The sequence below is a fragment of the Mesorhizobium sp. C395A genome (assembly GCF_030323205.1).
In the GTDB taxonomy this organism is placed as follows: domain Bacteria; phylum Pseudomonadota; class Alphaproteobacteria; order Rhizobiales; family Rhizobiaceae; genus Mesorhizobium.
Window position 1 is genome coordinate 1519785 of sequence record NZ_CP100473.1, and the last position, 110970, is coordinate 1630754.

120 protein-coding genes and 1 tRNA gene (2 of these 121 running past the window's edge) are annotated in these 110970 nt (G+C 62.5%); 71 read left to right on the forward strand and 50 right to left on the reverse strand.

The genetic code is table 11. The annotated features are described in order from the left end of the window. The 3 genes in view from ssb to NLY37_RS07535 are tightly spaced (at most 37 nt apart) and all read left to right on the forward strand, a layout consistent with a single transcriptional unit that may run on beyond the window. Window positions 1-285 carry the 3' portion of a single-stranded DNA-binding protein gene (ssb, locus tag NLY37_RS07525; protein ID WP_023670946.1) on the forward strand. It extends 249 nt beyond the left edge of the window, so only the last 285 of its 534 coding nucleotides appear in the window; the start codon falls outside the window, past its left edge; its stop codon occupies window positions 283-285. 37 nt (window positions 286-322) lie between these two features. Beyond that, on the forward strand, window positions 323-721 hold the full coding sequence (locus NLY37_RS07530) for a DUF2306 domain-containing protein (RefSeq protein ID WP_460221574.1): 399 nt from the start codon (window positions 323-325) through the stop codon (window positions 719-721). Window positions 722-744: 23 nt separating this feature from the next. Next, window positions 745-1170, forward strand: a complete 426-nt coding sequence (locus tag NLY37_RS07535) for an OsmC family protein (protein ID WP_023734318.1) — start codon at window positions 745-747, stop codon at window positions 1168-1170. A 9-nt stretch (window positions 1171-1179) separates the two neighbouring features. Here NLY37_RS07535 and NLY37_RS07540 read toward each other — a convergent pair whose 3' ends face one another. The 3 genes from NLY37_RS07540 to NLY37_RS07550 form a co-directional block, all read right to left on the reverse strand. Continuing rightward, a complete protein-coding gene (locus tag NLY37_RS07540) occupies window positions 1180-1809 on the reverse strand; it encodes a MarC family protein (protein WP_023670949.1) in 630 nt (209 codons plus the stop codon). Between the two features lie 106 nt (window positions 1810-1915). Next, window positions 1916-2293: a VOC family protein gene (locus tag NLY37_RS07545; protein WP_023684636.1), complete on the reverse strand. Its 378-nt coding sequence runs from the start codon at window positions 2291-2293 to the stop codon at window positions 1916-1918. A gap of 33 nt (window positions 2294-2326) precedes the next feature. Next, a complete protein-coding gene (locus tag NLY37_RS07550; RefSeq protein WP_023670951.1) occupies window positions 2327-2863 on the reverse strand; it encodes a hypothetical protein in 537 nt (178 codons plus the stop codon). 87 nt (window positions 2864-2950) lie between these two features. Between NLY37_RS07550 and NLY37_RS07555 the strand changes: the two genes are divergently transcribed. After that, window positions 2951-3802, forward strand: coding sequence for a helix-turn-helix transcriptional regulator (locus NLY37_RS07555; protein ID WP_023684637.1), 852 nt, complete (start codon window positions 2951-2953; stop codon window positions 3800-3802). A 222-nt stretch (window positions 3803-4024) separates the two neighbouring features. Beyond that, the gene (gene gyrA, locus NLY37_RS07560) at window positions 4025-6814 is read left to right on the forward strand and encodes a DNA gyrase subunit A (protein WP_023742493.1); all 2790 of its coding nucleotides are present in this window, start codon (window positions 4025-4027) and stop codon (window positions 6812-6814) included. A 56-nt stretch (window positions 6815-6870) separates the two neighbouring features. On the opposite strand, the gene NLY37_RS07565 is transcribed toward gyrA, so the two are convergent. Further along, window positions 6871-7017: a hypothetical protein gene (locus NLY37_RS07565; RefSeq protein WP_023742492.1), complete on the reverse strand. Its 147-nt coding sequence runs from the start codon at window positions 7015-7017 to the stop codon at window positions 6871-6873. A 194-nt stretch (window positions 7018-7211) separates the two neighbouring features. Between NLY37_RS07565 and coaD the strand changes: the two genes are divergently transcribed. From coaD to tgt, 7 genes are all read left to right on the forward strand, one after another. Next, a complete protein-coding gene (coaD, locus tag NLY37_RS07570) occupies window positions 7212-7712 on the forward strand; it encodes a pantetheine-phosphate adenylyltransferase (protein WP_023670954.1) in 501 nt (166 codons plus the stop codon). A 168-nt stretch (window positions 7713-7880) separates the two neighbouring features. After that, the gene (locus NLY37_RS07575; protein WP_245270985.1) at window positions 7881-8375 is read left to right on the forward strand and encodes a peptidylprolyl isomerase; all 495 of its coding nucleotides are present in this window, start codon (window positions 7881-7883) and stop codon (window positions 8373-8375) included. Window positions 8376-8418: 43 nt separating this feature from the next. Beyond that, entirely contained in the window at window positions 8419-8931 is a 513-nt protein-coding gene (locus NLY37_RS07580) for a peptidylprolyl isomerase (RefSeq protein WP_023670956.1), read from the forward strand. Between the two features lie 12 nt (window positions 8932-8943). Continuing rightward, window positions 8944-9393 (forward strand): DMT family transporter, encoded by a 450-nt coding sequence (locus tag NLY37_RS07585; RefSeq protein WP_023670957.1) that lies wholly within the window; start codon window positions 8944-8946, stop codon window positions 9391-9393. Next, window positions 9393-10481: a tRNA preQ1(34) S-adenosylmethionine ribosyltransferase-isomerase QueA gene (queA, locus tag NLY37_RS07590; protein ID WP_023742491.1), complete on the forward strand. Its 1089-nt coding sequence runs from the start codon at window positions 9393-9395 to the stop codon at window positions 10479-10481. Before NLY37_RS07585 ends, queA begins: the two co-directional genes overlap by 1 nt. Next, on the forward strand, window positions 10471-10740 hold the full coding sequence (locus NLY37_RS07595) for a hypothetical protein (RefSeq protein ID WP_023684641.1): 270 nt from the start codon (window positions 10471-10473) through the stop codon (window positions 10738-10740). The genes queA and NLY37_RS07595 overlap by 11 nt, the downstream gene beginning before the upstream one ends. Further along, window positions 10733-11863: a tRNA guanosine(34) transglycosylase Tgt gene (gene tgt, locus NLY37_RS07600; RefSeq protein WP_023726678.1), complete on the forward strand. Its 1131-nt coding sequence runs from the start codon at window positions 10733-10735 to the stop codon at window positions 11861-11863. Before NLY37_RS07595 ends, tgt begins: the two co-directional genes overlap by 8 nt. 7 nt (window positions 11864-11870) lie before the next feature. On the opposite strand, the gene NLY37_RS07605 is transcribed toward tgt, so the two are convergent. Further along, window positions 11871-12293, reverse strand: a complete 423-nt coding sequence (locus NLY37_RS07605) for a DUF4864 domain-containing protein (RefSeq protein WP_023670961.1) — start codon at window positions 12291-12293, stop codon at window positions 11871-11873. Between the two features lie 192 nt (window positions 12294-12485). On the opposite strand from NLY37_RS07605, the gene NLY37_RS07610 reads away from it, so the two are divergent. The 17 genes from NLY37_RS07610 (at window position 12486) to NLY37_RS07690 (ending at window position 30234) form a co-directional block, all read left to right on the forward strand. Then, the gene (locus NLY37_RS07610; protein WP_023693402.1) at window positions 12486-13097 is read left to right on the forward strand and encodes a DsbA family protein; all 612 of its coding nucleotides are present in this window, start codon (window positions 12486-12488) and stop codon (window positions 13095-13097) included. A 68-nt stretch (window positions 13098-13165) separates the two neighbouring features. After that, complete coding sequence (locus NLY37_RS07615) at window positions 13166-13402, forward strand: Lrp/AsnC ligand binding domain-containing protein (protein WP_023742490.1); 237 nt, start codon at window positions 13166-13168, stop codon at window positions 13400-13402. A gap of 307 nt (window positions 13403-13709) precedes the next feature. Then, window positions 13710-15122: a circularly permuted type 2 ATP-grasp protein gene (locus NLY37_RS07620; protein ID WP_023670964.1), complete on the forward strand. Its 1413-nt coding sequence runs from the start codon at window positions 13710-13712 to the stop codon at window positions 15120-15122. A gap of 143 nt (window positions 15123-15265) precedes the next feature. Beyond that, entirely contained in the window at window positions 15266-16207 is a 942-nt protein-coding gene (locus tag NLY37_RS07625; RefSeq protein ID WP_023693403.1) for an alpha-E domain-containing protein, read from the forward strand. An 85-nt stretch (window positions 16208-16292) separates the two neighbouring features. Further along, complete coding sequence (locus tag NLY37_RS07630) at window positions 16293-17087, forward strand: transglutaminase family protein (RefSeq protein ID WP_023670966.1); 795 nt, start codon at window positions 16293-16295, stop codon at window positions 17085-17087. A 32-nt stretch (window positions 17088-17119) separates the two neighbouring features. Next, window positions 17120-17851, forward strand: coding sequence for a proteasome-type protease (locus NLY37_RS07635; protein WP_023742489.1), 732 nt, complete (start codon window positions 17120-17122; stop codon window positions 17849-17851). A gap of 91 nt (window positions 17852-17942) precedes the next feature. Beyond that, window positions 17943-19358 (forward strand): pyridoxal phosphate-dependent decarboxylase family protein, encoded by a 1416-nt coding sequence (locus NLY37_RS07640; protein ID WP_023742488.1) that lies wholly within the window; start codon window positions 17943-17945, stop codon window positions 19356-19358. Between the two features lie 225 nt (window positions 19359-19583). After that, a complete protein-coding gene (locus tag NLY37_RS07645; RefSeq protein ID WP_023742487.1) occupies window positions 19584-20351 on the forward strand; it encodes a DeoR/GlpR family DNA-binding transcription regulator in 768 nt (255 codons plus the stop codon). Between the two features lie 117 nt (window positions 20352-20468). Continuing rightward, window positions 20469-21989 carry a glycerol-3-phosphate dehydrogenase gene (gene glpD / locus NLY37_RS07650; RefSeq protein WP_023688615.1) on the forward strand — a complete coding sequence of 507 codons (1521 nt, stop codon included), beginning with the start codon at window positions 20469-20471 and terminating at the stop codon, window positions 21987-21989. A 38-nt stretch (window positions 21990-22027) separates the two neighbouring features. Next, window positions 22028-23107, forward strand: a complete 1080-nt coding sequence (locus NLY37_RS07655; RefSeq protein ID WP_023684650.1) for an ABC transporter ATP-binding protein — start codon at window positions 22028-22030, stop codon at window positions 23105-23107. A 10-nt stretch (window positions 23108-23117) separates the two neighbouring features. Then, window positions 23118-24209, forward strand: a complete 1092-nt coding sequence (locus tag NLY37_RS07660) for an ABC transporter ATP-binding protein (protein ID WP_023730147.1) — start codon at window positions 23118-23120, stop codon at window positions 24207-24209. Continuing rightward, on the forward strand, window positions 24210-25076 hold the full coding sequence (locus NLY37_RS07665; RefSeq protein ID WP_023742486.1) for a carbohydrate ABC transporter permease: 867 nt from the start codon (window positions 24210-24212) through the stop codon (window positions 25074-25076). 1 nt (window position 25077) lies between these two features. After that, window positions 25078-25992: a carbohydrate ABC transporter permease gene (locus NLY37_RS07670; protein WP_023742485.1), complete on the forward strand. Its 915-nt coding sequence runs from the start codon at window positions 25078-25080 to the stop codon at window positions 25990-25992. Window positions 25993-26059: 67 nt separating this feature from the next. Continuing rightward, window positions 26060-26347, forward strand: a complete 288-nt coding sequence (locus NLY37_RS07675; protein WP_023693410.1) for a DUF2160 domain-containing protein — start codon at window positions 26060-26062, stop codon at window positions 26345-26347. A gap of 77 nt (window positions 26348-26424) precedes the next feature. Further along, window positions 26425-28152, forward strand: a complete 1728-nt coding sequence (locus NLY37_RS07680) for an ABC transporter substrate-binding protein (protein WP_023670978.1) — start codon at window positions 26425-26427, stop codon at window positions 28150-28152. Between the two features lie 89 nt (window positions 28153-28241). After that, on the forward strand, window positions 28242-29735 hold the full coding sequence (gene glpK / locus NLY37_RS07685) for a glycerol kinase GlpK (protein ID WP_023742484.1): 1494 nt from the start codon (window positions 28242-28244) through the stop codon (window positions 29733-29735). A gap of 22 nt (window positions 29736-29757) precedes the next feature. Beyond that, on the forward strand, window positions 29758-30234 hold the full coding sequence (locus NLY37_RS07690) for a DUF6882 domain-containing protein (protein ID WP_023742483.1): 477 nt from the start codon (window positions 29758-29760) through the stop codon (window positions 30232-30234). Window positions 30235-30323: 89 nt separating this feature from the next. Here NLY37_RS07690 and NLY37_RS07695 read toward each other — a convergent pair whose 3' ends face one another. Beyond that, a complete protein-coding gene (locus NLY37_RS07695) occupies window positions 30324-30809 on the reverse strand; it encodes a BA14K family protein (RefSeq protein ID WP_023742482.1) in 486 nt (161 codons plus the stop codon). A 322-nt stretch (window positions 30810-31131) separates the two neighbouring features. Between NLY37_RS07695 and NLY37_RS07700 the strand changes: the two genes are divergently transcribed. Then, a tRNA-Lys gene (locus NLY37_RS07700) sits at window positions 31132-31207 on the forward strand. A gap of 141 nt (window positions 31208-31348) precedes the next feature. Here NLY37_RS07700 and NLY37_RS07705 read toward each other — a convergent pair. The 22 genes from NLY37_RS07705 to NLY37_RS07810 all read right to left on the reverse strand — a co-directional run bounded on the left by NLY37_RS07705 (window position 31349) and on the right by NLY37_RS07810 (window position 49304). Beyond that, window positions 31349-31582, reverse strand: a complete 234-nt coding sequence (locus tag NLY37_RS07705; RefSeq protein WP_156933963.1) for a hypothetical protein — start codon at window positions 31580-31582, stop codon at window positions 31349-31351. After that, the gene (locus NLY37_RS07710; RefSeq protein WP_286442021.1) at window positions 31582-31908 is read right to left on the reverse strand and encodes a hypothetical protein; all 327 of its coding nucleotides are present in this window, start codon (window positions 31906-31908) and stop codon (window positions 31582-31584) included. The genes NLY37_RS07705 and NLY37_RS07710 overlap by 1 nt, the downstream gene beginning before the upstream one ends. Before the next feature lie 394 nt (window positions 31909-32302). Continuing rightward, window positions 32303-32494 carry a hypothetical protein gene (locus NLY37_RS07715; protein WP_156933962.1) on the reverse strand — a complete coding sequence of 64 codons (192 nt, stop codon included), beginning with the start codon at window positions 32492-32494 and terminating at the stop codon, window positions 32303-32305. Window positions 32495-32787: 293 nt separating this feature from the next. After that, entirely contained in the window at window positions 32788-34131 is a 1344-nt protein-coding gene (locus NLY37_RS07720; RefSeq protein WP_023742478.1) for a LamG domain-containing protein, read from the reverse strand. A gap of 78 nt (window positions 34132-34209) precedes the next feature. Next, complete coding sequence (locus NLY37_RS07725) at window positions 34210-34515, reverse strand: hypothetical protein (RefSeq protein ID WP_023742477.1); 306 nt, start codon at window positions 34513-34515, stop codon at window positions 34210-34212. Then, the gene (locus NLY37_RS07730; RefSeq protein WP_023742476.1) at window positions 34512-36758 is read right to left on the reverse strand and encodes a phage tail tape measure protein; all 2247 of its coding nucleotides are present in this window, start codon (window positions 36756-36758) and stop codon (window positions 34512-34514) included. Before NLY37_RS07730 ends, NLY37_RS07725 begins: the two co-directional genes overlap by 4 nt. Before the next feature lie 55 nt (window positions 36759-36813). Beyond that, window positions 36814-37197 (reverse strand): hypothetical protein, encoded by a 384-nt coding sequence (locus NLY37_RS07735; RefSeq protein WP_031246374.1) that lies wholly within the window; start codon window positions 37195-37197, stop codon window positions 36814-36816. Then, window positions 37194-37793, reverse strand: coding sequence for a hypothetical protein (locus NLY37_RS07740; protein WP_023742474.1), 600 nt, complete (start codon window positions 37791-37793; stop codon window positions 37194-37196). The genes NLY37_RS07735 and NLY37_RS07740 overlap by 4 nt, the downstream gene beginning before the upstream one ends. Before the next feature lie 361 nt (window positions 37794-38154). Then, a complete protein-coding gene (locus tag NLY37_RS07745; RefSeq protein ID WP_023742472.1) occupies window positions 38155-39189 on the reverse strand; it encodes a hypothetical protein in 1035 nt (344 codons plus the stop codon). A 74-nt stretch (window positions 39190-39263) separates the two neighbouring features. Continuing rightward, the gene (locus NLY37_RS07750) at window positions 39264-39722 is read right to left on the reverse strand and encodes a hypothetical protein (protein WP_023742471.1); all 459 of its coding nucleotides are present in this window, start codon (window positions 39720-39722) and stop codon (window positions 39264-39266) included. A 190-nt stretch (window positions 39723-39912) separates the two neighbouring features. Then, on the reverse strand, window positions 39913-40404 hold the full coding sequence (locus NLY37_RS07755) for a hypothetical protein (protein ID WP_023742470.1): 492 nt from the start codon (window positions 40402-40404) through the stop codon (window positions 39913-39915). After that, window positions 40401-40763 carry a hypothetical protein gene (locus NLY37_RS07760; RefSeq protein ID WP_023742469.1) on the reverse strand — a complete coding sequence of 121 codons (363 nt, stop codon included), beginning with the start codon at window positions 40761-40763 and terminating at the stop codon, window positions 40401-40403. Before NLY37_RS07760 ends, NLY37_RS07755 begins: the two co-directional genes overlap by 4 nt. Continuing rightward, entirely contained in the window at window positions 40763-40951 is a 189-nt protein-coding gene (locus NLY37_RS07765; RefSeq protein WP_031246370.1) for a hypothetical protein, read from the reverse strand. Before NLY37_RS07765 ends, NLY37_RS07760 begins: the two co-directional genes overlap by 1 nt. Beyond that, the gene (locus tag NLY37_RS07770; protein ID WP_156933961.1) at window positions 40948-41154 is read right to left on the reverse strand and encodes a DNA-binding protein; all 207 of its coding nucleotides are present in this window, start codon (window positions 41152-41154) and stop codon (window positions 40948-40950) included. The genes NLY37_RS07765 and NLY37_RS07770 overlap by 4 nt, the downstream gene beginning before the upstream one ends. A 78-nt stretch (window positions 41155-41232) precedes the next feature. Beyond that, on the reverse strand, window positions 41233-41994 hold the full coding sequence (locus tag NLY37_RS07775) for a hypothetical protein (protein ID WP_023742467.1): 762 nt from the start codon (window positions 41992-41994) through the stop codon (window positions 41233-41235). Next, window positions 41991-43238 (reverse strand): tyrosine-type recombinase/integrase, encoded by a 1248-nt coding sequence (locus tag NLY37_RS07780; protein WP_023742466.1) that lies wholly within the window; start codon window positions 43236-43238, stop codon window positions 41991-41993. The genes NLY37_RS07775 and NLY37_RS07780 overlap by 4 nt, the downstream gene beginning before the upstream one ends. 233 nt (window positions 43239-43471) lie before the next feature. Next, a complete protein-coding gene (locus NLY37_RS07785) occupies window positions 43472-44533 on the reverse strand; it encodes an ABC transporter ATP-binding protein (RefSeq protein ID WP_023742465.1) in 1062 nt (353 codons plus the stop codon). Between the two features lie 39 nt (window positions 44534-44572). Continuing rightward, window positions 44573-45394: a carbohydrate ABC transporter permease gene (locus NLY37_RS07790; protein ID WP_023742464.1), complete on the reverse strand. Its 822-nt coding sequence runs from the start codon at window positions 45392-45394 to the stop codon at window positions 44573-44575. Beyond that, window positions 45395-46333: a carbohydrate ABC transporter permease gene (locus NLY37_RS07795; protein ID WP_023742463.1), complete on the reverse strand. Its 939-nt coding sequence runs from the start codon at window positions 46331-46333 to the stop codon at window positions 45395-45397. Next, window positions 46333-47670, reverse strand: a complete 1338-nt coding sequence (locus tag NLY37_RS07800; RefSeq protein WP_023742462.1) for an ABC transporter substrate-binding protein — start codon at window positions 47668-47670, stop codon at window positions 46333-46335. The genes NLY37_RS07795 and NLY37_RS07800 overlap by 1 nt, the downstream gene beginning before the upstream one ends. A gap of 66 nt (window positions 47671-47736) precedes the next feature. Beyond that, on the reverse strand, window positions 47737-48396 hold the full coding sequence (locus NLY37_RS07805; protein ID WP_023693416.1) for a GntR family transcriptional regulator: 660 nt from the start codon (window positions 48394-48396) through the stop codon (window positions 47737-47739). A 23-nt stretch (window positions 48397-48419) separates the two neighbouring features. Next, window positions 48420-49304, reverse strand: coding sequence for a dihydrodipicolinate synthase family protein (locus NLY37_RS07810; protein WP_023742461.1), 885 nt, complete (start codon window positions 49302-49304; stop codon window positions 48420-48422). Between the two features lie 247 nt (window positions 49305-49551). Between NLY37_RS07810 and NLY37_RS07815 the strand changes: the two genes are divergently transcribed. Further along, window positions 49552-50694 carry a hypothetical protein gene (locus tag NLY37_RS07815; RefSeq protein ID WP_023742460.1) on the forward strand — a complete coding sequence of 381 codons (1143 nt, stop codon included), beginning with the start codon at window positions 49552-49554 and terminating at the stop codon, window positions 50692-50694. A 236-nt stretch (window positions 50695-50930) separates the two neighbouring features. On the opposite strand, the gene dprA is transcribed toward NLY37_RS07815, so the two are convergent. From dprA to NLY37_RS07835, 4 genes are read right to left on the reverse strand one after another with little or no spacing between them, the layout of a single operon-like run. Continuing rightward, window positions 50931-52058 (reverse strand): DNA-processing protein DprA, encoded by a 1128-nt coding sequence (dprA, locus tag NLY37_RS07820; protein WP_023742459.1) that lies wholly within the window; start codon window positions 52056-52058, stop codon window positions 50931-50933. Beyond that, the gene (gene plsY, locus NLY37_RS07825; RefSeq protein WP_023742458.1) at window positions 52055-52660 is read right to left on the reverse strand and encodes a glycerol-3-phosphate 1-O-acyltransferase PlsY; all 606 of its coding nucleotides are present in this window, start codon (window positions 52658-52660) and stop codon (window positions 52055-52057) included. Before plsY ends, dprA begins: the two co-directional genes overlap by 4 nt. A 56-nt stretch (window positions 52661-52716) precedes the next feature. Next, entirely contained in the window at window positions 52717-54003 is a 1287-nt protein-coding gene (locus NLY37_RS07830) for a dihydroorotase (RefSeq protein ID WP_023742457.1), read from the reverse strand. Continuing rightward, window positions 54000-54962, reverse strand: coding sequence for an aspartate carbamoyltransferase catalytic subunit (locus NLY37_RS07835; RefSeq protein ID WP_023688599.1), 963 nt, complete (start codon window positions 54960-54962; stop codon window positions 54000-54002). The genes NLY37_RS07830 and NLY37_RS07835 overlap by 4 nt, the downstream gene beginning before the upstream one ends. A 197-nt stretch (window positions 54963-55159) precedes the next feature. Here NLY37_RS07835 and NLY37_RS07840 point away from each other — a divergent pair, with 197 nt between their 5' ends. The 3 genes from NLY37_RS07840 (at window position 55160) to NLY37_RS07850 (ending at window position 57841) form a co-directional block, all read left to right on the forward strand. Beyond that, window positions 55160-56788, forward strand: coding sequence for a DNA alkylation response protein (locus tag NLY37_RS07840; RefSeq protein ID WP_023700749.1), 1629 nt, complete (start codon window positions 55160-55162; stop codon window positions 56786-56788). A 124-nt stretch (window positions 56789-56912) separates the two neighbouring features. Continuing rightward, a complete protein-coding gene (locus tag NLY37_RS07845) occupies window positions 56913-57500 on the forward strand; it encodes a hypothetical protein (protein WP_023742456.1) in 588 nt (195 codons plus the stop codon). Then, window positions 57500-57841, forward strand: coding sequence for a DUF6105 family protein (locus tag NLY37_RS07850; RefSeq protein ID WP_023670995.1), 342 nt, complete (start codon window positions 57500-57502; stop codon window positions 57839-57841). Before NLY37_RS07845 ends, NLY37_RS07850 begins: the two co-directional genes overlap by 1 nt. Here NLY37_RS07850 and ruvX read toward each other — a convergent pair. Beyond that, window positions 57759-58265: a Holliday junction resolvase RuvX gene (gene ruvX / locus NLY37_RS07855; protein ID WP_023742455.1), complete on the reverse strand. Its 507-nt coding sequence runs from the start codon at window positions 58263-58265 to the stop codon at window positions 57759-57761. The two genes, NLY37_RS07850 and ruvX, sit on opposite strands and share 83 nt — an antisense overlap. Window positions 58266-58446: 181 nt before the next feature. Here ruvX and NLY37_RS07860 point away from each other — a divergent pair, with 181 nt between their 5' ends. The 7 genes from NLY37_RS07860 (at window position 58447) to NLY37_RS07890 (ending at window position 63378) form a co-directional block, all read left to right on the forward strand. After that, on the forward strand, window positions 58447-59154 hold the full coding sequence (locus NLY37_RS07860; protein WP_023684673.1) for a metal-dependent hydrolase: 708 nt from the start codon (window positions 58447-58449) through the stop codon (window positions 59152-59154). Window positions 59155-59198: 44 nt separating this feature from the next. Beyond that, window positions 59199-59615, forward strand: a complete 417-nt coding sequence (locus NLY37_RS07865) for a hypothetical protein (protein WP_023742453.1) — start codon at window positions 59199-59201, stop codon at window positions 59613-59615. Between the two features lie 110 nt (window positions 59616-59725). Further along, window positions 59726-60013 carry an Asp-tRNA(Asn)/Glu-tRNA(Gln) amidotransferase subunit GatC gene (gatC, locus tag NLY37_RS07870; RefSeq protein ID WP_023670999.1) on the forward strand — a complete coding sequence of 96 codons (288 nt, stop codon included), beginning with the start codon at window positions 59726-59728 and terminating at the stop codon, window positions 60011-60013. Between the two features lie 7 nt (window positions 60014-60020). Next, window positions 60021-60476, forward strand: coding sequence for a GNAT family N-acetyltransferase (locus NLY37_RS07875; protein WP_023671000.1), 456 nt, complete (start codon window positions 60021-60023; stop codon window positions 60474-60476). Next, window positions 60476-62041 (forward strand): amidase, encoded by a 1566-nt coding sequence (locus NLY37_RS07880; RefSeq protein WP_023688592.1) that lies wholly within the window; start codon window positions 60476-60478, stop codon window positions 62039-62041. The genes NLY37_RS07875 and NLY37_RS07880 overlap by 1 nt, the downstream gene beginning before the upstream one ends. Before the next feature lies 1 nt (window position 62042). Continuing rightward, entirely contained in the window at window positions 62043-62573 is a 531-nt protein-coding gene (locus NLY37_RS07885; RefSeq protein ID WP_023742452.1) for a hypothetical protein, read from the forward strand. A 7-nt stretch (window positions 62574-62580) separates the two neighbouring features. Further along, entirely contained in the window at window positions 62581-63378 is a 798-nt protein-coding gene (locus NLY37_RS07890; RefSeq protein WP_023742451.1) for a YdcF family protein, read from the forward strand. Here the strand turns inward: NLY37_RS07890 and NLY37_RS07895 are convergent. Then, window positions 63327-64070, reverse strand: a complete 744-nt coding sequence (locus NLY37_RS07895) for a DUF599 domain-containing protein (RefSeq protein ID WP_023671004.1) — start codon at window positions 64068-64070, stop codon at window positions 63327-63329. The two genes, NLY37_RS07890 and NLY37_RS07895, sit on opposite strands and share 52 nt — an antisense overlap. 272 nt (window positions 64071-64342) lie before the next feature. Between NLY37_RS07895 and NLY37_RS07900 the strand changes: the two genes are divergently transcribed. From NLY37_RS07900 to NLY37_RS07915, 4 genes are all read left to right on the forward strand, one after another. Next, entirely contained in the window at window positions 64343-65746 is a 1404-nt protein-coding gene (locus NLY37_RS07900; RefSeq protein WP_023684678.1) for an L-serine ammonia-lyase, read from the forward strand. A 78-nt stretch (window positions 65747-65824) separates the two neighbouring features. Next, window positions 65825-66262 (forward strand): DUF1489 family protein, encoded by a 438-nt coding sequence (locus tag NLY37_RS07905; protein WP_023671006.1) that lies wholly within the window; start codon window positions 65825-65827, stop codon window positions 66260-66262. A gap of 103 nt (window positions 66263-66365) precedes the next feature. Next, window positions 66366-67091: a hypothetical protein gene (locus tag NLY37_RS07910; protein ID WP_023742450.1), complete on the forward strand. Its 726-nt coding sequence runs from the start codon at window positions 66366-66368 to the stop codon at window positions 67089-67091. After that, a complete protein-coding gene (locus NLY37_RS07915; RefSeq protein WP_023742449.1) occupies window positions 67091-67789 on the forward strand; it encodes a DnaJ domain-containing protein in 699 nt (232 codons plus the stop codon). The genes NLY37_RS07910 and NLY37_RS07915 overlap by 1 nt, the downstream gene beginning before the upstream one ends. 46 nt (window positions 67790-67835) lie before the next feature. Here the strand turns inward: NLY37_RS07915 and NLY37_RS07920 are convergent, their stop codons facing one another. Then, window positions 67836-69230, reverse strand: a complete 1395-nt coding sequence (locus NLY37_RS07920) for an SPOR domain-containing protein (RefSeq protein WP_502882099.1) — start codon at window positions 69228-69230, stop codon at window positions 67836-67838. A gap of 68 nt (window positions 69231-69298) precedes the next feature. Between NLY37_RS07920 and NLY37_RS07925 the strand changes: the two genes are divergently transcribed. From NLY37_RS07925 to clpA, 4 genes are all read left to right on the forward strand, one after another. Beyond that, a complete protein-coding gene (locus tag NLY37_RS07925; protein ID WP_023726657.1) occupies window positions 69299-69574 on the forward strand; it encodes a hypothetical protein in 276 nt (91 codons plus the stop codon). Beyond that, window positions 69571-69900, forward strand: a complete 330-nt coding sequence (locus tag NLY37_RS07930; protein WP_023671011.1) for a phasin family protein — start codon at window positions 69571-69573, stop codon at window positions 69898-69900. The genes NLY37_RS07925 and NLY37_RS07930 overlap by 4 nt, the downstream gene beginning before the upstream one ends. 277 nt (window positions 69901-70177) lie before the next feature. Next, a complete protein-coding gene (gene clpS, locus NLY37_RS07935; protein ID WP_023671012.1) occupies window positions 70178-70504 on the forward strand; it encodes an ATP-dependent Clp protease adapter ClpS in 327 nt (108 codons plus the stop codon). A 6-nt stretch (window positions 70505-70510) separates the two neighbouring features. Then, complete coding sequence (clpA, locus tag NLY37_RS07940; protein WP_023684681.1) at window positions 70511-73000, forward strand: ATP-dependent Clp protease ATP-binding subunit ClpA; 2490 nt, start codon at window positions 70511-70513, stop codon at window positions 72998-73000. Window positions 73001-73099: 99 nt separating this feature from the next. On the opposite strand, the gene NLY37_RS07945 is transcribed toward clpA, so the two are convergent. The 5 genes from NLY37_RS07945 to NLY37_RS07965 all read right to left on the reverse strand — a co-directional run bounded on the left by NLY37_RS07945 (window position 73100) and on the right by NLY37_RS07965 (window position 77331). Further along, window positions 73100-74242, reverse strand: coding sequence for a phosphatase PAP2 family protein (locus NLY37_RS07945; RefSeq protein WP_245265788.1), 1143 nt, complete (start codon window positions 74240-74242; stop codon window positions 73100-73102). A 73-nt stretch (window positions 74243-74315) separates the two neighbouring features. Beyond that, entirely contained in the window at window positions 74316-74744 is a 429-nt protein-coding gene (locus NLY37_RS07950) for an HIT family protein (RefSeq protein WP_023742447.1), read from the reverse strand. A 109-nt stretch (window positions 74745-74853) separates the two neighbouring features. Continuing rightward, a complete protein-coding gene (locus NLY37_RS07955; protein ID WP_023742446.1) occupies window positions 74854-76068 on the reverse strand; it encodes a GNAT family N-acetyltransferase in 1215 nt (404 codons plus the stop codon). 55 nt (window positions 76069-76123) lie between these two features. Beyond that, on the reverse strand, window positions 76124-76852 hold the full coding sequence (locus NLY37_RS07960; RefSeq protein ID WP_023742445.1) for a glycerophosphodiester phosphodiesterase: 729 nt from the start codon (window positions 76850-76852) through the stop codon (window positions 76124-76126). Between the two features lie 14 nt (window positions 76853-76866). Continuing rightward, window positions 76867-77331 (reverse strand): RidA family protein, encoded by a 465-nt coding sequence (locus NLY37_RS07965; protein WP_023693441.1) that lies wholly within the window; start codon window positions 77329-77331, stop codon window positions 76867-76869. 138 nt (window positions 77332-77469) lie between these two features. Between NLY37_RS07965 and NLY37_RS07970 the strand changes: the two genes are divergently transcribed. From NLY37_RS07970 to tsf, 5 genes are all read left to right on the forward strand, one after another. Beyond that, window positions 77470-78300: a cell envelope integrity EipB family protein gene (locus NLY37_RS07970; protein ID WP_023671019.1), complete on the forward strand. Its 831-nt coding sequence runs from the start codon at window positions 77470-77472 to the stop codon at window positions 78298-78300. A 44-nt stretch (window positions 78301-78344) separates the two neighbouring features. After that, entirely contained in the window at window positions 78345-78623 is a 279-nt protein-coding gene (locus NLY37_RS07975) for a DUF4031 domain-containing protein (protein WP_023671020.1), read from the forward strand. Continuing rightward, on the forward strand, window positions 78620-79231 hold the full coding sequence (locus NLY37_RS07980; RefSeq protein WP_023688582.1) for a LysE family translocator: 612 nt from the start codon (window positions 78620-78622) through the stop codon (window positions 79229-79231). The genes NLY37_RS07975 and NLY37_RS07980 overlap by 4 nt, the downstream gene beginning before the upstream one ends. 177 nt (window positions 79232-79408) lie before the next feature. After that, window positions 79409-80197 carry a 30S ribosomal protein S2 gene (gene rpsB / locus NLY37_RS07985; RefSeq protein ID WP_023671022.1) on the forward strand — a complete coding sequence of 263 codons (789 nt, stop codon included), beginning with the start codon at window positions 79409-79411 and terminating at the stop codon, window positions 80195-80197. Window positions 80198-80305: 108 nt separating this feature from the next. Beyond that, window positions 80306-81226 (forward strand): translation elongation factor Ts, encoded by a 921-nt coding sequence (gene tsf, locus NLY37_RS07990; RefSeq protein WP_023684688.1) that lies wholly within the window; start codon window positions 80306-80308, stop codon window positions 81224-81226. Window positions 81227-81259: 33 nt separating this feature from the next. Here the strand turns inward: tsf and NLY37_RS07995 are convergent, their stop codons facing one another. Beyond that, window positions 81260-82186, reverse strand: a complete 927-nt coding sequence (locus NLY37_RS07995; protein WP_023742444.1) for a LysR family transcriptional regulator — start codon at window positions 82184-82186, stop codon at window positions 81260-81262. A 99-nt stretch (window positions 82187-82285) separates the two neighbouring features. On the opposite strand from NLY37_RS07995, the gene NLY37_RS08000 reads away from it, so the two are divergent. From NLY37_RS08000 to lpxB, 13 genes are all read left to right on the forward strand, one after another. Then, complete coding sequence (locus NLY37_RS08000) at window positions 82286-82813, forward strand: nuclear transport factor 2 family protein (RefSeq protein WP_023671025.1); 528 nt, start codon at window positions 82286-82288, stop codon at window positions 82811-82813. 34 nt (window positions 82814-82847) lie between these two features. Further along, entirely contained in the window at window positions 82848-83957 is a 1110-nt protein-coding gene (locus tag NLY37_RS08005; RefSeq protein ID WP_023742443.1) for an aldo/keto reductase, read from the forward strand. Window positions 83958-84108: 151 nt separating this feature from the next. Beyond that, window positions 84109-84831 (forward strand): UMP kinase, encoded by a 723-nt coding sequence (gene pyrH / locus NLY37_RS08010; protein WP_023671026.1) that lies wholly within the window; start codon window positions 84109-84111, stop codon window positions 84829-84831. A 99-nt stretch (window positions 84832-84930) separates the two neighbouring features. Continuing rightward, window positions 84931-85485: a ribosome recycling factor gene (gene frr, locus NLY37_RS08015; RefSeq protein ID WP_023671027.1), complete on the forward strand. Its 555-nt coding sequence runs from the start codon at window positions 84931-84933 to the stop codon at window positions 85483-85485. 31 nt (window positions 85486-85516) lie between these two features. Next, a complete protein-coding gene (locus NLY37_RS08020) occupies window positions 85517-86239 on the forward strand; it encodes an isoprenyl transferase (protein WP_023748403.1) in 723 nt (240 codons plus the stop codon). A gap of 11 nt (window positions 86240-86250) precedes the next feature. Further along, on the forward strand, window positions 86251-87066 hold the full coding sequence (locus NLY37_RS08025) for a phosphatidate cytidylyltransferase (protein ID WP_023742442.1): 816 nt from the start codon (window positions 86251-86253) through the stop codon (window positions 87064-87066). A gap of 104 nt (window positions 87067-87170) precedes the next feature. Further along, a complete protein-coding gene (rseP, locus tag NLY37_RS08030; protein ID WP_023688578.1) occupies window positions 87171-88313 on the forward strand; it encodes an RIP metalloprotease RseP in 1143 nt (380 codons plus the stop codon). Between the two features lie 217 nt (window positions 88314-88530). Further along, window positions 88531-90912 (forward strand): outer membrane protein assembly factor BamA, encoded by a 2382-nt coding sequence (gene bamA, locus NLY37_RS08035; RefSeq protein ID WP_023742441.1) that lies wholly within the window; start codon window positions 88531-88533, stop codon window positions 90910-90912. A gap of 77 nt (window positions 90913-90989) precedes the next feature. Then, window positions 90990-92048 (forward strand): UDP-3-O-(3-hydroxymyristoyl)glucosamine N-acyltransferase, encoded by a 1059-nt coding sequence (gene lpxD, locus NLY37_RS08040; RefSeq protein ID WP_023700728.1) that lies wholly within the window; start codon window positions 90990-90992, stop codon window positions 92046-92048. Between the two features lies 1 nt (window position 92049). Continuing rightward, a complete protein-coding gene (fabZ, locus tag NLY37_RS08045; protein ID WP_023684696.1) occupies window positions 92050-92502 on the forward strand; it encodes a 3-hydroxyacyl-ACP dehydratase FabZ in 453 nt (150 codons plus the stop codon). 15 nt (window positions 92503-92517) lie between these two features. Beyond that, window positions 92518-93351, forward strand: a complete 834-nt coding sequence (lpxA, locus tag NLY37_RS08050) for an acyl-ACP--UDP-N-acetylglucosamine O-acyltransferase (protein WP_023706235.1) — start codon at window positions 92518-92520, stop codon at window positions 93349-93351. Next, on the forward strand, window positions 93338-94240 hold the full coding sequence (locus tag NLY37_RS08055; RefSeq protein ID WP_023742440.1) for an LpxI family protein: 903 nt from the start codon (window positions 93338-93340) through the stop codon (window positions 94238-94240). The genes lpxA and NLY37_RS08055 overlap by 14 nt, the downstream gene beginning before the upstream one ends. Next, window positions 94230-95408 carry a lipid-A-disaccharide synthase gene (gene lpxB, locus NLY37_RS08060; protein ID WP_023742439.1) on the forward strand — a complete coding sequence of 393 codons (1179 nt, stop codon included), beginning with the start codon at window positions 94230-94232 and terminating at the stop codon, window positions 95406-95408. The genes NLY37_RS08055 and lpxB overlap by 11 nt, the downstream gene beginning before the upstream one ends. 161 nt (window positions 95409-95569) lie before the next feature. On the opposite strand, the gene gltA is transcribed toward lpxB, so the two are convergent. Both gltA and gltX read right to left on the reverse strand, forming a co-directional pair. Further along, entirely contained in the window at window positions 95570-96901 is a 1332-nt protein-coding gene (gene gltA / locus NLY37_RS08065; protein ID WP_023671037.1) for a citrate synthase, read from the reverse strand. Window positions 96902-97082: 181 nt separating this feature from the next. After that, window positions 97083-98507, reverse strand: a complete 1425-nt coding sequence (gene gltX, locus NLY37_RS08070) for a glutamate--tRNA ligase (RefSeq protein WP_023742438.1) — start codon at window positions 98505-98507, stop codon at window positions 97083-97085. A gap of 461 nt (window positions 98508-98968) precedes the next feature. On the opposite strand from gltX, the gene arr reads away from it, so the two are divergent. Both arr and NLY37_RS08080 read left to right on the forward strand, forming a co-directional pair. Continuing rightward, window positions 98969-99385: an NAD(+)--rifampin ADP-ribosyltransferase gene (arr, locus tag NLY37_RS08075; RefSeq protein WP_023696562.1), complete on the forward strand. Its 417-nt coding sequence runs from the start codon at window positions 98969-98971 to the stop codon at window positions 99383-99385. Between the two features lie 111 nt (window positions 99386-99496). Then, window positions 99497-101953 (forward strand): ComEC/Rec2 family competence protein, encoded by a 2457-nt coding sequence (locus tag NLY37_RS08080; RefSeq protein WP_023742437.1) that lies wholly within the window; start codon window positions 99497-99499, stop codon window positions 101951-101953. On the opposite strand, the gene lexA is transcribed toward NLY37_RS08080, so the two are convergent. Beyond that, the gene (gene lexA, locus NLY37_RS08085; protein WP_023742436.1) at window positions 101947-102729 is read right to left on the reverse strand and encodes a transcriptional repressor LexA; all 783 of its coding nucleotides are present in this window, start codon (window positions 102727-102729) and stop codon (window positions 101947-101949) included. The genes NLY37_RS08080 and lexA overlap by 7 nt on opposite strands. Before the next feature lie 203 nt (window positions 102730-102932). After that, the gene (locus tag NLY37_RS08090; protein WP_023742435.1) at window positions 102933-103697 is read right to left on the reverse strand and encodes a GntR family transcriptional regulator; all 765 of its coding nucleotides are present in this window, start codon (window positions 103695-103697) and stop codon (window positions 102933-102935) included. A 167-nt stretch (window positions 103698-103864) separates the two neighbouring features. Here NLY37_RS08090 and kynU point away from each other — a divergent pair, with 167 nt between their 5' ends. Beyond that, window positions 103865-105112 (forward strand): kynureninase, encoded by a 1248-nt coding sequence (gene kynU, locus NLY37_RS08095; RefSeq protein ID WP_023696564.1) that lies wholly within the window; start codon window positions 103865-103867, stop codon window positions 105110-105112. 106 nt (window positions 105113-105218) lie between these two features. Here the strand turns inward: kynU and kynA are convergent, their stop codons facing one another. Further along, window positions 105219-106055 carry a tryptophan 2,3-dioxygenase gene (kynA, locus tag NLY37_RS08100; RefSeq protein ID WP_023748414.1) on the reverse strand — a complete coding sequence of 279 codons (837 nt, stop codon included), beginning with the start codon at window positions 106053-106055 and terminating at the stop codon, window positions 105219-105221. Then, window positions 106052-107677: an AMP-binding protein gene (locus NLY37_RS08105; protein WP_023671045.1), complete on the reverse strand. Its 1626-nt coding sequence runs from the start codon at window positions 107675-107677 to the stop codon at window positions 106052-106054. Before NLY37_RS08105 ends, kynA begins: the two co-directional genes overlap by 4 nt. A gap of 166 nt (window positions 107678-107843) precedes the next feature. Here NLY37_RS08105 and NLY37_RS08110 point away from each other — a divergent pair, with 166 nt between their 5' ends. Continuing rightward, window positions 107844-108674 (forward strand): hormone-sensitive lipase, encoded by an 831-nt coding sequence (locus tag NLY37_RS08110; protein ID WP_023671046.1) that lies wholly within the window; start codon window positions 107844-107846, stop codon window positions 108672-108674. A gap of 45 nt (window positions 108675-108719) precedes the next feature. On the opposite strand, the gene NLY37_RS08115 is transcribed toward NLY37_RS08110, so the two are convergent. The 3 genes in view from NLY37_RS08115 to trpC are tightly spaced (at most 2 nt apart) and all read right to left on the reverse strand, a layout consistent with a single transcriptional unit that may run on beyond the window. Further along, window positions 108720-109925: a molybdopterin molybdotransferase MoeA gene (locus tag NLY37_RS08115; protein ID WP_023742434.1), complete on the reverse strand. Its 1206-nt coding sequence runs from the start codon at window positions 109923-109925 to the stop codon at window positions 108720-108722. Beyond that, window positions 109926-110408, reverse strand: coding sequence for a cyclic pyranopterin monophosphate synthase MoaC (gene moaC / locus NLY37_RS08120; RefSeq protein ID WP_023671048.1), 483 nt, complete (start codon window positions 110406-110408; stop codon window positions 109926-109928). 2 nt (window positions 110409-110410) lie between these two features. Continuing rightward, window positions 110411-110970: the 3' portion of an indole-3-glycerol phosphate synthase TrpC gene (gene trpC, locus NLY37_RS08125; RefSeq protein ID WP_023671049.1), read on the reverse strand. The gene runs 253 nt beyond the window's last position; the window shows 560 of its 813 coding nt (coding positions 254-813); its start codon lies beyond the right edge, outside the window; its stop codon occupies window positions 110411-110413.

The following is a 110970-nucleotide window of genomic DNA, read 5'->3' on the forward strand; positions in this document are numbered from 1 at the left end:
CTGCAGACACGCAAATGGCAGGACCAGACCGGCGCCGACAAGTACACGACCGAAGTCGTGTTGCAGAAATTCCGCGGCGAGCTGCAGATGCTCGATTCTCGCGGCGAGGGCGGCGGTCAGGTCGGCAACTATGCCGGCGGCGGCGGCGCGAGCCGTGGCTCGGATTTCGGCCAGTCTGGCCCCAATGAGAGCTTCAACCGCGGCGGCAACAGCGGTGGCGGCGGTTCCAAGGGCGGCGGTGGCGGCGGCTCGTCGCGCGAACTGGACGACGAAATCCCGTTCTGAGCTGACGATAGTCAGCGATATCTGAGGAGAGGGCGCCATGTCGCTCGGACCGCTTCTGTCGGCGCGCCCTCCCATTCCATGGCACGCCTTCGCGGCCCTTGCCGCGCTGGCCATTGGCGCTACGCAACTGGCACTGCCGAAAGGCACGACGCGCCATCGTGTCGTCGGCTATACCTGGGCGGCGCTGATGCTGGTCGTCGCCATCTCCAGTTTTCTGGATCCAGCAGATACGCCTCGTCGGTCCGTTCAGCCCGATCCATCTCTTGTCGATTTTAGTGTTGATCGCCGTGCCGCTGGCGGTCTGGCACGCGCATATGCATCGGGTCGCCAACATCGCAGGGTCATGATATCGCTGTATGTTTTCGCCCTGATCGGCGCCGGCGTGTTCACGCTGCTGCCAGGGCGGATCATGCACACGGTCGTCTTCGGCCAGTGACGCTTTCTGAAAGGAAGATTGCCGTGAAAGCGCGGATCAAATGGGTCGAGGAGCGCACCTTCGTCGGCGAGTCCGGCAGCGGCCACAAACTGGTGCTGGGGACCGCCCCCGGGCCGGAAGGCAAGACGCCGGGTCCGAGCCCGATGGAACTGGTGCTGATCGGCACCGGCGGCTGCTCGGCCTATGATGTCGTCCACATCCTCGAAAAAGGCCGCGAGGCGATTGAGGACTGTGTTGTCGAACTCGACGCCGACCGGGCCGAAACCGACCCGAAAGTCTTCACCCGCATCCACATGCATTTCATCGTCACGGGCCACGCGCTGTCGCACGACAAGGTCCAGCGCGCCATCAACCTATCGATCGAGAAATACTGCTCGGCCTCGGCCATGCTGGCCAAGACGGCTGTCATCACCCACGATTTCAAGGTCGTCGATACGGCGGTGGAGTAGGGCTGCCGTTTACCCCGCCATCAGCGCCTTGATGCCATCCGCGACGAACTGAACCGCAAGCGCGGCCAGGATGACGCCGAGCAGGCGGGTCAGGATCGAGCGGCCGGTCTGGCCGAGGATGCGGTCGATGCGCTCCGACAGCACGAACACCAGATAGGTGATGGCAAGACAGACGAAGATGATGCCGACAAGCGCCGCTTGTGCGGCAAAACCCTGGAAAGAGCCCGACAGTAGCACGGTCGCCGAAATCGCACCGGGGCCGGCGATCAGCGGGATCGCCAGCGGGAAGGCCGCGATATTGTGGATCATGTCCTTGGTGATGGCGACGTCGCCGATCTTCTCCTTGCGGTCCTGGCGGCGCTCGAACACCATTTCGAACGCGATGAAGAACAGCAAAAACCCGCCGGCGACGCGGAAAGCCGGCAGCGTGATGCCGAACACCGACAGGATGGAAGCCCCGGCCACCGCAAACAGCGCCATCACCAGGAAGCCGATGATCGAGGCGCGCACCGAGACCTGCTGACGTTCCTCGCGGTTCATGCCGCGTGTCACCGCGAGGAAGAGCGGCGCGAGACCTGGCGGGTCGATGGTCACCAGAATGGTGACGAAGGCGTTGAACAGGCTGTCGAAACTCGGCATCGCTGACCCCTCCCGCCGGGCCGGACCCCTGCGCCACGATAGTGGTAGAGCAAAGCCTGGCCGGTGGGAACCGTCTGAGATGCCGATACCGGAGACGCCGGCTATGTTAGGCGGCAGCGTTGCAATAGGCCTCCAGGCGATAGCCGTCGGGATCGACGATGAAGGCAGCGTAATAGTCCTCGCCATAGTCGGCGCGCAGGCCCGGCGCGCCATTGTCGCTGTCGCCTGCACGCAAGGCGGCGGCATGGAAGGCGACGACACTCTGCCTCGTCGGCGCGGCAAAGCAGAAATGCAGACCGGGCTTCTCGTCCGATGGCACTGGCCGCTCCGCGTCGTTCACCCACAGCGCGACGGCTTGCGCACCATAACCCAGTGAGCCTGGCGACTGGCCGAGGCAGGAATAACCGAGCGGCTTTAGCGCGGCATCGTAGAAGGGCTTCGGAACGTTGGTGTCGCGGACGCCGATCGAGACATGGTCAAGCATGTTTTTTCACCTTTTTTGCAATATGTTGCGTCATCAGTCCTGGGCGACGCGGCGCGCCAGGAACTCGACTTCGAGACGCCATGTCTTGCCATCGTCGTGCGAACGCTCGCCGAGCCAGCGGAAGCTGTCCTTGGTGATGCGCGAAAAGCTCCAGCGGACCGAGGAACCAGTGCCGTCGGCGCCGACCTGCACAATCGTGTCGCCTTCGGCGCGACCAAGCTGGCGGCTGTAGTATTGGTTGCGCGGGTCGCTCCAGAAGATGTGCCAGGCATCCGAGCCGGGATCATAGGCCCGCAGCGTTGTGCCATAGAAAGTCCATTTGCCGAGAGAAGGCGAGGGGCCGGCATCCCGCGCGGGCAGGATCCATACATCCTGGATCGCCCTGCCTTCCAGGACCCAGCCGAAATGCACCTCGCCGCCTCCGGTGAGAACCGTGCCGTCCTCGAGATGGCGCGTGGCATCGAATGTCCAGGCGCCGACGAAGCGGCCGTAGAGATCCAGCTTTTCAGCCAGGCCGGAATTGGGGCCGTCGCTGTGGAGCGCTTCGGCAAAGGAGGATGTACCGATCATACTTGCTGCCTTCGTAGTGTCAGGAGGCTGCAAGCGATAGGCCCCGACCGGGTGTCGCGCTTGGGAAAAATTGCTATCTTTCAAGCCATGACGACGAGCGAACAAAACCTGGCATCGGGGCAGGGTTGGTATGTCTGTGACGTGCTGTGCACGGCCGGCGCCGGCGACCGCCCGTTCGAGGAGGCGCACGACACCTTCTGCGTTGCCGCTGTCACCAGCGGCACCTTCCGCTACCGCACCAGGCAAGGCGCCGCCATGCTGGCGCCGGGCGCGATCCTGCTCGGCAATGTCGGCGCCTGCTATGAATGCGGGCATGAGCATGGCGCCGGCGACCGTTGCCTGTCCTTCCACTTCGCTCCGGCCTATCTCGACCGCATCGCCAGCGACGTGCCCGGCGCGAGCAAGCTCGCCTTCGGCGTGCCGCATATGCCGCCCTTGCCGGCGCTGACATCGCTGCTGGCCGAGGCGGAAGCGGCGCGCGAGATGGTCGACATCGACGCCTTTGAGGAGCTTGGCCTGCGAATTGCCGGCGCAGCACTGGCAGTTGCCGGCGCAGCACTGCCCGTCGCCAGCGATGCGGTGCCTGGCGTTCGACCGCCGAGCCGCCGCGACCAGAAACGGGTTGCCGAGGCGGTGCGGCAGATCGAGCTCAATGCCGACAGGCCGGTCTCGCTTTCCGAGCTTGCCTGCGCGACGGCGACCAGCCCGTATCATTTCCTGCGCACCTTCCGGCAGGTCGCCGGCATGACGCCCTATCAGTTTCTGCTGAGAACCCGGCTGCACCGCGCGGCGGTGCGGCTGCGCATGTCAGGCGATGCCATCTCGGCGATCGCCTTCGAGGCCGGTTTCAACGATTTGTCGACGTTCAACCGCCGTTTCCGGCGCGTCATGGGCGAAACGCCCGGCGACTATCGCGCCCGGCGGGTGGCTACCCGCTAATGCGTCCGCCTGCCTCCTGATACGTTCTGGCTTGGAAAACGGTCCATCGCAGGCTTTTGCCCTGGCGGCGGCGAAATGCGTTGTGGCCAAATCGTCGCAATCAGCTTTATCCATTTGAAATTGCCACTGAAATTGTCGTTGGAAAAGCACCACGAATATTGGAGTTTCGGCCGTGCTTCCTATATAAGCGGTCAGTGATTCCTGATTAGATTGTGATCCGATTTGACCGACCAAAAACCCCCGCGCGGCGCCGACGGCGGCCCTACCGGCATCGAGCCCATCTCCATCATCGAGGAGATGCAGAGCTCCTACCTCTCTTATGCCATGAGCGTCATCGTCAGCCGTGCGCTGCCCGATGTACGCGACGGCCTGAAGCCGGTTCACCGCCGCATTCTCTATGCGGCGCATGAGAGCGGTTACCACTGGAACCGCAAATATGTGAAGTCGGCCCGCCCGGTCGCCGACGTGATGGGTAAATACCATCCGCATGGCGACGCCTCGATCTACGACGCCTTGGTGCGCATGGCGCAGGACTGGTCGCTGCGCGTTCCGCTGATCGACGGGCAGGGTAATTTCGGCTCCATCGACGGCGATCCGCCGGCGGCGATGCGCTACACCGAATCGCGGCTGACCAAGGTCGCGCATGAACTCTTGGAGGACATCGACAAGGAAACCGTCGATTTCCAGGAGACTTATGACGCCTCCGACACCGAACCGAAGGTGCTGCCGGCCCGCTTCCCCAACCTTCTGGTCAACGGTTCCGGCGGCATCGCCGTCGGCATGGCCACCAATATTCCGCCGCATAATCTGGCCGAGATCTGCAACGGCGCCATCGCCATCATCGACAATCCGGCGATCGATTTGCCGGCGCTGATGGAGATCATTCCGGGTCCCGATTTCCCGACCGGCGGCATCGTGCTCGGCCGTTCCGGCATCTACAGCGCCTATGCGACGGGTCGTGGCTCCATCGTCATGCGCGGCAAGGTCAATGTCGAGCAGCGCGGCAACGACCGTGAATCGATCATCATCACGGAAGTCCCGTACCAGGTGAACAAGGCCTCGATGATCGAGAAAATGGCCGAGCTGGTGCGCGACAAGCGCATCGAAGGCATTTCCGACATTCGCGACGAAAGCGACCGCCAGGGCTACCGCGTCGTCATCGAGCTGAAGCGCGACGCTGTCGCCGACGTCATTCTCAACCAGCTTTACCGCTTCACGCCGCTGCAGACCTCCTTCGGCGCCAATATGGTGGCGCTGAACGGCGGCAAGCCGGAAGTGATGAACCTGACCGACATGCTGAAGGCGTTTGTCAGCTTCCGCGAAGAGGTGATTAGCCGGCGCACGAAATTCCTGCTGCGCAAGGCGCGCGACCGCGCCCACGTGCTGGTCGGCCTCGCCATCGCCGTCGCCAACATCGACGAAGTGATCAAGCTGATCCGCACCGCGCCCGATCCGCAGACGGCGCGCGAGCAGTTGATGGAGCGGCGCTGGCCCTCCGGGGACGTGGAGTCATTGATTCTGCTTATCGACGATCCGCGCCATCGCATCAATGAGGATGGCACCTACAACCTCTCCGAGGAACAGGCGCGCGCAATCCTCGAACTGCGCCTGCAGCGCCTGACCGCGCTCGGCCGTGACGAAATCGCCGACGAGCTGAACACCATCGGCGACGAGATCAAGGATTACCTCGATATTCTGTCGTCCCGCGCCCGCATCCAACAGATCGTCAAGGACGAGCTTGCCGCCGTGCGCGACGAGTTCGGCACGCCGCGCCGCACCGAGCTCACGGACGGCGGCGCCGACATGGAAGACGAGGACCTGATCCAGCGCGAGGACATGGTCGTCACCGTCAGCCATTCCGGCTACATCAAGCGCGTGCCGCTGTCGCTCTACCGGGCGCAACGCCGCGGCGGCAAGGGCCGCTCCGGTATGTCGACCAAGGAAGAGGATTTCGTCACCCGGCTGTTTGTGGCCAACACGCATACGCCGGTGCTGTTCTTCTCCTCGCGCGGCATCGTCTACAAGGAAAAGGTCTGGCGGCTGCCAATCGGCAATCCGCAGTCGCGCGGCAAGGCGCTGATCAACATGCTGCCGCTGGAGCAGGGCGAGCGCATCACCACCATCATGCCGCTGCCCGAGGACGAGACCAGCTGGGGCGAACTCGACGTCATGTTCGCCACCACGCGCGGCACCGTGCGCCGCAACAAGCTGTCCGAATTCGTCCAGGTCAACCGCAACGGCAAGATCGCCATGAAGCTGGAGGAGGAGGGCGACGAGATCCTCGGCGTCGAGACCTGCACAGACAATGACGATGTGCTTTTGACCGCCAGCTCCGGCCAGTGCATCCGCTTCCGCGTTGGCGATGTGCGCGTCTTCCAGAGCCGCAATTCGGTCGGCGTGCGCGGCATAAGCATGGCCGAGACCGACCGCATCATCTCCATGTCGGTGATCGAGCATGTCGATGCTTCGCCGGCGGAACGCTCCGCCTACCTCAAGCGGGCAGCACTGGAGCGGCGGCTTGCCGCCGAGGTGACCGGCGAGGAAGAAGAGATTGCACTCACCAATGAGGAGATTGGCGAGGAGACCGAGCTTTCCGACAGCCGTTACGAAGAGCTCAAGGCGCATGAGCAATTTGTGCTGACGGTGACCGAATATGGCTACGGCAAGCGCTCGTCATCCTACGATTTCCGCCTGACCGGACGCGGCGGCAAAGGCATCCGCGCCACCGACGTGTCGAAGGTGGCCGAGATCGGCCAGCTGGTGGCGACTTTCCCGGTCGGCAATGACGACCAGATCATGCTGGTTTCGGATGGCGGCACGGTCATCCGGGTGCCGGTCAACGGTATCCGTTTCGCCAGCCGCGCCACCAAGGGCGTGACCATCTTCAACACCGCCGAAGGCGAGAAGGTGGTTTCGGTCGAACGGATTTCGGAGCCGCAGGCCGACGAGGATGTCGAAGAGGGTGTCATTGAGGCCGGCGCCGGAGATGCCGTACCGGACAGCACCGAATAGGTTTGAGCAACAACGCCGGCCCGATGGGCCGGCGCAAACAAGAAACTAGCAATAAATCAGGCGCGACGGTGGGGCCAGCGAGCGCCGAAACCTTCGAACCGCTTTGTGCGGACACGGACGCGCTCTGCCTCGCTATGCAATCCGAATGCGGTGGCGATCAGCATGGCGACGGTCATTGCGGTGGCGAGCATGTAGATCAGCATGTGCGTGTTCTCCTGCGCCTATCCAACGGTTAGATCGGGTTTTGGTTTCATCTTCCGAAGTGCAAACTAGCGAACGCGGCGTGAAGTCTTCGTGATCAAGGCATTCATCTGTCGTTCATGTCTGCGAAAAGGTTCACGCAGATGTTCCCAATCGCATTTGCCTTCCGCCCAATGCCCCGCTAGAAGCACCTCCCATGACCGATCGCATCGCCCTTTATGCCGGCTCCTTCGACCCGCTGACCAACGGCCATCTCGATGTGCTGAAGGCATCGCTGGCTGTCGCCGACACGGTTTATGCGGCGATCGGCACCCACCCCGGCAAGACGCCGCTGTTTTCCTTCGACGAACGGGTGAAGCTGATCGAGGCCGCGACCAAGGCCGAATTTGGCCGCGACGGCGACCGTATCAAGGTCGTCGCCTTTGACGGGCTGGTCATCGACGCGGCCCGCAAGCATGGCGCCTCGATCATGATCCGCGGCCTGCGCGACGGCACCGATCTCGATTACGAGATGCAGATGGCCGGCATGAACGAGACCATGGCGCCGGAACTGCAGACGGTTTTTCTGCCCGCCAGCCCATCGGTACGCACCATTACCGCCACACTTGTGCGCCAGATAGCCTCGATGGGCGGAGACATCCGTCCCTTCGTACCGGCCGCCGTTGCCGGTGCGCTCACCGCCAAATTCGCGAAATAGTGCATGTCGCCCCAAAGTGGATGCCGGTTTTGGGGCAACGACATGCACCCTAACAAAGACCTTCGGAGATCCCTTATGCAGCTGAAAAAGCTCGCCTCGTTCCTCGTCGTGCTTGCCGGTCTCGTGACCGCATCCGTTTCGGCCTTCGCCGCCGAACCGGAAAACACCATGGTCATCACCTTGAAGAACGGCGACGTCACCATCGCGCTACGCCCCGACCTGGCACCCAAGCATGTCGCGCAGATCAAGAAGCTGGTGCGTGAAGGCGCTTATAACGATGTCGCATTCCACCGGGTCATCAACGGCTTTATGGCGCAGACCGGCGACGTCAAGTTCGGCAACATGAAGAAGGGGTTCAGCCCCGAGGCCGTCGGCACCGGCGGTTCAGACCTGCCCGACCTGCCGGCCGAATTCTCGCAGAGCGAACATTTCAAGCGCGGCACGCTCGGCATGGCCCGCTCGCAGGACCCGAACTCCGCCAATTCGCAGTTCTTCATCATGTTCGCGCCGGCGCCGAACCTCGATGGCCAGTACACCATCGTCGGCAATGTCGTCAGCGGCATCGAACTGGTGGACAAGATCAAGAAGGGTGACGAGGCCGACAACGGCACGGTCAGCGAGCCCGACCGCATGATCAAGGTACGCATCGCCGCCGACAAGTAAACCAATCAAATCAATCTGTTTTCTGAGATAAAGGATATACGACATGGCTGAGATCAAGGACCGCGAAAACGCGCTCATCCTGGAAACGACCAAGGGCAAGGTCGTCATCGAACTGTTTCCCGACCTGGCTCCCGGCCACGTCGCCCGCATCAAGGAACTGGCGCGTGAAGGCGCCTATGATGGCGTGGTCTTCCACCGCGTCATCGAAGGCTTCATGGCGCAGACCGGCGACGTGAAGTTCGGCAATTCGACCAAGCCCACTTTTGCCCCCTCCCGCGCGGGCATGGGCGGCTCGGAAAAGCCGGACCTGAAGGCTGAGTTCTCCAACGCCAACCATGGTCGCGGCACCTGCTCGATGGCCCGTTCGCAGAACCCGAACTCCGCCAATTCGCAGTTCTTCATCTGCTTCGACGATGCCGCCTTCCTCAACCGCCAGTACACGGTCTGGGGCCAGGTCATCGAAGGCATGGACAATGTCGACAAGATCAAGCGCGGCGAGCCGGTGGTCGATCCCGACAAGATCGTGTCGCTGAAGGTCGCGGCCGACGTCAGGTAAGGACAAACGAAGATGATGGGCGTGGTCTGGTCGCTGCTCGGCATCCTGTCAGGCGCCTTCATCGCCGTCCAGGCGCCGATCAACTCGCAGCTGGCGCGCGGCCTGGGGCTCCCGGTCGCGGCTGCTGCGTTTTCGTTCCTGTCGGGTGCGGTTGTGCTCGGCATCATCTCCGTCGCCGTTGTGCGGCTGCAGGACATCTCGCTCGACTGGAAGGCGCCGGCGCCCTGGCTGTTCATCGCCGGCGGCATGCTCGGCGGTTTCTATGTCACGCTCTCGACCATTCTTACGCCGCGCATTGGTGCAGCCGCGCTGATGGCGTTCCTGGTTGCCGGCCAGTTGCTGGCCGGCATGCTGATCGACCGCGTCGGCTTCCTCGGCGTGGCGGTGCGCGAGATTTCGCTCGGCCGCATCGCCGGCGCGGTGCTGCTCTTGGCCGGAGCGCTGCTCGTTCGGCTCTACTGATGCGCGTCGACCTCTTCGACTTCGACTTGCCGGAGGAGCGTATCGCGCTTCGCCCGGCCGAGCCGCGCGACAGTGCTAGAATGCTGGTGGTCAGGCCGGGCGAGGCGCTTTCGGACCGCACGGTTGGCGACCTGCCGTCCTTGCTCAATGCCGGCGACGTGCTGGTCTTCAACGACACCAAGGTCATTCCTGCCCAGTTGAGAGGCATCAGGCGGCGCGGCGAAGCGCAGGCGCAGGTCGACGCCACGCTGCATATGCGCATGGCGCCGGACCGCTGGCTGGCCTTCATGCGGCCGGGCAAGCGCATCGCCGCCGGCGACCGCATCCATTTCGGCCATGACGGCAATTCCTGTTTTCTCGGCCAACTCGACGCCACGGTGATCGAGAAGGGCGACGCCGGCGAGGCGTTGCTCGGCTTCGACCTCTCCGGCCCATTTCTCGACGAAGCGCTGCGCGCCGTCGGCCACATCCCGCTGCCCCCCTATATCGCCTCCAAGCGCGACGACGACGCACGCGACCTGACGGATTACCAGACCATCTATGCCAAGGAGGAGGGCGCAGTCGCTGCCCCCACCGCAGGCCTGCATTTTACGCCGGAGCTGTTTGCCGCGCTGGATGCAAAACGCATCGAACGCCGCTTCGTCACCTTGCATGTCGGCGCCGGCACCTTCCTGCCGGTCAAGGCGGACGACACCGCTGACCACAAGATGCATGCCGAGACCGGCTCGGTCAGCGAAGCAACAGCCGACGCTCTGAATGGCGCCAAGGCGCGGGGCGGGCGCATCATCGCTGTCGGCACGACCTCGCTGCGCCTGCTGGAGAGCGCGGCACGGCCTGATGGCTCGCTGACCGCCTGGTCCGGCCCGACCGACATCTTCATCACGCCGGGCTATCGGTTCAAGACCGCCGACCTGCTGATGACCAATTTCCATCTGCCGCGTTCGACGCTGTTCATGCTGGTTTCGGCCTTCAGCGGCCTAGATACGATGCGTGCGGCCTATGCTCATGCCATCGGGAACGATTACAGGTTCTATTCCTACGGAGATGCAAGCCTGCTTTATCGAGCGGAGATGAGCGATGGACGATGACCTGCAGGCCTTTGATCGCGAAAGCCTGATCGCCGAAGTGAAGAAATTGCGTGCCGGCATTCGCCAGCACCGAGATTCTACCGGCCATGATTTATGCTGGCATCATCCCAACCTTTGGGACCTGCTGCCGGAAAAGACCGATCCATCGATTGCCGTGCCGCCATGGCCGAAATTCATGCGCGGCTGCATCCAATACCGCCAGTCGCTCGACAGGCAGGCGCCAGGCGCGCCTGTCCATGACAAGGAATTCAATGGCTGAGACATTCACCTTCAAGATCCTCGCCACCGACGGCAAGGCGCGGCGCGGTTCCATCACCATGCCGCGCGGCGAAATCCGCACGCCGGCCTTCATGCCGGTCGGCACCGGCGGCACGGTCAAGGCCATGTATATGGACCAGGTGCGCGGCGTCGGCGCCGACATCATCCTGGGCAATACCTATCATCTGATGCTGCGCCCCGGCGCCGAGCGCGTGGCGCGGCTTGGTGGGCTGCATGAATTCGCCCGCTGGCCGCAGCCGATCCTGACCGACAGTGGCGGTTTTCAGGTCATGTCGCTGTCGAAGCTCAGAAAATTGACCGAGAAGGGCGTCACCTTTCGCTCGCACATTGACGGCGCTGCCTACGAGATGTCGCCGGAGCGCTCGATCGAGATCCAGGGCCTGCTCGATTCCGACATCCAGATGCAGCTCGACGAATGCACAGCGCTGCCGGCCGACCTCAAGCAGATCGAGCGCGCGATGGAGCTGTCGCTGCGCTGGGCCGAGCGCTGCAAGACAGCGTTCGGCGATCAGCCCGGCAAGGCGATGTTCGGCATCGTCCAGGGTGGCGACAACGCAGCTCTCAGGGTGCGTTCGGCGCAGGCGCTGAGCGCGATGGAGCTGAAGGGCTATGCGGTCGGCGGCCTGGCCGTCGGCGAACCGCAAGCGGTGATGCTGGATATGCTGGAGATCACCTGTCCGGAATTGCCTGACGACAAGCCTCGATATCTCATGGGCGTCGGCACGCCGGACGACATCGTGAAATCGGTGGCGCGCGGCATCGACATGTTCGACTGCGTGATGCCGACCCGCGCCGGCCGCCATGGCCTGGCCTATACCAGGCGCGGCAAGGTCAATCTCAGGAATGCCCGCCACGCGGACGATCCGCGGCCGCTGGATGAGGAGAGCGACTGCCCGGCCGCGCGCGACTACTCACGCGCCTATCTGCACCATCTCGTGCGCTCGCAAGAGGCGCTGGGGGCGATGCTTCTGACCTGGAACAACCTGTCCTACTATCAGAAGCTGATGCAGGACATTCGCGCCGCGATCGAGGCCCGGGCCTTTGAGGCGCGCACGGCTGAGATTTCCGAGGCATGGGCGAGGGGTGATATTCCGGTGCTGTAGCCGGGCCTCAGGTACTGAGCGAATTCGCTGCGCGCAAGCTGCAGCCGGTGATCTGAAAGCTGCCGTCGGGCTGCTGTTCCAGCGTGTAGACCGCCTCATAGTCCTTGCCGTCGGGTCCGACGATCAGCACTTGCTGGATTAGCGAAGTTGGCCCCATCTGCTCGACCTTGCCGAAGGAATAGCTCTGCGGCTGGCGCACCGGCGGATAGCCGTTGGTCACCATGTTCATGAAGGTGTCGACGGTCGGAAAGATGCGCTTCACATTCGGAGCGGCGAAACTGTACGCCTTGGCGCCATCATTGGCGATGAGTGCCTTCAACTGACCATCGATGACGGCCTGGCCGGCCTTGACTTCCGCATCACCGGCAAGGGCTGCCGAGACGAACAACGCGAACAGCAATGAAACGACTGCGAATGCGATGCGGCGCATGGCCTGTCTCCATTGTCCTCAACAAAACCTGTCCCAGGACGCATCATACCATACGCTTGGCGGAGCCTCACGGTTTCAGCAACCGCAATATTTGCCACGCAAGTGCCACAAGATCATGCTTAAGCCTCCTTTAACGCGAGGCGCGCATCGTAGGGACGGGTGGGGACCCGTTCGCGCAACCAGGGGACGACCATGTTCAAGCAGCCGATCGACCGGCGCCTTTTGCTGAAGGGCGCGGCAAGCCTCGCAGTTTTGGCTCCCTTGCCCGCCTGGGCAAGCACCGGGCCGACTGTCACGGAAGTCGCCTTCGATCCCGCCATTCCAGCGCTCGGCAACCCCGATGGCGACGTCACCATCGCCGAATTCGTCGACTATCAATGCCCGATCTGCAAGCTCGTCTTCGTCGAACTGAAGAAGTTGATGGAAGAGGACAACGGCGTCCGGCTTGTGATGAAGGACTGGCCGATCTTCGGCGACGTGTCGCGCGACGCGGCGCGGGTGACGCTGCTGAGCGGCGAACACTATGGCGCGGCGGTCGATGCGCTGATGACCAACCAGCGCGGCCTTTCGGAACGCCGCACCAACGACATCCTTTCTTCCGTCGGTGTCGATGTGGCGATGGTGCGTGCCGACCTCGCCATCCGTGAACCCGACATCGACGCTGCCCTTGTCCGCACCGAAGCCCAGGCGACGGCTTTCAAGCTGCGCGGCACGCCAGCCCTGGTCATCGGCGGCAACCTGTACCGGCGCGGCATGCCCGTGTCCGAACTGAGACAAGCCGTCGCCAAGGCCCGCTCCGCCTGATGCTTGAAAGCCGGGCGGCAGTCTGCCACAAGGGCCGCTTGAGTGCTGAAGCTTGATCGGGACCGGCAATGAAGACGTTTTTCATGCAGATAAAGTGCGATCTGGGCAAGTCCTATGAGGTCGCCAGCGCGCTCGCCGATGCCGAAATCGCCTCGGAGATCTACTCGACCGCCGGCAATTACGACTTGCTTGCCAAATTCTACGTCGACGACGAGGAAGATATCGGCCACTTCGTCAACGAGAAAGTGCAGATTATTCCCGGAATCAAGGACACCTTCACGGTCGTCACTTTCCGCGCATTCTAAAGCAATTCCAGGAAAAGTGTGAAGCGGTTTTCCGTCCGGAATTGCGGCAAAGCAAAAAGCCATGGCAGGTCGCCGTTTCCATGAAAGGGTGAACTGCTATGGCCGCATCAGGCACTTGCCCGGTGAACTGCTAGAGCCGCATCAGGCACTTGCCCGGCGACAAGGCAGAGCCTGATTAAGGTCCTGTTCCGACTGCCCGAATTTTGGGCAGTCGGAACATACTGATCGCCGATATCCTCCAAATCACCGATTGCGCTTGATTTTCTCCCGCGACGCCAGTGAAATGGCGTCACAGGGGAGTATGCGATTGGCAGCGTTCGATGAAATGCTTCCGGAAGTTTCCGGGCTTAGACAACCGTATACGGCCTACGACCGCTGGCTGAAGGAGCAGGACCCGGCCAGGCTTACCGAAAAGATGCAGGACGCCGAGCGCGTCTTCCGCAAGACCGGCATTACCTTCGCCGTCTATGGCGAGCAGGAAGCCTCCGAGCGGCTGATCCCCTTCGACATCGTGCCGCGCATCATCTCCGGCAATGAATGGCGAAGGCTGACGCAAGGCATCGAGCAGCGCGTGCAGGCGCTGAACGCTTTCCTCGACGACATTTACCACCGCCAGGAAATCCTGCGCGCCGGCCGCGTGCCGAGGGAGCTGATCGCCAGGAACGAGGCGTTCCTGCCGGAAATGATCGGAGTGCGGCCACCGGCCGGCGTCTACACCCACATTATCGGCGTCGATATCGTCCGCATCTCCGAGAACGAGTTCTACGTGCTGGAGGACAATGCGCGCACGCCGTCGGGCGTCTCCTACATGCTGGAGAACCGCGAGACGATGATGCAGCTCTTTCCCGAGCTGTTCCAGCAGATCAAGGTGCGGCCGGTGGAGAATTATCCGCAATTGCTGCGCCAGTCGCTGGCGGCAGTGCGGCCGCAAAGCACCAAGGGTGCACCGACCATTGCCGTGCTGACACCGGGCAGCTTCAACTCCGCCTATTTCGAACATGCCTTCCTCGCCGACCAGATGGGCGTGCAACTGGTCGAAGGCCAGGATCTGCGCGTTGTAGACGGCCACGTCGCTATGCGCACGACCGAAGGCTACAAGCAGATCGACGTGCTTTACCGGCGCGTCGACGATTCCTTCCTCGATCCGCTGACCTTCCGGCCGGACTCGGCCCTTGGCGTGCCCGGCATCATGGACGTCTACCGCGCCGGCAACATCACCATCGCCAACGCGCCGGGAACCGGCATCGCCGACGACAAGGCGATTTATTCCTACATGCCCGACATCGTCGAGTTCTACACCGGCCGCAAAGCCATCCTCGGCAACATCCCGACCTGGCGCTGCTCGGAGCCCGACAGCCTGAAATACGTGCTCGAACACATCCATGAGCTGGTCATCAAGGAAGTGCACGGCTCCGGCGGCTACGGCATGCTGGTCGGCCCGGCTGCGACCAAGAAGGAATGCCAGGATTTCGCCAAGAAGCTGCAGGCGAAGCCCTCCAACTACATCGCCCAGCCGACGCTGGCGCTGTCGACTTGCCCGATCCTGACCGAAAAAGGCCTGTCGCCGCGCCATGTCGATCTCAGGCCCTATGTTCTGGTCTCCGACCGAATCCAGATCGTTCCCGGCGGCTTGACGCGGGTGGCGCTGAAGGAGGGGTCGTTGGTCGTGAATTCCTCGCAAGGCGGCGGGACGAAGGATACGTGGGTGTTGGACGATTAGGTAGACAGTAGGCAGTAGGCAGTAGGCAGTAGGCAGTAGGCAGTAGGCAGTAGAGGGACAAGAAATGCCATATTCCACAGAGAATCAAATGCTTACTAATCCCTACTCACTATTCCCTACTCACTAGTCCGAAGGGTCTTGCCATGCTTCTCGGCCGCACCGCCAACGGGCTCTACTGGATGAACCGTTATATCGAGCGGGCGGAAAACATGGCGCGTCTGGTCGATGCCGGCCTTCGCATGGCGCTGACCCGCACCCAGAGCGCGTCGGAAGAGTGGAATTCGGTGCTGCTCAGCGCCGGCTCCGACGTCACCTTCACGCAGAAATACAAGGACTACACCGCCGCCAATGTCGCCGACTTCCTGCTGCGCGACACCTCGAACCCGTCGAGCACGATGTCGGCGATCGAGACCGCTCGCAACAATGCCCGCATGGTGCGCACCGCGCTGACGCGCGAGACCTGGGAGAGCATCAACGAAGCCTGGATGGCCCTGAAGCGCATGCTGGCAAAGCCGATCGACGAGCGCGACCTGCCGAGTGTGCTCGACGCCATCAAACGCGAGACGGCGCTGATCCGCGGCTCGTTCTACGGCACGATGCTGCGCAACGAGATCTTCGACTTCTCACAACTCGGCACCTATGTCGAGCGGGCCGACAACACGGCACGCATCCTCGACGTGAAATACTACGTGCTGCTGCCGTCGATCTCCTGGGTCGGCTCGAGCCTCGACAACTACCAATGGGAATCGATCCTGCGCTCGGTGTCGGCGCACCGTTCCTATCGCTGGGTCTATGAGGCCGACTACAAACCGACCAATATTGCCGACTATCTGATCCTCAATGTGCGCATGCCGCGTTCGCTGACCTTCTGTTATCGTTTTCTCGCCGAGCATCTGAAGTTCCTGGGCGACGACTATGGCGACCGTCATGCCTGCCACGCCACCGTCGACAGGACACAGGCGATGCTGCAGGCAGGGTCGATCAAGGACATATTCGACGCCGGCCTGCACGAATTCCTGGCCAGGTTCATTCAAGACAACACCAAGCTTGGCGAAGAGATCGCACAAGATTACCGGTTCAATTGAGCATGATCGCGAACCGGAGGGCCGCGCTAGCGACAAGTGGGACCCGGTTTTCGGATAAGATCATGCTTACAAACGGAAAATAGGCATGCGGCTCAAGATCACCCACCGTACCGAATACCGCTACGACGCGCCGGTGCACTATCTGTTGCAGCGGCTACGCCTGTTACCGGTCAGCGGACCGACGCAGACCGTGCTGTCCTGGGCGCTGAAGATCGAGGGCGCGCGAGAGGAAGTCCGCTTTAACGACCATTTTGGCAACGATAACAGGCTGTTGAGCGTCGAGGGCGAGCGCGACTTCATCACCGTCGAGGCCTCCGGCGAGGTTGTCACGCGCGACACAGCAGGCGTGTCCGGCCCGCATCACGGCTTTGCGCCGCTGTGGCTGTTCAGCCAGGAGACAGCTTTGACCATCCCCGGCGAGGGCATAAGCGAGCTTGCCGCGGCGGTCGGCAAAGGTACCGACATCGAAAGGCTGCATCGGCTGATGGCGCTGATCGTCGAGCGCGTCGCCTACACGCCGGGCACCACCAGTGTGACGACCCCGGCGGAAGAGGCATTGGCGCTGAAGACCGGCGTTTGCCAGGATCACAGCCACATCTTTGTCACCGCAGCCCGCGTCATGGGTTTTCCGGCCCGCTATGTCAGTGGCTATCTGATGATGGATGCGGCCATCGAGCAGGCGGCGAGCCATGCCTGGGCCGAAGCTCATGTTCAGGGTCTCGGCTGGGTCGCCTTCGACGCCGCCAACGGCATTTCCCCCGATGAACGCTATGTCAGGGTAGCCACCGGCCGTGATTATCGCGACGCCTCGCCGGTATCGGGAATTCGACTGGGACAGGCGGAGGAACAGCTTGCAGTCACCGTCACGGTAGAGCAGTAGTCTCCGGCAAGATTGCTGCCTGAAGAGATTCCATGACTTATTGCGTCGGCCTCAAGATCGATCGTGGGCTCGTGTTCATGTCGGACACGCGCACCAATGCAGGGATGGATTCGATCTCCACTTTCAAGAAGATGCATGTCTGGGAAGAGCCAGGCGAGCGCGTCATCGTACTGATGTCGGCCGGCAATCTGGCGACGACGCAGGCCGTGGTCAGCCTGCTCGACGAGCGCACCAAGGCGGTGGCCGAACGCCACGCGACGCTGCTCGAAACCCCATCCATGTACCAGACGGTGCGGCTGGTCGGCGACACCGTCAAGGAAGTCATCGCCAGCTCGTCGCCTGCCGGCGAAAAGGCGGATTCCTATTTCAACGCCTCCTTCATCCTCGGCGGCCAGATCAAGGGCAGCCCGCCACGGCTGTTCATGATCTATCCCGAGGGCAATTTCATCGAATCCACCGACGACACGCCGTTCTTCCAGATCGGCGAGACCAAATACGGCAAGCCGATCATCATCCGTGCCTATGAAAGGACGATGAGCCTGGCTGAAACGGTCAAGCTCTTGCTGGTGTCGTTCGATTCGACGCTGAAATCGAACCTGTCCGTCGGCCTGCCTCTCGACCTGCTGTTCCTGGGGGAGGATACGTTCACGGTGGGTTTGAAAAAACGCATCGGCCAGGACGATCGATATTATCGTGCTATTTCTGAAGGCTGGTCGAACGCGTTGAAGACGGCCTTTGCCAGCCTGCCTGATTTTCCGGGGTAGCGCGGCAACCTTCGTCGCGGTTGCCTGTCTCTATTTAACATGTTAATCAAAAATTCAAACGGCTGGGCTGATCGGCACGTCGGGAGGATCCATGGACAACGAGCAATTCCGCGACTGGTCGAGGCGCGCCGCCGACTGGGGCGCTGATTACCGCGCCGGCCTTCGCGATCGGCCCGTGCGACCTGCCATAGCGCCGGGCGAGATCTTCAGGAGCATCGAAGCTTCTCCGCCGGAGGCCGCGGAATCGATGGAGACGATCTTCGCCGATTTCGAAGCCAAGATCGTGCCCGGCATGACGCATTGGCAGCATCCGCGTTTCTTTGCTTATTTCCCGGCCAATGCAGCGCCCGTCTCGGTGGTGGCCGAATATCTGGTCTCTGCGATGGCCGCGCAGTGCATGCTGTGGCAGACCTCGCCGGCGGCGACAGAGCTTGAGACGCGCATCGTCGACTGGATGCGCCAGGCGCTCGGCCTGCCCGAGGGCTTTTCCGGCGTCATCCAGGATTCGGCGTCGTCGGCGACGCTGGCCGCCGTGCTGACCATGCGCGAGCGCACGCTCGACTGGCAGGGCAACAAGAAGGGCCTTTCCGGGCAGGGCAGGCTGCGCGTCTATTCCTCCGACCAGGTGCACACCTCGATCGACCGCGCCATCTGGGTCGCCGGCATTGGCGAGGACAACCTCGTCCGCATTCCCGTCGCCGGCACCTACCGCGCCATGGATACCGCGGCTTTGGAAGCGGCGATTGTTGCCGACCGCGCGGCCGGCCTATTGCCGGCCGGCATCATCGCGTGCGTCGGCGGCACCAGTACCGGCGGCACCGACGACATCGCTGAAGTGGCCGCGGTGGCCAAACGCCAGGGGCTCTATCTGCATATCGACGCCGCCTGGGCCGGATCGGCGATGATCTGCCCGGAATACCGGCCTTTCTGGACCGGTGTCGAGGGCGCGGACTCGATCGTCTTCAACCCGCACAAATGGCTGGGCGCGCAATTCGACTGCTCGATCCAGTTCGTCCGCCAGCCGGAGGATCTCGTGCGCACGCTGGCGATCAAGCCGGATTATCTGAAAACACGCGGCCATGACGGCATCATCAACTACTCCGAGTGGTCGGTGCCTCTCGGGCGTCGCTTCCGGGCGCTGAAGCTGTGGTTCCTGCTGCGCGCCCATGGCCTCGAGGCGCTGCGCACCATGATCCGCAATCACGTCGCATGGAGCGAAGGCATAGCCGGGCGCCTGGCCGAGGAGGAGGATTTCGAGCTCGCCAGCCAGCCGATGCTGTCGCTGTTCTCGTTCCGGCATCGCGCCGCATCCGGCGTTGACTCCGACGAGCACAATTTGCGTCTGGTCGACGCCATCAACAATGACGGCCGTATCTACCTGACGCAGACGCGTGTCGATGGGCGGGTCGCCATCCGCTTTCAGGCAGGCCAGTTCGAGACAACCGGGGCCGATGTCGATACCGCCTTCACTGTCATCTGCGAGTGTGCAAGATCGCTGAGGGACTGACAGGGTAACAGGCTAATCAGACCCCAAACCGCGGTCGGGTTCGGACGCAGCTTCATGCTCGCCCGGCAAAGTCGCCGCTGTTGCACCCGCAACGTTGCCCGCCAGCGTTACCCGCCTGCATCGATTTCGCCTTTGCAATCATCGACATTTCATTAGCCGGCGTCTCCCTTTTCATCGCTTTCGTTTTCAGCTACAAACAAGAAAAACGAAAATGGGAGGTTCTCAGTGTATTTGTCGCCGCGCCATGCCGAAATCATCCAGATGGCGAAGGACCATGGCCGTGTGCTGGTCGATGACCTCGCCACGCATTTCAACGTGACGCCACAGACCATCCGCAAGGACCTCAACGATCTCTGCGACCAGCGGCTGCTGACGCGCATCCATGGCGGGGCCCTGTTCCCGTCCGGCATCGAGAACATGGAGTATGAGGCGCGCCGCAAGATTGCCGCCGACGAGAAGGAGGCGATCGGCCGCGCAGCGGCCAGGCTGATACCCGACAACGCCTCCCTGTTCATCAACATCGGTACCACGACCGAGTCGGTCAGCAAGGCGCTGCTCGACCATACCGGGCTGATGGTCATCACCAATAATATCAATGTTGCCAACAGGATGCGTATCTATCCTTCGATCGAGGTGGTAATCGCCGGCGGCGTCGTGCGCGGCTCCGACGGCGGCGTTGTCGGCGAGGCCGCGGTCGATTTTATCAGGCAGTTCAAGGTCGACTATGCGGTGATCGGCGCCTCGGCCATCGACCATGACGGCGCGCTGCTCGATTTCGACTTTCGCGAAGTGAAAGTGGCGCAAGCCATCATCGCCAATGCCAGGCATGTCATCCTGGTCTCCGACCAGACCAAGTTTGAACGCACCGCGCCGGTTCGCATCGGCCATCTCTCGCAGGTCAACACCTTCATCACCGACCGTTGCGACATCCCATCGGTACGCCGGATCTGCGAAGAGGCCGAGGTACAATTGATTGAAACGTCGCTCGGATAGCGGCGCCATCACAGCCCCGTGATATTTCGTTTGACATTCGTTCTTATTTCGAAATAATCCCGCTACGGTTTCGTAAAAACCTAAAAATGCTGCAATGCGAAATCGCGGGAGGGCTTTGTGGACGCAGTCCGTGACATCTTCGTCATCGGTGGCGGCATCAATGGCTGCGGCATCGCCCGCGACGCCGTTGGGCGGGGCTTTTCGGTATTTCTCGCCGAGATGAACGATCTTGCCAGCGGAACCTCCTCCGGCTCGACCAAGCTGATCCACGGCGGCCTGCGCTACCTGGAATTCTACGAGTTCCGGCTGGTGCGCGAGGCACTGATGGAGCGCGAGGTTCTGTGGAAGAACGCGCCGCACATCATCTGGCCGATGCGCTTCGTGCTGCCCTATGCCAAGGGCCTGCGCCCGGCCTGGCTGATCCGGCTCGGCCTGTTCCTCTACGATCATATTGGTGGCCGCAAATTGCTGCCGGCGACCCGGACACTGGACATGTCAAAGGATCCGGCCGGCAAGCCGCTGAAGCCGCTATTTCACAAGGCCTTCGAGTACTCGGACGGCTGGGTCAACGATGCCCGGCTGGTGGTGTTGAACGCGCGTGACGCCGCCGACCGCGGCGCCACCATCCGCACCCGCACGAAAGTCGTCGGGGCGCGGCGCGAAGGCGATCTGTGGGCGATCCGCGTGGAAGACGTGCAGACGGGAGAGGCAGAGGAGGTCAAGGCCCGGCTGCTGGTCAATGCCGCCGGTCCGTGGGTCGACCACGTCCTGTCGACCACTGTGGGCCAGAACGACGTGCACAATGTGCGCCTGGTGCAGGGCAGTCATATCGTCATCAAAAAGAAGTTCGATGATCCGCGCGCCTACTTCTTCCAGAACAAGGACGGGCGCATCATCTTCGCCATCCCTTACGAGGAAGAATTTACGCTGATCGGCACCACCGATCGCGACTATCCCGGCGATCCGCATGACGTGAAGATCAGCGACACCGAGATCGACTATCTCTGCGCGGCGGCGAGCGAATATTTTGCTGAAGCCGTGACGCGTCCCGATATCGTCTGGACCTATTCTGCCGTGCGCCCGCTCTATGACGACGGTGCTTCGAAGGCGCAGGAAGCGACCCGCGACTATGTGCTGAAAGCCGATGGCGGCGGGGGCAAGGCGCCGATCGTCAACGCTTTCGGCGGCAAGATCACCACCTACCGCCGGTTGTCGGAATCGATGCTGGAAAAGGTCGAAGGTTTTCTCGGCAAGCGCGGCAAGCCGTGGACGGCGAACGCGCCCTTGCCAGGCGGCGATTTCCCGGCCACCGGTTTCGACGCCCAGGTGGCGAAGCTGAAGAGCGCCTATCCTTTCCTCGACCAGCGCCTGGCGCGTCGGTTGACCAGGCTTTACGGCACGCGCGCGCAAGTGTTGCTCGGCCTCGCCAAGTCGAACGCCGATCTCGGCCGCAATTTCGGCGCCGATCTCTATGAGGCCGAGGTACGCTACCTCTGCGAAAACGAATGGGCGCTGACCGCCGAAGATGTATTGTGGCGTCGCACCAAGCGCGGTCTGCATCTCAGCCGCGAACAGGCCTCGGCGCTTGACGAATTCATGCGCGGCATAAGCCGGCGCCATGTCGCGGCAGCGGAATAGGGAAGGCGATTGATGCACAAAGCCTGGGAGGAGGCATCATGCTGGAACTGAGAAACGTGACGAAGATGGTCGGCGCGGTGGAGCATATCCGCGACGTGTCGCTGACGCTTCAGCACGGCTCGCTCAACGTTTTGCTCGGGCCGACACTGTCGGGCAAGACCAGCCTGATGCGGCTGATGGCCGGACTCGACGTGCCGACCACCGGTTCGGTCTGGTTCGACGGCCAGAATGTCACCGGCATGCCGGTGCAGCAGCGCAAGATCGCCATGGTCTATCAGCAGTTCATCAACTACCCCGCGATGACCGTCTACGAGAACATCGCCTCGCCGTTGCGCGTCGCCGGCACCGACCAGGCCAAGATCGACAAGGAAGTCCGCAACGCGGCGGGGCTTTTGAAGCTCACACCCTATCTCGACCGCACGCCGCTCAGCCTGTCCGGCGGCCAGCAGCAGCGTACGGCGCTGGCCCGCGCCATCGTCAAGAACGCCAGTCTGGTGCTGCTCGACGAGCCGCTCGCCAATCTCGACTACAAATTGCGCGAGGAGCTGCGCGCCGAGCTGCCCAAGATATTTGCCGCCGCCGGCACCATTTTCGTCTACGCCACGACCGAGCCACATGAAGCCTTGCTGCTCGGCGGCAATACGGCGACGCTGTCCGAGGGCCGGATCACCCAATTCGGGCCGACCATCGACGTCTTCCGCAAGCCGATCGACCTGGTGACGGCGAAAACCTTTGCCGATCCGCCGCTCAACACCATCGTGCTGGCCAAGAAAGGTCCGGATTTCCTTCTCGAGGGCGGCGTCAAGCTGCCGGTACCTGCCGAACTCGCCGGCATTGCCGACGCCAACTACACGATCGGCTTCCAGCCGCATCATCTGTCGCTCGAGCGGCCCAACGCTGCCGCCGTGCCGGTGCGCGCCAAGGTGACGATCACCGAGATCACCGGCTCGGAAAGCTTCATCCATCTCGATTTCGCCGATGCGCGCTGGGTCATGCTGACCCACGGCATCCGCGATTTCGAGCCCGACGCCGAGATCGAGGTGTTTATCGATCCGCGCCACATCATGGTCTTCGACAGCAACGGCAGCGCCGTCGCCGCGCCGAAGCTTGCGGCCTGAGGGGGAAGAGATGGCGCGCATCGACGTCAACCATGTCAGGCACTCCTACCTGCCCAATCCGCAGAAGGATGCCGATTTTGCGCTGCGGGAAGTGCACCACACATTCGAGGATGGCGGCGCCTACGCGCTGCTTGGGCCTTCGGGTTGCGGCAAGACCACGCTGCTCAACATCATTTCGGGACTTTTGCACCCCTCGCACGGTGAGTTGCTGTTCAACGGCAAGGACGTCACCAATCTGTCGACGCAGGAGCGCAACATCGCGCAGGTGTTCCAGTTCCCGGTCATCTACGACACCATGACCGTTTACGACAATCTTGCCTTCCCGCTGCGCAACCGCGGCGTGCCGGAGGCCGATGTCGACCGCAAGGTGCGCGAGACGCTAGAGATGATCGACCTGGCGTCGTGGGCGAAGAAGAAGGCGAGGGGCCTGACCGCCGACCAGAAGCAGAAGATCTCGCTCGGCCGCGGCTTGGTGCGCTCGGATGTCAATGCTATCCTGTTCGACGAACCGCTGACGGTTATCGATCCGCACATGAAGTGGGTGCTGCGATCGCAGTTGAAGCAACTGCACCGCCGCTTCGGCTACACCATGGTCTATGTCACCCATGACCAGACCGAGGCGCTGACCTTCGCCGACCAGGTCGTCGTCATGTATGATGGCGGTATCGTCCAGATCGGCACGCCGGCCGAATTGTTCGAGCGCCCGCGCCACACATTCGTCGGTTACTTCATCGGCTCGCCCGGCATGAACGTCATGCCGGTGGCGATCGACGGCAAGACCGCGACCATTGGCAGCCAGCGCATCGAGCTGCCCGGCGCGCCAAAGACCGCCGCTGGGAGCTCCGGCGCCATCGAACTCGGCATCCGCCCCGAATATGTCAGGCTCGGCCGTGACGGCATGGCGGTTAAAATCAGCAAGGTCGAGGATCTCGGCCGCCACAAGGTGGTGCGCGCCAGCCTCGAAGGCCGCGAGATCGCCGCCGTCATTGGCGAGGACGAGAGCGTGCCGGCCGACCCAAAGGTTCGCTTCGATCCGGCCGGCATCAACATCTATGCCGATTCCTGGCTGGTTGAGATGGGGCGTGTCGAGATGGGGGCATAGATGGAAAAGACCTGGAACAACAAGGCCTGGTTCCTGGTGCTGCCGGTGCTGGTGCTGGTGGCGTTCTCGGCCGTCATTCCGCTGATGACGGTCGTCAACTATTCGGTGCAGGACACCTTCGGCAACAACGTCTTCTTCTGGGCAGGCACCCAGTGGTTCGAGGAACTGCTGTCGTCCAGCCGCTTCTGGGAAGCGATGGTGCGCAACCTGATCTTCTCCTTCGTCATTCTGGCCATCGAAGTGCCGCTCGGCATATTCATCGCGCTCAACATGCCGAAGAAGGGCTGGGGCGTGCCGGTCTGCCTGGTGCTTATGTCGTTGCCGCTGCTCATCCCGTGGAACGTCGTCGGCACCATCTGGCAGGTCTTCGGCCGCAACGACATCGGCCTGCTCGGCTACTACGTCAACGCGCTCGGCATCGACTACAATTACGTTCAGGATCCGTTCGACGCCTGGGTCACCATCATCATCATGGACGTCTGGCACTGGACCAGCCTTGTCGTGCTGCTCTGCTATGCCGGCCTGGTTTCGATCCCGGATGCATTCTACCAGGCGGCCAAGATCGACGGCGCCTCGCGCTGGGCGGTGTTCCGCTACATCCAGCTGCCGAAAATGCAGCGTGTGCTTTTGATCGCCGTGCTGTTGCGCTTCATGGATAGCTTCATGATCTACACCGAGCCCTTCGTCGTCACCGGCGGCGGCCCCGGCAACTCGACGACCTTCCTGTCGATCGACCTCGTCAAGACCGCGCTCGGCCAGTTCGACCTCGGTCCGGCGGCCGCCATGTCGCTGGTCTACTTCCTGATCATCCTGTTGTTGTCATGGGTGTTCTACACCGTGATGACCAACTACGACGCGGAGCGCTGAGATGGCCGGCGCCAACGAAAGAGCCGACAGAGTGAGCGAAACCACAGCTTCGGGAAAATTGGCGAGCACGCTTTCGCAGGATCAGGTCGCCCGGCTGATGCGCAAGCGCGGCGAGGAATCGCGCTGGTGGTGGATCGTGCCGACGATCTACATCATCGTGCTTCTGCTGCCGATCTACTGGCTCATCAATATGAGCTTCAAGACCAATGCCGAGATCGTCTCCTCGCTGACGCTCTATCCGCATCAGCCTACGATCGCCAACTACCTTACTATCTTCACCGATGCGTCCTGGTATTCGGGCTACATCAACTCGATCACCTATGTTGTCATGAACATGGTGATTTCCGTGGCTGCGGCGCTGCCGGCGGCCTACGCCTTTTCGCGCTACCGCTTCCTCGGCGACAAGCATCTGTTCTTCTGGCTGTTGACCAACCGCATGGCACCGCCGGCAGTGTTCGCGCTGCCGTTCTTCCAGCTCTATTCGGCCTTCGGCCTGATCGACACCCACATCGCTGTGGCGCTGGCGCACTGCCTGTTCAACGTGCCGCTGGCGGTGTGGATCCTCGAAGGCTTCATGTCGGGCGTGCCCAAAGAGATCGACGAAACAGCCTATATCGACGGCTACTCCTTCCCGCGCTTCTTCGTCAGGATATTCATGCCGCTGATCGCCAGTGGCATCGGTGTCGCCTGCTTCTTCTGCTTCATGTTCTCATGGGTCGAACTTTTGATCGCCCGCACGCTGACCACCACTGACGCCAAGCCCATCGCCGCCACCATGACCCGCACCGTTTCGGCCGCCGGCATGGATTGGGGCCTGCTCGCCGCCGCCGGCGTGCTGACGCTGATCCCCGGCGCGCTCGTCATCTGGTTTGTCCGCAACTACATCGCCAAGGGCTTCGCCCTGGGGAGGGTGTGATGAAACAAAAGCACGGGTTCATCCTCACCACCACCGCCAATGGCTTTGCCCTGGGGAGGGTGTCACCATGAATCTCGACCTCACCTGGATGGCGTGGACGTGGCCGACGGCGGCGTTCTTCGGCACCATTCTTCTGCTGCTGTGCGGCATGGCGTTTTGGGAATTTGCCTCGCCGGGCGGCAATCCGCGCGTCGGCGTCCTGCGCTTCGAGACGACGCGCGGCGACCGTCTTTTTCTGTCGCTGCTTGGCAGCGCCTTTATCCATCTCGCTTGGCTGGGTCTTGTCGGATCCAACCTGTGGTGGGCTCTCGCTCTCTCCGTGGTCTACGCCGTCGGCGTGTTCCGCTACGTATAGAGGGGGAAACTGTTGGATCGACCGCGTGCCGGCGGCCGTTCCAGATCGCACTTGAAACCTAAATGTGGAGGAAACCTATGCGACGGCAATTTTTAACATCAACAACTGCCCTTGTCCTGTTGCTCGGGGTAGGCAACGCCTACGCCGGAATGGATGAGGCCAAGGCGTTTCTGGACAAGGAAATCGGCCCGCTGTCGACGCTCGACCGCGCCGGCCAGGAAGCAGAAATGCAGTGGTTCATCGATGCCGCGAAGCCTTTCGCCGGCATGGACATCAAGGTCGTGTCCGAAACCATCGCCACCCACCAGTATGAATCGCAGGTGCTGGCGCCGGCCTTTACCGCCATCACTGGCATCAAGATCACGCATGACGTCATCCAGGAAGGCGACGTCGTCGAGAAGATCCAGACCCAGATGCAGACCGGCCAGAACCTTTATGACGGCTGGGTCAACGATTCCGACCTGATCGGCACCCACTGGCGCTACCAGCAGGTCCGCAACCTGACCGACTGGATGGCGGGCGAGGGCAAGGACGTTACCAATCCGAACCTCGACCTGAAGGATTTTATCGGCACCTCCTTCACCACCGCGCCGGACAAGAAGCTCTATCAGCTGCCCGACCAGCAGTTCGCCAACCTCTACTGGTTCCGTTACGACTGGTTCAACGACGAGAAGAACAAGGCCGACTTCAAGGCGAAATACGGCTACGACCTCGGCGTTCCCGTCAACTGGTCGGCCTATGAGGACATCGCCGAGTTCTTCACCGGCCGCGAGATCGACGGCAAGAAGGTCTATGGCCACATGGACTACGGCAAGAAGGACCCGTCGCTCGGCTGGCGGTTCACCGATGCCTGGCTGTCGATGGCCGGCAACGGCGACAAGGGCCTGCCGAACGGCCTGCCGGTCGACGAATGGGGCATCAAGGTCAACGAGAAATCACAGCCGGTCGGCTCCTGCACGGCGCGCGGCGGCGACACCAACGGCCCGGCTGCCGTCTACTCGATCCAGAAATACCTCGACTGGCTGAAGGCCTACGCTCCGGCCGAAGCCCAAGGCATGACCTTCTCCGAATCCGGCCCGGTGCCGGCACAGGGTGCGGTCGCGCAGCAGATATTCTGGTACACCGCCTTCACCGCTTCGATGGTCGACGCCGGCGCCAAGGCGGTGCTGAACGACGACGGAACGCCGAAGTGGCGCATGGCCCCGTCGCCGCATGGCGTCTACTGGAAGGACGGCATGAAGCTCGGCTATCAGGACGTGGGTTCCTGGACGCTGATGAAGTCGACGCCGACCGACCGGGCCAAGGCCGCCTGGCTCTACGCGCAGTTCGTGACCTCGAAGACGGTCGACGTGAAGAAGAGCCATGTCGGCTTGACCTTCATCCGCGAAAGCACGATCCACGACAAGAGCTTCACCGAACGTGCGCCGAAGCTCGGTGGTCTGATCGAGTTCTACCGCTCGCCGGCCCGCGTTCAGTGGTCGCCGACCGGCACCAACGTGCCCGATTATCCGAAGCTGGCACAGCTCTGGTGGCAGGCGATCGGCGATGCCTCGTCCGGCGCCAAGACGGCGCAGGAAGCCATGGACTCGCTCTGCGCCGAGCAGGAAAAAGTCATGACCCGCATCGAGAAGTCGGGCGTCCAGGGCGATATCGGCCCGAAGATGGCCGAAGAGCATGACCTCGCCTACTGGAACGCCGACGCGGTCAAGAACGGCAATCTCGCGCCTCAGCTGAAGATCGAGAACGAGAAGGAAAAGCCGATCACCATCAACTACGACGAACTGGTGAAGAGCTGGCAGAAGTAATCTTGGCGTACGCGCCAGGATCATAGTGAACGGGGAGGCGGCATCTTGCCGTCTCCCCTGTTTGTATAGGCGAGCTACCGGGAGGACTAATGACCGGATACATCCTTGCAATCGACCAGGGTACGACATCGACCAGGGCGATCCTGTTCGACGGCGCGATGAAGGTCGCCGGCAGCAAGCAGCAGGAATTCACGCAGCATTATCCTGCCTCCGGCTGGGTCGAGCATGATCCGGAAGAGATCTGGGCAAGCGTCGTCGCGACGGTCAAAGGCGCGCTGAAGGCCGCCGGCCGCGAGGCCTCGGATGTGGCGGCGATCGGCATCACCAACCAGCGCGAAACCGTCGTCATCTGGGACAAGGCGACCGGCAAGCCGATCCACAATGCCATCGTCTGGCAGGACCGCCGCACCGCGCCGCTGTGCCAGAAGCTGAAAAAACACGGCCTGGAGAAAAAGTTCACCAAAAAGACCGGCCTGCTGCTCGATCCCTATTTCTCCGGCACCAAGATCGCCTGGATGCTGGACAAGGTAAACGGTGCGAGAAAGCGCGCCGAAAAGGGCGAACTGCTCGCCGGCACTATCGACAGTTTTTTGATCTGGCGGCTGACCGGCGGCAAGGTGCATGCGACGGATGCCACCAACGCCTCGCGCACGCTGGTCTATAACATCGAGAAAAATGTCTGGGACGACGAGCTGCTCTCCATCCTGCGCATCCCGGTGGCGATGCTGCCTGAGGTCAAGGATTGCGCCGACGACTACGGCGTGACGGAAAAAAGCCTGTTTGGCGCCGAAATCAAAATCCTTGGCGTGGCCGGCGATCAGCACGCAGCGACCATCGGCCAGGCCTGTTTCGAGCCAGGCATGATGAAATCGACCTATGGCACCGGCTGCTTTGCGCTGCTCAACACCGGCGCCGATCTGGTGCGCTCGAAGAACCGGCTGTTGACCACCATCGCCTATCGGCTGAACGGCAAGACTACCTATGCCTTGGAAGGCTCGATCTTCATCGCGGGTGCCGCCGTGCAATGGCTGCGCGACGGCATCAAGGTGATCGGCAAGGCCGAGCATAGCGGCGTTTTGGCGGCAACCGCCGACCCCACGCAGAACGTCTATCTGGTGCCGGCTTTCGTCGGTCTCGGCGCGCCGCATTGGGACGCCGAGGCGCGTGGCGCGATCTTCGGGCTGACCCGCAACTCTGGCCCGGCGGAGTTTGCCCGCGCGGCGCTGGAATCCGTCGCCTACCAGACGCGCGATCTCCTCGACGCAATGCGCAAGGACTGGAAGGGGGCGTCGGCCAAAACCGTGCTTCGCGTCGACGGCGGCATGGTGGCCTCCGACTGGACCATGCAGCGGCTGGCCGATATCCTCGATGCGCCGGTCGATCGCCCGACCATTCTGGAGACCACGGCGCTGGGCGCGGCGTGGCTTGCCGGCTCGAAGGTAGGCGCGTGGCCGAAGGCGAAGGATTTTGCCAAGAGCTGGGCGCTCGAGCGCCGCTTCAAGCCGGACATAGATGCCACGGTGCGCTCGGCAAAACTGGCGGGCTGGCGCGATGCGGTGCGCCGGACGCTGAGCGCGCGGTAGTAAATCATGGCGAGGGCAGGGGATGAATCCACACTGGTATCAGGCCTGGCGCGACGAGGCTGTCGAACAATTGGATGCAAAGAATGCACGCTTGCAGCAGGCGTTCCGACTCGGCAGTTGGCCTCGCTATGACTATGATCTGACAGAAGGAAAGCTTCTGTTCTCGGACAACGGCATCACCAAGGTCGTCGCCGAAATCCAAATCGCCGGATCGACGAGTGCCAAGGCCAGCAACTGGCTCTGGGCTTGGGCAAATTCAAACCTGCCAGGCGACCTGCTTGCCGACGCAAAGCTGGTTCGGTCTTTCGGACAGGAGCATTCCATTGATGAGCTGGCTCAATCCTATGCGATAGATTTGAACAACGACCTGGAAGTGCTCGGCTGGAGGATGACCGCAGTTGCGGTTCGAATCTGCAACGGCCTCGCCGCATACCGTTCTCCGCGTGGTGAAGGCGGAGCCCTGTATCTGATCTTCAAGAGCGTCAATTGGGCCAGCTAATCCGCCGCGCCGTACCCAAGCAACCTACGGAAAAGCCCGCGCCGTTGCCGGCGCGGGCTTTTCTACACAACACCTGGTACCAACTCAGCTCAATAGGGCGAATTGCACTGCCGACGCGGGCCGTAATTGGGCTGGAATGTGTTGTCCGAAGCGCGGTACGACCGATAGTGGTCGTAGCACCACTGCACGTGCGCATCGCCGCGGTTGTTCTCGCTGTTGACGATCGCACCGGTGATCAAGGCGCCGGTGGCGAAAGCAGCCAGCGGGAACCAGTAGTCGCCGTGACGGCGATAGCCGCGGTGATATTCGCGATAGCCGCGATGGCCATTCCAATAGCTGCCGCCATCATTGTTGCGCGAGAACTGGCGGCCTACGCGGAAATCGCGATTGCCGGAATTGCGGTTGCGCATCCACCGCCAGTTGTCATGACGAGAATCGCCCACATTCACGATGTCGGACGAAGTTGCTGATGACTGGGGCACGAACATCTGGGCGGCATTGGCCGGCATAGCGGCGGCCGCGGCAAACGAAATTGACAGGGTGGTCGCCAGTAGACCCGTTGCGATCTTGTTCATGATCTTCTCCTTGAAGGGTGGTTGACGTCCCTTGTGAGACGAAAACGGCCCGCTCGTGCGATGGTTCCCACCAAAGCAGTAAGTTGCTGATTTGTAATGTTTCTCGAATTCGGCGCGTGAGAAAAGGCGCGTCTCGCGCGCCAACAGATCGAAGCGGCGACCACGTTGCGGGAGCGGCTCACCGGGCTGGTGACGACGCAATTTGCGGCGCGTCTGGCGATGGCTGAAACCCCGGTCGAAGGGCCATCTTTTTCCGGTTGACCGGTCGCGGCACTCTCCCTATGTTCCGCGCAATTTCGAGGGCGGCCTTTAGAGCCCGCGGGAGCGCGTAGCTCAGCCGGTAGAGCAACTGACTTTTAATCAGTAGGTCATGGGTTCGAGCCCCATCGCGCTCACCAAAATCGCAAGAAAACCAAGGAGTTGCAGGAGGTGAGGGTGGTCTTTTGTGTCCGCTGAAATCCATGTCCGCACTATGTCCGTAAAAAAGCCCGCCACCGTGAGGCAGCGGGCAACATCAAGTGGCAAAGTTTGCCACTTGATCAGTGAGCGGCCTTGCGTTCGTCCATCACTGCTTGGTGGCAGTCCGCCATTGTGCCGACCATTCGCTCTCCCATGTGCTGAAGGACGATTGCAAGCGAAACGGACTGAGAGAGCGCAGCCGAGGCTGAGGCGGTATATTCCGGCGCCTCTATCAGAGTGTGGTTGAGCAACTTTAAGAGGTCGACCATCAGACCGATGTCGCCTTCAAGATCGTCTAGATCAGGTTCGCTCATCATAGCGACACCAGCACTTCCTGCGACTTCAGATCCTCGCCCCACATGACGGTTTCGCCGTAGGTGTCTGGGCAGGGCTCGGCGTCCGCGCTTTCCTCGTCGTCGGCGTTGTCTAGTTCAAGATCATCAAGGCAGCCTAGGGACGGCTCGTCGTCGGCCGTTTCCTCAAGATCGCAATCGGCTTCCATGCAGTCCAGCGCGGTGATCAAGCTCATGGCGCGGTCCAACAGATCGTTCAGGCGCTTCTCCACCGAATGGCGCCACTGGCGTGGGTCCATCCCCTTAGGCATTCCAAAAGGCTGCAAAATCCGAACGTGAGCGTTCATGTCCCAAGTCCCCAGGTAAGGGCTGTCAAGGCCCGCTCGGCGGGACGGCGCCGAAGCCGGGGGTTGACAACCTGCCTGGAAGACAGGCCGAACGCTTTTAAGGTTTCCCTCTGGACATGGCGTCCGCCCCCGGCCATAAAAGCCGAGTTGGACGCCCGCCAAGGCGCTCCACATGCGCACAGAAGCCTTGCATGGCTTCCTACGCTATTCGGTGAAGCTCCCCCGCCAAGGGTTGCGACTCCGTATCCAGGTCCGGGTTGTCAAGCCCACGGACACAGTTTGCTTATTCGCTGATTTCGTCAAGCACTCCCTTTTGGGGGGGGCCGCTTGCGCGCTCCCTCCCAAGGCCGGCGATGCGTCGGCATCTTCCCAGCTTTCGATCTTCAGAGAAGGGTCAAGTTGCTCGCTTGGAGGGAGCTTCCAACCCTAGACGAGAAGACTGATCGCCAGCGAAAGCGACGGCATCTGCCTCATTTTCGAATGCTCGGGAATACGTTTCACCGTTCCTGCCTTTGATGCGAACAACCCACTCGCCCAAAGATTTGTCGATCTGTACAGAAGACGACGGTTTGATGCTGTCGGCCATGGATTGCGGGACTCTTGCCGAGGTGTTTGCCCCGCTGCCGTTGCAATTACAATGCCAGCTTTGATGATCCAGAACGGGACAGGAGGAGAGAACAAATCGGGGATTCACATTCCCGGAGTTCCGATCTAGAATCCGGCCATGGACACGGTATTCGATGATCTCTCCCAAGCCCTCACAGAGCCCCGCCAAGACGTATGGCGCCCTGTTCGCGCCTTCGCCCTCGATCTGGCCGGCAAGCTGCTCCTAGGCCTCGCAATCGGCCTGGGTGTTGGCTTTGGAATGGCGCTGGCAGGTTAGCTTCTCGGGAAGGCAGCAGTCGGCGCCGTGAAGCCGGAATCATTGTTGTACCTCGCCACGCCTTTGGTGATGCGAATCTCCTTCAAATGGCCATTGAAACCGGTAGTGGTCGACGAGGTGCCGATGGCCAGGACGGCGGTTGAATCGAAAAGCGGACTTGAGCCGATGGTCGTTGAGCTTGCATCCATCACTCCGGCTGCATAGAGCCGCAGCTTGGTGCCGGACCGCTCAAAGCAGAGATGCTTCCAGGTGGTGAGAGGAACGCCGCCGATCGCTCCAACCAAGTTGTTCGTGCCAGTGCCGTTGCTCGAATATGCAACGTCCTGCTGGTTGGTCACGTTGCAGCGCCACCGGTAAGAGATGTTAGGCGCCGCTCCTGCTTGCACGAGCAGATAATTATTGTTCCCGGCGACGGCAGTGCGGGCGAACAGCTCGATCGTAAAATCGCCAGTTCCGAAATTGAAATCTGCATGATCGGGCGTGGTCAGGTAGTCGCCGCTGCCGTCAAGCAAGAGCGAGGATGTTCCGAACGGTGGCGCGATTCCAGTGTCTATCTGGGCGTTGCCGAACGTCGTCAGGGCGTGAGCAGACAGGCTTTCATCCGTCATCGTGGTCGATGCGTCGGCACCTTCAAAGCCGCAGAGCAAGACCACATTCGACCAGTAAGGATCGCCGGTCGGTGCCGCCGCATCGGCGAACTGGTCGATGACGATCGAAAAAGGCCCGGCATCGGCATTGTTGAACCAGAGCGCGATGCCGAAGGTGGCAACGCCGGAGACGTTGGAGAACGGCGTCGGCGCGGCGCCTGTGTATTCGTCGGTATAGGTGACATTGTCGGGGCTGGTCTGGAATTTGTAGGTGGCGCCGTCGGCCGAGATGATCAGCCGGATGTAGTTCGGACCCGCCTGGGTGCCGTTGGCCGACGCGCCACCATCCGACGTGGTATGGCCGCTATCCTTGTTCCAGCCGTTGGGCGGCGTTCCGTTGACCTTGTATTTGTTGAGGCCAGTGGTGCCATTTCCGCGCAGACCGACGATGTGGAAATCGTTGGAGTTCTTCAGGCCGAAGCCGACCATGGCGAGCTTGCCCTGCTGAGCGAGCTGCGAAAACTGCGGCGTGTAGCGGAAGGTGTATTGCCGGCCGGCCGTGATCGTCGCCAGCGGATAGACGAACTTGCCGAACGATCCCGGCTTGACCTGACCCTTGATCGTGGTGTCGCCGGATGAAGTGGTGGTGACGGCAGGCGGTTCGACAAAGCCGCCGTCGCCGTCGCCGGAGCCGCCGCCAATGACTATGGCGCGACCTCTTGGAACGCCGCCACTTAGCATGTGAACAAACATCGGGTTCTCCTTAAAAAGGCCACCAGGCCAACACGAGGATGGCGGTGCTTGCGGCGGTGAAGGCGAAGTGATCTGCGGTCATGCGTTGCCGTCCAGTTCCTTGGCTGCAAGCTGGCGCTGCCCCATCTCCTCGATGCAGCCGGCAAGCTCGGCAAAGAACTGCTCCACCATCTGGTCGGACAGCGCGAACCTGTGCGTTGAGCCGTCCGGCCGCTGGAATTGGAAAGCGAGGTGCTTCCCGTCCATCGACGTGCCGAGCCAGTACGAATCGAATTCGACCGCTTCGAAGCTGCCGAACTGCGCCTTGAATTTGAGCCGGTTCTGTTCGGCCCGGCCTTCGTGTTCCGGCGGCGGTCGCCACCATGCTTCAAGCTTGTCGGTCATTTGCCACGCCCCGGCTTTCTTCCGGTGGTTTGGAGTGCGCTCTTGACCGCAAACCGATGCAGCTTGTTGACCACGTGGCTTTCGCCGATCAGATCGAACACGTCTTGTGCGCCGAGACCGAAGTCGAGCCGGACATTTGTCATGCCGGACGCGCTGCCTTTTGATGCGGCAGCAATACCTACCGAGCCGCCGCCGGCAAAGCGCGGGACCGACATGGATCTGTTGAAGTTGTCGACCGCGCCGCCAATGCTGAAGCCGCGCATTGCCCGGAGCGGGTCAGCACCCTGGTTCAACGCGTGAAGGAAATTCACGCCCAGGCGCCGCACCGCCTTCGCCTGCAGAACGAATTCGCCGACTGAAAGCCGAGCCATGATCGAATCGGATGTCGACGTGCCTGGTCCGTTGGCGAGATAGCCTCCGCGTGCGAAGCCTTGGCCGCCGCCACCACCGCCCGACGATCCAGCGCTGTTGCCGAGCCCGACGAGTTCCTTGAGCCGCGCGATAGCTGCCGAGATGCGGGAAATCATCCCGTCGATAAAACTGCCGATGCGCCCGAAGGCTGCGCTCGCGGTTTCGGCGATTGAGTTCCAGATCCCGGCAATGCGTTCCTTGAGACCAGAGAAGGAACCGAAAATTCGGTTCACGATAGCATCGGAAATCTGCCCCAGCCGGTCGCGCAATGCGTCCCAGGTTTGGACCACGGCGTCGACCACTGCATTGAAGGCGTCCACGGCCATTTGCTGGCCTTCCTGGAAGCCACCGACGATCTGCCCCCACAAGTCGGTTGCGCCCTGTACGATCGCGCCCCAGGCCACCGCAGCGCCGTCTTGGATGAACTGCCATGCGGCAGCGGCGCCGGCCTTGATATCTTCCCAAAATATTCCGATCAGGATGCCGGCCGTAACTGCCGCCGCCGCAATGGCCAATGGGATGCCGCCGACAAGCGTGGCCAGGAGGCCTATACCGGCAACGACGACGCCAACGGCTGATCCGAGCAGAGTGAACGCGCCTGCCGCAGAGAGGATGGCGGCACCGAGCGCCAATTCCCCCGCGGTGATGTCGGTGCCGAAAACCCGGTTGATCTGGTCGGCAACGAATTGCGCGCCCTCCCGGAGAGCCTTGAAGGCCGGCAAAACCAGCCCGTTGAAGACGCCCGACACATCGCTGCCGAATTGCTTGATCGCGATCGACCACTGCAAAATCCAAGGATTTTTTATGGCTGCGGTGTTGCCGCTCAGCAGGTGCAGCAGATCGCCGAGAACGCTTGCCGTTATCCTCGCGGCGGCAGCGCCGAGTTGCAGGATTGCGTCCCTGTTCTGGACGATGATGTCTGTGAGCGCCTGGGCGCCGGCCAGCACGATCGGCGCGAACAGCAGCCCGAGTTGAACCTTGATGGCCTTGATGGCGGTCGACACAGAATCCAGCGAATCGCCCAGCGCGTCGCCGAGTTTGAACTGCTCTGGAGTGAACAGGATTCCGAGCTTCGCGGCCTCGTCGCCGAGTTCGCGCAGGCCTTGTTTGCCCTGGTCGAGGAACGGCAGAAGGTTGGCGCCTGCCTTGCCGAATGCCTCAATTGCCAACGCCGACTTTATGGCGCCGTCCGGCATTCGGGCGAAGGCTTCGGCTATGTCTTGGACGATCGCCTCGTTCGAGCGCAGTTTGCCATTTGCGTCTTTGATCTTGACGCCGAGTTTGGTGAAGATGTCGCCAGCGGCCTTGACCGGCTTGGTGGCGTCCTTGGTCTTCTGGCCGAAGCGCGTGACGTGCACGCCGGTATCTTCGAACGCCTTGCCAGCCGCTTCGGTGCCCTGTGCCGCCTCGCCGATCGCCTTGTTCAACTTGGACATGCCGGCGACGAATTCCTCTTGGGAAACGTTCGCCATCTTGGCCGCGAACTCCAGTCGCCCATATTCATCGATCTGAAGTCCGGTCTTCTGCGCTGCCTTGCCGGCCGCGTCCGCAGCGTCCGCGCCGGATTTGGCCAGACCTAGAACGGCAGCGCCGGCACCGGCAGCAGCAGCCGCAATGCCAGCACCGAATAGTGCGAAGCGTTGGCCGACTGCGGCGAGGTCAGAGCCGAAGGTCTTCACACTGGCGCCGAATTTGGCGAGGTCAGCCTTGATTGCGGCGGCCCGGATCTTGGCGAATGCCTTCTCGCCTTCAGCGCCGAGCTCTTTCAGCTGCTTCTCTAGGTCCTTGCCACCATCCAAGGCGATGCGTTGTTTGATTGTCTTGCCGGCCATGCTGGCTTCCTTCTAGGGACAGGCGCGTCATCACGACGGGCCGAATTGATGTGAGCTATTTGTTTCGGCGGGCGTAGATGCCGGCAGCCAGGTCGTTGAAGCCCTCGTTCGTTTTTGCGATGGCCTTATCCCACGCCTTCGAAATGGTCGTGACTGGTTTGCCCGGTTCGGAAGCATCGAAGGGCGCCCGCTTCATGGCTTCGGACGTTTCGAACTTGGCCCGATCTTCGGCCCGAGCCTGAGCCAGGGCAGCGGCGTATTGCTCTGGATGACGGTCTGCGAGGTCGAGATAGTGCTTCTCTTCCTGGGAAAAGAGGGCGGTGACGAAGCGCGCCTTGTAGAAAAAGCCCACCATGTCGCCGGCGGTGCGAAAGCCGGTAGCGTCTCCCTTGGCAAGAGCGGTTTTCCAGTGGTCGGGAAAGTGGCTTGGAATGGTCATGCTGTTTTCTCCTTGGTCGTGCGGCGGCTGGGTGGTTCGCCCATGTTGCCGCTGTCATCGATTTTCGATCCAACCAGCCGGGCGAGATCGTCAAAGCCGGTGATGATAATTCCTTGCTTTCGAGCCTTGGCGGCAGCGGCGAGCATCTTCTCCTCGCCCTCGTGCCGCAGTGCGATGATCCAGTTCTCGACCTGGCCGGCGATAATGCGCTCGTCCTTCACGCCCCGGCGGCGGAGGTCTTCGAAAAGCCAGGTCGCAATCGGGCGAATTTGGAGCAGCCACCACATAGCTACTGCCCCGATGATCGTGTCCTGAAAGGACAGGTCGACTTCGGTTCCTTCGCGGATCACGTTGTCGAGCTCGATGCGGCGCCTTTGAGCCCGCATCAATTGAATGCGTTCCTGGCGAAGATCGTCGGTTTCGGTGCCGGCGGCGACCGTGGCGATATAGCTTTGAATGCAATCAATCAGGGGATACTGCCCCCGCTCGATGCGCGGGAACACGCCCTCTTCTGCAAGCTGGCGAATGCGGCGATCGGTTAGGTCCAGAACTGTCCCCAATTGCCGCGCCGAAACGCTGAGGCCCTTGAATTCCATGGCTCAGGCCTCCCATGCGGAAACGGAAATGAAGTTTTCAAAGCTGTGTCTGGACGGGGTAAACGCTGTCGCATTCCCCTCATACGTCAGCCGCCCACTGGGACCCGTTGACTTGCTGGGCATCGGTGCGGGTCGAGCGCATGGCAGGCTCGACCCGCGACGCAAGACCATGCTCTCTGAGGACATGGCCGCGCCTTCTCTTGATAGAAGCGGGTCGGACCATAACCGCTGAGTAAGGGCCCGACCCTTTGCCGTAGCCTGACTGACAGGAAAGGCTGGGCAATAGGTGAGACGGGCGGTGCGCGTGGCCTCGCCCGTCTCGTTGGTATGGGGGTGAAGGATTCCCGCCATGCTCTTGAACTCAGTCCCGCAGTTCCGGCAGATCGTCGGCCAGACCAAGCAACGCGCGGGGATCCACATCGGCTCGGCGTTCGACTGGCAGGTGTTCGGCCAGGGCTGCATCGACAAGGGCTTCCTCTGTGCGCTCTGCTTCGAACAGTTGTTTGCTGATCTCGTCGTCCTTGAATGAGCGCGTGGCCTTATCGAGTGCACGGTCGTCGGCGGCTATAGCGCCGATGTCCCTGTTAAGGGCGGCAATCATCGCGTCTGGGTTGAGCCAGCATTGGAGGGCCACCGGATCAACTGCGCTGGCGTGACCGCGCGCTATGCCGTGCGCGTCGGGCATGACAACCGTGGTCTCGACCGTGATCATCTTGTTGGGGAATTCGATCTCGTTGCGGCCACCGTCAAGGATGCCGTAAAGGCGCGGCTTGGCTGTCGCTGCCTGTGCGGCCACCCAGGCCTTGGCAAATGCCTTGGCATCGCTGGAGGGCAGCGGAGCGGTCTCAACGTCGCGACGGTCGGCCTTCAGTTTCGAGATGGTCGACCGACTCGCCTTGATCTCGGCAAGCAGCTTGTCACCCTTTGCGGTCGACGGCTTCACCGGCTCGGCCAATTCGATCCGGCCAGGAATGTCCTTGAGGTAGCGCTCAAGCCTCTCAACGAGGGCAGCGTGGGAGCGCCAGACGGTGGCCCGCGCCTCGTACTGGCCGCGCACCCGTTCGAGTTCTTCGAGGGCCATGTCCAACTTTGCCTTGGCTTCTGCCAAGCGGGGATCGTCTGGGCCTCGCCGGACAAGGCCGTTGGGCAGATCCTCCTCGCGTTGCAGTTCACCGCGATCCAGGGCGCGTTCCAGACGCCGGAATTCCGTCTCGGCTTCGTCGCGCTTGTCGAACAGCTTCCGCTGCTTGTCCGAAACTCCCATCAACAATGCACGTGCATCGTCGCGGGCCTCGACCAGGGCGACGAACTTGGCCTTTGCCGGTGCAGGCAACTTTCCACCCGGATTGGCGCTGTTGAGGAAGACGATCAGATCGGCGGGAGTGGCGGCGTCCATAGGTTTCTCCGTTGATTTGCACGCATTTTACCAGACCCTGAAAAGTGTCCCGACGCGCAAATATGATTTCCGCGTTAGGTGCTGAAGAAGTCGGCGAGCCATCGCCGTGTCGGAGCTTTGCCGCTGTTGCCGCGAAGGATGGTCCAGGCAAGCGCCCTGCCGCCTTCTGGGTGCGGGCAGACAGCCGCTGTACGATGCTCTGGCCATTCGCCAGCGGCATAGGCTTCGAGGTGTTCGAACAGATCCCAGACGCCTTCGGAGTCGGCGCCGTCGAGATCGTAAGCAACATGCCCGGCAAGTTCCCGCAGCGCTTCGTCGCGTTCGCTTATGAGCCAGGCGCGTCGTGCATCGGCCTTGCCAGGGCCAGCGGCCTTCAGCCCGAGCGCCGCGTCAAGCGTAGGTTCGTGACCAGCGAAGAATGCGTCGATCGCCTCGCCGAGCGGCACCGCGTCAATAGGATCGATCAGCCGCCCTTCGCGCAAAGCTGCCGATATCCTGCGCAGCCGTGCAGCGGAGTCGATGGCGCCACTCATTGGACGCCGCTTTCTGTGGAAAGTTCTTGGCCTGAAACTTTCTGTGTTTTTCCTTCTTCCAAAGCGGACGGGTTTAAATTCTGTTTTTTGTTCTGTTTAGATTCAGGTCTATGTCTCAGGTCTATGTCTCGGTTTCTGTCTCTGTCTCTGTGTGTGTACAGGGCTGGTGACAGGGCTGTGTGCAGGGGTGTCATGCTCCACCTCGCATTACTCTGGTTTGCAGGAGCCTTTCGCCAGGATTGACGCTGACCACGTTCGCCGGCGGGTCGGTGGCGAAGGTCCGCTTCGCCCATTCGGTCGCCATGAAATCGGCCTCGGCAGCTTCCCTGATATCGTCACTGTCGATGTGGTCGATGATCTTCATTGTCCCCTTGGCGTGATCCTTGTTCGTCGGGATGTTGCCTTTGTGCTGGAACCACTTCTTGACGTAGGTTTCGGCGGTCGCCGGATCGTGCATGACGAGATCAGCCTGCACGACATCGGCCAGCGCGCGCCGGTACTGTTCGGCCTGCCAATTGAGATCGGCCAGGGCATAGCCTTCTCTGATACGGCAGCAGCCTGCGCTGTTCTGGTGAGGGCCGCAGATCAGGTAGAGCATCAGCACCCGCCCATCGCTGGGAAGCGACAGGAAGGCGCGGGAGCCCCATATGGCCGGTGAGACGGGAGCGAAGTCGCGGCTCATTCGGTGCCGCCGCTCTGCCGACGAAGACGGCCATGTTCATGGCGATGATGCAGCCGGCAGAGCCAGCGCACATCCATCGGCTTGTCGTAGTCATCGTGGTGCGCCTCGGCCACCAAGTCGCCGCACTGCTCGCACGGCATCTGGATGACGAGCCCGCGCTTCAATGCCGATCGGAGGCACTGGTGCGCCCAGACCTTTTGCGGGTTGGCTTCCTTCCACCGGGCTTGTGGGCTGCCTTTGCCGTTGCTTTTACGTGCCGGTTTGCTATGGTCCGAACCGTCACTTGCCGGGAAGCTTGTTGACATTTCGGAGCCGGTTCGCGTGTCCAGCGCGGCCGGCTTTTCGCATTTCTGGTCCATCAGCCTGCCCTCGCCAGTCGAATGGCCTGGGCGATCCTGATCGCCTCGATGGCGTCTGCGGCCGAAAGACCGAAGCGGGACCGGAGTTCTGGAACAGCAGCGCGACCGCCTTGGCGTTCATACGGGCCGGCCAGGAATTCGGCGGCCTGCTGGATCGTCATATCGGGTTCGAGATCATTCTGCATCATGCCGCCCTCCGGCGAGGGTTCGGCTTGCGCTCCAGCGCCTCAATCCACGCCTTCACGGAAGGGACTCGATAGAGGATGCGGCCCCCAAGCTCCACATAGGGAAGGCCGTCTGGCAAACGTTGCCACCGGATCAGGGTACGCTCGCTGACATGTAGTTGTGCTGCCAGGGCAGGGCGGTCGAGATAGTCATCAAGTAGGCTCATTCGCTGACACTCCTTTCGTTGAGTTGACAGCGAGAACCTATTTACAGACGCGGCGAGGGTCGTCCGAAGCAGCCCCGCCTAATTGCGCCCCCTGCTTCGGATTGCTATTCGCTCGGTGATTTTGTCCGCTTGCGCCTGGAAATCAGCGGCATACTGCGGCAGGCCGAGCCGTCGAAAATTCCTCGCTGCGGTCGCCAACTCACGCGCAGCCGCTCTGTCGCGGATCGATTGAAACTCAGGCACGACGATAGCGATATCATCTGGAATGCCGGGCGGGTTCTGATCGCCGATCGCCCATTCCCAGCAATCAACCACGAAACGATGCAGCGGTCCTTCCTTAGTCGTCGCCAAAAGATCTGGTCGTTGCACCGCGAGGATGCCCACAATCTCGGAAACGAAACGTCGCTTCGGTGAGCCGTCGAGCTTCGTTGCCAGATCGGCGCCATTGGGGTCTGGATTGTCCGCGTCCCCACTGCCAAGTTCCAGCACCGCAGCACCACGGGCCGCGCCAGCATCGGCTGACAATCGCCGCAACGTCGCTATGTCAAGTTCGTCCCCTACGGAATAGGGCGACTGCAACTCGCGAGATCGAGTGCCAATGGCAGCGAACAGCCCTGCGTCGTATTGCTCTATAAGGTCTGCCAACTCTGCCGACATGGTTTCAATGTCAGCCAGGCGGGCCGCCAACGTCTTGAGTGAAACCTTTTCGGCCAACAGATATGCATTGAGGGTGTCCGCAGCCAATTCCAGATCTTCGACAACTGCTGCGGTGTCAGCTATGTCGAGGATACGCAGCGCAGCGGCGAGGGCTTCGGCGCGGTCCGCCCGGGACGTGTTCACCGCGCGGCCTTGATCGCGCTGATTTCAGCGCCGGTACCCTTAGCCATGACAATGGCGCCAGCGCGTTCGGTCGCTGCCCGCAGGGGATCATCCATCAAATGGCTGTAGCGCGCCGTGGTGGCCGGCTGCGAGTGTCCGAGCAAGGCGCCGATGATTGGGAGGGACAGGCCAGCGCTGGCCAGCACGGAGGCATAGGTGTGGCGTAGGTCGTGAATGCGGGCTGATGGCGCAACCACAATCTTTTCACCTACGGTATCGGCAGTGACGATGCCGGCGGCAATGCAGACCTCTTTCCACTCCGCCTTGATCTCGACGCGATGATCGGCGCCACGCCCGGGGAACACGTAAACGGCATCCTCCTTGGCTTTCTCGCGAAGCTGGGTGAGTAGCAGGCGGGCAGGGGCGGACAGCGGGACGCGGTGCATGGTCTTCTGCTTCGTGGTCGAACCCGGCTTTGTCCAGACGCCAGCGGTGAGATCGAACTGTTCCCATTTCGCGGCCTGTACCTCGCCGCGCCGCGCACCGGTGAGCAGCAGAAGCCGAAAGATGTTCGCTGCTTGCTGATCCTCCAGCGCCGTCAACGCCTCGGTCAGCTTGCCAAGTTCAGCCGGGGACAGATAGCGGTGCCGCTTCTGCTCGTCGTTGCGCTCGATCCCCTTGGCCGGGTTGTCGGTGCGCCACCGCCATTTGATGGCGAGCCCGAACATCTTCGAGAGAACGGCCACCGCCCGGTTTGCCAGGTAGGGCGCGGTCTTCGAAATCTTGCGGTGCAGGCTGTCGATGTCGGTGAACTCGACTTCGGCCACCTTCTTGTTTTTCAGCGCCGGCAAGATGTGGTTCTTGATCAGCGCCTTGTAGTCGCGGGCGGTCGAGTGCCGCTTCTTGGTGAGGTGTTCCTTTTCGAAGCGGTCGCAGAGATCGCCAACGGTCTTTGCGTCGCGGGCGGCAGCGACCTGGCCCATGGGGTCGGCGCCCACGTCGATCTGCTTCTTAAGGTTCTTTGCTTCCTCGCGGGCAGGACCGCTTTTCCAGTCAGGGAAAGAGCCGATCGTGTACCGACGCTCCAGGCCGGAGCGAGTGCGATAGTTCAGGATGAACGCCCGGGCGCCAGCCTTGGTAACGCGGATGCCGAAGCCCTTCACGTCGTCGTCATAGGTGATCTTGTTCCCGCTTGCCGGAGCCGGCAGGGCTTTGATGATGGCGTCCGAGAGTTGCATCTGGTGTGTCCGCACTGTGTCCGTCATATCGACGGCGCTTCATGTGCGTTCAATGTCTCACACTGTCCTGATTTGTCAAAGAGTGTCCCTTAGGAATCAACAGCTTATGTGCGGACACGGCACAAAAACGAACGAAAGCAATGGCTTGGCAAAATGGCCGGAAATGAACTTTTAATCAGTAGGTCTCGGGTTCGAACCCCGACGCGCTCACCAGAAATATTTCGTGCGGAAGTTGCCCTGTCAGCAGCCCCCATCGCCCCCTACAATCGCCGCCCGGTCTTGACGTCGAACAGATGAGCGCAGGCGCGGTCGATCTCGATGCGCATCTGCTCGCCCTGTTTCAGTGCCAGCCGCTCGCGGAAAAGGCAGGAGATTTCTTCTCCGGCGCAGTCGACCCTGGCAAAGATTTCCGAACCCGTTGCTTCCAGAAGCACGATCGTGCCGGGGATTCCTTTGGCGGTCGTCGCTCGGATGTGTTCGGGGCGGATGCCGTAGATGAGGTCGCCGCCGGGAATGTTGGTCAGGTCGATGCCTTCCGGCAGCGGCAAGATCAGTCCACCGGCGCTGCGGAAAACACCTTCCTCGACATGGCCCCGAATGAAATTCATCGCCGGCGAGCCGATGAAGCCGGCAACGAAGAGGTTGGCCGGGCGGTCGTAGAGGTCGAGCGGCGCGCCGATCTGCTCGACAAGGCCGTCATGCAGCACGACGATCTTGTCGGCCATGGTCATGGCCTCGATCTGGTCGTGCGTGACGTAGATGGTTGTGGTCCCGAGCCGCTGGTGCAGCGCCTTGATCTCGCCGCGCATCTGCACTCGCAATTTGGCGTCGAGATTGGACAGCGGCTCGTCGAACAGGAACACCTGCGGGTCGCGCACGATGGCGCGGCCCATGGCGACGCGCTGGCGCTGGCCGCCGGAAAGCTGACGCGGATAGCGGTCGAGCAGCTTGTCCAGGCCGAGAATGCTGGCGGCCCTGCCGATGCGGCCGGCGGTGTCGGCCGGATCGGCTTTCTTGATCTTCAGGGCAAAGCCCATATTGTCGGCCACCGTCATATGCGGATAGAGCGCGTAGTTCTGGAACACCATGGCGATGTTTCGGTCGCGCGCCCTGAGATTGTTGACGACGCGATCGCCAATGGCGATCCTGCCGCCCGAGATCGTTTCCAGTCCGGCAATCATGCGCAGCAGCGTCGACTTTCCGCAGCCCGACGGCCCGACCAGGATAACGAATTCGCCATCGGCGATGTCGACGCTGACATCGTGGATGATCTTGGCGGCTCCGAAAGCCTTCTGAACGTTGTTGATTGTTACCGATGCCATTGGATTTCTCCCGGAAATGAGTGATGTCGGGGCCGTGCCTCAGCCGCCCTTGACGGCGCCTGCGGTCAGCCCGGCGACGATCTGCCTTTGCGCGAACAGGGTCAGCACCAGAACCGGCAGCGTCACCACAAGTGCTGCGGCGGCGAGCGGGCCCCAGCTCACCTGCTCGTAGGAAAGCATGTTGTAGACGGCGACCGGCAGCGTGCGGGTCTCGCGGCTGGCGAGCACAATGCCGAAGACGAAATTGTTCCATGAGAAGATGATCGACAGGATGAAGGCGACGACAATGCCCGGCTTGGCGATGGGCAAGGCGACCAGCCGGAACACCTGCCAGGAACTGGCGCCATCGATGTTGGCCGCTTCTTCCAGCTCCATCGGCGTGGTCTCGAAATAGCCGATCATCACCCAGACCACGATCGGCACCGTCACCACCAGATGGATGATGATCTGCGGCCACAGCGTGCCGAGAATGCCGACCCACTGGAACAGCAGGAACAGCGGAATGAGATAGGAAAGCCCCGGCGTCATGCGGGCGATCATGATGACCACCGCCGAGCGTTCGGCCTTGAGCCGCGCGATGCCATAGCCCGCCGGCACGCCGATCAGCAGCGCCAGCAACGTTGCCGTGCCCGTCACCAGAACCGAATTCCAGAAATAGAGCAGGAAATTGTTCTCCTCGAATACCTTCACATAGTTCGACCAGGCGAGATGTTCCGGGATCAGGATCGGCGGGTATGCACCGTTGTCGATCTCGAATTTCAGCGACAGCGAGATCATCCAGAGGAAGAACAGGATCGCCGGCGAGACGAAGACCAGAGCCGCGAAGAACAGCCCGATTCGCTTGAGCAGCCGTGAACTCATCTATTTGCCCTCCACCCCGATCCAATGGGAGCGCTGGCGCAGCATCAGCAGGATGAAGGACAGCGCGACGATGACGATGAAGAACACCACGGCCATGGCCGAGCCATAGCCGATGTCGTAGTAGGAGAAGGCGGTGTTGTAGAGATAGATGTTGATGGTTTCCGAGGCCGTGCCCGGTCCGCCCTGGGTCATGGCGTAGATGATGTCAAAACTCTTCAACGCATCGATGGTGCGGATGATCATCGCGATCATCAGGAACGGCGCGATCATCGGCAAGGTGAGATAGCGGAATTGCTGCCAGGCGTTGGCGCCGTCGATCTCGGCGCTCTCGAAGGGCTCGCGCGGCACGGAGGCCAAGCCGCCCAGCACGATCAGCATCACCAGCGGCGTCCACTGCCAGGTCTCGACCGCAACCAGCGACGGGATGACTGTCCTGGCGTTAAAGATCCATTCCTGCGCCGGAATGCCGACCAGCGACAACAGATAGTTGAGCACGCCGAGCTGGGGATGGAACATCATCGTCCAGACCAGCGCCACGGCGACCGGGGTCGCCATCATCGGCATGACGAAGACGCCACGCAACAGCCCGCGCAGCGGAAATTTCGCGTCGAAGATCAGCGCGGCAAGAGTGCCGAGGAACATCGGCGCCGCGACCGAAAGCGCCGTGTAGGTCAGCGTATGGAAAAGCGATTCCCAGAAGCGTTGGTCGACCGCCAGCCGCAGATAGTTTTCCATCCCGGCAAAGCTTCGCGCCTGGCCGAGGGTCCAGCGGTTGACGCTCATCCACAGTGTGAAGGCCCAAGGAAAGACGATCACGGCGCCGACGACGACGAGCGCCGGGACGACGAAAGGCCAGTAGTTGGGAGCCAGCCGGATGGTCTGGCTCCCTTCGATGGCTTGCGTCGTCACCCCGGTGCGTTCTGGGGTGATGGCGGACATCAGCCTTGCTCGCTCCGGTCGAGCACCGGCTGGAACTGCTCGGTGGCCTTCTTCAGTTCCTCCGCCGGATCGGCGCCGGCGATCAGATTGGTCAGCGCCACGCCATAGATGTCGCGGAACTCGGTGACCGGAATGATGACCGGCAGCGACAGCCGGCTGACATTGCCCGAGCCGACCACGGCATCGAGCCAACTCGCCGGCATGGTGACGCCTTCGCGCACCTTGGGATCTTCCAGCACCGACTTGCGGAACGGCACGCCGGCACCCGCCTGCAGCAGGCGCGCGCCCATGGCGGGCGAAATCGCCCACTGGCAGAAGAGGTAGGCGGCCTCCTTCTTCTCGCTGGCGGCCGTCACGCCGAGGCCGTCGCCAAAGGTGCCGGCGGCATGCGCCTTGGGCCCCTTGGGCATGACGCCGTAGCCAACCTTGCCGACCACTCGTGACTTTTCCGGATTTTCCATTGGCGGGGCAAAGCCGACGCCATCGAACCACATCCCGATCTTGCCTTGCAGGAAGGCGGACTGGGCTTCGGCCCAGTTGAATCCGGTGACGCCTGGAGGCGCCGACTTGGTCATCAGCCGCTGGTAGAGGCTGGCCGCCTCGACCGCCTCGGGCGAGGTCGTGCGCAGCTTGCCCTTGTCGTCGAGCGGCGTCATGTCGTAGCCGAGCATAAGCGACGTCCACACCGGCGTGTTGGCGTTCTTGAGGCCGCGGGCGACAAATCCATAGGTGTTGGTCGACGGGTCGGTCAGCGCTTCGGCCGCCGCCACCAATTGCTCGAAGGTTTCAGGGTATTTGAGGCCCTTGGCCTCGAACAATTCCTTGTTCCAGTAGACGATCCAGTAGTCGACTGAGAACGGTAGCGAGCGCAGCACGCCCTGGCCGTCCTTGGCAAACAGCATGCCGGCATCGGCGAAATCGGTTTCCACCAGCGCAGGATCGGTCAGGGTCGAGTCAGCGAGATAGCCTGATATGTCGGCCAGCCAGCCGCCCTTTTCGAACTGCCGCTTCTGCACGTGGTAGCTCAGATGCACGACATCGAAGCTCGGCTTGCCGGAGCTGAGTTCGATCACCGTCTTCTGGCGCTGCTGCTGTTCCGGCGTCGCTTCGGCATTGACCTTGATCCCGGTCAGTTCCTCGAACTCGGCGATGTATTTTATCAGCGTGTCGCTGCGCGGGCTTTTCACCAGATTGACGTCAAGCGTCGTTCCCGCAAAGCGCTTCCAGTCGACGCCGGCGGCAAAGCTTGGGCGAACACCGGCAAAGCCGGCGGCGGCAAGGGCGGCGGTTCCCTGGAGGAGTTGCCTCCTGGTTGGGTTGAACAGATTGGACGACATTTTCTTCCTCCCGGTTGTTGTCGTTGTCGATTGCGCCGCAGCGACCGCGGCGCGGCTCATGCTTCCTCAGATTTGCAGCGCCAGCCGGCGCGCCTTATCGATATGCTGGCTAATGGCCTCGACCGCCTTGCCAGGGTCGCGGCTCTGCATCGCATCGATCACCGCCAGGTGCTCGCGCATGACCGGCACGACGCGCCCGTCGATACGGAACCGTTCCTGGTGGATCAGGCGGATCTTCACCGAATTGACCAGATAGGCCTTGGCGATGATCTCGTTGCCCAGCGCATCGATGAACGTGTCGTGCATGGCCCAGTCGATGGTCTGCGCCTTGGCCTCCATCTCCGGCGTCGGGGTCTGCTCCAGCGCCCGGGCAAGCATGTCCTCATGCTCGCGCCGCAAGCGGGCAAGCTCGGCGTCGGAGGCGCTGACCGTAAACAGCGCCACCGCTTCACGCTCCATGAACAGGCGGAACTGAAAGGCCTCGCGGATCAGGCTGATGTCTATATGGGCGATCTGCATGCCGCGCTGCGGAATGGTCGTCAGCAGTCCTTCCGCCTCGAGACGCGGCACGATCTCGCGAATGGCGCCGAGCGGCAGTCCGGTGAAGGCAACCAACTCACGCTGCGACACGAACTGGCCTGGCTTGAAGTCGCGCGCCAGCAAATGCCGCGTGAAGCTGGCATAGGCCTTCTCCCTGAGGGTGGTCGGTTCGTTGCCGTCTTCCATATCGGCGCGCTTCTCTTTGGCGGTCAGGCCGGTTCCCTGGCAAACAAGCTGTCATAGGCTGCGGCAAGCTGCTGCTGCCCTTGCAACGCGATCGGCTCCAGCGGCGGACGGACCGCCAGCCAGCGCTCGTCGCCGGTCTTGCGCGCCACCATCACCTTTACCGCCGGGGTGACCGGATGTTTGAGCAATTCGATCACAAAACTCTCGACGCGAGGATCGTCGCGCCCGTCCTCGGCCATGGCGCGGATTTCGCCCGGGACGAAATTGGCCATGCCCGAGATTGCGCCTTGAGCACCCATTCGCACCGCACGCGCCAGATGCCTTTCATCGCCGATCAGGATCACCAGATCGCCATGGGCGGCAAGCAGCGCCTCGCTGTAGCTCCAATTTCCACCGGAATCCTTCACCCCGGCGACCACGTCGGGAAAAGCAGTGCGCAACCGGCCGATCAGGCCAAGCGAAAGCTGCACCATGGTAACCGAAGGGATGTTGTAGAGCAGCACGTCACGGGCGAGGGGGCCAAGCGCGGCAAAGACGGCGGAGAACCAGCCGAAAAGGCCCTCCTCGCCGACATTCTTGAAGTAGCTCGGCGGGGCCAGCAGAATGTTTCGGGCGCCTCGCTGCAAGGCATGCTGTGCCTGTTCGGCGGCGTCTTCGGCGGCGTCGACCAGCACGCCGGCAACGAGTTGATGCGGCAAGATTCCAGCAGCCAGCATGGCTTCGTTCACCGACCGCCGCTCCGTCGTGCCCACCGATGCGCCTTCCCCTGTGGTGCCGAAAAGCGTCACGCTGCCGCAACCCTGCGCCAGGCAACTTTTGGCCTGAGCGATCATGGGGGCGGTGGCGATCTGCCCGCGGGCATCGAAAGGCGTGGCGAGAGCGGCCGAAAGGCCAAAGCGTGATGTCACCGGAAGGTCTCCGAAGTAGGTGTGTATGCCGTGCTAGCACACTAACATGTTAGTCGTAAATTGGGGTGGTGCGCTTTTTAACAGCGGAGGGCCTTATCGAGCGGTTCACGGGTTCGAAGCCCATGGCGGATCGAGACCATTGGCGAAACAGCAGGATGGTCCAGTGTTCGGGCGCGGAGCGGCAGCTCCAAGCTTGTCCCCATTCCAGTCGATGGCTAAACTCAGCCTTCCCAGGGGAGGTTCTGACATGACACTTCAGCTTTCGGCGGATGCTGTCGCTCCTAAGGCGGCGGCGCCTCAAAAATACCTCTTCGGCCCGGTCGCCGATTTCCTCATGCTGGGCGGCAGCGCCTTTCTCATCCTGCCGGTGCTGTTTCTCGTTCCGCTCGAATATGAAGGTCCGGTGGCCGCAACGATGGTCTTCGTGGCCTATCTCGTGAACTATCCCCACTTCGCCCACTCCTACCAGCTCTTCTACCGCAATTTCGGGCGCAAGGTGACGGGCGACGGCTACGACAGGAGCCTGCAGCTCCGCTACATCTTCGCGGGCATTGTCGTGCCCCTGGTCATTGCCGGGTTCTTTGCCTATGGCGCCGCGGCGGCGAACACGCGCCTGCTCGGCTATGCCACCAACGCCATGTTCTTTTTTGTCGGTTGGCACTACGTCAAGCAGGGCTACGGCATGCTGATGGTGGATGCGGTGCTGAAGCGCAAATTCTTCGACGACCGCGACAAGAAGGTGCTGCTGGTGAACTCCTATGCGGTGTGGATCCTGGCATGGCTGCAGACGAATACGGCGGTCACCCAGGGCAAATATTATGGCCTGGACTATTACACATTCGCGGCCCCTTCCTGGATTACCGACATCGGCATGCTGGCGGCCGTTGCGTCGACTGCGGCCACGCTTTTGATGCTGGTCAATCGTTGGCGGAAGAACGGCGCCGGTCTGCCCTATAACGGTTTGGTGGCCTATGTCGCGTCGCTCTATCTCTGGATCCTGATTGCGCGCGTAAACCCGCTCTGGCTGTTGATCGTGCCCGCGCTCCACTCGCTGCAGTACCTCGCCGTGGTCTGGCGCTACCAGACGAACGTCGAGCGCGACAGTTCCGATGCCGAAGGCGATCCGCAGCCGAAAATCCTGTCCTTTCTTGGACCCCTATACAGGTTTCGGCTCCTCGGCTTCATCGTCGGCGGCACGGCCCTTGGCTATCTCGGGTTCTGGCTGATCCCATCCGCGCTGACGGCTTTGATTCCCTATGACAGGCAAGTGCTGGGGTCATCGCTGTTCTTCTTCATCGTGCTCATCTTCATCAATGTGCACCATTATTTTCTCGACAATGTGATGTGGCGCCGTGGCAATCCGGAGGTATCGAAGTATCTGTTCCGCTGACTGATGCGCAGACTGTCGAGCCCGGTTTTCGTCAGCTGTCGAGTATGCCATTGCGAGCGTGATCGTCAGTGCAACGGAGAGCCCTGGAATGGCGGAGTGCTTTTCCGAGAGCCGCCTGGAAAAATACCCTGCGGTGGCATCTGTACCGGCGTTGGCGACTATACCGAGGTTGGCGCCGCCGGCGTGCCCCTCGACGCGTGAGTTGCGGCCGACGTGCGGCGGGATCGGGTGGAACGTCACGAAACCAGTGAGACATTGCCGCCGGCATGGCGCTCGATGCGGCCGGCAAGGTCGAGTTCCAGCAGCACCATGGAGACTTGCGCGGCGTTGAGGCCGGTGTGGCGGATGATCTCGTCCACGCCCACCGGCGTTGGGCCCAGCGCCTCGAGCACGCCGCTGCGTTCGTCCTCACCGGGCGGGGGTGTTGCCGAAAAATCGGGTGCCTTTTCTGGCGGCGCAATGCTTCGCGTTCGCGTGCCCGCCAAGGGTGCGATCGCACCGGAAACGTCGGCCGCCTCGGTGACCAGGGTGGCGCCATCCTTGAGCAGCCCGTTGGAGCCGGCGCAGCGCGGATCGAGCGGCGAACCCGGTACGGCAAAGACCAGCCGGCCCATCTCGCCGGCCAGGCGCGCGCTGATCAGCGAGCCGGAGCGTTGCGCAGCTTCGATGACCACCAGTCCGAGGGCGGCGCCCGCGACAAGCCGGTTGCGGCGCGGAAAATCCTGCGCCCGCGGCTGCCAGCCGAACGGCATTTCCGAAATAACGGCGCCGCCACGCTCGGCAATGTCTTCGCACAAGCCGATATTTTCGGGCGGGTAGGGGACATCGAGCCCACCGGCCAGCACACCCACTGTACCAGTCGAGAGACTGCCCTGGTGTGCTGCCGTGTCGATGCCGCGCGCCAGGCCGGAAACGATGACGTAGCCGTCGCGGCCAAGATCCGCCGCCAGCATGCGCGCCATCTTGATGCCGGCGAGCGACGCGTTGCGGGCGCCGACGATGGCCACCGCCGGCAGGCGAAAGACGGCTGCCTCCCCCTTCACGGCAATCAGTGGCGGCGGATTGTCCATGTTTTTCAGCATCGGCGGGTAGTCGGCCTCGCCGATGCCGACGAAGCGGGCGCCGTTTTCACTGGCTGCGTCGAGTTCCGCTTCGGCTTCCTCCACGGAAGGAATGCGCATGATCCTTTTGGCTCCGCCCGAAATCATCAGCTCGGGCAGCATCTCCAACGCCGCCTCCGCCGAACCAAAGCGGTTGATCAATTCGCGAAACGAGGCCGGGCCGACATTTTGTGTGCGGATCAGCCGCAGCCAGCTCAGCCGCTGCCGGTCGCTGAGGCGCGGCCCGGCGGCGGGCTTGCTCAACCCTTGGCTCCGATCTTGCCTTCGGTGCCGGCAAGAAGGCGCGAAATGTTGGCGCGATGTTTGAAGATGACGATCAGGCTCATCACCAGGAACAGCCCGGCGGTCTCAGGTGTGCTCCAGAAATAAAGCGCGATCGGCACGATGGCCGCCGCCGTCAGCGCTGCCAGCGAGGAATAGCGAAACAGAAAAGCCATCGCCAGCCAGACGACGATAAAAATCAGCGCCACATGCCAGCCGAGCGCGATCAGCACGCCGAGATAGGTCGCCACGCCCTTGCCGCCCTTGAAACCGAGCCAGACCGGAAACAGATGGCCAAGGAAGGCGCCAAGGCCCGCCCAGAGTCCAAGGCCGGCCCACAATCCGTAGTCGTGTCCAAAATGGCGCGCGATCATCACCGCCGCCGTACCCTTCAACGCGTCGAGCACCAGCGTCGCGGCGGCGAGGCCCTTGTTGCCGGTGCGCAGAACGTTGGTGGCGCCGATATTGCCGGAGCCGATTTTGCGCACATCGCCGAGGCCGGCCGCGCGGGTGATCAAGAGGCCGAAGGGAATCGAGCCGAGGAGATAGCCGAACAGCAATGCCAGGATAACGTTATAACTCATTGTTTGCCCCCGCATTTCCCCAGCAACATATCGGTCTGCGACGTGGCGCGATCGCTCTAGCTCGAAAACACTGTGCGGCCCGCCACCAGCGTTTGCAAGACCATGCCTTGCAGCCGCGCACCTTCGAAGCAGGTGTTTTTCGAGCGCGAGCGGATGCCGCTTTCACTCACGATCCAGGGTTCTTCAAGGTCGATCAGCGCAAGATCGGCCGGCGCTCCCGGCTTCAGCGTGCCGCCCGGCAGGCCGAACAGCCTTGCTGGTGCGGTGGACAGTGTTTCGACCAGCCGAAGTAGCGGCACGTCGCCATTGTGGTAGAGCCGAAGCGCTGCTCCAAGCAGCGTCTCCAACCCGATCGCGCCGGCAGCTGCATCGGCGAAGGGAAGGCGCTTGGTGTCGACATCCTGCGGGTCGTGCGAGGAGACGATGATGTCGATCGTGCCGTCTTTGACCGCTTCGATCATGGCCAGCCGGTCTTCCTCTGCGCGCAAAGGCGGCGTCAGCCGGAAGAAGGTGCGGTATTCCCCGACATCGTTCTCGTTCAGCGACAGATTGTGGATCGCCACGCCCGCCGTGACATTGGCCTTGTCGGCTTTCGCGCGTGTCATCGCTTGCGCTGCCATCGCCGTCGAGATCTTGGCCGCGTGGTAGGCGCCGCGCGTCAGCCGTGCCAGCGCCAGGTCGCGCTCCAGCGGGATGGACTCGGCCTCGCGCGGAATGCCGGCAAGGCCGAGCCAGCTGGCATACAGGCCTTCATTCATCACGCCTGCCGAAGCGAGGTCGCCATCCTGTGTCTCATGTGCGATGACGCCGCCGAAATCGCGGGCATAGGTCAGCGCCCGGCGCATCACCAGCGCGCTGGATATTGTGTGCCGCCCATCTGTGAAGGCGACCGCGCCGGCTTCGCGCAGCAGGCCGAACTCTGTCATCTCGCGGCCGGCCAGCCCCTTGGTGATCGCCGCCGCCGGAAAGATGTTGACGCTTGCCGTGTCCTTGGCGGTGCGCAGCACGAATTCGACCAGCGCGACATTGTCGATCACCGGGTCCGTGTCGGGCATCATAACGACGGAGGTGACGCCGCCGGCCGCCGCCGCAACGCTGGCCGAAGCGATGGTCTCGCGATGTTCGCCGCCCGGTTCGCCGATGAAGACGCGCGCGTCGATCAGGCCGGGAATGATTGCCTTGCCGGCGCAGTCGACCACGGTGGCTCCCGCCGGCAGGCCCTGGTTCAGGGCAGCCTTGCCGGCGGCAACGATCTTTTTCCCCTCGACGATCACGGTGCCGACCTCGTCGAAGCCGCGTGACGGGTCGACGATGCGGGCGCGCTCAAAGACCGTGGTGCTCATGCGCTCCGGCCCTCGTTGCGGCGCGGGTCGAGCAGCGCTTCCATCACCGCCATACGCACGGCGACACCCATCTCGACCTGTTCCTGGATGACGCTTTGCGGCCCGTCGGCGATTTCGGACGCAATCTCGACGCCGCGGTTCATCGGCCCGGGATGCATGACCAGCGCGCCGTCCTTGGCGGCCTTCAGTTTTTCGGCATCGAGGCCGAAATAGCGGAAATATTCGCGCACCGAAGGCACGAAGGCGCCTTCCATCCGCTCGCGCTGCAGGCGCAGCATCATCACCACGTCGGCGCCCTTGAGGCCCTCGGCCATCGAGCGCGAGACGATGACGCCCATTTTCTCGATGCCGGACGGCAGCAGCGTCGACGGCGCCACGACCCGCACCTGCGCGCCAAGCGCGTTCAACAGCATGATGTTGGAACGCGCGACGCGCGAATGCAGGATGTCGCCGCAGATCGCTACGATCAGTTTCGACAGCGGCCCCTTGGCACGGCGGATGGTCAGCGCGTCGAGCAGCGCCTGCGTCGGGTGTTCATGCGCGCCGTCGCCGGCATTGACCACCGAGCAGCCAACCTTCTGCGCCAAAAGAGCAGCGGCGCCCGCAGACTGGTGGCGGATGATCAGGATGTCGGGGCGCATGGCGTTCAGAGTCATGGCCGTGTCGATCAGCGTCTCGCCCTTCTTCACCGAAGAGCTCGCCACCGACATGTTCATGACATCGGCGCCGAGCCGTTTCCCGGCCAGTTCGAACGACGACTGCGTGCGCGTCGAGGCTTCGTAGAAGAGGTTGATCTGGGTGCGGCCGCGCAGCGTCGAGGTCTTCTTTTCGGACTGCCGCGAAATGGCGACGGCGCGATCTGCCCGGTCGAGCAGAAGCTCGATGTCACCGGGGGAAAGATCGCGGATGCCCAGAAGATGGCGGTGAGGATAAAGCGGCAGGGACGAAGCGTCGGTCATCTCAAGGCGCTGCTATAGGGGGGAGAATTCCTTGCCGCAAGCGTCAGCTTGGCATTGCGGCCTTTCTCCCCGGTATTTTCGTCGCGCGCGCCGCCTGCCTTGGGCTATATCTAGCCGATTGCTTCGGATTCGAAGCCTTATGATGATAAGTGCCTTTCTAGCGTTAGAAGGCCCTTCTACTTTCAGAAGGATTGGGCGTGACCGACGACGTGACCAACCAGCCGCCGCCGCTGACGGGCGGCAACGCCTGGCGGGGCGATCCGTTGCTGATCCAGCTTGCCGAGCGTTTTTCCGATCCGGTGCGCAAGGACCTCGACGGGCTTGGCCGGTTCGTCCTGACGCAGGAGGCGCAGGAGCTGGCGCGCCTCGCTAATGTCGAGACGCCGAAGCTCCGCACGCATGACCGTCAGGGCCGGCGCATCGACCTCGTCGAATTCCATCCGGCCTATCATGCGCTGATGCGCCGCTCGGTTGCCGGCGGCCTGCATTCCTCGATCTGGGAAAACGGCGATAGCGAGATCGGCCGTCGCCATCAGGTGCGCGCCGCGCGTTTCTACCTGACCGCCGAACTCGAGACCGGGCATCTCTGCCCCATCACCATGACCAGCGCTTCGCTGGCCGCCCTGATGGCCAGCCCAAAGCTGTTTCGCGAATGGGCGCCGCGCGTGACGACGCGCAAATACGACCAGAGTCAGAAGCCGCCGGTCGACAAGACCGGGCTGACGCTCGGCATGGGCATGACCGAAAAGCAGGGCGGCACCGACGTGCGCGCCAACACCACACGGGCCGAACGCGCCGGCAGCGGCTTTTATCGCCTCACCGGCCACAAATGGTTCATGTCGGCGCCGATGTCGGACGCTTTTCTCGTGCTTGGACAGGCGCCTGAAGGGCTTTCCTGCTTTCTCGTCCCGCGCATCCTCGGCGACGGTTCCGGCAACGGCTTCCGCTTTCAGCGGCTGAAGGACAAGCTCGGCAACCGCTCCAACGCCTCATCGGAGGTAGAGTTCGTCAACGCCATCGGCGAGATGGTCGGCGAGCCCGGCGCCGGCATAAAGACGATCATGGACATGGTCACGCTGACCCGGCTCGACTGCGCCGTCGCCTCGTCGGCAATCATGCGAGCGGGGCTGGCTGAGGCCGTGCATCACGCCCGTCACCGCCAGGTGGCCGGCTCGACGCTGATCGAACAGCCGCTTATGCAGCGCGTGCTGGCGGACATGGCGCTCGATGTCGCCGCCGCCACGGCACTCTCGTTCCGACTGGCGCGCTCCTTCGACGAGGCTGCCGGCGACCGCGGCGAGGCTGCTTTTGCCCGCGCCATGACCCCGGTGGTCAAATACTGGGTCTGCAAGATCGCGCCGCCACTGCTCTATGAGGCGATGGAGTGCCTCGGCGGCAATGGCTATGTCGAGGAAGCGCCGCTCGCCCGCTACTACCGCGAAGCCCCGGTCAATGCGATCTGGGAGGGCTCAGGCAATGTCATGGCGCTCGACGTGCTGCGCGTGCTCGGCCGCGCGCCCGGCCTGTTCGAGGAGGTGCTGGCCGGCATCGACCGCGATCTCGGCGCCGGCGGACGCGGAACCATTGGCGTGCTCAAGGCGGCCATGCAGGTCGCCGGCACCGATGAGGGGTCGGCCCGCCTGCTGACCGAACAGCTGGCGCTGTCGGCGGCAGCTGCGGAATTGCGCCGGCTGGGGGCAGGGCGGATTGCGGACGCCTTCGTCGAGACGCGGCTCGCCGGCCAGTGGCGCAACACCTATGGCATGCTCGATTCGCGCCACGATGCGCGCATGATCATCGACACGCTCTATCCGCCGGTGAATTGAGGGCCTTCCGCCAGGCCGTGAACGAATTTGCCTGCCTGTGGACAGCCGTTAACCTTAACGAATGGTTTCCGTTGCAGCCGCAGGCCGCAGACCCCACTGTCTTTGTCACCAAAGCAGGAATGCCATGCGGCACATTTTGACGTCCTTTCTGGCCTTGCACTGGGCGCTGGTTTTCGCCCTGCTGGCGTTCATCTGTGTCGATGGAAACCGCGGCGTTGCGGGCGCTCTGGGCGTGCTCGGCGTCGTCGTGGAAAACACTCGTCTGGCCGATCTCGACAATGCTGCCGTCGTGGCGCCGCTGGCCATCGCCTTGCTGGTCGTGGCGGTGCTGTTTTGCTGGGTCTTCGTCGAGAGCCTGGTTAACGCCGCGGCGAGCCCGGACGGAGCCGACAGTGTGGCGCGGACCGCCTTCATTTCGGCATCCGCGGTGTTGTCGCTCATCCTGATCGGCGGCGCAGCGCGAGGCATCAACGGCCTGTTTTTGGTTGTCGCCGTGCAATTGGCGGCACTTCTGGCCTCCTATGTCGCCATGCTGGCCGAGCGGAGGTCGGTCTTCGCTGTCATGGTTTCTCGGGAGGCAGAGAGCCGCGCCACCGCCCATGCCATAGCCAAGGGTGCCGCGCACGGCTCCTTGCTGTCGCGCATTTCCGGCCGTCCGGACATTGGTCCCAGCGGTCGCAGAGGCGGCTCCAGCCGCAGGGACGGTCACTGATGCGCACGCTGTTCGCATTGTGGGCCGCGCCACTCGCTCTGTTCTGGGGCTGGTTCTTCCTGTCGCTCAACGACATCAATTTCGGCTACGTCATGCTCAGCCGGCAGCTGCATGATTTCGTGTTCCAGCTCTACGGGCAGATGCTGGGCATCGATCCGGCGATCATTCCGGGCATGGTGGCAAGGGCCTGCATCTTCGACGGCTTCCTGCTGATGGCATTGTGGGCGTTTCGCCGCCGCCGCAACATCATGGCCTGGGTCAGGCGGCAGGCGGGGAATCCGGTTCCGTCCGATCGCGTGGGTCAAGCGACTGGAGCCGGTCCAGAACTCCCTGCAGAATAAAGGCCGCAGCCGCCGAATCGATCTTGTCGGCGCGCTTTCGGCGCGAGAAATCCATCTCGATCAGCGTCCGCTCCGCCGCCACCGTCGACAGCCGCTCGTCCCACAGCACGAAGGGCAGGTCGGTTATGCCTGCCATGTTGCGCACGAAGGCGCGCGACTTCTGGGCGCGGGGACCTTCCGACCCATCCATGTTGATCGGAAGACCGAGCACAAACGCGCCGACATTGTCCTTCTGCAGTTGGGCGAGCAGCGCTGCCGCATCCAGCGAAAACTTTTTGCGCAGGATGACCGGGCGCGGATGGGCAAAGGACAGGCCGCGGTCGGAAACGGCGACACCGATCGTCTTGTCGCCGAGGTCGAGCCCGGCCAGCGTCCTGCCGCCTTCCAGGCGTGACGGCAGATCCTCGATTGCTATGATGCCCAACGGCTTTCCCCACCAGCTTTACCGTGACCCAGTCTTAACCGTGACCCAGACTTACCGTGACCCAGACTTGCCGTAACAAAGACCGCGACACGTTCTTTTGAACCGCGAGCACACTATGTCACTTTAATTTTGCTGCCGGCGTTCTATCTTCCGGCGCAACCAAAATCGAGGAACACGATCGATGAAATTGACCTGGTACGGACATTCCGCCTTCCGCGTCGAGACATCAGGCGCGACCATCCTGATCGACCCCTATCTCGTCGGCAACCCATCATGGACGAGCGGCTGGGAGGGGCCGGCGGAAGGCGTCACCCATGTGCTTTTGACCCACGGCCACAGTGACCATGTCAGCGGCGCGGTGGAGGTGCTGAAGAAGAGCGGCGCCCAGCTGGTCGCCAATTACGAGATCTGCATGTACCTGGTCGGCAAGGGCGTCGACGGCAAGAAGATCAATCCCGGCAATCATGGAGGCACCGTCGATTGCGGTGCCTTCACCACCACCTTCGTGCAGGCACTGCATTCCTCGTCGTTTGGGCTCGATGGCGGCCAGAACGTCTACCTCGGCAATCCCAACGGGCTGGTCCTGCATTTCCCGGAGGACAAGACGCTCTACCATATGGGCGACACCGACATCTTCTCCGATATGGCGCTGATCGAGGAACTGCATGAGCCGAAGATCGGCCTCGTGCCGGTCGGCGACCGCTTCACCATGGGCGGCGCGGTGGCGGCCCTGGCCTGCCGGCGCTTCTTCCACTTCGACACGGTCGTTCCCTGCCATTTCGGCACCTTCCCGATCATCGACGCGACGGCGGAGAAGTTCGTGGCCGGCCTCGAAGGGTCAGGTGTCGACGTAGCCTTGCCAGCGATCGGCCAAACGATCACACTATAAAGCGATCGTTTGAACGATCCCTTGTCGCAAAGGGGAATCAAACCATGGGCTTGAGAGTGACTCTTTGCGTGTCGATGCTGGTTGCGGCGTCGCCCGCATCCGCCGCCGAGGACTTCATCAAGGGCGTTTACCTCCAGACCCAGGAGCTTTGCGCGCAAGCCAAAAAGGACACGCTGCAGACGCTGATCGACACCGGCAATGTCATCTTGTCGGCGGACGGCCTGCAAGGCGTCGAGTATAATTGCGAGTTCGTCCAGGTCACCAAGGCGACGCGCTCGCCGAGCTGGGCGGTCACTGCCATCTGCCAGGAGCCGGGCTTTCTCTTTCCCGATATACTGTCGATCACGCAGATGAACGCGACCCAAATCGACATCGTCTCGGTGCGCCCGACCGCCGACGAAGGCGAGCAGGCCGGCAATGGCGGCAGCTATTATCTGTGCGAGGGTGTATCGCTGCCCTAGGCTGAAATGCCGCCCTGGCATGAACGGGCTCTATCCCCAAGCACGATCGATGTTGCGCGGCACGCGCCACGCCGCTATAGCGCCATCTGGTTTTCCCAAAGGCTAAAGACATGTCCGTTGATCTGCAAACTGTGAAGCGCGTCGCGCGTCTCGCCCGCATTGCGGTGAGCGAGGAGGATGCCGAGCGCATGACCGGCGAGCTGAACGCCATTCTGGGCTTTGTCGAGCAGCTGAACGAGGTCGATGTCTCCGGCGTCGAACCGATGACATCGGTGACGCCGATGGAGATGAAGAAGCGCCAAGACATCGTCACGGACGGCAACAAGGCCGCCGATATCGTCGCCAATGCGCCGGCCACTGACGAGAATTTCTTCCTCGTGCCGAAGGTCGTGGAGTAGGCGGCCGATGGCAATCGAGATCGCGATCGAAACGCCGCTGCAGGACGATGTCCGCGCTTTGGTAGAGGAGCTCAACGCGGCTCTGCTCGAACTGACGCCGCCGGAGCATTGCTACCATCTGACGGTCGAGCAGATGGCTGGCGACGACACCACCGTCTTTATCGCCCGCGACGACGGGCAAGCCATCGGCTGCGGCGCGCTGAAGCGCCATGATGCCCGCGTCGGTGAGGTCAAGCGTATGTACACGCGGCCTTCGCATCGGGGCAGGAAGATCGGCGCCAAGATCGTCGAACATGTCGAAACGCTGGCGCGCAGCGAAGGGCTGAAGCGCCTGGTGCTTGAAACCGGCGACCGCCATCCCGCCGCCTGGACCGTCTACGAACGCGCCGGCTTCTCGCGCTGCGGGCCGGTGCTGGATTATCCCGATTCCGAGTGGTCGGTGTTTTACGAAAAGAGCCTTTGATGAGCGAACTGACCCATCTGACAATTTCGCAGGCGCGCGCCAAGCTGCGCGCCAAGGAGATTTCGGCCGTCGAAATCACCGAGGCCTATCTCGGTGCCATCGAGCGCGCCAATCCGGTGCTCAATGCCTACATCGTCGTCACCGGCGACAAGGCGCGCGATATGGCCAAAGCTTCCGACGCCAGGCTCGCCAAGGGCCAGGGCGGTGCGCTGGAAGGCATCCCGCTCGGCATCAAGGACCTGTTCGGCACCGAAGGTATCCACACCCAGGCCTGCAGCCATGTGCTGGACGGCTTCAAGCCGCGCTACGAATCGACCGTCACCGCCAATCTGTGGGCAGACGGCGCCGTCATGCTGGGCAAGCTTAACATGGACGAGTTCGCCATGGGCTCGTCCAACGAGACCTCCTATTACGGCCCTGTCGTCAATCCGTGGCGGCGTTCGCGCCTCGACACGGTGGTGATGCCGACCACGCATCAGGGCGATGGCGGTTTCGTTTCGGCCGGCGGCACCAAGACCGCGCGCACGCTGGACAATGCCCAACTGGTGCCGGGGGGCTCGTCGGGGGGCTCGGCTTCCGCCGTCTCGGCTTTCCTGTGCGCCGGCGCCACCGCCACCGACACCGGCGGCTCGATCCGCCAGCCAGCCGCCTTCACCGGCACCGTCGGCATCAAGCCGACCTATGGCCGCTGCTCGCGCTGGGGCATCGTCGCCTTCGCTTCGTCGCTCGATCAGGCCGGCCCGATCGCCCGGGACGTGCGCGATGCCGCGATCATGCTGAAGTCCATGGCCTCGGTCGACGCCAAGGACACCACTTCCGTCGACCGGCCGGTGCCGGATTACGAGGCGGCGATCGGCAAACCGATCAGGGGCATGAAGGTCGGCATTCCCCGGGAATACCGCGTCGACGGCATGCCGGAAGAGATCGAGGCGCTGTGGCAGAAGGGCATTGCCTGGCTCAGGGATGCCGGCGCCGAGATCGTCGACATCTCGCTGCCGCACACCAAATACGCTTTGCCGGCTTATTATATCGTTGCGCCCGCCGAAGCGTCATCCAATCTGGCGCGCTATGACGGCGTCCGCTACGGCCTGCGCGTGCCGGGCCAGGACATTGTCGACATGTACGAAAAGACCCGAGCCGCCGGGTTCGGTCGGGAGGTCAAGCGTCGCATCATGATCGGCACCTATGTGCTGTCGGCAGGCTATTACGATGCCTACTATCTGCAGGCGCAGAAGGTGCGCAATTTGATCAAGCGCGACTTCGAGACGGTTTTTGCCGACGGCGTCGACGTCATCCTGACGCCGGCGACGCCGTCGGCCGCCTTCGGCATCGCTGACGAGGACATGGCCGCCGATCCGGTCAAAATGTACCTCAACGACATTTTCACGGTGACCGTGAACATGGCCGGACTGCCGGGCATTGCCGTGCCTGCCGGCCTCGATGCCAAGGGCCTGCCGCTCGGCCTGCAGCTGATTGGCCGTCCCTTCGACGAGGAAACCCTGTTCCAGACAGCCGCCGTCATCGAGCAGGCGGCGGGAACCTTCCAGCCGGAGAAGTGGTGGTAGCATGCCGCCTCCGTCTCGCATTTCCATCGTCGAGACGGGAAACGAACTGCTGATCACGAACCCGCCACGCACCTCGGATTTCAGGACAGTCTTTGTCCTGATCGGGGCCGCGATCGTCGCCTACACCGGCTACATGGGATTGACAGATATGTCGTCCGCAACGCTCACCAGCGGCACGCTCGGCCTGCTGTCCTTCGTGGCGGTCATTGCCCTCTTCACCTATTTCCTGGGCAAGGATTTCATCTGGCGGGTGTTCGGCAGGGAAACCCTGCGGCTGACCGACACCGCAGCCGTGCGCTCGGTGAGGGGTTCTTTGCGAAATCGGTGGTCACTGCCTTTGAAAGGGCATCTTAGGGTCGAAATCCTCGACCACACCTATCCCACGGACGAAGTGGAACTGTCGGAAGTCATCAGCTTGACCAACGCGAACGGCGTCCTTGTTTTCGGCAGGGAGTTAAGCCGCATCGAAGCGGAAGCGGTGGCGAGTGCGGTCGAGCACTTCATCGGCCGTCACAATTTGAGCTGGAGATAGGCAGGCAATGTTCTTCTATCTCTCCAAGATCTTCTGGTTCTTCGTCCAACCACTCAACCTGGCGATCTTCCTGCTGTTTGCCGGCTTGCTCGCGGCGCTGATCGGCCGCCGGCGATCGGCGGCGACGGGCAGTGTGTTCGCCTTCCTCATTCTGGCGCTGTCGGCCTGGACCTTGCTTGGCGCCATGATGCTCAATCCGCTCGAAGAGCGCTTCCCAAAGCCGCCGCTGCCGCGGAAGGTCGACGGCATCGTCGTGCTCGGCGGCGGTTTCGAGGGCGCCATCAATCTGGCGCGCGGTGGCTATGAGCTGAATTCCGGCGGCGACCGCATGGTCGAGACGGCGATCCTTGCCCGGCACTTTCCCGAGGCGAAAGTGGTTATCTCGGGCGGCACCGGTGAACTGTTCATCGATGGCGAGGGCGATGCGGCCACCGCGCCGCGCCTGCTCGGTGCGCTTGGCGTCGACGCGGACCGCCTGATGCTCGAGAACAAATCCCGCAACACCTATGAGAATGCCGTCTTCACCAAGGAACTAGTAACGCCGAAACCGGGCGAGACCTGGCTGCTGGTGACCTCCGCCTTCCACATGCCGCGCGCCAAGGCACTGTTCGACAAGGCCGGCTTTCAGACGGTCCCGTGGCCTGTCGACTATCGCACCTCGGGCAATGAAGGCTTTGGCCTGTTTCGCGACAACGCACCCGATTCGCTGCAGACCACGACCATGGCGATCCGCGAATGGATCGGGCTCGCCGCCTATTGGCTATCGGGCCGGATCGACCAGCTTTTCCCCGGCCCGGGCGGCTGACCGATCACCGCTTGCCTTGCGGCGGAAAAGAACTGACGCCGCACCAGCACCGCCAGAAGCAGCAGCGTCGACAGCACGAACACGATCGGGTCGACGAACCAGCCGAGATAGCCGATCGAGAAGAACACCGCGCGCAGCCCTGAATTGAAGTGCTTGCCGGCCAGCATGTTCATGCGCGCCGCGCGCCACACCGCCGTTTCGCTGACCGGGTTGCGTGACGCCTCGCCATAGGGGATCGGCACCGCGCCGATCAGGATCGTGCAGTAGTTGAAGAGACGGTAGGCCCAGCCGAACTTGAAGAAGGCGAAGGCCAGGATCAGCACCAGGCCAAAGACCTTGATCTGGAAGGCGGAGCGCGATGAGGTCGCGTTCAACGGCAGGTCGTTCAGCACGGCAAGGACCTGATCCGAGGCGCCAAGCAGCGCGAAACAGCCACCGAGCGCAATCAGCGAACTGGAGGCGAAAAAGGCGGTGCCTTGCTGCAGGCCGCTCATGATGGCGGTGTCGACGATGCGGATTTCGCGCTCGGCCATGGTGCGCATCCAGGCCTCGCGCTGCACGTTCATGGCCATCGTCAACGACACCCGGCTGACCAGTCTGCCGTCGGACGCCAGCGTATGCAGCAACCATGCAAGCAGGAAAAAAGCCAGCGCCGCCAGATCAGCCGTCGACAGATGGAAGGAATCGCCCATGCCCCCTTTTACCACAGGCAAAGCGGTCAGTTCGATGCTCCAAAGCATGTCGCCCAGAAGTGAGCTGCGGTTCTGGGACAACCACATGCATTAAAACAAGAACTTAAAGCGCGTCGCATGAACCCGTTTCAGCGCGACGCGCTTTCAGCCGGGGATGTCGCTGCCGGAGCAAACAAGGTCGGCAGGTGCAGCGCCGCAATCCGCAAAACAGCACAAACATCATGGAAAGTCCTATATGTAGGTCTTGATCCCATTCCCGGAGACGGCGCAGCGTGTTTCTTTCGGTTTTCGACTTGTTCAAGATCGGCATCGGACCGTCGAGTTCGCACACGATGGGACCGATGACGGCGGCGCAGCGGTTTCTCGACGAGATCGCCGGCGATGACTGGCCGCGCCCGGCCGGCGTCAAGGTCGATCGCATTGGCGCCAGCCTGCACGGCTCGCTCGCCTATACCGGTATCGGCCATGGCTCGGATCGCGCCGTTGTCCTCGGCCTTGCCGGCCTGACACCGCAGACGGTCGATCCCGATCAGGCCGAGGGCATCGCCACGCGCGTCGCAGCCGAGAAGCGGATATCGCCCCGCGGCCATCCCTCCTATCGCTTCGACCCGGCGACGGATCTGGTGCTCGACCGCAAGACGCCGCTCACCGGCCACGCCAACGGCATGGCCTTCTACGCTTACGATGCCGGCGACCGGCTGCTGCTCAAGCGCATCTACTATTCCATCGGCGGCGGCTTCGTGGTGTCCGAGGAAGAGCTGCAGCGGATGAAGGTGAAGGGCTCGGTGACCACAGAAGGCAAGAAGGTGCCCTATCCCTTCAAGAACGCCGTCGAGATGCTGAAGATGGCAGGCAAAAGCGGCCTGTCTATCGCCGACATGAAGCGCATCAATGAAGAGACGCATATGTCGCGCGAGGAGCTCGACAGTGGCCTTGATGCGATCTGGGGCGCCATGAAGGGCTGCATCGACCGCGGCCTGTCGCAGGATGGCATCATGCCGGGCGGGCTGAAAGTGCGCCGTCGTGCCCGCATGCTGCACGACAAGCTGCAGGAGCAATGGCAGCAGAACAAGCCCAACCCTTTGCTGGCCAATGACTGGCTGTCGATCTACGCCATGGCGGTGAACGAAGAGAACGCCGCCGGTGGACGCGTCGTCACCGCGCCGACCAATGGCGCGGCCGGCACATTGCCGGCGGTGCTGCGTTACTGGCTGCATTTCCACCCCGAGGCCGACCAGCCGAGCATCCGCGACTTCCTGCTCACGGCGGCCGCCGTCGGCGGCATCATCAAGACCAATGCCTCGATCTCCGGCGCCGAGGTCGGCTGCCAGGGCGAGGTCGGTTCGGCCTCGGCGATGGCTGCCGCGGGTCTCTGCGCCGTGATGGGCGGCACGCCCGAGCAGGTCGAGAACGCCGCCGAAATCGCGCTCGAACATCATCTCGGCATGACTTGCGATCCGGTCGGCGGTCTGGTTCAAGTGCCTTGCATCGAGCGCAACGCGCTCGGCGCCGTCAAGGCGGTCACCGCCGCCTCTCTGGCGATCAAAGGCGACGGCGTCCATTTCGTGCCGCTCGACGCCGCGATCGAAACAATGCGCCAGACGGGCCTCGACATGAACGAGAAGTACAAGGAAACCAGCCTTGGTGGGCTCGCCGTCAATGTCGTGGAATGCTGACCGCGCAACGCCACTGGCACTGTGGAGAAGTCGGGCAGGGCCGTTGACGCAATCGCGCGCCGGACTAAACCTTAAGCGATGGCACTCAATCTCCTAAAACTGTGCGTCGGTTGCGACAGCGTCGAGGACCTCGAAGAATGGATCGCCTTCCGCCTCGATGAGCGCCGCCGCGCCGGCGAACCCGCCGAGCACTGGCACACAACCCGCATGGTGCCGACGCGCGGCGCCGAGGTCACCGATGGCGGTTCGCTTTATTGGGTGATCAAGGGCAGCGTGCAATGCCGCCAGCTGATCACTGATATCAGGCCCTTCACGGACGACGAAGGCATCGGCCGTTGCCGCCTGATGCTCGACCTCGACGTCGTGCGCACCGACTGGCAGCCGCGCCGCGCCTTCCAGGGCTGGCGTTATCTCAAACCTTCGGATGCGCCCGCAGACATCGGCAAGGGCAAGGCCGGAATGGTCGAGATGCCGCCGAAACTAAAGCGCGAGCTCGCCGATCTGGGCTTGCTGTAGAGCCAAGGGCGCGGCCGCTTCTCCCAGAGCGTCGAGCGCTGGCCCTTCATCTTGTCCAAGGCTGGACTTGCAAGGGGGCCGACAACGCCACATCTTGCTTCTTATGAGCGACAAGAAGCAGCGTGTGCCCGCAAGGGCCGATCCTGCGCCGGTCAAGCCTCAATCCAATGCCGGCGAGATCGACGCCTTTATCCGTAAGGCCCGGACGCTTGTCGCGACCGGCACGGGCCGGCTGATCCTTGCCCTCGACGCAACGATGAGCCGCCAGCCGACCTGGGATCTCGCCATCAAGCTGCAGGGCGAAATGTTCGACGCCGTCGGCAAGGCCGGAACTCTCAGCGTCCAACTGGCCTATTTTCGCGGGTTGGGCGAGTGCCGCTCGTCGGCTTTTGTCGCCGACACCAATGCCCTGAAGCAGCTGATGACGCGGATCGACTGCCGTGCCGGCCACACCCAGATCGGCAAGGTGCTGGCGCATGCGCTGAAGGAAACGGCGGCGGCCAAGGTCAATGCTCTGGTCTATATCGGCGACGCCATGGAAGAGGATATCGACGACCTGGCGCAGAAGGCCGGGGGCCTCGGTCTGCACGGCGTTCCCGTCTTCGTCTTCCAGGAAGGCCATGATCCCGGCGCAGAAAAGGCGTTCAAGGAGATTGCGCGGCTGTCCAAAGGGGCTTGGTTCCGATTTGATCGGCGGGCTGCCGCGACCTTGGCCGGGCTGCTTTCGGCGGTTGCCGTCTATGCGACGGGTGGATTGAAGGCGCTCGAGGCAAGGGACAGGCCGGGAGATCGGCTGCTGATCGAGCATCTCAGGGGCGGCGGGAATTGATGGGCGCTATCATTGCACTTGTTGCACTGTTTCTGGTGCTGCTCGGCGCGGCGACGATCTTTGTCCGTACCGATGCGCAAAAACTGGCAAGCGGCATGCGCACGCTCGGGCCGGTGCTTCTGGCGCTGGTTGGCCTTGCCGTGCTGGTGGTCGGGCGCGAAGGCATTGCCGGCCTCATCCTGGCCGCGGCCCTTGCCTGGTACGGTTCGATGCGAATGAAGCGGCCGTCGGTCGGGCCGGCGCCCGGCAAGCGCTCGACGGTGCGGACCGCCGCACTGGAAATGGAGCTTGATCACGATACGGGCGGGCTTGAAGGCCTGGTTCTGGCCGGCCGTCATGAAGGCAAGATGCTGGGCGCGATGGGCCTAGCCGAGCTGCAGCAGCTTTACCGCGAACTCCCCGGCGACCCGGAGAGCCGCCAACTCCTAGAGACGTATCTTGACGGCCGTTTTCCCGTCTGGCGCAAAGACGCTGAGGCGAACGGTGGCGAAGGGCTGGGTGTTGCGCCAGGTGCGGGCGCCATGACTAAGGAGGAGGCCTACAAGATCCTTGGTCTTGAAGCGGGGGCCGCCGCGGCGGATGTCCGCAAGGCGCACCGCCGCCTGATGCAGCGCCTGCACCCCGACATCGGCGGCACGTCTTTCCTGGCGGCGCGGATCAACGAAGCCAAGGACGTCTTGCTCTCCAATCACAACTAGTCTCCTTCGACGCAGTAAATTTCCGGGAGATGGTTCCGACGCCGCCCTACTGTTGGACGGCGTAGCAGGCGATTTTCTTTTTCTTCAGGGCATTGCAGGCATTCCAGGCCGCGTCCTTCGAGCGGAAGCCGCCGAACCGGGCGCGGTAATAGGTCTCGCCATCCTTTTCGAAGGCGACGGTGAAACCGGAAGCAGCCCCAAGAACTTTGGGCGCCTGCTTGGCGGTCTTGTCTAGGAAAGCCTGGGCTTCGGACTGCTTGGGCGACGACGCCACCTGCACCGCCCAACCAGCCGGCACCGAGGCCGTGTTGACCGGGTCGACCGCCTGTGGGGATACAGGCGTGGGTTCGGCATAGGCAGCCACAATCTGCGCAGTTTCGACCTTCGGCGCCGTCACGATGACGGTCTTGACCTTCCTGGTCTTGACGACGGGGGCGGGCTCTTCGACCGCGGCCACCGTCTGTTCGTCGGCAGACTGGCCTTCAGCGGACTGCTCGTCAGCGGATGTCGGATCGTCATTGGACGCTACGGCATCGTCTTCAATGATCGGCTTGCCATCCGGCGTCGGCGCGTCATGCTTGGGCAGGAAGACCTTGGCCAGCGCCTTGACCGGATTGTCGCCGCCGGCCTTGGCGACCAGGGCGCCGCCGCCGCGGGTCGATGCGCGCGGCATGTAGGCGTTGATCAGGCCGGCCATCTGGTTGTCGCGGCTGCGCCCCGAAGTGCCGCCCATGACGACGGCGACGAGGCGGCGGTTGCCATCCGAAACCGACGAGACGAGGTTGAAGCCGGAGGCGCGGGTATAGCCGGTCTTGATGCCGTCGACGCCCTTGATGCGGCCGAGCAGACGGTTGTGGCCATTGATGCGCTGGCGGCCGTAAAGGAAGGAGCGCTGCGAGAAATAGCCGTAATACTGCGGATAATGTTCCCTGAGCGCTATGCCAAGCATCGCCATGTCGTGGGCGGTTGTGAACTGGCCGGGATCGGGCAGGCCGTTGGCATTGCGAAACACGGTGCCGTCCATGCCGAGCGCGCGCGCCTTAGCGGTCATCATGCGGGCGAAATTGCTTTCGCTGCCGCCGAGCAGTTCGCCGAGCGCGGTCGCCGAATCATTGGCCGACTTGGTCACCATCGACAGGATGGCGGTCTCGACCGAAACCGCTCCGCCCGCCTTGACGCCGAGCTTGGTCGGCGGTTCGGCCGCCGCTTTGGCCGAGAACGGCACCGGCGTGTTCCTGCTGATCCGGCCCTTCGCCATGGCCTCGAAGGTCAGATAGAGCGTCATCATCTTGGTCAACGACGCCGGGTAGCGCCGGCCGTTGGCATCGGAGGAATAAAGCACCTTGCCGGTCTTGGCGTCGACGACGATCGCCGAAGACCTGGCGGCCATCGAGGACGCGGCATCCGCAACGACAAATGACATCGCCAAAGCGAGGATCATGATCGTTTTGAGGGAAGATGCGGATTTTAAACCGAAGACCGACAACGCCTGACGCACTGATAGTTCCTTTGAAACTCATTGCCCTGGAGGCGGCAAAGGGATCCGACCTCACTTGTCGTCAAACTATCGCGGCCAGCGTTACCAATCCGTTTATGGTAACCGGCGCGTTCACCATTTTCCTCGGGCTTGAGCCTTTCTTTATTCGAATTTTAGCTGTTGCCGGCGCAGCGCGGCCTGATGCCGCTGAAATCTTGACTTTTGTGCAGCGCACAATATATTCTCGTGCATTGCACAACCGCGCTCAGGCAAGGGCGCTTCAAAACGCCAAGGGAAACGTCAAATGACCCAGACCTACGAGGACTTCTCGAAATACGGCAAGGAGTTTGCCGATACCGGATTGAAGAGCTTCACCTCGCTCTCCAAGGGCGCGCAGGCGATCGCCACTGAAGCTGGCGAATACACCAAGAAGAGCTTCGAAGCCGGCAGCGCCGCGGTCGAAAAGCTGTTCTCCGCCAAATCGCTGGAAAAGGCGGTCGAGATCCAGTCCGACTTCGCCAAGCAGAGCTATGAGAGCTTCGTTGCCGAGGCGACCAAGTTCGGCGATCTCTATGCCGATCTCGCCAAGGAGGCTTACAAGCCCTTCGAATCGATTGTCGCCAAGGCGAAGTAATTTCGCTCGAGAATACCAGGCACGGCCTTTCGGGCTTGCAAAACAGACCCGGTCGCGGATGCGCGGCCGGGTTTTTTCATGCCGGTTTCAATTCCGGGGCTTTGGCGGTTCACGATTTTGAAAATCGCCTCGGTTTGCCCACCTAGCCATATTGTCAGCTAACAAGAAGGGCTTAAAATCGTCCATCGAACACCTACATATCGAACTCGCCATGGGGATTCGAAAGAGGCAGGATTACGTGACTTCAGGTTTGACTGCCACGACAAGCGTGGTGCGGATGCAAAGTGACGGCGACGGCAATGAGGCCGGTCGCGGCACAGCCGTCATTACGCGCACCAAGACCAAGACCAAGAAGCCCAGCCTTTACAGGGTCCTCATCCTCAACGACGACTATACGCCCATGGAGTTCGTGGTTCACGTCCTGGAGCGTTTTTTTCAAAAGGACCGCGAAGCCGCCACACGCATCATGCTTCATGTTCACAATCATGGGGTGGGCGAGTGCGGGGTCTATACATTCGAGGTGGCCGAGACCAAAGTGTCTCAGGTCATGGATTTCGCCCGACAGAATCAGCATCCGCTGCAATGCGTGATGGAGAAGAAGTGAGGTAACATGCCGGCTTTCTCCCAAGGCCTGGAAAAGGCGCTTCACCAGGCGCTGACGCTCGCCAATGAGCGGCACCATGAATATGCAACCCTAGAACATCTGCTGCTCGCCCTCATCGACGACACCGAGGCGGCCGCCGTTATGCGCGCCTGCAACGTCGATCTCGACGAGCTGAAGCACACCGTTCTGACCTATATCGACACCGAACTCGACAATCTGGTCACCGGTTACGATGAGGATTCCAAGCCGACCGCCGGCTTCCAGCGCGTCATCCAGCGCGCCGTGATCCATGTGCAGTCATCCGGCCGCGAGGAAGTGTCCGGCGCCAACGTGCTCGTCGCCATCTTTGCCGAGCGCGAGAGCCATGCCGCTTATTTCCTGCAGGAACAGCAGATGACCCGCTACGACGCGGTCAACTACATCTCGCACGGCATCGCCAAGCGCCCCGGCGCATCGGAGACGCGCTCGCCGCGCGGCGCCGATGACGAGCAGGGCGGCCAGAACGGCGCCGAGCCGCAGGAGGAAGGCGGCAAGAAGAAGCAGCAGCAGGATGCGCTGACTGCCTATTGCGTCAACCTCAACAACAAAGCCAAGGCCGGCAAGATCGATCCGCTGATCGGCCGCGAGAGCGAAATCAACCGCACCATCCAGGTGCTGTGCCGCCGCTCCAAGAACAACCCGCTCTATGTCGGCGATCCCGGCGTCGGCAAGACGGCGATTGCCGAAGGTCTGGCCAAGCGCATCGTCGAAGGCGATGTGCCCGAAGTGCTGCAGGACGCCACCATTTTCGCGCTCGACATGGGCACGCTTCTGGCCGGCACGCGCTACCGTGGCGATTTCGAAGAGCGGCTGAAGCAGGTCGTCAAGGAGCTCGAGGATTATCCGGGCGCCGTGCTGTTCATCGACGAGATCCACACCGTCATCGGCGCCGGTGCGACGTCCGGCGGCGCGATGGATGCGTCGAACCTGTTGAAGCCGGCGCTGTCTTCGGGTGCCATCCGCTGCATCGGCTCGACCACTTACAAGGAGTTCCGCCAGTTCTTCGAGAAGGACCGCGCTCTGGTGCGGCGCTTCCAGAAGATCGACGTCAACGAGCCGACCATCGAGGACGCCATCGAGATCATGAAGGGCCTCAAGCCCTATTATGAGGAATTCCACAAGGTGAAGTTCACCAACGAGGCGATCAAGGCTTCGGTGGAACTGTCGGCCCGCTACATCAACGACCGCAAGCTGCCGGACAAGGCGATCGATGTGATCGACGAGACCGGCGCCTCGCAGATGCTGGTGCCGGAAGCCAAGCGCAAGAAGACGATCGGCATCAAGGAGATCGAAGCCACGATCGCCACGATGGCCCGCATCCCGCCGAAGACGGTTTCGGCCGACGACGAGAAGGTGCTGCAAGGCCTCGACATCGAGCTGAAGCGCGTCGTCTATGGCCAGGACACCGCCATCACCGCTCTGACCTCGGCGATCAAGCTGGCGCGTGCCGGCCTGCGCGAACCGGAAAAGCCGATCGGCTCCTACCTGTTCTCAGGCCCGACCGGCGTCGGCAAGACCGAAGTCGCCAAGCAGTTGGCTGCCTCGCTCGGCGTCGAGCTGATCCGCTTCGACATGTCGGAATATATGGAACGCCACACCGTCTCGCGGTTGATCGGCGCGCCTCCCGGCTATGTCGGCTTCGACCAGGGCGGCTTGTTGACCGACGGGGTCGACCAGCATCCGCACTGCGTGCTCTTGCTGGATGAAGTCGAGAAGGCGCATCCGGACCTGTTCAACATCCTGTTGCAGGTCATGGACCACGGCAAGCTGACCGACCACAACGGCAAGCAGATCGACTTCCGCAATGTCATCCTTATCATGACCACCAATGCAGGCGCATCCGATGCGCAGCGCGCGGCGATCGGTTTCGGATCGACCAAGCGCGAAGGCGACGATGTCGAGGCCATCAACCGGTTGTTCACGCCGGAGTTCCGCAACCGTCTCGATGCGATCATCCCGTTCGGTTCGCTGCCGGTGCCGGTCATCCATCAGGTGGTGCAGAAGTTCGTCATGCAGCTCGAGGCCCAGCTCTCCGAGCGGGGCGTCACCTTCGACCTGTCGTCCGACGCGATCGCCTGGCTGGCCGACAAGGGCTATGATGAGCGCATGGGTGCGCGGCCGCTCGGCCGGGTCATCCAGGAGCACATCAAGAAGCCGTTGGCCGACGAGGTGCTGTTCGGCAAGCTCAAGAAGGGCGGCACGGTGCGCGTCACCGTCGAGAAGAAGGAAACCGGCGAAACCGGCCTGAAGCTCGAATCACTGGCCGACGAAGCCCCGGTGCAGCCGAAGCAGGAGCCGGAAGAGACGCCGAAAGCCCGCAAGGCGGTGGCCAAGAAGCCCGTCGCCAAGAAGGCGGTGGCGCAGAAGCCTCAGCCCAAGGGCAAGGACGAGCCTGAGCCCAAGGGCAAGGATGGCGGCAAGCGCAGCCTGGTGCCGCAACTGCCGCGCAAGAGCTGAAAGGTTCGCCTATGAAGGGCCCGGTGACGGGCCCTTTTTTCATTGGCTGGCCGGTTTGCCGACACAGCACCCCTGCTTTTCAGGGCAGATGTTGTTAGGTCAGGCGGCGACGCCCTCGGGTGCAAACTTGCCCAGGAAGTACCCGCACGCCTTCCAGATGGCGATCGAAATCAGAACGCTCGCATAGCCATCCACGGCATAATGCCAGCCAAGGACGACCGAGCCGACCATGATGATTGCGGCGAATGCCCACATCAAAAGGCCGGCCAACCGTGAGCGGCGTGTTGCATAAAGCGCGAAAAGCACCGCCATCGCTACATGCATGGACGGGAAGGCGGATATGCCGAGACTGCCTGGCGTCGCCCCGATATAGCCGCTCCACACAATGTCCTGCGTGCTGAGCGCCCAGATCGGATAGATGCGATCGGCGGCGGCGAGTGCTTGCATCAGGGAATGATAGTCGCTGCCCAGCCCCAGTCGCTCGTAAAAGCACGGCCCTGCCGAAGACAGGCCCATCGCCAGGAAAAAACCCGCCAGTATCCACACGAGCATGAAGCTCATCAGGAACTGGTGACGCAGCTTCGTGTCCCTGCGCGTGATGCAAGCGATGAAGACCGAGGCGATAAGGACGACGAACCAGGAATTGTAAGCCAGGTTGAACGATCTTACGGCGAGCGGCGACTGGACGATAAACCACAGCCATTCATGGGGCGCTCGGCCGAAATGCAGCACCCGGTCGGCCTGAGCCAATGCGTGATCCCATGCGAATGGCGAAAGGATCGCGACCGCGCCTTTCAACACACCGAAAGCGGATATGAGCGCAATGCACGCGGCCAGACCATTCAGGCTGTTGGCGTTGCGCTCGGCGTCGCCGAAGACGCCGCCGATCGATCGCAGAAAAGTGCCGAGCGGCTCAGGATCCCGCTTGATGAGTGCAAGGTGAAAAAAGCTGCCGAGTGCGAAGGCGCAGCCACCGATCCAGAAAGCGAAAAGAAGGTATTGGGAATAGTCTTCCAGCACGCCGAAATCCGGCATGTTTCCGGTGCGCAGGCCGACCGCGGCTGCCAAAAGCAGGGCAGCGATGGCCATCGCGTGCAGCAGGCGGTGTCGCCGGTACGCGTCCGCCAAGGTGCGCAGAAAGGCCCGCCCGGCAGCTGCTTTTACCAACGGCTCTGATGTCGCAACCGAATGTTCCACGATTTTGAAAACCCAAACGCATCCCGGTACGGAGCACGTTATCACGGCGTGGTTTGATATTTTCCTAACCGACGTGGTGGATTGTGGCTGAGCGCATCGCCCTGAGGCGCGCGCCACCTCAACCGTTCAGCGCTGCTCGGATCTTCGCCGCGTTCTCCGTCAGCACTTCGGGCTTCTCCATCTGCCCCGTATGCGGCTTGAGCGCGATGCCTTCGAACCGCGGGATGACATGGACATGTAGGTGGTAGACGGTCTGGCCGGACGCCGGTTCGTTGAACTGCAGGATGGTGACCCCGTCAGCGCCGAAAGCCTTTTTGACCGCCAGCGCGACCGTTTGGACCCTGGTGAACAGCCGGCCGAGCGTCGCGGGATCGGCATCGAGCAGATTGCGCGACGGTGCTTTGGGCACCACCAGCGTGTGACCGGGGCCTTGCGGCATCACATCCATGAAGGCGACCACGGCATCATCCTCGTAGATGCGGTGCGAGGGGATTTCGCCGCGCAGGATCTTTGCGAAGATATTGCTGGGGTCGTAGGCCTCGGTCATGGCGGCGCTCCGGGAGTATGCTCCCGGTGTAGCGAAGCTGTCCCGGACCGGCAAGATGGTCAGGTAAGATGGTCAGGTAAGATGGTCAGGCGAGGGCAGGGGCGGATCGCTATTCCTCAAGATCCTTGCGGAACGGCGTATGCTCTTCCAGAATTTCGCCCATCCGCTCGACCTCGCGGCGTTCCCGCCGGAGATAGTCGGCCACAGCATTGCGCAGGCCGGGATGTGCGATGTAGTGCGCCGAATGCATGGTCACGGGACGATAGCCGCGCGCCAGCTTGTGCTCACCCTGCGCGCCCGCCTCGACCACCTTCAGCTTGCGCTCGATGGCGAAGTCGATGGCCTGATGGTAGCAGACTTCGAAATGCAGGAACGGGTGGTTCTCGATGCAGCCCCAATTGCGGCCGTAGAGCGCATCGGAGCCGATGAAGTTGATGGCGCCGGCGACATAGCGGCCATTGCGCTTGGCCATGATCAACAGGATGTCCTGGGACATGCGCTCGCCGATCAGCGAGAAGAACTTGCGGTTGAGGTAGGGCCGGCCCCATTTGCGGCTGCCGGTATCCATATAGAAGGCGAAGAAATCGTCCCACGCCTTTTCGGTCAGGTCCTTGCCGGTCAGCCGGTCGATCGAGATACCGTTGGCGAGCGCCTCGCGGCGCTCCTTCTTCATCGCCTTGCGCTTGCGTGATGCCAGCGTGGCGAGAAAGTCATCATAGGTCGAAAAGCCTTCGTTGAAGAAATGGAACTGCTGGTCGGTGCGGTGCAGGAAGCCGGCTGCTTCCAGCGTTGCAACGTCGCTTTCATTGGCGAAGGTGACATGCGCGGAGGACACGCCGAGCTTTTCCGTCACCGCCTTCAGGCCCGCTGCGAGACCGGCCTTCACAATGGCGCTGTCCTCGCCCTTGCTGACCAGCAGGCGAGGGCCGGTGACCGGAGAGAACGGCACGGCGCATTGCAGTTTCGGATAGTAGTTGCCGCCGGCGCGTTCGAACGCATCGGACCAGCCGTGGTCGAAGACATATTCGCCCTGGCTGTGCGATTTGAGATAGCAGGGCACGGCGCCCAGCAATCTGCCTTGGGCATTTTCCAGTCTGAGATGATGACCTTGCCAGCCGGTACGCCGCACGGCGCAGCCGGAATCTTCAAGCGCGCTCAGAAAAGCATATGAAACGAGAGGGTTATAGCCGTTTTCTGTGTCGCTGCGGGTTGTGCCGGTAAAGCCGTTCCACTCGTCGCATGTGAAGGCATTGATGCCGGCGGCGACGCGGATGGAGAACTCCGCATTCGCCGTTTGCCCATCGCCTTCGTCACCCTGATCCATGAGGCTTATTTAAGCTCTGTCGGGGCCGCTACAAGTCACGTTTCACGCACTCCCATCAGGCGACTTTGACCAGATCAGGTTCGAACCCTTCGAACGTCATCTGGTCGGCGTATTTGAAGGTGAGATCCACCGCCGGCTGGTCATGCACCGTCCAGGTGATGACAGGCATTTTAAGCCTTTCACGCACGAAGCTGACGAACGGGTTCGGCAGATCGCCGGCGGCATAGGAGGTGAAGGCGATGTCATGTGCCAGCATGGCAAAATGCGCCTCGATCAACTGGTTGTCCCTGCCATAGGCGGTCAGCCCACCCGGAATGCCAGGCGCATCCCTGGGGAAATCGCGGACCAGCCAGTGGTCGAACGACATGATCGCCGCCTTGCCCTTGTAGCGCTCCAGCATCTTGCCGACGCTTGCCACCAGGCCCTCGTCGTAACCGGGCACGCCCTTCAGTTCGATAACCATCGGCACACGGCCATCGACCAGGTCGAGCGCTTCCTGCAACGTCGGTATATGGTCCCTGGTGCCGCCGATCCTGAGTGCCGTCATTTCCGCTGCCGTGCGCTGCCAGACGAAGCCGTCCTGGCCGGTCAACCGCCTGAGATCGCCGTCATGAATGATGACGGGGACGCGGTCGGACGACAAATGCACGTCGCATTCGATCGTATAGCCGCGCTCGGCGGCAGCAGCGAAGGCCGACAGCGTGTTTTCCCAGCGCGTCTTGTTCATGTCGTGAAAGCCGCGATGCGCCACCGGGCGGGCGGTCAGCCAGGAAAGGTCGGTCATTGTCTTGGTCCTGCTCATGCGACCTCGAAGACGGCTTCGATTTCCACTGCGGCATTAAGCGGCAGACAGGCGGTGCCGACGGCGGAGCGGGCATGCTTGCCGCGCTCGCCAAGGGCCGCGACCAGGAAATCGGAGGCGCCATTGGCGACCAGATGCTGCTCGACGAAATCCGGCACTGATGCAACAAAGACGGTAATCTTGACTAGCCGCTGGATTTTTTCGAGATCGCCAAGTGCTGCTTTTGCCTGCGCCAAGATGTTGATTGCACAGTACTTTGCGCCTTCCTTGCCGGTTGCGGTATCGACGTCGCGGCCGAGCAGGCCGCTTGCCTGCAGCTTGCCGTCCTTGAGCGGCAACTGCCCGGCGGTGAACAAAAGATTGCCGGACCTGCAATAGGGCACATAGTTCGCGGCGGGCGCTGCGGCTGCAGGTATCGTCACGCCGAGATCGCTTAGCCGCTTTTCGATTGTTTCACTCATCGTATTTCCCTATTGCTTGGAGACGCCGCGCTGGCCGGGCCGAAATTGCTATTTTTGCCTCGCTTCCGCCACGACTTTTTTTAAGCTGGACCATCTTTACCTGCGGCCTGCCATCAGCTGCGACGATCGGAGCCCCTTATGCGCGCAACGCGCCTTGCCTTCCACGCCGTTCTCGTTCCGGTGCTGTTCTCGATGGCTCCAGCCTTTGCCGTGCCGGCGCTGCAGGCGCATCGCGCCGTCTACGATCTTACCCTCGACAAGGCGTCGGACCGCTCGGGCATCACCGGCATTTCCGGCCGCATGGTCTATGAGTTCAACGGCTCGCCCTGCGAGGGCTATACGGTAAAATTCCGTTTCGTCACCCAGATCGCCACCGGCGACAACACCAGGCTGACCGACCAGCAGACGACCACGTTCGAGGACGCCGAAGGCAAGACCTTCTCGTTCGTGACCAAATCCTTCGTCGACCAGAACCTCGACAAGGAGGTCAAGGGCACCGCCACGAAAGAGACCAAGGGCCTCAAGGTCGACATCGACAAGCCCGAGAAGAACAGCCTGGAACTCGCCGCCACCCAGTTCCCGACCCAGCATCTGGTCGAACTGATCGGCAAGGCCGAGAAGGGCGAGAATTTCTACGAAACCAGCCTGTTCGACGGTTCGGAGGATGCCAACAAGGTGATGACCACCACCGTCATCGTCGGCAAGAAGGCCGAGGGCGACAAGGCCGACCCCGAAGCGCCGGCGCTGGCCAAGCTTGCCGGCGACAAATACTGGCCGGTCGACATCGCCTATTTCGACGAGACCGACAAATCGGGCGAAGAGGTGCCGGAATACCGCATCAGCTTCAAGCTGCACGAGAACGGCATCACCCGCGACCTCACAATGGACTATGGCGAGTTCTCGATGACCGGAAAGCTGGTCAACCTGTCGCTGTTCGATCAGACCAAGCCTTGCCCGGTCTCGAAATAGCAACAATGCGGCGCTGGCCACGGCAGGCTTGATGGCAGTTCCCGATGGCGGTCTATGTCGATGCGGCGATCTGGAAATGGGCCGGCCATCGCTGGTGCCACCTGATGGCCGACGATACGGACGAACTGCATCGTTTCGCCGCCGAGCTTGGCGTCAAGCGTTCGTCCTACCAGGGGCCGCCCAGGACATCGGCGCCGCACTATGACATAACCGGCTTCGAGCGCGACCGGGCGGTGCGGCTCGGCGCCATCGAATGCAGCCGCGAGGAGATCGTTGCGATCTTCAGGCGCGTACGGGTACCCAACGGAAAGGGCCGATCGTGACGCTAACGGCATTCCTGGCTTATTGCCTTGCCATCACACTTGCCGCCGCCACGCCGGGACCGGCGATGTTCACGGTGATCACCAACGGCGTGGCACGCGGCTTCCTGCGTGCGTTCGTCGCCGGAATGGGCATTGCCGCCGGCGATGCCGTGCTGGTCACCCTGGCACTGCTCGGGCTGGTGGCGCTGGCCCAGACCTTCGAATGGGTGTTTCTCCTGTTGAAATACGCCGGTGCGGCCTACCTGATTTTCCTCGGCATCAAGATGTGGCGGGCCGCGGCCGCGCAATCGGCCGCGCAAGGAATCCCCCAAACCGGATTGTCGCGTTCGTTCCTGCTTGGCGCCTCCGTGGCGCTCGGCAACCCGAAGGCGATCCTGTTCCACGCCTCGATCATGCCGCTGATCCTCAACCTCGACACCATGACGTTTGCCGACGGCCTGCTGGTGGTGGCAGTCGTCGTCGGCGCCAATATTCTCACCATGGGCATCTACGCCGCGCTGGCGGGCAGGGCATCCGGCTGGTTCAGGACGCCCGAACGCATGCGGCTGATTAACCGGTTCGCCGGCAGCGCCATGATCGGCACCGGAGCGCTGATTGCCGCACGCTGAGCGATGAAGCACCTCACCGCTTGCGTTTGCAGCGCTTCCCCTCTATATGCGCGCTCATTCCACACACGGACTTTGGTGTCTGCCCGGGAGAAATCCGGCTGAAACCTCCGGTGGCGTTCGAGGACAAAGTCCAAAAATGCCTGTGTCCGTGGAGGCTAACCGGAAAAGGAACTAAGAATGGCACTGCCTGATTTCAGCATGCGCCAGCTTTTGGAAGCTGGCATTCACTTCGGCCACCAGACCCACCGCTGGAACCCGAAGATGGCGCCTTACATCTACGGCGCCCGCAACAACATCCACATCATTGACCTGTCGCAGACGGTGCCTTTGCTGCACCAGGCTCTGAAGCAGGTTTCCGACACCGTTGCCAAGGGCGGTCGCGTGCTGTTCGTCGGTACCAAGCGCCAGGCTTCGGATATCGTCGCTGACGCGGCGCAGCGTTCGGCCCAGTATTATGTCAATTCGCGTTGGCTCGGCGGCATGCTGACCAACTGGAAGACGATCTCGAATTCGATCCAGCGCCTGCGCAAGCTCGACGAGATGCTGGCCGGTGAGGCCCAGGGCCTGACCAAGAAGGAACGCCTGAACCTCGACCGCGAGCGCGAGAAGCTCGACAAGGCGCTCGGCGGTATCAAGGACATGGGCTCGACCCCCGACCTGATGTTCGTCATCGACACCAACAAGGAAGCGATCGCCATTCTCGAGGCCAAGCGCCTCGGCATTCCGGTCGTTGCCATCATCGATTCGAACTGCGATCCGGACAAGATCGACTTCCCGATCCCCGGTAATGACGACGCGGCGCGCGCCATCCAGCTCTATTGCGACCTGATCGCCAAGGCTGCCATCGACGGCATCGCCCGCCAGCAGGGCGCGCTCGGCGTCGACATCGGCGCCTCGGTCGAAGCTCCGGTCGAACCGGCGCTTGATCCGGCTCCGGCCCCGGCTGCGGACGCGCCGGAAGCTTGACAATCGAAGGCCGGTTGCGGCCTTCATCATTCTCATATTTGGCACGCTAGACGGACGCATCACCGAGTACCGGTGGTGCGTCGGTGCATTTAAAACAAAGAGGCGACAATGAGCATTTCGGCTGCACAGGTCAAAGAACTCCGCGACTTGACCGGCGCGGGCATGATGGACTGCAAGGCGGCGTTGACGGAGACCAACGGCAACATCGAAGAGGCCGTCGACTGGCTGCGCAAGAAGGGCATTTCCAAGGCCGACAAGAAGGCTGGCCGTACTGCCGCCGAAGGCCTGATCGGCGTCGACTCCGGCGTCCGCGAGGCCGCCATCGTCGAGGTTAACTCCGAGACCGATTTCGTGGCCCGCAACGAGCAGTTCCAGGAGATCGTTCGCAATGTCGCCAAGGTCGCGCTTGCTTATGGCACGACGGAGGCTGTCTCTGCCGCAAAGTATCCGGGTTCGGACAAGTCGGTCACTGACACCATCAAGGACGCCGTTGGCACCATTGGCGAGAACATGAGCTTCCGCCGTTCGGCCAAGCTCACCGTCCCGCACGGTGCTGTCGCAACCTACGTCCACAATGCGGTTGCCGATGGTCTTGGCAAGCTCGGCGTTCTGGTCGCGATCGAGACCACGGGCAATGAGCATGCCGCCAACGCCTTTGGCCGCCAGGTCGCCATGCATGTCGCCGCCACCAACCCGCTGGCGTTGACCGCCGAGCAGATCGATCCGGCAGCGGTCGAGCGCGAGAAGGCGATCTTCGCCGACCAGGCGCGCCAGTCCGGCAAGCCGGAAGCGATCATCGAAAAGATGGTCGAAGGCCGCCTGCGCAAGTTCTACGAGGAAGTCGTGCTCCTCAAGCAGGCCTTCGTGCTCAATCCCGACATCACTGTCGAGCAGGCGCTGAAGGATGCCGAGAAGGACATCGGCGCTCCGGCAAAGATCTCCGCCTATCTGCGCTTTGCGCTGGGCGAAGGCATCGAAAAGGAAGAGACCGATTTCGCGGCGGAAGTCGCGGCGGCGGTGAAGAAGTAGTTTTAAAAATAGCCCCGAAAAGGGCTTCTCAGCTCAGGCAACTCGGCCGGGTGTCCGCAAGGATGCTCGGCCAATTTCTTGTGCGGTGTCGATGAAGGCCCTGAGCTTTGGCGCCATCGACGCCCTGCGCGGGAAGTAGAGGAAGAGGCCGGGCTCCTCGATCGCCGTTTGCGGCAGGATCTGAACGAGGCGGCCGGCGGCCAATTCCGCGCGCGCCAGCGGCTCGAACACATAGGTCAGCCCGACGCCGGCAAGCGCAAGGTCGATCGCGGCCAGCGAATCGGTGACGATGACCGTACCCTTCGTCTCGGCCACGACATCCTTGCCGTCCTCAGTCAGGTCCCAGCGATAGAGTGCGCCGGAGCGCACAAGCCGGTAGCCGATGCAATTGTGGTCCGAAAGATCCGCCACACCGCGCGGACGGCCATGCCGGCCGACATAGGCGGGGGAGGCGACGATCACGGCGTTGAATGGCGGCGTCAGCCGGACCGTGACCATGTCCTGTGCGATCATCTCGCCCAGCCGGATGCCGGCATCAAAACCCTCGCCGACAATGTCCACCAGCCCCTGGTCGGTGAGCAATTCGATGGTCACATCAGGATAGCGTTCAGCCATCGCGGCGGCCACGGGAGTGACGGCAAGTGGAACGGCGATGTTGGGAACGTTCAACCTGAGCAAGCCGGAGGGCCGGCCCTTGATGGCTCGGATGCGGTCCATCCGGTCGGCGATATCCTGGAGGGCAGGGGCTGCTGTGTCCACCAGCGCCTTGCCGGCTTCCGTCAGCGAGACGCTGCGCGTGGTGCGCGCAAACAGCGGCTGGCCGATCCGCTCCTCCACGAGGCGCACCGCATGGCTGACGGCGGATGGGGACATGCCCAGTTCGGCCGCAGCTAGCGCAAAGCCGCCGCGTCGGGCAACGGCGACGATGACAGGCAAATGACTGAGCAGATCCCGGTCCATTCATGCATGATATCGCATAGTCCTTGCGAACACTTCAATCTTCTCGATGCCGACAGGCTGACCCATATTGCCATCACCGATGCACAAAGGAGAAGAGAGATGGATGCCTTGAAACACGCTACCTTCGCCGCAGGCCTTGCCCTAGCGCCGGTCGATGCCGGCGGCGCCGAGCCGTCCGGTTGGCGCGCGCTCGCCGACGAACGCGCCGTCATCCGCATCGCCGATGCCATCGACCGTGCCGTCGATGCGCAGGACTGGAAGCTTGCCCGCTCCTATTTCGCCGACCGTGTCACCGTCGACTTCAGCAGCCTGTCAGGACAGCCTGCCGCCACCATCCCCTCCGACAATCTGATCGGTACCTGGGCCGGCAACCTCAGGGGCAGCAAGACCAGCCTGCATCTGCGCACCAATCACCAGGTGATCTTTGAGGCGGACGCGGCGACCGTCTCTTCGAACGGCTATGCCTGGAACCGGATGGAAGGCAATGGCGACCCGCTGTGGGAAGTCTGGGGCACCTACGAGCACCATCTGGTTCGCTCCGGGACCGGCTGGAAAGTCGACGGCTTCGTTTTCCGCGCCACGCATGAGCGCGGCAATCCCTGGGTCAAGATGACGCCTGGCCAGTGAGCCGGCGTCAAGAAATCAGGATAGGAAAAACACCATGACCATGAGCTATTACACACTGGGCAACAGCGGCCTGCGCGTCAGCCGGCTGGCACTGGGCACCATGACCTTTGGCACCGAATGGGGCTGGGGCGCGGACAGGGAAACCGCGCGCGCCATGGCCGACGCCTATGTCGAGGCCGGCGGCAATTTCTTCGACACCGCCGACCTCTACACCGGCGGCACAGCCGAAACCTGGCTCGGCGAATTCATCGCCGAGCGGGGCTTGCGCGACAAAGCGGTGATCGCCACGAAATTCACCTTCAACGCGGAGCCCGGCAATCCGAACGCCGGCGGCAATGGCCGCAAGAACATCTTGCGCGCCGTGGACGCCTCGCTGAAGCGGTTGGGCACTGACTATATCGACCTCTACCTCCTCCATGTCTGGGACGGGCTGACGCCGGCCGAGGAGGTCATGCGCACGACGGATGATCTCGTGCGTGCGGGCAAAATTCGCCATGTCGGCCTGTCCGATGTGCCGGCCTGGTATGCTGCCCGCGCGCAGACGATCGCCGAGTGGCGCGGCTACGAGCCGGTGTCGGCCCTGCAACTTGAATATTCGCTGGCGGAGCGTTCGATCGAAAATGAGTTCGTGCCCTTCGGCACCCGCCATGGCGCAGGAATCACGGTGTGGAGCCCGCTGGCCAGCGGGCTGCTCAGCGGCAAGTACCGGCCGACGCAGGACGGCCATGTCGGCCGGCTCGACGGCTTTCGCAACACCACTCATCCGGGGTTCCAGAAGTTCACCGAGCGCAACTGGGCGATCGTGGCGGAACTCGAAAAAGTGGCCGCCGAACTCGGACACAGCATGGCGCAGGTCGCGCTCAACTGGGTGGCAACGCAACCGGGCATCGCCACCGTGATTCTTGGCGCCACCAAGCTGGCACAGTTGCAGGACAATCTGGCGGCGTTGGATTTCACTTTACCCGCCGAGCTTCGCGCGCGGCTGGATACGGTCAGCAAGACACCGCCGCCATTCCCGTACGCCTATTTCGGGTCCGACATACAAGCCCGGGTTACCGGCGGCGCCGTGACCGGCGACAAACCGTTGGGTTATGCGCCGCCGCTGCTGGTCGAGGGCGACGCCGTCAGCATCACCAGCAACTGACGGGCCGCGACGGGAAGGCGGAATTGGGCGAGGGGCGCCGCGTGACATCGCGGCGCCCTTCGTGTATCGGAACTCGGCATCGCGCCAGCGGCGGCGCCCGCGCGAGGGCGGCCTGCCCAGGCTGCCACACGCAATCAATGACGAGGTCCAGATGACGGCAAAGCCCCTCTATCGACGTGTCCTGCTGAAAGCCTCGGGCGAAGCGTTGATGGGCGAGCAGCATTTCGGCATCGACGTCTCGGTGGTCGACCGAATCGCCGCCGACATCGCCGAAGCCCGCGCGCTTGGCATCGAGGTCGGCGTCGTCATTGGCGGCGGCAATATCTTTCGCGGCGTGGCGGTGGCATCCAAGGGCGGCGACCGCGTCACCGGCGACCACATGGGCATGCTGGCCACCGTCATCAACTCGCTGGCGCTGCGCACCTCGCTGAACAAGATCGGCGTCGATGCCGTCGTGCTGTCGGCCATCGCCATGCCCGAACTGTGCGAGAGTTTTTCCCAGCGCCAGGCCACCGCCTATATGAACCAGGGCAAGGTCGTCATTTTCGCCGGCGGCACCGGCAATCCGTTCTTCACCACCGATTCGGCCGCGGCCTTGCGCGCCGCCGAGATCGGCGCCGACGCGTTGTTCAAGGGCACCCAGGTCGACGGCGTCTATTCGGCCGATCCCAAGAAGGATCCGAATGCGACCCGCTTCGAGCGCATCAGCCATGCCGAAGTCATCAACAAGGGCTTATCGATCATGGATACCGCCGCAATTGCACTTGCGCGCGAAAACAACATCCCGATAATCGTCTATTCGATCCACGAAAAAGGTGGTTTCGGCGATATTCTGCGGGGCGGCGGCCGTTGCACGATCGTCGCCGACGAATAATCCGGAGTATACTCTCCAAAAAGGGATCAGTTTTCGAAAGAGGGTCCGAATATGGGCCCTAAGCAGTGAACCCGGATCAAACGGGTCGAGGAGACTAAGATGAGTGGTGAGTTCGACGACCTCAAGCGGCGCATGGATGGCGCGATCGCCGCCTTCAAGCACGATTTGGCTTCGCTGCGCACCGGCCGTGCCTCCAGCAATCTGCTCGACGCCATCCAGGTCCAGGCCTACGGCACCACCATGCCCATCAACCAGGTGGCGAACGTGTCGGTGCCCGAGCCGCGCATGATTTCGGTTTCGGTCTGGGATAAGTCGATGGTCGGCGCGGTCGACCGTGCCATCAGAGAATCCAATCTCGGCTTCAATCCGATCGTCGACGGCACCAATCTCAGAATTCCGCTGCCCGAGCTCAACGAGCAGCGCCGCAAGGAACTGGTCAAGATCTCGCATGGCTACGCCGAGAACGCCCGCGTCGCGGTGCGCCATGTCCGTCGCGACGGCATGGACTTCTTGAAGAAGGCCGAAAAGGACGGCGACATCAGCGAGGACGATCAGCGCAAGCGCTCCGATCAGGTCCAGAAGCTGACCGACGAGACGATCAGCACCATCGATCACCTGCTTTCCGATAAGGAAGCTGAAATCATGCAGGTTTAGGGTCGGCCCACACCGGCCCGAAAGCGAGACAATGGCAACGCCCGCGCATGTCGCGATCATCATGGATGGAAACGGACGCTGGGCCAAGGCGCGCGGCATGCCGCGGCTTGCCGGCCATCGCGCCGGCGTCGAAGCGCTGCGCAAGACGGTGCGCGCCGCGCCCGGTCTCGGCATTTCCTTCCTGACCGTCTACGCCTTTTCGTCGGAAAACTGGTCGCGGCCCAAGGCCGAAGTCAGCGACCTGATGGGGCTTTTGAAGCTGTTCATCCGCCGCGATCTGGCCGAACTGCACCAGAACGGCGTGCGCGTCAGGATCATCGGTGACAGGGCGGGGCTGCAGCCGGACATCAGGGGCCTGCTCGAAGAGGCCGAATCGCTGACTGCGCGCAATGAATCGCTGACCTTGGTCATCGCCTTCAACTATGGCGGGCGCGACGAGATCGTGCGCACGGCACGCAAGCTCGCAGCCGCAGTGGCGCGCGGCGAGATCGACGCAGAGGCGATCACGGCAGACACTTTTGCCGGCGCCCTCGACACCGCAGGCATTCCCGATCCGGAGCTGGTCATCCGCACCAGTGGCGAGCTTCGGCTGTCGAACTTCCTTCTGTGGCAGGCAGCCTACAGCGAACTGGTTTTTCTGCCTTGCTACTGGCCTGACTTCAGCCGCGAACACCTGGCCGACGCATTGCGCGATTTTGCTGGCCGCGAGCGCCGTTTTGGCGGGCTTGCCGCTCAAGATGTCGCTGCCTCGTGATCGGCGGCGGGATGAACAATCTTCAGCTTCGCATCGTCTCGGCGCTGGTGCTGGCCGCAATAGCGCTTGGCCTGACCTGGTTGGGAGGGCTGTGGTTCCGCCTGCTTTGCGCCGGGATATCGGCGGTCATCTTCTATGAATGGGCGCGCATGTCGCGCCCCTTGGCCGGTGCGACCCTCGGCTTCATTCCCGAAGCGCTGCTTCTGGTTTTCGTCGTCGCCCTGGTTGCAGGCGTGCCGGCATCGTGGCTTCTGTCTCTTGTCCTGGCCATGGTTGTGGTCGCTGCTGTCGGCGCCCGTATGCGTGGAGCGGCGCAATGGGATGCAGCCGGTCTTGCCTACGCGGCTTTGTCCGGCTTATCGCTGGCGCTGCTGCGCGGCGGCGACCATCCCGGCCTGGTCGCAATCCTGTTTCTGTTCGCCGTGGTCTGGGCGACCGACATCTTCGCCTATTTCGTCGGCCGCTCCGTCGGTGGGCCCAAGCTCGCGCCATCTATATCCCCCGGCAAGACGCAGAGCGGCGCGCTTGGCGGCGCTGTCGGCGGCGTGGCCGCCGGCGTGCTTCTGGCTGCCGCCGCCGGGGCCGGCAATCTTGGCGTCCTCGCCTTGGTTGCGCTGGTGCTGTCGATTGTTGCCCAGGCTGGCGATCTCTTCGAATCCTGGGTCAAGCGCCGCCACGGCCGCAAGGATTCAAGCGCGTTGATACCCGGGCATGGCGGTGTCATGGACAGGGTGGACGGGCTTGTCGCGGCGGCTTTTGCCCTATACGTGATGGGCTGGATTTCGGCGGGCGCCGATCATCCGGCGCAGGGGCTGTTTCCGGCTTGAGTGATATTTCACGGCGAAGAAATGGCGCACGCCACGGATTCGCCTGGATTGATGTCACAGTCGCGGCGACACCTTTATGCCGCAGGTGAATTTGAGGGCATGACTTGAACGAAATTCTTCACGCGTTTTTCAGCACGGAAGGCTTTGTCCTCGGCACGCTGGTGCCGTTTCTGTTCGTGCTGACCGTGGTCGTCTTCATTCACGAAATGGGACATTACCTCGTCGGCCGCTGGTGCGGCATTGGCGTGAAGGCCTTTTCGATCGGCTTCGGCCCCGAACTTCTCGGCTTCAACGACAGCCACGGCACGCGCTGGAAGCTCTGCGCCATACCGCTCGGCGGCTATGTCAAATTCGTCGGCGACATGAGCGCCACGTCGAGCCAGCCGAGTTCGGAAGATCTGGAAACGCTGACTGACGCTGAACGCAAGGTCGCCTTCCACACGCAACCCATCTGGAAACGCGCCGCCACGGTGGTGGCCGGACCGCTGTTCAACTTCCTTTTGACCATTGCCGTCTTTGCCGTGCTGTTTTCCCTCTATGGCCGCCCTGTGTTTGAGCCGATGGTGGCGGCGGTCACCGCCGGCAGTCCAGCCGAAAGGGCCGGCATTTTGCCAGGCGACCGATTCGTCGCCGTCGACGGCAGCAAGGTTGAGACCTTCGCCGACGTCCAACGCCTGGTCTCAGGCCGCGGCGGCGACGCCATCACCTTCACCATGTTGCGCGACGGCAAGGAGGTCACCGTCGTCGCGACGCCGGAGCCGATGGAGCAGCTGGACGCGCTGGGCAACAAGGTCAAGGTGGCCGTCATCGGCGTCGTCAACAACAAGGATGTCGGCCAGCCCAGGCTGATCACCTACAGCCCTGTCGGAGCAGTCGGCGCCGCGGTCGAGGAGACGGGGCACGTCATTCAGCGCACCGGCCAGTTCCTGCAGCGATTCGTTGTCGGCCGCGAAGACAAATGCCAGCTGGGCGGCCCGATCAAGATCGCCAAGATGTCGGGGCAGGCGGCAAAGCTGGGCTTCCTGTGGCTGGTGCAGCTCGTCGCCGGACTGTCGGTCGGGATCGGAATTCTGAACCTTTTGCCGATTCCCCCCCTCGACGGCGGCCACCTCCTGTTCTACGCACTCGAAGCCGTTTTCCGGCGTCCGGTATCGGAGCGGATGATGGAAATGGGATACCGGGCCGGCCTCTTTCTGGTGCTGGGATTTATGGGCTTCGTCTTCTGGAACGATCTGTTTGGGTGCTGAAATCATGAAGAAATTTGGCTTCAGCACCGGCAATGTTGAGACGCCGTTTACCATGCACGGGGGTATGCGTGACGCGAAAGCCACGCATCAGGGTTAAGTAATTACAAATTAACCAGAAGCCTTGCGTGTAGGGAAAATCCGGTTAATACGGTAGGAGAAATTACCGCACGTCCGGTTTTCTCGCCGTGGGGACTTCGAGAAAAGGTACAAAAGCCCGATGAAGGCAGCATCCAAATTTTTGAGCGCCGCGTCCGCGGTGGCTATGTCCGCCGCTCTGGTTGTACCAGGTGCGCTCGCCGTGCAGTTCGTTGCCACATCTGCGGCGCAGGCAGCCGTTGTCTCGAGAGTCGAGGTCAGCGGCAACCAGCGTGTCGACGCCGACACCATCCGCAACTACATCACGATCAAGCCGGGCAAGGCGTTTTCCAGCGCCGATATCGACGATGCGGTCAAGGCGCTGTTCGGCACCGGGCTGTTCTCGGACGTGCAGATCAATCAGGTCGGTTCGACGCTGGTAGTCAAGGTTGCCGAATACCAGGTCGTCAACCAGGTTCTGTTCCAGGGCAACAAGAAGCTCAAGGACAACGCGCTGGCAGTCGCCGTGCAGTTGAAGCCGCGCGGGACGTTCTCGCAGGCAACGCTGGACTCCGATGTCGAGGCGGTAAAGGCTGCCTACAGGCGAATTGGCCGGGATGACGCCGCTGTCACGACGCAGATCATGGATCTCGGCGACAACCGCGTGAACGTGGTCTTCAACATCAACGAAGGCGGCCGCACCAAGATCGCCGCTGTCAATTTCGTCGGCAACAGCGCCTATTCGAGCCGCCGCCTGTCCGACGTCATCGCAACCAAGCGCTCGAGCTTCTTGTCCTTCGTGCTGCGTGACGACGTCTATGACGAGGACAAGCTCCGCGCCGACCAGGAATCGCTGCGCCGCTTCTATTACAATCACGGCTATGCCGACTTCCAGGTGGTCTCAGCCGTCGGCGAGCTCGACGACACGACCAACCAGTACACCGTTACCATCACCGTCCAGGAAGGCGACCGCTATACGTTCGGCGACGTCAGCGTCGAGAGCACCATTCCCGAAGTCGACTCGAAGGCGCTGGAATCGGTGGTTCAGACCCACAAGGGCGACGTCTACAACGCCAAGAATGTCGAGGACACCATCATCGCGCTGACCGAAAAGGTCGCGGGTTCGGGCTATGCCTTCGCCCAGGTGACACCGCGCGGTGATCGCAACTTCGAGAACCACACCATTTCGGTCGTCTATACGATCGACCAGGGCACCAAGGCCTATATCGAGCGCATCGAAATCCGCGGCAACGACCGCACGCGCGACTATGTCATTCGTCGTGAGTTCGATGTCAGCGAAGGCGACGCCTTCAACCAGGTACTCATCCAGCGCGCGAAGAAGCGGCTGGAAAAGCTAGATTACTTTGAGAAAGTCGACGTTTCGACTGTCCCGGGTTCTGAGCCAGACCAGGTCGTGCTCGTGGTTGACGTAGTCGAGAAATCGACCGGCGAGTTCTCGGTTGGCGCAGGATATTCGACCGGTGGCGACACTGCGGGTCCGTCCGTCGAAGGTTCGGTCGCGGAGCGCAACTTCCTCGGTCGCGGCCAGTACATCAAGGTTTCGGCGGGTGGCGGCAAGAATTCGCGGGACTACAGCCTGTCCTTCACCGAACCCTATTTCCTGGGGCGCCGTATCGCCGCCGGCTTCGATATCTTCCAGCAGACCCGCAACTACGACCACTATGACAGCGAGACGCTGGGTGCGACGGTGCGCTTCGGCCTGCCGATCACCGACAACATCTCGACGCAGTTGGCGTACAATATCGCCCAGGAGAAGTACAAGCTCGACGACGGTTGCGATGATACTCCCCACGATGAGATTCCGGACGCTGACTGCCACATTTCTAAAGCCATCGTCGAGGGCATCAATGATAGCCCGTGGATCAAGTCGTCGGTCAGCCTGGGACTGGTCTACAACACCATCGACGACATGAAGAGCCCGCATGAAGGCATCTACGCCACCACGACCGTGGAAGTGGCCGGCCTTGGTGGCGATGCCAAATTCGTCAAGGTTACCGGTCGTGGCACTGTCTACCAGACGCTGTCCGAACAGCTGGATCTGGTTGGCCTGATCTCAGGCGGCGCCGGCCATATTCAGGGCTTCGGCGGTGACGGCTTGCGTATCTTCGATCAGTTCCAGAGCAGCGACCGCATGATCCGCGGCTTCGAGTATGGCGGCATCGGCCCTGCCGATATTACGCCGGGTTCTGGTGGTGATCACCTCGGCGGCACCACCTATTTCAATGCGTCGGCGGAAGCTCAATTTCCGATACCGGTCATTCCGGAAAGCTTTGGTGTGCGCGGCGCTGTGTTTGCTGATGCCGCCACACTGTACGGCAGCAAGATCGACACCGCCGGCGTCGATCAGGCCTCGGTCGATATGAAGTTGCGCGCCTCGGTTGGTGTCGGCTTGTTGTGGTCATCGCCCTTCGGCCCGATCCGCATTGACTACGCGATGCCCGTCAAGAAGGAAAAGACCGACGACGTGCAGGAATTCAACTTCGGCATGTCGAGCCGCTTCTGATGCGCGGGTAACGATGCTTCCGGGCCGTTGGGGTCCGGAAGAGAATTGATCCGACCTAGCTGGATATTGCTTCTGGAATGACCGATCCGGTGTTCTTCGCGCCATCACGCCGGTATACGGCCGGCGAAGTCGCGAATCTGACCGGCGCGTCGCTCGTCGATTCCGACCTCGCCCACATATCGATCGATGCGTTGGCGCCAGCCAATGAAGGCGGCGAGGGTGCGCTCGTCTTCGTCGACGGCAAGCGCAATTTCGCGCTGATGCAGTCGCTGAAAGCGGCGGCCGTGTTTTGTCCCGCCGAGTTCGCCGGCAAGGCGCCGGCCGGCATTGCGGTTCTGGTGCATCCGCGCCCGCAGCAGGCCTTCGCCATGATCGGCCGGCTGCTGTTCCCGACAGCGGCTACGCCGGGACCGATGACCAGCGAAACCGGGGTCTCGCCGCAAGCTCATGTCGATGCCACGGCGCATATCGAGGCAGGCGCGATCATCGAAGCCGGAGCCGTCGTCGGCCCGCGTGCTTCCATCGGCAGCGGAACGGTCATTGCCCCCCACGCCGTTATCGGCCCCTCCTGCCAGATCGGCCGTGACGGCTACATCGGGCCAGGTGTCAGTGTTCAATATGCGCTGATCGGCAACCGCGTCATCATTCATGGCGGCGCCAGGATCGGCCAGGACGGCTTCGGCTTTGTCGGCGGCGCCAAAGGCCCCGAGCGTGTGCCGCAGGTCGGCCGCGTCATCATTCAGGACGATGTCGAAATCGGCTCGAACACGACCGTCGATCGCGGCGCCATGTCGGATACGGTCATCGGTCAGGGCACCAAGATCGACAATCTGGTGCAGATCGCCCATAACGTTCGCATCGGCCGCAATTGCATTATTGCCGGGCTCTCTGGTATTTCCGGCTCCGTCACCGTCGGCGACGGTGTCACCATGGGCGGCGGCGTTGGCCTTGCCGATCATTTGACCATCGGATCAGGGGCCAAGCTTGCTGCAAGAAGCGGGTTCATGAGCAACGTGCCGGCGGGCGAGATCTGGGGAGGCTATCCGGCGCAGCCGATGGCGGAAGCCATGCGCGAGATCGCCATGCTGAGGAAGCTCGCCAGGACGCGCAAGCAGGGCGAAGGGGGAAGTAGCTGAGATGGTGCCGGCGACGCTCGAAGCGGTCGATATATTGGGGTTGATGAAGCTTTTACCGCATCGCTATCCCTTCCTGATGATCGATCGCATCATCGAAATCGACGGCAATGATTCTGCCATCGGCATCAAGAACGTGACCATCAATGAGCCGCATTTCCAGGGCCATTTCCCGGATCAGCCGGTGATGCCGGGCGTGCTCATCGTCGAGGCTATGGCGCAGACGGCCGGCGCGATCTGCATCCGTAACCTCAACACGGAAAAGCCGTCGCTGGTCTATTTCCTGACCATCGATAATGCGAAATTCCGCAAACCGGTCGTCCCGGGCGACCAGTTGAAAATCCACGTCAAGAAAATCAAGATGCGCGGCAACCTGCTCAAATTCGCCTGCGAGGCCATGGTGGAGGGCACAAAGGCCGCCGAAGCCGAGATCTCGGCAATGATGGTTACCGGCTGACGGTTCGAAATGCTCATGAAAATACAGACTTCAATCCACCCCTCGGCCGTCATCGAGGCCGGCGCGCAGATCGGCGAAGGCGCCGCAATAGGACCTTTCTGCTATGTCGGCGCTGACGCCGTGATCGGTGACCGCGTCGAACTGGTCAGCCATGTGTCGGTGCTGGGCGCGACAACCATTGGCGCCGCGACCAAGGTCTATCCAATGGCGACACTGGGCGGACCGCCGCAGAACACCAAGCACAAGGGCGGCCGCACCACTTTGGTCATCGGCCAGAACTGCACGATCCGCGAAGGCGTGACCATGCATCTCGGCACCGATTCCAGCCGCGGCGAGACGACCGTCGGCGACAACGGCAATTTCCTTGCCTATGCCCACATCGCCCATGATTGCGTCGTCGGTAAAAACGCCACCTTCGCCAATGGCGCGACCCTGGGCGGCCATTGCGAGGTCGGTGACAGCGTTTATATTGGCGGCCTCAGCGCCGTTCATCAGTTCGTGCGTGTTGGTGACAACGCCTTTCTCGGCGGCTGCTCGGCTTTTGTCGGCGATGTCATTCCCTACGCCATTGCGGTGGGCAATCGCGCGAGCCTGCGTGGACTCAACATCATCGGCCTGAAGCGCGCCGGGTTGCCGCGCGCCGAAATCTACCTGCTGCGCAAGGCTTACAAGACCATCTTCGACCGCTCCCGCACTGTCGGCGAGAACATCGAATTCGCCAAGGCCGAGTTTGCGTCGTCGCCGACGGCCATGAAAATCATCGATTTCATCACCAGTCGCGGCAAGCGGCATTTTGCCGTCCCGTCGCTTAAGGGTGGCGACGGCGACGATGCCGATGACGAAGGCTGAGGCCACTTCAAGGGGCCTCGATCTTGCGCCGGACGCCAGGGTCGGCATCATTGCCGGCGGCGGTAGCTTGCCGGTCGAAGTTGCCGCCGGCCTGGCGGAGGCCGGACATCCGCCCGTCATCATCCTGGTCGAAGGTCAGGCCGACCGTCAGTCCGACCTCACAATCTATGAGCATGAAAGCCTTGCGCTGGAAGACATCGGCTCGCTGGTTGCGTTGCTGAGGCGCCGGCGGATCACCCATCTTGTGCTTGCCGGCGAGATCAGGCGCAGGCCGCGGTTGGTCGACATGCGTCCGAACCTTGGGCTACTGGCACTTATACCCTCGCTCGCCATGGCGCTTGCCCGCGGCGATGACGGGCTGTTGAAGATATTGACCCGCGGCCTGGAGGCACGGGGCGTCAAGGTTGTCGGTGCGCATGAAGTCGTGCCCCGGCTCGTCGCGGCCGAAGGGCCGCTGACCAAAGCAGCGCCGCGAAAGTCCGACTGGCGCGATATCGAGGCGGCACACGCGGCGGCAAAGGCCATCGGCGCGCTCGACATTGGTCAGGCGGCAATTGCCATCGGTGGCCGCACTGTTGCCCTGGAAGGCGTCGAGGGCACCCACGGACTGCTCGAGCGGACGCAGCAGTTGCGCGGCCATGGCAGGCTGGCCGGCAAGACGCGCGGTGTCCTGGTCAAATGCGCCAAGCCTGGCCAGGAATTGCGTGCCGATCTGCCATCTATCGGCCCCCGGACCGTCGAGGCGGCGCATGCCGCGGGGCTCGCCGGCATTGCCGTCGAAGCCGGCCGTTCGCTCATCCTCGAAGGCCCCGCCGTTGTCGCGCGCGCCAATGCGCTCGGCCTGTTCGTGTTCGGCCTGCCGGCTGCGGAGTCTGTCCATGGCAGCTGAGAAGCCGCTGAAGATTGCCATCGTCGCCGGCGAAGAATCCGGCGACCTGCTGGGCGCCGACATCGTGCAGGCGCTGAAGCGCATGACCGGGCGCGAGGTGCAACTCGTCGGCACTGGCGGGCGGCATCTGCAGGCGCTCGGACTGGCGCCGCTGTTCGACGGCGCCGAGATCGCGCTGATGGGGCTCAGCGCCATCCTGCGTGACTTGCCGCGCCTGATGCGGCGGATCAGCCAGACGGCAAGTGCTGTCGCCGCCGAAAAACCCGACTGTCTGATCACCATCGACAGCCCCGATTTCTCGTTGCGCGTCGCCAAAAAGATCCGCGCCGCCGATCCGTCGATCCCGATCGTCCATTATGTCTGCCCGAGCGTCTGGGCGTGGCGGCCGGGTAGGGCGGCCGCGATGAAGCCCTATGTCGACCACATACTGTGCATCCTGCCTTTCGAGGTAAAGGAGCTCAGCCGTCTCGGCGGCCCGCCTGGCACTTACGTCGGACATCGCCTCACGCATGATCCAGGCGTGCAGGGCGCGGCCAGGGCGCAAGCCCAGCCACGCGATCTCTCGGCCGATCACGTCAAGACGCTGCTCATCCTGCCAGGGTCGCGGCGCGGCGAGGTGAGCCGGCTTATCGGTCCGTTCGGCGAGACGGTGTCGGCGCTGCGCGCGCGTGGCCACCGGCTGAGGCTGTTGCTGCCGACGGTGCCGCATGTCGCCGAACCGGTCAAAACATCGGTGGCGCGCTGGGATCAGGAGCCGGAAGTCATCCTCGATCCCGAGCGCAAGTGGCAGGCCTTCGGCAAGGCCGATGCGGCGCTGATCGCGTCAGGAACGGTTTCGCTGGAACTGGCGTTGTCGGGTGTACCGATGATCTCTTGCTACAAGTTCGATCCGATCATGCTGATGGCGCAGAGCCTGATCACGGTGTGGAGCGCTGCTCTGCCCAACCTTATCGCCGACCGGCCGGTCGTGCCGGAAAGCTACAACCAGTATGTGCGGCCGCACTATCTGGCGCGGCAACTCGAGGCACTGTTTTCAGACACCGCCTACCGCGCCTGGCAAAAGGACGGCTTTGCCGAAGTTGCCAGGCGCATGGCAACCGACAAGCCGTCCGGCGATATCGCCGCGGATGTCGTTCTTCGCCACATCGGGAGAGCGAATAGGGCTTAGCGAGTGAATAGTGAATAGTGAATAGTGAATAATGAATAGTGAATAGTGAATAGTGAATAGGATTAACGCACTCTCGCCTATAATCAAGGTTCTACTTACTACCTGCTACTTACTACTTACTACCTGCTATTCACTACTTACCATTCACCATTCACCCTCTTTCACCTTTTCGCAATCGGCACGTAGTCGCGTTCCGGCGCGCCGGTATAGAGCTGGCGCGGGCGGCCGATCTTCTGGTGCGGGTCCTCGATCATTTCCTTCCACTGCGCGATCCAGCCGACGGTGCGCGCGACCGCGAACAGCACGGTGAACATGGTGGTGGGGAAGCCCAGCGCCTTCAGCGTGATGCCGGAATAGAAATCGACGTTCGGATAGAGCTTCTTTTCGATGAAGTAGGAATCGGTCAGCGCGATCTTTTCCAGCTCCATGGCGATGTCGAGCAGCGGATCGTCCTTGATGCCGAGTTCGCCGAGCACCTCATGCGCCGTCTTCTGCATGATTTTCGCACGAGGATCGTAGTTCTTGTAGACGCGATGGCCGAAGCCCATCAGCCGGAACGGATCGTTCTTGTCCTTGGCGCGGGCGATGAATTCCGGGATGTGGTCGACATGGCCGATTTCTCCCAGCATGTTGAGCGCGGCCTCGTTGGCGCCGCCATGCGCCGGGCCCCACAGGCAAGCGATGCCGGCGGCGATGCAGGCGAACGGATTGGCGCCCGACGAGCCTGCAAGCCGCACGGTCGAGGTCGAGGCGTTCTGCTCGTGGTCGGCATGCAGGATGAAGATGCGCTCCATGGCGCGCGCCAGCACCGGATTGATCTTGTATTCCTCGCACGGAACCGCAAAGCACATATGCAGGAAGTTGGCGGCGAAGTTCAGCTCGTTCTTCGGGTAAATGAAGGGCTGGCCGATATGGTATTTGTAGGCCATGGCCGCAATCGTCGGCATCTTGGCAATCAGCCGCATCGAGGCGACCATGCGCTGATACGGGTCCGAAATGTCGGTGGAGTCGTGATAGAAGGCCGACAGCGCGCCGACCACGCCGCACATCACAGCCATCGGATGCGCGTCGCGGCGGAAGCCGGTGAAGAAGCGCGACATCTGCTCGTGCACCATGGTGTGGCGCGTCACCCGGTAGTCGAAATCGTCCTTCTGCGCCTTGGTCGGCAGTTCGCCGTAGAGCAGGAGGTAGCAGACTTCGAGGAAGTCGCCATGCTCGGCCAGCTGGTCGATGGGATAGCCGCGGTGAAGCAGGATGCCGGCATCGCCGTCGATGAAGGTTATCGCCGACTCGCAGCTCGCCGTCGAAGTGAAGCCGGGATCGTAGGTGAAGGCGCCGGTGGTGTTGTAGAGCGCACCGATGTCGATGACGTCGGGCCCGACCGACCCGCTTCGCACCTTGAATTCATGCGTCTTGCCGGCCAGTTCGAGCGTGGCAGTCGACGGGTGCGTCGTCTTGCTGCCGGTTTCCAGTCTTGTCGCAGCTTCGCTCATTCTCAAACTCCTTCATGTTCCTCATGCCGGCAAGGCAATTCCTGCAAACGACACGTCGAAATCACCGGAATGCGCGAACTCGCCACCGCATTTTGGGAGGTGCGTGCCTGATTGGGCCAAGGCCTAATGTTGCACTGCGAAACCCGCCTTTCAATGCCAATCTTTTTGGGCCAGCTCGCTCCTAATCGATTTGATCCGCAATCCGCGCCAGGCTTTCCTCGCGGCCAAGCACGGCAAGCACGTCGAACACGCCGGGCGAGGTGCTACGGCCGGTAAGGGCCGCCCGGAGCGGTTGGGCCACGGCGCCGAGCTTGTGGCCGCCGGCCGCTGCGAACTCGCGCACCGCGGCTTCAGCCGCGGCAGCCGACCAATCGCCCGAAACAGTCTGCAAAGCGGCATGTGCGCCGCGCAGGATCGCGCGCGCGTCGGCACTGAGCAGTGCTGCCGCCTTCTCGTCGATCGGCAGCGGCCGCTCGACGAACAGGAAGGCCGCGCCATCGGCCAGTTCCACCAGCGTCTTGGCGCGCTCTTTCAGGCCCGGCAAGGCGGCCAGCAGCTGCGCCTTCCTGGCGTCGTCGAGACGGGCGGCGATAGCAGATCCGCCTTCGAGGTATGACAGAGTGGCGACGAAAATGTCGAACAGCTCGGTATCGGCCATCTTGCGCATATGCGCGCCGTTGATTGACTCAAGCTTGGCGAAGTCGAAGCGCGCCGCACCCTTGTTGACATCGCCGATGTCGAACCACGAAATCATGTCCTTGATCGACATGATCTCGTCGTCGCCATGGCTCCAGCCGAGCCGCGCCAGATAGTTGAGCAGTGCCTCGGGCAAATAGCCCATGGCGCGATAAGCCTCGACACCGAGTGCACCGTGCCGCTTCGACAGCTTGGCGCCGTCGGCGCCGTGGATCAGCGGGATATGCGACATCGACGGGACGTCCCAGCCCATGGCGTTGTAGATCACCGTCTGGCGCGCGGCGTTGGTCAGATGGTCGTCGCCACGGATGATGTGGGTGACGCCCATGTCATGGTCGTCGACGACGACGGCATGCATGTAGGTCGGATTGCCGTCCGAGCGCAGGATGATGAAATCGTCGAGGTCCTTGTTGGGGAAGCGCACCTCGCCCTGCACACGGTCGTGCACCACGGTTTCGCCCTCGGTCGGCGCCTTGATGCGGATGGCGCCCTTGACGCCGGGAGGCGCCTCCGAGGGGGCACGATCGCGCCACTGGCCGTTGTAGCGCGGCGGCAAGCCCTTGGCGCGTGCGGCCTCGCGCATCGCCTCGAGCTCGGCAGGCGTCTCGTAGCTGTAATAGGCCTTGCCCAGGCGCACCAGCTCCTCGGCCACCTCACGGTGGCGCGGCGCGCGCTCGAACTGCGATATGGCCTCACCGTCCCAGGAAAGGCCGAGCCAGGTCAGCCCATCCAGAATGGCCTGTGTCGCCGCCTCGTTGAAGCGTTCGCGGTCGGTGTCCTCGATGCGCAGCACCATCGTGCCGCCGGTGTGCTTGGCGTACAGCCAGTTGAACAGTGCGGTGCGCGCGCCGCCTATATGCAGATAGCCGGTGGGCGAGGGGGCAAAACGGGTGACGACCGTGTCGGACATGGAACTCTCGGGAACCTTGGAAAGCGGGGCGTGATCGCGCGGACTTTCGCGCTTTGCGCGTTCATGTAGCATAGGAGGTCTGGGGCGCAAGGGGCAGACCCGATGGCTGGACGAGGCCGGGGCACGTCGGCAATTATCGGTTGCGTCAACGGGCGCCGGAGCCTTGTAGCACAAAAATCTGTTCGCACTTCCGCGCAACCTCGTTTGGCAGCAGCGTCAATGTCTGGGTTTCGTTCGGCTGCAGCGTCCGTCACAGTGCCTGCAACATCGCTGCGACGGTGGTAGCCTCCTCTGACGAGCGGACATTTCTTCATGGATGCGGCACTGCCCGACTACAACGCCGCCGTGACAGCGTTGGCTTGGTCACGCATATTGACCTTTCTGCAATCATTATCGTGAACACCGCAACTGTGTGCAGTCCGGTCCGCCACGAAGGAGGCAGATTGAAAGAAGGACTACCGATGACCAGAAACGCCGACCATACGGAGGGTGATCCGTTCTACCATGGTACCCGGGCGGATTTGAAACCCGGGGATCTGCTGAGCGTCGGCCACCCTTCCAATTTCAGAGGTAAACCACTGTCATGGATCTATTTCACCCAGACACTGGAAGCCGCCATCTGGGGAGCAGAGCTTGCAACGGGTGACGGTCGTCAAAGGATTTACATCGTAAAGCCGACGGGGTTCTTTATGGATGACCCTAACCTGACCGACAAAAAATTTCCCGGTAATCCGACGAAATCCTACCGCTCCCGTGATCCGTTGCTCATCCTGGGTGAACTCGCTGAATGGCAGGGTCATACACCGGAACAATTGAAGGCAATGCACGATGGGCTTGCTCGCCTGAGGGCGGAGGGCCGGGATATGATTGAGGATTGAACGTCCTTGGCGAGTGATGGTTAATTCCGGCGCGGTGGACGTGATCGCGCGGACTTTCGCGCTTTGCGCGTTCATGTAGCATAGGGGTCTGGGGCGCAAGGGGCAGACCCGATGGCTGGACGTGGCCGGGGCACGAAGGAAGGCGAAGGCGCCGAGGCAGGCGTCAGCGAACGCTCGCTGTTTGCCGATAGTCCCTATGCCGAGCCGCTGCCCGTCGCGCTGCCTGAGCCGCATCCCGGCATAGCGCCCGCGCTGCCCGGTGACGCCTTGCCGGCGCAAGTCACAGCGCCCCGATCTATCGCCCGACTGCGCAGACGGCTTCGCCGCCCATCATGGCCCGCGCTCCGCCGCAGCCTTGCCGTGGCCGCCAACACGGAGCTCGACCGGGGCGTCGCCTTCCTGCTGGTGCCGGTTTTCCTGGCGGCCGGCGTCATCATTTATTTCTCGCTGGCCGGCGAGCCCGGCTTTGCGCAGCCAATCGCCATTGTGGTGCTGGCGACATGTTGCGCTGTCGCCACGCGATCGCGGCCGAGGACGCATCTGTTCTGCATGGCCGCGATGCTGTGCGCGCTCGGCGTCGTCGCCGCCAAAGTCGAGACCTGGCGCGCCGGAACGCAGATGCTCGGCTCCGAGATCCAGACACGGCTGACCGGCCGCGTCGTCAGTCTCGAACAGATGGAGAGCGGGCGCATCAGGCTGACGCTCGACGTGGTTTCGACCGCTTACCCCAAGCTGCGCTACGCCCCGGAGCGGGTCAGGCTCTCGGCGCGGACCGTTCCCGCCGATATGACCGCCGGCTCCCTGATCACCGGCTATGCCAGGCTGTTGCCGCCGACCGGTCCGGTGCGGCCGGAGAGCTACGATTTCTCCTTCGACAGCTATTTCACCGGTATCGGCGGCAGCGGCTTCTTTCTCGGCAATCCGAAAACCATTGCTACGCAGGGACCGCCGCCGCTGACCGCGCGGCTCTCCTCGGCAATCGAGAACGCGCGCGAAAACATTGCCGACCATATCAGGGGCAAGATCGGCGGCGCCGAAGGCGAGATTGCGGCGGCGTTGATTGTCGGGGTGCGCGCCGGCATCCCGGACGAGGTCAACGAAGCGATGCGGCGCACCGGCATCTACCACATCATCTCCATCTCCGGCCTGCACATGGCGCTGGTTGCCGGCACCATCATGGCGTTGCTGCGTGGCGCCTTTGCGCTGTTTCCCGATTTCTCTTCGCGCCGGCCGGTGAAGAAATATGCGGCCGCGGCAGCGCTTATCTCGATCGCCGCCTATCTCGTTATTTCAGGCGTCGTGGTTGCCGCCGAGCGCAGCTTCATCATGCTGGCGGTCATGCTTGTCGCCGTGCTGTTTGATCGCGCCGCACTCACCATGCGCAATCTGGCGATCTCCGCCATCGCCGTCATCCTGGTGTCGCCGCACGAGGTGGTCGGTCCCAGCTTCCAGATGTCGTTTGCCGCCACCGCCGCCCTTGTCGGCGCCTATGCCGGCTGGGCCGATTACCGCGCCGACAAGGTGAGAACGCCGCTGGCAAAGCGCTCCTTCGTCGGCTTCCTGTCGCGAAAATTCGCGCTGGCCATGGGCGGCCTCGCCATGACCTCGATCATCGCCGGCAGTGCAACCTTGCTGTTCGCCATCTGGCATTTTCAGCGTGTGTCGCCGCTCAGCCTGATCGCCAATCTGGCCGTGATGCCGATTGTTTCGTTGATCGTCATGCCCTTTGCCGTGCTCAGCGCACTGGCGATGCCGTTCGGCGCCGACGGGCCGCTCCTCTATGTGATGGGCAAGGGACTGATGGCGATGATCGCTATATCGGCCTGGATTTCCGAGCGCTCGCCGGTCGACGCCGTCGGGCTGATCTCCATCCGCTCGGTGCTGTTGGTGGCGGTCGCCCTCGTCATCGCCACCATGGCCACCACCTGGCTCAGGCTGGCGGCCGTGCCTTTCGCGCTGGCCGGCCTGTTGACGGTGCCGCAGGTGCTTACGCCCGACGTGCTCATATCCGAGGACGCACATCTGGTGGCCATGCCGATAGGTGGCGGCGAACTCGCCCTCAACCGCGAACGCTCCAACGAATTCACCACGGACAATTGGAAACGGGCGCTGCGGGCCGAAACCATTATCCCGCCCGAGATTTTCGAGGCAACAGATACGCGGTTCGATCTCGATCCGCTCGATCTGCCGCCCGGGTCGCCCTTCTATTGCATGGGCGATCTCTGTATCGCCCGACACCCTTCCGGAGCCATTGTAGCCCTTGCCAAAGACCGCAAGACGGCGCGGCCGGCCTGTGCCTTCGCTAGCCTGATCGTCATCGATGACGCCACGGCCTACAATCCGTGCCGCGACCCGCTGGTGCTGGTCGTGACGAAGAAGCAGCTCGCCCGCGACGGCAGCGCCGCTGTCTTCTTCGATCCGCAATCGGCAGCGGCAGCGCCAACCATCCGCTTCGCCGTCGACAAGCCGTATCGCCCCTGGCACGAGCAACGCCGCTTCTCCCGCGAAGCGCGCGGCCTGCCGCCCTACAACCAGCGTGAAAAGTACAAACCCAAGCCGGCTCAGTAGCGCCGGATCAATCCGACAAGCTTGCCCTGCACCTTCACCCTGTCCGGCCCAAAAATGCGGGTCTCGTAGGCCGGGTTGGCGGCTTCCAGGGCGATCGAGGCCCCCTTGCGGCGGAAGCGTTTCAGGGTCGCTTCCTCATCGTCGACCAACGCCACTACGATCTCGCCGGGGCTGGCCGTGTCGGCATTGCGGATGATGACCGTGTCGCCATCGAAAATGCCGGCCTCAATCATCGAATCGCCCTTGACCTCGAGTGCGTAGTGTTCACCGCCCATGATCATGTCGGGCGGCACCGAGATCGAATGGGTCTGATGCTGGATGGCGTCGATCGGCACGCCGGCGGCGATGCGTCCCATCACCGGGATTGAAATCGCGGAAACGGCATCGTCATTGCCGGCAGACATCGAACGCGACGGCGAGCCCGCCTTGATCTGGCGGCCGAGACCGCCTTGGCCCATCCCGCCTTGTCCTTGGCCGCCTTGCCCTTGGCCGGCTTGACCAAGACTGCCCTGAATGACGCTCGGCGAAAACTTCCTCGCCGCGTTGAGGCCTGGTGCGATCGAGTCGGGCAGCCGCAGCACTTCCAGCGCGCGCGCCCGGTTCGGCAGCCGGCGAATGAAACCGCGCTCCTCAAGCGCCGTGATCAGGCGGTGGATGCCGGACTTGGAGGCGAGGTCGAGCGCTTCCTTCATCTCATCGAAGGACGGCGGGATTCCGCTCTCCTTCAGGCGTTCATGGATGAACATCAGAAGCTCATGTTGTTTGCGCGTCAGCATCGCGGCCCCCAGGGGTTCTGCAACCAGAATCGGAAAAAACAAACCCAGAACAAACACTATCTGTTCCAGTTGTGTTCCGCAACCTTTTAAAGTTTAATGAATGTGTTGACGTTTTGTTCAGCGTAACGTTCGGCGCTGCGAGCCCCGCCTGCGCCCATTTGCCGGCAACGGGTGAAACGAAGCCAAAGTGCCCTGCGCGTCGGCTACGACCGCCGCTTCCTTTTCGGACGGGGCTGCGCAGCATCCGCGCCGGGTTCACTCTGGGCATAGACCTGCAGCGTGTAGCCGATGTGAGCGGTCATCAGAGTTTTCGCACGTTCGACGTCGCGATCGAGGGCCGCTTCCATCAGGGCGGTATGGTGTTCGATCGCCACGGCGTCGCGCAGGGCCGCCACGGCCTTCCGGTGTCCATCCGTGCGGCCGGCGGCGGCGCGCAGCGTCGGGGCCAGACCCAGAAAGCGGTGATGGCGATGCAATTGGTCGGAAATCGTCGCATTGAAGCGCAGCAGCCAGCTGGATGTCGCGGCACTGAGCAGGGCCGCATGGAAGGCATCGTGTTTTTCGTACCACGCGTCGACCGCATCATCCGATGGATCGTCGAGAACAGACCCGCACCGTGAGAGACGATAGTGGGCGGCAACGACCGCGTCTTCCCACTCACGGTCGCCCTTCTCGACCGATTCCACCAGCAGGGGCAGTTCGACCACCAGCCGCGCACGCGCCAAATCCTCGAGCTCCGCCCGAGAGACGGGAGCGACCGCAAACCCGCGGTTGCTGATGGCGGTCACAAGCCGTTCCGCCTCCAGCCGCGACAGCGCCTCGCGCAACGGCGTCCAGCCGATGCCGTAGGTGTTGCGCAGCGTGCTCAGCTTCAACGGCGCGGCAGGCGCCAGCCGGGTCGCAAGAATATCGCGCCTGAGCAGCCGATAGGCCACTTCCGTCTTCGAGGTCTGCTCGTCATCCAGCATCGTGATCCATCAGACATAAATGCTCGGCGGATCATTATATATCAAAGCCTTTCAATGGGTGAATTATATATAATGTTTGACAGTTCAAGGGCGACCACTCAAGATCGCCGGCATGTTTGGGCGGCAGGCTCCGCCGCGCGCGTTTGTCCATGGAGGGGCGCCGGATCATGAGCACGACACCCGATCTCGCTACAATCGAAGCAATGGATGCCGCCGATCCGCTGCGCTCCATGCGCGAACGCTTTGTCTTGCCGCAAGGCGTGATTTATCTCGACGGCAATTCCCTGGGCGCCGCGTCAGCGGTCGTCTTCAGCGAACTGCAGCAGGCCGCCACGCAGGAATGGGCGCACGATCTCATTCGCGCCTGGAACACCGCCGGCTGGTTCAACATGCCGGTGGAACTCGGAGATCAGCTCGGGCGACTGATCGGCGCGGCTGATGGGCAGACGGTGGTCTGCGACACAACCTCGATCAACATCTACAAGCTGCTGCACGCAGCGCTCGGCATGCGGCCGGATCGGTCGGTCATCGTTGCCGAGGGCGACAGTTTCCCGACCGACCTCTACATGGCCGAAGGCGTCGCCTCGACCCGGCCGGGAACGCGGCTGCGGCTGGAGGGCGTCGACGCGGCCGCAATCGAGGAGCTGATCGACGACAGCGTTGCCGTCATCCTGGTCAACCACGTCAACTACAAATCCGGCCAGTTGCGCGACATGGCGGCGCTGACGCGCAAGGCACATGACGCCGGCGCGCTGATCATCTGGGATCTCTGCCACACGGCCGGCGCCTTGCCGGTCGAACTTGACCGTGCCAATGCCGATTTCGCCGTCGGCTGCACCTACAAATACCTCAATGGCGGCCCGGGCTCGCCAGCCTTCATCTACGCGGCCGAGCGCCACCATGACGATGCCCACCAGCCGCTCAGCGGCTGGTGGGGCCATGCGCGGCCCTTTGCCTTCGAGCAGGGCTTTGCCGTCGGCAGCGGCATTCGCCGCTTCCTGTGCGGAACGCAGCCGGTGCTGTCGATGCGGGCGCTCAAGGGCGCGCTCGATATCTGGAACGACGTCGATATGGCGGCGGTGCGCAGAAAAAGCATCGCGCTGACCGACCTGTTTATCCAGCTCGTCGAAGCCAGATGCGGCGCCTACGGGCTTGAACTGGAAAGTCCTCGCGACGGCAGCCAGCGCGGCAGCCAGGTGTCGTTCCTCCATCCGCATGGCTATCAGGTGATGCGCGCGCTGATCGAGCGCGGCGTGATCGGCGATTTCCGGGCGCCGTCGACCATCCGTTTCGGCTTCACGCCGCTCTATGTCGGATATGGCGATGTCTGGCAGGCGGTCGAAGTCCTGGAGGATATTCTGCGCACCGGCGCCTGGCAGGACGCCCGCTTCGCGGTGAAGACCGCGGTCACCTGAGGAACTAGAGCAATTTCAGGAAAAGTGTGAAGCGGTTTTCCGTCCGCAATTGCGTCAAATCAAAGAGCTAGAGCATTTCGCCGTTTACGTTAAACGGTGAAATGCTCTAGAGCCGGGTGCGGACCGTCCAGAGCTCCGGAAACAGCACAACCTCCAGCATCTTCTTCAGATAGGAGGCGCCTGAGGTGCCGCCCGTGCCGCGCTTCAAGCCGATGATGCGCTCGACCGTGGTGACGTGGTTGAAGCGCCAGCGGCGGAAGTAATCCTCGAAGTCGACCAGCTTCTCGGCCAGTTCGTAGAGCATCCAGTAGCGCTGCGGGTCGCGGTAGACGGTTTGCCAGGCAGCCAGCACGTCTTCGTTCTCGACGCGCGTCTCGCGCCAGTCCGTGCGCCCGGCATCGGCGCCGATGTCGAAGCCATTGCGCGCCAAAAGCAGAAGCGCCTCGTCGTACAGCGACGGCGTGGCCAGGATCGCTTCCAGCCTGTCCGTAAGATCGGGCCGGTGCTTGTGCGGCCCGAGCATGGCTAGGTTGCGGTTGCCGGCCATGAACTCGATAGCGCGGTACTGCCACGACTGGAAGCCCGAGGATTGGCCGAGCGCGTCGCGAAACTCGGTGTATTCGCTTGGCGTCATCGTGCGCAGCACGTCCCAGGCATTGTTGAGCTGCTCGAAGATGCGCGCGACGCGAGACAGCATCTTGAAGCTCGGTTCGAGGCGGTCGGCGCGGATAGAGCGGATCGCGGCGCCGATCTCGTGCAAAGCGAGCTTCATCCACAATTCCGATGTCTGATGCTGGATGATGAACAGCATCTCGTCATGGGCCGAAGACAGCGGCGCCTGCGCATCGAGCACCTTGTCCAGCTGCAGATAGTCGCTGTAGGACATCCGCTCCTTGAACGACATCTGCGCGCCATCGGACGCCGGATCGTGCGGCTTAATCAATTGCTCTTCTCCGCGCGCAACCGGAAGCGCTGGATCTTGCCGGTCTGGGTTTTGGGCAAGGCGTCGATGAACTTCACCGAACGCGGATATTTGTAGGGCGCGATCGTTGCCTTGACGTGGTCCTGCAGGCGTTTGACGGTCAATGCGTCCGGCGAAACACCTTGCACAAGCACGATATGCGCCTCGACGATCTGGCCGCGTTCACCGTCCTCGGCGCCGGTCACCGCGCATTCGGCGACGTCGGGATGCGAGAGCAGCGCCGCTTCGACCTCGGGGCCGGCGATGTTGTAGCCGGCGCTGACGATCATGTCGTCGGAACGCGCGGCGAAGTGGAAGAAGCCATCCTCGTCCTGCGTGAACGTATCGCCGGTGAGATTCCAGCCATCGCGGACATAGTCCTTTTGCCTGGCATCGGCCATGTAGCGGCAGCCGGTCGGGCCGCGCACCGCCAGCCGGCCAGTAGAGCCGCGCGGCAGCTCCCGCATCTCGTCATCGACGATGCGTGCCTGATAGCCGCCGACGGGTTTGCCGGTGGAGGCCGGCTTCATGTCGTCGAAGCGGTTGGAGATGAAGATATGCAGCATCTCGGTGGCGCCGATCCCATCGAGGATCGGCTTGCCGGTCTTCTCAGTCCATTCCTCGAAGACAGGCGCCGGCAGCGTCTCGCCCGCCGAAACCGCGACGCGCAGCGAGGACAGGTCAGCGCCTTGATCCATGGCCTTGAGCATGGCCCGATAGGCGGTTGGAGCGGTGAAGGAAATGGTCGCTTTGTAGGTCTCGATGATGTGGATCATGTTAGGTGGCGTCGCCTGTTCCAGCAGCGTCGCCGCGGCGCCGAAACGCAGCGGGAAGATGGCGAGCCCGCCAAGACCGAAGGTAAAGGCAAGGGGCGGGGAGCCGACGAAGATGTCGTCGGGCGTCACCTCCAGGATTTCGCGGGCATAGGCGTCGGCGACGATCAGCAGGTCGCGGTGGAAATGCATCGTCGCCTTCGGCACGCCGGTGGTGCCGGAGGTGAAGCCGAGCAGGGCGACATCGTCGCGGCCGGTGTTGACGGCAGTGAAGGTGACCGGCTTGTCGAGGGCGGCGCGGTCGAGTTCCGCGTCATGGTTGGCCGTGCCGTCGAAGCCAATGACCTGCTTGAGATACGCACTGCCCTTGGCGCAGGCGGTCATCTCGTCCATCAGCCTTGTATCGCAAAGCGCAACCGTGATTTCCGCCTTGTCGACGATCTTGGCGAGTTCGCCGGCGCGCAGCATCGGCATGGTGTTGACGACCACCGCGCCAACCTTGGTGGCGGCCAGCCAACAGGCGACCATGGCCGGGTTGTTGGCCGAGCGGATCAGCACCCGGTTGCCCGGCTTGACGCCATAATTCTCGACCAGGGCATGGGCGAGCCTGTTGGTCCAGTCGGACAGTTCCTTGTAGGTGCGGCGGCGGCCATTGCCGATCAGCGCGGTGTGGTCGCCGAACCCTTTTTCGACCAGCCTGTCGGTCAATTCGACGCCGGCATTTATGTGGTCGGGATAGTCGAAGCCGTCGAGCAAAAACTCCGGCCATTGCTCCGGCGGCGGCAGGTTGTCACGCGTGAATGTGTCGATATGCGCTGATGGCCCAAGCATTTTCGGCTGCCCCTGTCTGCCTCGCGCCCATGGCTGAACAAGGCGCAGGATCGCACCAGTCGAAATTTGTTTCAAGCCTAAAATGTTTTTAGGTCGCAGCATTGACGCCGCCCTGTTCGGCGGCCATTCCTGTCGACTGAACTGAAGCCATCCGGGAGGGATGCAGATGCTCCAACATCGTGTTGCCGATTGGGACAATGCCTACGCCAACGGCGACAACATTGCCGGCAGCAATCGCTGGCCGGCCGCGTGGGACACACCGGCACAGGCTTTTCGCGACACAATGTCGGCGTCCGGTCGGGCCAAGCTCGACATCGCCTATGGCGACAGCCCGCGCAACAGGCTCGATCTGTTCCTTCCCGATGTCATGCCCAAAGGACTCGTCGTCTTCATCCATGGCGGTTACTGGAAGGCGTTCGACAACAAGCCATGGTCGCATCTGGCCAACGGCGCGGTTGCCAATGGCTTTGCCGTGGCAATGCCGACTTACACGCTTTGTCCCGACATACGCATTTCCGGCATCGTTAGGGAAATCGCGGCGGCGATCGGCAAGGCGGCGACGATGGTCGGCGGGCCGGTGATCCTGACCGGGCATTCCGCCGGCGGCCATCTCGCCTCCAGGATGGTGACGACAACGACACCCCTGGCCGCCGATGTGGCGGGCCGCGTGCGCAATGTCGTCTCGATCTCCGGCGTCCATGACCTGCGGCCAATCATGCGGACGGGGATGAACGCGACACTGGCCATCGATGAAGCGGAAGCACTGGCCGAAAGCCCGGTTCTGCTGCGCCCCATGCAGGGCGCGCGCATCACCTGCTGGGCCGGCGGCGGCGAGCGGGCGGAGTTCCTGCGCCAGAATGCGCTGCTTGCCAACATCTGGATCGGCCTCGGCGCCACGACCAGCACAGTGGTCGAGCCGGACCGGCATCATTTCAGCATCGTCGACGGGCTTGCCGATCCGACACATCCGCTGACGCGGACATTGCTGGCGGAGTAACAACCAGTCTTATCTCTTGGAATTAACGGCTTGGATCCGCGACCTTCAGCGCAACATCAGAACGCTGCAAGCAGCGCCTGCTTCTGCCGCCGGAGCGAAGGGCTCGCGCACGATCAGGCCGTTGGCGTCGGCCAGCATTCTCAGCATCGAGGAATCCTGGATGCCGAATGGTGTCGCCACCAATGCGCCGGCTTCTTCCCGGACCACGGCGCGCACATAGTCTTGCCTTAGATCATTGGCCGGCATCGCGGCGCCAAGCTGAGCCTGGCGGATGTCCTGCCGGTGGGGACGGCCGCCGAACTGCGCCAATAGCGGCTTCAGGAACAATTGCGAGCAGACCAGGCTCGCCACCGGATTGCCGGGCAGGCCGATGCACCTGATATCGCCCAGCCGCCCGAACATCAGCGGCTTGCCCGGGCGCATGGCGAGCTTCCAGAAGTCGAGGTTCATGCCTTCGCCGGTCAGCACGTCATGAACGAGATCATGGTCGCCGACCGAGGCGCCGCCGAGCGTGACGATGACGTCGGCTTTCGCATCGACCGCCTTTTTCACCAGCGCCGCGATCGCTTCCTTGCGATCGGCCGCTATACCGAGATCGAGCGCGCGAGCGCCGACCGACTGCGCCACAGCAGCGACGCCATAGGCGTTGGACGAGATGATCTGGGCGGGGCCAGGTTCGCTGCCCGGTGGCAGCAATTCGTCGCCGGTGGCGATGATGGCGACCAGCGGCCGTTGCACCACGTTCAACCGGGGATGATTGGCCGACGCCGCCAGCGACAATGCAGCCGGATCGAGCACGCGGCCTTTCTCCAGCAGCACGTCGCCTTGGGCAAAATCCAGTCCAAGGCGGCGGATGTTGCGGTTCTTCGCCGTCGGTTCGGTGACCTCGATCCGGCCACCGCCGAGATCGCGAACATTTTCCTGGATGACGATCGTGTCTGCGCCTTCAGGCAGCGGCGCGCCGGTGAAGACGCGCACGGCCTCGGATTTACCCACTGTGCCGTCAAAGCCTCGCCCTGCGGGCGCCATTCCGATCACCGAAAGCCGCGCCGGGGCCGACGCCACATCCTGCGCCCGTGCGGCATAGCCGTCCATGGCAGATGCATTGAAAGGCGGCTGGGTACGCAGCGCCACGACCGGCTCCGCCAGCACCCGGCCGGCCGCATCCGCCAGCGCGACCCTTTCACCGGGCAACGCCACAGCGCCGTCGAGTAGGCGTTGAAGCGCCTCGGCGACCGGAACCAGCGCCATTTACGAACCCGCCTTGTAGTCGCCGGACTTGCCGCCGGTCTTTTCCACCAGCTGTATACCGGAAATCACCATGGCGCGGTCGACCGCCTTGGCCATGTCGTAAATGGTCAGGCACGCGACAGATGCCGCGGTCAGCGCCTCCATCTCGACCCCGGTCTTGCCGGTGACGCGGGCGAGCGCGGTGACCCTAAGGCCGGGCAGCGTGGTGTCCGGTTCGATGTCGACCGACACCTTGGTCAAAAGCAGCGGATGGCAGAGCGGAATCAGCTCATGCGTCTTCTTGGCCGCCATGATGCCGGCAATGCGCGCGGTACCCAGCACATCGCCCTTCTTGGCGTCGCCGTCGAGGATCATCTTCAGGGTTTCGGCCCGCATCGAGACAAAGCCCTCGGCGACCGCCGTGCGCGTCGTCTCCGCCTTCTCGCCGACATCGACCATGTTGGCCTCGCCCTTGGCGCCGAGATGGGTGAGGGCGGCTGCCATCCTCAGATGGCCTCTGCTTTCGCCTTGCCTGTCAAAAGCAGCCGCGTTGCCGCAGCGACATCCTCTTGCCGCATCAGGCTCTCGCCGACGAGGAAGGTGCTGATGCCGGTCTTTTGCATCCTGAAGCAATCGTCGTGGGTGAAAATTCCGCTCTCGCTGACCAGCAATCGGCCGCCCGGCACCATCGATGCCAGCCGTTCCGAGGTCTCGAGGCTGGTCTCGAATGTTCTGAGATTGCGGTTGTTGATGCCGATCAGCTGCGACGAGAGTTTTACCGCGCGCTGCGTCTCGGCCTCGTCATGCACCTCGATCAGCGCGTCCATGCCGAGTTCGAACGCGGTCGCTTCCAATTCGCTCGCCAAGGCATCGTCGACGCTGGCCATGATGATCAGGATGGCATCGGCGCCCCATGCGCGAGCCTCGTAGACTTGATAAGGGTCGAACAGGAAATCCTTGCGCAGCGCGGGCAGGGACACTGCCTTCCGTGCACTGATGAGAAATTCCGGCGCGCCCTGGAAGGATGGCGCATCGGTCAGCACCGAAAGACAGGCGGCACCGCCTT

Bases quoted from the DNA above. Each gene is read 5' to 3' on its own strand.
- NLY37_RS07530 (WP_460221574.1), top strand. From the start codon at position 323: ATGTCGCTCGGACCGCTTCTGTCGGCGCGCCCTCCCATTCCATGGCAC.
- NLY37_RS07540 (WP_023670949.1), bottom strand. From the start codon at position 1,809: ATGCCGAGTTTCGACAGCCTGTTCAACGCCTTCGTCACCATTCTGGTG.
- NLY37_RS07545 (WP_023684636.1), bottom strand. From the start codon at position 2,293: ATGCTTGACCATGTCTCGATCGGCGTCCGCGACACCAACGTTCCGAAG.
- NLY37_RS07550 (WP_023670951.1), bottom strand. From the start codon at position 2,863: ATGATCGGTACATCCTCCTTTGCCGAAGCGCTCCACAGCGACGGCCCC.
- NLY37_RS07555 (WP_023684637.1), top strand. From the start codon at position 2,951: ATGACGACGAGCGAACAAAACCTGGCATCGGGGCAGGGTTGGTATGTC.
- NLY37_RS07565 (WP_023742492.1), bottom strand. From the start codon at position 7,017: ATGCTGATCTACATGCTCGCCACCGCAATGACCGTCGCCATGCTGATC.
- coaD (WP_023670954.1), top strand. From the start codon at position 7,212: ATGACCGATCGCATCGCCCTTTATGCCGGCTCCTTCGACCCGCTGACC.
- NLY37_RS07575 (WP_245270985.1), top strand. From the start codon at position 7,881: ATGGTCATCACCTTGAAGAACGGCGACGTCACCATCGCGCTACGCCCC.
- NLY37_RS07580 (WP_023670956.1), top strand. From the start codon at position 8,419: ATGGCTGAGATCAAGGACCGCGAAAACGCGCTCATCCTGGAAACGACC.
- NLY37_RS07585 (WP_023670957.1), top strand. From the start codon at position 8,944: ATGATGGGCGTGGTCTGGTCGCTGCTCGGCATCCTGTCAGGCGCCTTC.
- queA (WP_023742491.1), top strand. From the start codon at position 9,393: ATGCGCGTCGACCTCTTCGACTTCGACTTGCCGGAGGAGCGTATCGCG.
- NLY37_RS07595 (WP_023684641.1), top strand. From the start codon at position 10,471: ATGGACGATGACCTGCAGGCCTTTGATCGCGAAAGCCTGATCGCCGAA.
- tgt (WP_023726678.1), top strand. From the start codon at position 10,733: ATGGCTGAGACATTCACCTTCAAGATCCTCGCCACCGACGGCAAGGCG.
- NLY37_RS07605 (WP_023670961.1), bottom strand. From the start codon at position 12,293: ATGCGCCGCATCGCATTCGCAGTCGTTTCATTGCTGTTCGCGTTGTTC.
- NLY37_RS07610 (WP_023693402.1), top strand. From the start codon at position 12,486: ATGTTCAAGCAGCCGATCGACCGGCGCCTTTTGCTGAAGGGCGCGGCA.
- NLY37_RS07615 (WP_023742490.1), top strand. From the start codon at position 13,166: ATGAAGACGTTTTTCATGCAGATAAAGTGCGATCTGGGCAAGTCCTAT.
- NLY37_RS07625 (WP_023693403.1), top strand. From the start codon at position 15,266: ATGCTTCTCGGCCGCACCGCCAACGGGCTCTACTGGATGAACCGTTAT.
- NLY37_RS07630 (WP_023670966.1), top strand. From the start codon at position 16,293: ATGCGGCTCAAGATCACCCACCGTACCGAATACCGCTACGACGCGCCG.
- NLY37_RS07635 (WP_023742489.1), top strand. From the start codon at position 17,120: ATGACTTATTGCGTCGGCCTCAAGATCGATCGTGGGCTCGTGTTCATG.
- NLY37_RS07640 (WP_023742488.1), top strand. From the start codon at position 17,943: ATGGACAACGAGCAATTCCGCGACTGGTCGAGGCGCGCCGCCGACTGG.
- NLY37_RS07655 (WP_023684650.1), top strand. From the start codon at position 22,028: ATGCTGGAACTGAGAAACGTGACGAAGATGGTCGGCGCGGTGGAGCAT.
- NLY37_RS07660 (WP_023730147.1), top strand. From the start codon at position 23,118: ATGGCGCGCATCGACGTCAACCATGTCAGGCACTCCTACCTGCCCAAT.
- NLY37_RS07665 (WP_023742486.1), top strand. From the start codon at position 24,210: ATGGAAAAGACCTGGAACAACAAGGCCTGGTTCCTGGTGCTGCCGGTG.
- NLY37_RS07670 (WP_023742485.1), top strand. From the start codon at position 25,078: ATGGCCGGCGCCAACGAAAGAGCCGACAGAGTGAGCGAAACCACAGCT.
- NLY37_RS07675 (WP_023693410.1), top strand. From the start codon at position 26,060: ATGAATCTCGACCTCACCTGGATGGCGTGGACGTGGCCGACGGCGGCG.
- NLY37_RS07680 (WP_023670978.1), top strand. From the start codon at position 26,425: ATGCGACGGCAATTTTTAACATCAACAACTGCCCTTGTCCTGTTGCTC.
- glpK (WP_023742484.1), top strand. From the start codon at position 28,242: ATGACCGGATACATCCTTGCAATCGACCAGGGTACGACATCGACCAGG.
- NLY37_RS07690 (WP_023742483.1), top strand. From the start codon at position 29,758: ATGAATCCACACTGGTATCAGGCCTGGCGCGACGAGGCTGTCGAACAA.
- NLY37_RS07695 (WP_023742482.1), bottom strand. From the start codon at position 30,809: ATGAACAAGATCGCAACGGGTCTACTGGCGACCACCCTGTCAATTTCG.
- NLY37_RS07705 (WP_156933963.1), bottom strand. From the start codon at position 31,582: ATGAGCGAACCTGATCTAGACGATCTTGAAGGCGACATCGGTCTGATG.
- NLY37_RS07710 (WP_286442021.1), bottom strand. From the start codon at position 31,908: ATGAACGCTCACGTTCGGATTTTGCAGCCTTTTGGAATGCCTAAGGGG.
- NLY37_RS07715 (WP_156933962.1), bottom strand. From the start codon at position 32,494: ATGGCCGACAGCATCAAACCGTCGTCTTCTGTACAGATCGACAAATCT.
- NLY37_RS07720 (WP_023742478.1), bottom strand. From the start codon at position 34,131: ATGTTTGTTCACATGCTAAGTGGCGGCGTTCCAAGAGGTCGCGCCATA.
- NLY37_RS07725 (WP_023742477.1), bottom strand. From the start codon at position 34,515: ATGACCGACAAGCTTGAAGCATGGTGGCGACCGCCGCCGGAACACGAA.
- NLY37_RS07730 (WP_023742476.1), bottom strand. From the start codon at position 36,758: ATGGCCGGCAAGACAATCAAACAACGCATCGCCTTGGATGGTGGCAAG.
- NLY37_RS07735 (WP_031246374.1), bottom strand. From the start codon at position 37,197: ATGACCATTCCAAGCCACTTTCCCGACCACTGGAAAACCGCTCTTGCC.
- NLY37_RS07740 (WP_023742474.1), bottom strand. From the start codon at position 37,793: ATGGAATTCAAGGGCCTCAGCGTTTCGGCGCGGCAATTGGGGACAGTT.
- NLY37_RS07745 (WP_023742472.1), bottom strand. From the start codon at position 39,189: ATGGACGCCGCCACTCCCGCCGATCTGATCGTCTTCCTCAACAGCGCC.
- NLY37_RS07750 (WP_023742471.1), bottom strand. From the start codon at position 39,722: ATGAGTGGCGCCATCGACTCCGCTGCACGGCTGCGCAGGATATCGGCA.
- NLY37_RS07755 (WP_023742470.1), bottom strand. From the start codon at position 40,404: ATGAGCCGCGACTTCGCTCCCGTCTCACCGGCCATATGGGGCTCCCGC.
- NLY37_RS07760 (WP_023742469.1), bottom strand. From the start codon at position 40,763: ATGGACCAGAAATGCGAAAAGCCGGCCGCGCTGGACACGCGAACCGGC.
- NLY37_RS07765 (WP_031246370.1), bottom strand. From the start codon at position 40,951: ATGATGCAGAATGATCTCGAACCCGATATGACGATCCAGCAGGCCGCC.
- NLY37_RS07770 (WP_156933961.1), bottom strand. From the start codon at position 41,154: ATGAGCCTACTTGATGACTATCTCGACCGCCCTGCCCTGGCAGCACAA.
- NLY37_RS07780 (WP_023742466.1), bottom strand. From the start codon at position 43,238: ATGACGGACACAGTGCGGACACACCAGATGCAACTCTCGGACGCCATC.
- NLY37_RS07785 (WP_023742465.1), bottom strand. From the start codon at position 44,533: ATGGCATCGGTAACAATCAACAACGTTCAGAAGGCTTTCGGAGCCGCC.
- NLY37_RS07790 (WP_023742464.1), bottom strand. From the start codon at position 45,394: ATGAGTTCACGGCTGCTCAAGCGAATCGGGCTGTTCTTCGCGGCTCTG.
- NLY37_RS07795 (WP_023742463.1), bottom strand. From the start codon at position 46,333: ATGTCCGCCATCACCCCAGAACGCACCGGGGTGACGACGCAAGCCATC.
- NLY37_RS07800 (WP_023742462.1), bottom strand. From the start codon at position 47,670: ATGTCGTCCAATCTGTTCAACCCAACCAGGAGGCAACTCCTCCAGGGA.
- NLY37_RS07805 (WP_023693416.1), bottom strand. From the start codon at position 48,396: ATGGAAGACGGCAACGAACCGACCACCCTCAGGGAGAAGGCCTATGCC.
- NLY37_RS07815 (WP_023742460.1), top strand. From the start codon at position 49,552: ATGACACTTCAGCTTTCGGCGGATGCTGTCGCTCCTAAGGCGGCGGCG.
- plsY (WP_023742458.1), bottom strand. From the start codon at position 52,660: ATGAGTTATAACGTTATCCTGGCATTGCTGTTCGGCTATCTCCTCGGC.
- NLY37_RS07830 (WP_023742457.1), bottom strand. From the start codon at position 54,003: ATGAGCACCACGGTCTTTGAGCGCGCCCGCATCGTCGACCCGTCACGC.
- NLY37_RS07835 (WP_023688599.1), bottom strand. From the start codon at position 54,962: ATGACCGACGCTTCGTCCCTGCCGCTTTATCCTCACCGCCATCTTCTG.
- NLY37_RS07845 (WP_023742456.1), top strand. From the start codon at position 56,913: ATGCGGCACATTTTGACGTCCTTTCTGGCCTTGCACTGGGCGCTGGTT.
- NLY37_RS07850 (WP_023670995.1), top strand. From the start codon at position 57,500: ATGCGCACGCTGTTCGCATTGTGGGCCGCGCCACTCGCTCTGTTCTGG.
- NLY37_RS07860 (WP_023684673.1), top strand. From the start codon at position 58,447: ATGAAATTGACCTGGTACGGACATTCCGCCTTCCGCGTCGAGACATCA.
- NLY37_RS07865 (WP_023742453.1), top strand. From the start codon at position 59,199: ATGGGCTTGAGAGTGACTCTTTGCGTGTCGATGCTGGTTGCGGCGTCG.
- gatC (WP_023670999.1), top strand. From the start codon at position 59,726: ATGTCCGTTGATCTGCAAACTGTGAAGCGCGTCGCGCGTCTCGCCCGC.
- NLY37_RS07875 (WP_023671000.1), top strand. From the start codon at position 60,021: ATGGCAATCGAGATCGCGATCGAAACGCCGCTGCAGGACGATGTCCGC.
- NLY37_RS07880 (WP_023688592.1), top strand. From the start codon at position 60,476: ATGAGCGAACTGACCCATCTGACAATTTCGCAGGCGCGCGCCAAGCTG.
- NLY37_RS07885 (WP_023742452.1), top strand. From the start codon at position 62,043: ATGCCGCCTCCGTCTCGCATTTCCATCGTCGAGACGGGAAACGAACTG.
- NLY37_RS07890 (WP_023742451.1), top strand. From the start codon at position 62,581: ATGTTCTTCTATCTCTCCAAGATCTTCTGGTTCTTCGTCCAACCACTC.
- NLY37_RS07895 (WP_023671004.1), bottom strand. From the start codon at position 64,070: ATGGGCGATTCCTTCCATCTGTCGACGGCTGATCTGGCGGCGCTGGCT.
- NLY37_RS07905 (WP_023671006.1), top strand. From the start codon at position 65,825: ATGGCACTCAATCTCCTAAAACTGTGCGTCGGTTGCGACAGCGTCGAG.
- NLY37_RS07910 (WP_023742450.1), top strand. From the start codon at position 66,366: ATGAGCGACAAGAAGCAGCGTGTGCCCGCAAGGGCCGATCCTGCGCCG.
- NLY37_RS07915 (WP_023742449.1), top strand. From the start codon at position 67,091: ATGGGCGCTATCATTGCACTTGTTGCACTGTTTCTGGTGCTGCTCGGC.
- NLY37_RS07920 (WP_502882099.1), bottom strand. From the start codon at position 69,230: ATGATCCTCGCTTTGGCGATGTCATTTGTCGTTGCGGATGCCGCGTCC.
- NLY37_RS07930 (WP_023671011.1), top strand. From the start codon at position 69,571: ATGACCCAGACCTACGAGGACTTCTCGAAATACGGCAAGGAGTTTGCC.
- clpS (WP_023671012.1), top strand. From the start codon at position 70,178: ATGCAAAGTGACGGCGACGGCAATGAGGCCGGTCGCGGCACAGCCGTC.
- clpA (WP_023684681.1), top strand. From the start codon at position 70,511: ATGCCGGCTTTCTCCCAAGGCCTGGAAAAGGCGCTTCACCAGGCGCTG.
- NLY37_RS07950 (WP_023742447.1), bottom strand. From the start codon at position 74,744: ATGACCGAGGCCTACGACCCCAGCAATATCTTCGCAAAGATCCTGCGC.
- NLY37_RS07955 (WP_023742446.1), bottom strand. From the start codon at position 76,068: ATGGATCAGGGTGACGAAGGCGATGGGCAAACGGCGAATGCGGAGTTC.
- NLY37_RS07960 (WP_023742445.1), bottom strand. From the start codon at position 76,852: ATGACCGACCTTTCCTGGCTGACCGCCCGCCCGGTGGCGCATCGCGGC.
- NLY37_RS07965 (WP_023693441.1), bottom strand. From the start codon at position 77,331: ATGAGTGAAACAATCGAAAAGCGGCTAAGCGATCTCGGCGTGACGATA.
- NLY37_RS07970 (WP_023671019.1), top strand. From the start codon at position 77,470: ATGCGCGCAACGCGCCTTGCCTTCCACGCCGTTCTCGTTCCGGTGCTG.
- NLY37_RS07975 (WP_023671020.1), top strand. From the start codon at position 78,345: ATGGCGGTCTATGTCGATGCGGCGATCTGGAAATGGGCCGGCCATCGC.
- rpsB (WP_023671022.1), top strand. From the start codon at position 79,409: ATGGCACTGCCTGATTTCAGCATGCGCCAGCTTTTGGAAGCTGGCATT.
- tsf (WP_023684688.1), top strand. From the start codon at position 80,306: ATGAGCATTTCGGCTGCACAGGTCAAAGAACTCCGCGACTTGACCGGC.
- NLY37_RS07995 (WP_023742444.1), bottom strand. From the start codon at position 82,186: ATGGACCGGGATCTGCTCAGTCATTTGCCTGTCATCGTCGCCGTTGCC.
- NLY37_RS08000 (WP_023671025.1), top strand. From the start codon at position 82,286: ATGGATGCCTTGAAACACGCTACCTTCGCCGCAGGCCTTGCCCTAGCG.
- NLY37_RS08005 (WP_023742443.1), top strand. From the start codon at position 82,848: ATGACCATGAGCTATTACACACTGGGCAACAGCGGCCTGCGCGTCAGC.
- pyrH (WP_023671026.1), top strand. From the start codon at position 84,109: ATGACGGCAAAGCCCCTCTATCGACGTGTCCTGCTGAAAGCCTCGGGC.
- frr (WP_023671027.1), top strand. From the start codon at position 84,931: ATGAGTGGTGAGTTCGACGACCTCAAGCGGCGCATGGATGGCGCGATC.
- NLY37_RS08020 (WP_023748403.1), top strand. From the start codon at position 85,517: ATGGCAACGCCCGCGCATGTCGCGATCATCATGGATGGAAACGGACGC.
- NLY37_RS08025 (WP_023742442.1), top strand. From the start codon at position 86,251: ATGAACAATCTTCAGCTTCGCATCGTCTCGGCGCTGGTGCTGGCCGCA.
- bamA (WP_023742441.1), top strand. From the start codon at position 88,531: ATGAAGGCAGCATCCAAATTTTTGAGCGCCGCGTCCGCGGTGGCTATG.
- lpxD (WP_023700728.1), top strand. From the start codon at position 90,990: ATGACCGATCCGGTGTTCTTCGCGCCATCACGCCGGTATACGGCCGGC.
- fabZ (WP_023684696.1), top strand. From the start codon at position 92,050: ATGGTGCCGGCGACGCTCGAAGCGGTCGATATATTGGGGTTGATGAAG.
- lpxA (WP_023706235.1), top strand. From the start codon at position 92,518: ATGAAAATACAGACTTCAATCCACCCCTCGGCCGTCATCGAGGCCGGC.
- NLY37_RS08055 (WP_023742440.1), top strand. From the start codon at position 93,338: ATGACGAAGGCTGAGGCCACTTCAAGGGGCCTCGATCTTGCGCCGGAC.
- lpxB (WP_023742439.1), top strand. From the start codon at position 94,230: ATGGCAGCTGAGAAGCCGCTGAAGATTGCCATCGTCGCCGGCGAAGAA.
- gltA (WP_023671037.1), bottom strand. From the start codon at position 96,901: ATGAGCGAAGCTGCGACAAGACTGGAAACCGGCAGCAAGACGACGCAC.
- gltX (WP_023742438.1), bottom strand. From the start codon at position 98,507: ATGTCCGACACGGTCGTCACCCGTTTTGCCCCCTCGCCCACCGGCTAT.
- arr (WP_023696562.1), top strand. From the start codon at position 98,969: ATGACCAGAAACGCCGACCATACGGAGGGTGATCCGTTCTACCATGGT.
- NLY37_RS08080 (WP_023742437.1), top strand. From the start codon at position 99,497: ATGGCTGGACGTGGCCGGGGCACGAAGGAAGGCGAAGGCGCCGAGGCA.
- lexA (WP_023742436.1), bottom strand. From the start codon at position 102,729: ATGCTGACGCGCAAACAACATGAGCTTCTGATGTTCATCCATGAACGC.
- NLY37_RS08090 (WP_023742435.1), bottom strand. From the start codon at position 103,697: ATGCTGGATGACGAGCAGACCTCGAAGACGGAAGTGGCCTATCGGCTG.
- kynU (WP_023696564.1), top strand. From the start codon at position 103,865: ATGAGCACGACACCCGATCTCGCTACAATCGAAGCAATGGATGCCGCC.
- NLY37_RS08105 (WP_023671045.1), bottom strand. From the start codon at position 107,677: ATGCTTGGGCCATCAGCGCATATCGACACATTCACGCGTGACAACCTG.
- NLY37_RS08110 (WP_023671046.1), top strand. From the start codon at position 107,844: ATGCTCCAACATCGTGTTGCCGATTGGGACAATGCCTACGCCAACGGC.
- NLY37_RS08115 (WP_023742434.1), bottom strand. From the start codon at position 109,925: ATGGCGCTGGTTCCGGTCGCCGAGGCGCTTCAACGCCTACTCGACGGC.
- moaC (WP_023671048.1), bottom strand. From the start codon at position 110,408: ATGGCAGCCGCCCTCACCCATCTCGGCGCCAAGGGCGAGGCCAACATG.